The following is a 92,457-nucleotide window of genomic DNA, read 5'->3' as shown; positions in this document are numbered from 1 at the left end:
ACGCGTCGTCGTCATCGACTGCACCGACACCGGCGCGTCCCCGCCCACCGCCACGGAGCCGACCTGGATCTGCCGGCTCTTGCGGCGCTCGGCGAGCTTGGTCGGAACGGACGGCATGCCGAGAGAAATCGCAGTCATCTGCTGTGCAACCCCAAGTCGTGGATCAAGGTCCGGCCTCGTTCAGCGGCGGGCTCCAGGCATCGAGATTACGGCACGTCCATGTGCCCCAGCACATCCCACCCGTCAAAACCCACTCAATGGAATGCGGCCGGACGGGAGATCCGTCCGGCCGCCTTCGTCAGGGGTCCGCTAAGAGATTTTGACCGGGTTAACCACGTCCGCGATCAAGACGAGGATCGTGAAGCAGACGAAGACGCCCGCCACCACGTAGGCCACCGGCATCAGCTTCGCCACGTCGAACGGACCCGGGTCCGGCCGGCGCAGGACCCTCGCCAGATTCCGCCGCAGCGACTCCCACAGCGCCCCCGCGATGTGCCCGCCGTCCAGCGGGAGCAGCGGAAGCATGTTGAACAGGAACAGGGAGAGGTTGAAGCCGGCGACCAGCATCAGGGCCATGGCCAGCTGCTGGGTGGGCGGGATGTCCAGGGTGAAGATCTCGCCGCCGACGCGGGCCGCGCCGACCACGCCCATCGGGGAGTCGGGCTGGCGGGGAGCGCCGTCGAAGGCCGCGTTCCACAGGGCCGGCACCTTGCCGGGCAGGCTCGCGATGGAGTGGACGGCCTCGCCGAGCCGGTCGCCCATCCAGGTCACGGACTGGCCGAAGTCCTGGCGGACGATGCCGGTGGCGGCGCTGAAGCCGAGGAATCCGGCGCTGACGTACTGCCCCTGCACGATCTGGCCGTGGGAGTCCTTCTTGGCGACCTGATTGGTGGCGATCTTCGCGTGCAGGGTGACGTCCTGGCCCTTGCGGTCGACGACGATCGACGCCTCCTTGCCGGGGTTGGCGCGGATCAGGTCGGACAGCTGGTTCCAGTTGTCGGTCTTCACCCCGTTGAAGGAGACGATCTTGTCGCCCGCCTTCAGGCCCGCGGCCGCGGCCGGCGCCGGGGCGTCGGTCTTCTTGCAGTTGTCGCGGTTCTCGCTCTGCGCGATGACGCACTGGGAGACCGAGCTGACGGTGGTCGTCTGCTGCGAGATGCCGAAGCCCATGAGGACGGTCAGGAACAGCGCGACCGCGAGGATCAGGTTCATGAAGGGGCCCGCGAACATCACGATGACCCGCTTCCACGGGGCACGTGTGTAGAACAGGCGCTTCTCGTCACCGGGGCCGAGCTCCTCGAAGGCCGCCGAGCGGGCGTCCTCGATCATGCCGCGCCAGGGCGAGGTGGAGCGCGCGGTGATCCGGCCGTCGTCGCCCGGCGGGAACATGCCGATCATGCGGATGTAGCCGCCGAACGGGATGGCCTTGATGCCGTACTCCGTCTCGCCCTTCCTGCGGGACCAGAGCGTCGGGCCGAATCCCACCATGTACTGCGGCACTCGGATGCCGAAGAGCTTGGCGGTGGACAGATGCCCCAGCTCGTGCCACGCGATCGAGACCAGCAGGCCCACCACGAAGACGACTATGCCGAGGATCATCATCAAGGACGTCATGCACGCGCCTCCGCTGTCGCCGTCCGCGCTGTCAGTTCCCGGGCCCTGGCGCGGGCCCAGGTCTCCGCTTCGAGGACGTCCGGCACAGTCAGCGTAGTTCCCGTGCGGGGTGTGCCGTGTTCCTCGACCACTTGTGTCACGGTCTCCATGATCCCGTTGAAGGGCAGTGTGCCGCGCAGAAACGCGTCGACACACTCCTCGTTGGCCGCGTTGAACACGGCCGGGGCGGTGCCGGCGAGCCGGCCCACGTGCCGGGCGAGCCCCACGGAGGGGAAGGCCTCGTTGTCGAGCGGGAAGAACTCCCAGGTCGACGCCTTGCTCCAGTCGAAGGCGGGCGCGGCGTCCGGAATGCGTTCGGGCCAGCCCAGGCCGATGGCGATGGGCCCGCGCATGTCGGGGGGCGTCGCCTGGGCGAGGGTGGATCCGTCAGTGAACTCGACCATCGAGTGGACATACGACTGCGGATGCACGACGACCTCAATGCGATCGAAGGAAATGTCGTACAGCAGGTGTGCCTCGATGACCTCAAGACCCTTGTTGACCAGGGTGGCGGAGTTGACCGTGATCACCGGACCCATCGCCCAGGTCGGGTGGGCGAGGGCGTCCTCGACGGTGACGTCGGCGAGCTCGGCCTTGGTCCGGCCGCGGAAGGGCCCGCCGGACGCGGTGACGACCAGCTTGCGCACGTCGGTCCGTGTCCCCGCCGCGAGCGCCTGGAAGAGGGCGGCGTGCTCGGAGTCCACCGGGATGATCTGACCGGGCTTGGCGAGCGCCTTGACCAGCGGGCCGCCGACGATGAGCGACTCCTTGTTGGCGAGCGCGAGGGTGCGGCCCGCCTCCAGGGCGGCGAGGGTCGGGGCGAGGCCGATGGAGCCGGTGATGCCGTTGAGGACGGTGTGGCAGTCGGAGGAGGCGAGCTGGGTCGCCGCGTCCGGTCCGGCGAGGATCTCGGGGAGCGGCTCGGACGTCCCGTACTGCGCGGCGAGCGCCTCGCGCAGGGCCGGTACGACGTCCTCGCGGGCCACGGCGACGGTCCGCACCCGCAGCCGGTACGCCTGCTCGGCGAGGAGACCGACCCGTCCGCCGTTGGCGGAGAGCCCGGTGACCCGGAAGCGGTCCGGGTTGCGCAGTACGAGGTCGATGGCCTGGGTGCCGATGGACCCGGTGGACCCGAGGACCACCACGTCCTTGGGCCCGTCCCCGGCGACGGGGTCGAAGACGAGGTGCGGGTCGGCGAGAGGGGCTGGACTGTCGCTCATCCCCCCATTGTGGCGGCAGCGGCTCCCCGAACGGACAGCGCGTCCCTCCCGGAGGGGGAGTGAGTCGCCGGTCGCCGCGCCGGGGACGCGGCGCGGCGCGCCCTCGGCGGCGGACGCGGTCGGCCGCCCGGTGGCCGATGCCTCCGGGCGGCCGGTGGAGTCCGCCGACAGGTGGCCGTACCGCGTGTCGGGGCCGTCGGCCGGCCGTCACCTGATCGGCCGGTGCACGTTCTCCCGCCCGCTCGGGCCGGGGTCCGCCGCCGCGATCCAGGGGCCGTCGTCCGACGGGTCGATGACCCCTTCCTCCAGCCAGGTGTAGGCGCCGCCGAGGACACCCTTGACGACCTTGCGGTCGAGGTCGTCGGTGTTGGTCCACAGACGGTCGAAGAGCTCGGCGACGCGGATGCGGGACTGCCGGCAGAAGGCGTCGGCGAGCTGGTAGGCCTCGCGGCCGTGGTCGCCGTGGGTGCGCAGGAGCTCGGCGCGGACGCAGGCCGCGCTCATCGCGAACAGTTCGGCGCCGATGTCGACGACCCTGCCGAGGAAGCCCTGCTTGGTCTCCATCCGGCCCTGCCAGCGGGACATTCCGTAGAACGTGGAGCGGGCGAGCTTGCGGGCGTGGCGTTCGACGTAGCGCAGGTGGCCGGAGAGGTCGACGTGCCCGGGCGGGTGGAACTCGGCGTACGAGCGCGGGAGCTGGCCCGGGCCCGCGACCAGCTTGGGCAGCCACTTGGCGTAGAAGACGCCCGCGTTCGCGCCCGCCCTCGCCTTGTCCGAGAGGCTCTTGTCGGGGTCGATGAGGTCGCCGGCGACCGAGAGGTGGGCGTCGACCGCCTCGCGCGCGATCAGCAGGTGCATGATCTCGGTGGAGCCCTCGAAGATGCGGTTGATGCGCAGGTCGCGCAGCATCTGCTCGGCGGGCACCGCGCGTTCTCCGCGGGCGGCGAGGGACGCGGCCGTCTCGAAGCCGCGGCCGCCGCGGATCTGGACCAGTTCGTCGGCCATCCGCCAGGCCATCTCGGAGCCGTAGAGCTTGGCGAGGGCGGCCTCGATGCGGATGTCGTTGCGGTTCTCGTCGGCCATCTGGGACGACAGGTCGAGCACCGCCTCCAGCGCGAAGGTGGTGGCCGCGATGAAGGAGATCTTCGAGCCGACCGCCTCGTGCTGCGCGACCGGCTTGCCCCACTGCTCGCGGGCCGCGGACCACTCGCGGGCGATCTTCAGGCACCACTTGCCCGCGCCCGCGCACATCGCCGGCAGGGACAGCCGGCCGGTGTTCAGGGTGGTCAGGGCGATCTTCAGACCCTGGCCCTCGGCGCCGATGCGGTGAGCGGCCGGGACTCGGACCTGGTGGAAGCGGGTGACGCCGTTCTCGATGCCGCGCAGGCCCATGAAGGCGTTGCGGTTCTCCACCGTGATGCCCTCGGAGGCGGCCTCGACGACGAAGGCGGTGATGCCGCCCCGGTGGCCCTCCGACTTCGGCACGCGCGCCATGACGACGAGGAGGTCGGCCACGACCCCGTTGGTCGTCCACAGCTTGACGCCGTCGAGGATGTAGTCGTCGCCGTCCGGGACCGCCGTGGTCGCCAGGCGTGCCGGGTCGGAGCCGACGTCCGGCTCGGTGAGCAGGAAGGCGGAGATGTCGGTGCGGGCGCAGCGCGGCAGGAAGGTGTCCTTCTGCTCCTGGGTGCCGAAGAGTTTCAGCGGCTGCGGCACACCGATCGACTGGTGCGCGGAGAGCAGCGCGCCGATCGCGGGGCTGGCGGAGCCGGCCAGGGCGAGGGCCTTGTTGTAGTAGACCTGGGTCAGGCCGAGGCCGCCGTACTTGGTGTCGATCTTCATACCGAGCGCGCCGAGCTCCTTGAGCCCGGTGACGACCTCGTCCGGGATCCGCGCGTCGCGCTCGATGCGGGCCGAGTCGATCTTCGTCTCGCAGAAGTCGCGGAGCTTGGCGAGGAACTCCTCGCCGCGCTGGGCGTCGTCGGGGGCGGGCAGCGGATGCGGATGGATGAGGTCGAGCCGGAAGCGGCCGAGGAACAGCTCCTTGGCGAAGCTGGGCCGGCGCCAGTCCTGCTCCCGGGCGGCCTCCGCCACCTGGCGGGCCTCGCGCTCGGTGACAGTGGGCTTGTTGGACGTTGGTGCGGACATGAGGCTCACCTCGCCGCGAATAGGGATGTGGGGGCGGTACGTTACCGACCGGTGCTACTGGATCGTATGTACCCGATACCGGGCGGACCCACCACCCCACGCGCACGGACGTTCGCAGTCCACCGTCTGTTTCGGTGTGATGCCACCCCAGCATCATGTGTGCGGGGCGTGACGACCACTCGTGTACTCCGTTCGGATGGCCCAGCTCCGAACCTGGGGAAGAAAACAATCGAAGCGCTTCGACAGGCTATGGACACCCACCTCCGCCGGGGTTACTGTCGAACCACTCTCACACCCCGATGTCAGCACCGCGCACTGTCGAAGCGCTTCACAAAGCTTGGAGAGCTGGATGGTCACCCTCGCCGAGGTCGCCCAGCACGCCGGAGTCTCGGCGAGCACGGTGAGCTACGTCCTCAGCGGCAAGCGGTCCATCTCCGCGAGCACCCGGCAGCGGGTCGAGGAGAGCATCCGGGAACTCGGCTACCACCCGAACGCGGGCGCCCGCGCCCTGGCGAGCAGCAGGTCCAACATCATCGCCCTGATGATCCCGCTGCGTACCGACATGTACGTGCCGGTGATGATGGAGATCGCCATCGCCGTGGCGACCACCGCCCGCACGTACGGCTACGACGTGCTGCTGCTCACCGGTGAGGAGGGCCCCGACGCGGTGCGCCGGGTCACCGGCAGCGGGCTCGCCGACGCCATGCTCCTGATGGACGTCGAACTGGACGACGAACGGCTGCCGCTGCTGCGCGGGACCGACCAGCCGTCGGTCCTGATCGGGCTGCCCGCCGACACCACCGGCCTGACCTGCGTGGACCTGGACTGGGGTGCGACGGGCGCGCTGTGCGTGGAGCATCTGGCGCTGCTCGGGCACCGTGACATCGCCGTCATCGGCGAGGCTCCCGCGGTCTACGAACGGCACACCGGCTTCGCCGAACGCACCCTCGACGGTCTGCGCTCCCGGGCTCGCGAGCTGGGCCTGGGCCTGCTGCACCGCCCGTGCGAGGGCGGGTACGACGCGATGGCGGTGACCCTGGCCCGGATCCTCGACGAGCGCCCGGGCACCACCGGCTTCGTCGTGCAGAACGAGTCCGCCGTCGAACCCCTGCTCGCCCTGCTGCGCCAGCAGGGCCGCGCGGTCCCCGAGGACGTGTCGGTGGTCGCGATCTGCCCGGACCAGGTCGCCGTCCAGGCCTCGGTGCGCCTGACCTCGGTGGGCATCCCCGCCCAGGAGATGGGCCGGCACGCGGTCGCGCGCCTGGTGGCCAAGCTCGACGGGCACGGCACGGACGAAGTGGTGCTCATCGCGCCCGAGTTGACGGTCCGGGCGAGTTCCGGGCCGGTTCCCTCCGGCTCCTGACACCGGTCCGCTCCGACCCCGGCCCGCCCAGGACGCCTCCGCCCCCACGCACTCCTTCAAGGAGCACTCGTGAACCAGCATGCCGAGACCCAGCCCCCGCACGGCCCGGTCAGCCTCGCCCAGTCCTCCCCCACGGTCGGCACGTTCCGCGACCGGGACGGCGTGCTGGAGTGGAGAGGCCGCCAGGAGACCGTACGCATAGAGCCGTGGGGGCCGGACGCGGTCCGGGTGCGCGCCCGGCTCGGGGGCCCGGTCCTGGACGACCTGCCCGGCGCGCTCCTCGCCCACGCGCCGGCCACCGAGAGCACCGTCAAGATCGAGGACGGCCGGGGACGCCTGACCGTCGGCGCGCTCACGGTCGACGTCGACGCCACGGGCCTGATCCGCTTCCTGCGCACGGACGACCTCACGGAACTGCTGGCGGAGGAGCGCGCCCACTTCTGGTGGCCCGGCCCCCGGCTCTACACCGCCGTCGGCAACGGCCACCACCGCCTGGAGCAGCGCTTCTCCGCCTACGACGACGAGAGGCTGTACGGCCTCGGCCAGCACCAGCACGGCCGGCTGGACCAGAAGGGCCTGGTCGTCGACCTGGTCCAGCGCAACGCCGAGGTGACCATCCCCGTGCTCACCTCCAGCCGCGGTTACACCCTGCTGTGGAACAACCCTGCCATCGGCCGCGTGGAGCTGGCCGGGAACGGCACCCGCTGGGTGGCGGACTCCGCCCGCCAGATCGACTACTGGATCACCGCGGGCTCCCCGGCCGACGCCCAGCGCCGCTACAGCGCGGTGACCGGCCGTACGCCCATGCTGCCCGCGTGGGCGGCCGGCTTCTGGCAGTGCAAGCTGCGCTACCGCACCCAGGACGAACTCCTCGAAGTGGCCCGGGAGTACAAGCGGCGGAACCTGCCCATCGACGCGATCGTCTGCGACTTCTTCCACTGGACCCACCTGGGTGAGTGGAAGTTCGACCCCGAGGAGTGGCCGGACCCGGCGGCGATGGTGCGCGAGCTGGCGGACCTCGGCATCAAGCTGGTGGTGTCCGTCTGGCCGTCGGTGTCCCCGCTGAGCGAGAACCACCCGGTGATGGAGCAGCGCGGCTACTTCATCGGCACGCAGTACGGTCCGATGGCGCACGCCGACTGGCCGGACAAGCAGGTCGCCTCGACCGTACAGGTGGCCTTCTACGACGCCACCAACCCCGAGGCTCGTGCGTTCGTGTGGTCCAGGATCAAGGAGAACTATCTGGACCCGTACGGCATCACGGCGTTCTGGCTGGACGCCTGCGAGCCGGAGCTGAAGCCGGGCTTCGCCGAGAACCTGCGCTACTGGGCGGGCCCCGGTCTGGAGGTCGGCAACCTCTACCCGGCGGAGAACTCCCGCGCCTTCGAGGAGGGCCTGCGCGCCGCCGGCGTGGACGAGGTGATCACCCTCAACCGCTCGGCGTGGGCGGGCAGTCAGCGGCACGGCGCCGCCCTGTGGTCCGGTGACATCGGCACCGACTTCGCGACCCTGCGCCGCCAGATCGCGGCCGGCCTGAACACCGCGCTGTCCGGGATCCCCTGGTGGAACACCGACATCGGCGGCTTCCACGGCGGGGACCCGGACGACCCCGCCTACCAGGAGCTGCTGGTGCGCTGGTTCCAGTTCGGCGCGCTGTCCCCGCTGATGCGGCTGCACGGCTTCCGGGACCCGGGGATGCCGCTGGGCCCGGAGATGACCGGCGGCCCCAACGAGGTCTGGTCGTACGGCGAGCGGGCGTACCCCGTCCTGGAGAAGTACCTGCGGCTGCGCGAGCGCCTGAAGCCGTACGTGCTGGAGGTCATGCGGGAGGCCCACGAGGAGGGGCTGCCGGTGATGCGGCCGCTGTTCCTGGAGTTCCCCGCGGACCAGACGGCGTGGACGGCGGACGACGCCTACCTCCTCGGCCGGGATCTGCTGGTGGCCCCGGTGCTGACGGCCGGGGCCACGGCCCGCACCGCGTACCTCCCGGCGGGCGCGCGGTGGACCGACGCGTGGACCGGGCGGGAGTACGCGGGCGGTACGGCCGTGACGGTCGACGCTCCCCTGGACCGGATCCCGCTGTTCCTGCGGGACGGCGCCGAGCTGCCGGTCGCCGGGTAGCGCGGCCCGGACGCGGACGTGCGGCCGGTCCCTCCCCTATGCGGGACCGGCCGCACACTCATGGGCCCCGGGTCAGTTGCTGCTGACCGTGAGGCTGTTGGTGGTGAAGTCCAGCCCGCCGGACGACGACGTGATCTCGTAGCCGAACTGCACGTCCCCGATGGTCACGTTGCCGAACCAGCCCTTGGTGTCCTTGATCCATTTCAGGATGGGCAGGATGTCCACCGTGCCGGAGCTGGAGTTGGAGCTGCGGATGAACGAGAAGACGTCGTTCGAGCCGTTGTTGCCCTTGTAGACGCTCCAGGTCGAGCCGCCGAGGGTGACGCTGCCCTGGGAGCTGCCGAGCGGGCCGACGGCACCGGTCTTGTTGACCCAGAGCATGACCTCGTACTTGTAGCCGGTGTCCCAGATGTCGTACGAGGTGTTGTACGCGCCGGAGGACGGGACGGTGACGTTGTAGGCGCTGGTGAGCGAGGCGAGCGAGGTGATCGGCTTGTTGACCACCTTCTTGGCGTTCGGGTAGGACTTGATGCCGCCCGTGTTGGGGTGGTTCGCCCACACGCCCCAGCTGGTGCCGGAGTTGGCCCAGATGCACTGGCTGCCGGTTCCGGAACCCCAGATGTTGTTGTACAGCGTGTAGCCGTTCAGCGTGGTGTTGCCCCACTGGTCGCAGGAGTTCCAGACGGCGGCCTGGGCGGGGGCGGAGGCGAGGCCGACGGTGGCGCCGAGGGCGAGGGCGGGCGCGAGCAGCGCCGTGGAGAGCCTGCTCCGGGTGCGTGTTGCCATGGTGGTATCCCTTCCATGGGTGGGGGGAGTTGCGGGGGGGGTCACCACGTCCTCAGGTCGAGGGCGCGGGCCTCTCCGGCGACCAGGTCGAGTGGTCGTGCGCCGGAGGGAGTCCTCAGGTCGATGCGGAGGGTGCGGGTGGGGCGCAGCAGCGCCGTGGCCGCGTCAGGGCTCCAGGCCAGGTCGACTTCGGCCTCGAACCGGGTGCGGATCCCGCGTAGTTCGCCCTCCGGGTACGCCGACGGGAGCGCCGGCAGCAGGACCAGCCTGTCCGGGGTGGACCGCACCAGCGTCTCGATCAGTACGGCGGGCAGGGCGTGGGCGGCGTCGGCGTTGTAGACGTTCCGGTCCGGGTAGTGGGCGCTCATCAGGGAGGCGTGGAAGTAGTCGCCCTCCAGCACGTACCGGAGGGCGCGGGCGACGCGGTCGCCGTCGCCGAGGCGGGCCGCGATCAGGGCGTGGTGGAGGTGGCCGTGGGCCGAGTCGTTCTCCGCGCCGCGCAGCGCGAGGGCGCGGTGGGCGGCGGCGGCCAGGTCCGGGGTGTCGTGGGGGTCGATCTCGTCCAGCGGCCAGACGGCGTAGAGGTGGCTGAGGTGGCGGTGGTCGTAGGCGTCCGCCAGGCCGGGCCATGCCCATTCGGCGAGGGCGCCGTCGGCGTTGATCCGGTGCGGTGGGAGGCGGTCGGCGAGGGTCTGCCAGCGATCGGCCTCGGGGGTGCCGGGGTGGTAGGCGGCGGCCGTCCGCAGGGCGTGCCGGGCGGCGGAGAGGTCCATGGCCGCGTTGAGCGTGCCCCAGCTCGCGTTGGCGGGGCGGTTCTCGGGCGAGTAGGAGGGGACGACCACGAGGTGGCCGTGTTCGTCGGTGCGGATGAGGAAGTCCTCGTAGAACCGGGCGGCTTCGGCGAGCGCGGCGGCGGTGCGCGGGTCCTGGGCGCCGCGTGTCTCGTCGAGGTCGACGAGCGGCTTGAGCAGCCAGTCGGCGCCGGCGGTCCACAGGTGCAGCGGGTACTCACGGCTGAAGTGGTACGCGTGACCGGACTCGCCGTCGGTGTGCGCGGGCGCGACGGCCCCTCTGGTGCCGAAGATCGCGCGGGCGTTGTCCCGCCAGTCGGGGAGTTGTGCCTCGACGAGCCGGGCCAGGGCCTCGCCGACCTCGGGGAGGCCGGCCGCGGCGGCGGAGGCGGTCTGGAGGTTGAGGTTGGCGTCCGTGGTGAACGCGCCGGACCAGGCCGTGTCCCAGTCCCCGGTCCACAGTCCGGTGAGCCGGGGCGGGAGCAGGCCGCTGGCGGAGAGCAGATGGTAGCGGCCCGCCGCGAACAGCCGCTCCGCCAGGGCCGCGCTGCCTGGCCGTTTGAGCAACTCTGATCCCGGCAGCGCGCGTTCGGAGGGTTCGCCGCGCAGGTCGAGGGTCACGCGATGGTAGGCGGTGCGGTGCGCGGGCAGATGACGGTCGAGGAGGTCGTCGTACGTCCTCCCGGTCAACAGGTCGAGCAGGGCCGCCGCTTCCTCGGTCACGGCCGGTTCACCGGTGTGCCGGCGCACCCGGGTGAGCAGCAGCACCGAGTCCGCGCCGGTGACGCGCACTCCGGGCGGGGCGAGCGCCGTGGTGCCACCGGTGACGGCGATCAGCAGCACGCCGGTGTAGGCGCGGTCGCTGCCGGGGTAGCGGGCGTGCAGGGTCAGTACGGCGCCCTCGGCGGTGAGCAGCGCCCCGTGGCCGACGCCGAGGCCGGGCGGCACGCCGGGCAGCCGGTGGTCCAGGCGGACGTCGAGCGTGGGACCGGGCGCGGTGACGTGCTGGACGATCACGTCGTCGGCGCGGGAGACGAAGACGCGGCTGATCCGGTCCCCGCACACCGCCGTCGCCTCGCCGCTGGTGAAGTCGACCGAGCGGCGGATGGGGGTCCTCCCTGTTCGAGCGGAGCCGGGAACCTGGGGGACGTGCCGGGCGTGGGGCGGGCGGGTCAGCCGGATCCCGAAGGCCGGGTGGAAGGGCTGCACCCACTGCAACGGCCGGCCGTCGGTGAAGGACTCGGCGGCGGTGCGGTCACCGGCGAGCAACCGGTCCTGGAGGGCGAGCAGTTCATCGGCGAGGAACGGGGGCCTGGCGTGCTCGCCGCCGTTGGGGCGGACGAGGGTGTGATGGGTGACGATCACGCGGTCGTCGTCCGGATCGCCGAACACGAGGGCGCCGTGGTGGCCGTTGCCGCTGAGGAAGGCGTCCTCCCAGCGGGCGGCCGGGAGAGGTTCCCAGGTTCCGTGCCGAAGTCCGCCGGTCACGGTTTCAGCACCGCCGCTCCGTACCGTCCGAGCGTCGTGCGACCGGTCACGGCCGCCCCTGTGAGCAGGTCGTGGTGGGTGCCCGGCACGTCGACGGTCACCGGCTCACGCCCGTGGTTGAGCAGGAACAGCAGCTCGCCGCGCCGGACGGCCTCGACCCCGTCGGGCAGCCCGTCCAGCACCGGGCGGGCGCCCGCACCGGCGGCGACGCGGGTGAGCAGGGCGCGCAGCGCCTCGGGCTCCGGGAGGGTGGAGACGTACCAGGCGCGGCCCCGGCGCAGCACGGCGGGCAGCCCGTCGAGCTCGCCGCCCTGGTACGGGACCGTCTCGTCGGCGGTGCCGTCGGCCTCGATCTCCTCCGACCACAGCGTCCCGCGCAGTCCGCCCGCGCACGCGACGCTCTCCCCCGCGTCCAGCGGCCACCACTCGTGCAGCGTGCGGATGCCGAACAGTTCACGCAGCCGCGGATCCATGCCGCCGGGGCGGATGCGGTCGTCCTCGTCGGCGACCCCGGTGAGGAAACCGCACACGAGGGTGCCGCCGCCGGCGACGTACGCCAGGAGGTTGTCGATCGCGGCGTCGGTGAGCAGGTAGAGCTGGGGGACGACGACGAGCCGGTAGGCGGTGAGGTCGTGCTCGGGGTGGGCGAAGTCGGTGGCGAGACGGGCTTCCCACAGGGCGCGGTGCCAGGCGCGCAGGACCTCGGGGTACTCGACGTGCGTGGACGGGCGGCCGTCCTGGTCGCAGGCCCACCAGGAGTGCCAGTCGTGGAGGATCGCGATGTCGCGGGTGCCGTGGGTGCCGGAGACCTCGGCGCCGATCCGCCGCAGTTCGGCGCCGATCCGCTTGACCTCCTGGAACGTACGGCCCCGCTCGCCGGCGTGGCCGACCATCGCGGAGTGGAACTTCTCCGCGCCCTGCCGGGACTGACGCCACTGGAAGTAGCAGACGGCGTCGGCTCCGTGGGCCACCGCCTGAAGGGACCACAAACGGTTGAGCCCGGGCGGCTTGGGATGGTTGACGGCACGCCAGTTGACCGGGCCTGCCGCTTGTTCCATGAGCATCCAGGGGCCGCGGGCCTGGGAGCGGGTGAGGTCCTGGACGAGCGCGCCGTACTGGGCGCCGAGGGGGTCGCGCGGGTCGGGGTAGAGGTCGACGGACACGACGTCCTCCTCGGCGGCCCAGCGCCAGCCGTCCTGGCCGGACCACAGCGGCATGAAGTTGGTGGTGACCGGAAGGTGCGGAGTGTGCCGGCGGACGATGTCGCGTTCGGCGCGGTAGCACTCCAGGAGCATGTCGGAGGTGAAGCGGCGGAAGTCCAGGACCTGGGCGGGGTTCTTCAGGTAGTGGGCGCGGCGCGGGGGCAGGATGCCGTCCCAGCTGTCGTAGCCCTGGCTCCAGAACGCCGTTCCCCAGGCGGTGTTGAGGGCGTCGAGGGTGCCGTACGCGGTGCGCAGCCAGCGTTGGAAGGCTGCGGCTGCCTCGTCGCCGTGGTCGTGGGTGCAGTACTCGTTGTTGATGTGCCACATCGTGAGGGCGGGGTGGCCGGCGTAGCGGGCGGCCAGGTCCTCGGTGATGGCGGCGGCGTAGCGGCGGTAGGTGGCGCTGGAGTGCGAGAAGTGCTGCCGGCCGCCCCACCACTCGGTGCGGCCGTCCTCGTCGCGGGGCAGGGTGTCGGGGTGCAGCCGGCCCATCCAGGGCGGGGGCGAGGAGGTGGGGGTGGCGAGGACGACTCCGACGCCGTTCGCCTCCATGAGGTCCATCACCGTGTCGAGCCAGCCGAACTCCCGGGCGCCGGGGTGTGGTTCGAGCTTCGACCAGGAGAACACGCCGAGGGTGACGGAGTTGACCCCGGCGTCCTTCATCAGCCGGACGTCCTCGTGCCAGGTCTCCTCGGGCCACTGCTCGGGGTTGTAGTCGCCGCCGAAGAGGATGCGGCCGTTGGTCGTCTGCATGACAGTGTCCTCACCTTGGACGAAGGGCCCCGCACAGAAGCCGCCTATCCCTTGACGGCCCCCGTGAGCATCCCCTTCCTGAAGTGCTTCTGGACGAACGGCGACAACACCGCCACCGGCAGCAGTGCCATCACCATGACCGCCATCTGCACGGCCAGCCCGGACAGTTGACCGGTCTTGATGGACTGGGCGAGGCCCACCGGGGCCTGCTGCTTCTGGACGAGCTGGATCATGACGTTCTGGAGCGGCAGCATGCTCTGGTCGTTGAGGTACAGGGACGCGTTGAACCACGCGCTCCAGTAGCCGACCGCGTAGAACAGCGTGATCACGGCGAGCACCGCGCGGGACAGCGGCATCACGATCTGCCACAGGATGCGCAGGTCGCCCGCGCCGTCGATGCGGGCGCTGTCGACGAGTTCCGGCGAGATGTTCATGAAGAAGCCGCGCAGCACGAGGATGTTGAACACGCTCACCGCGCTGGGCAGGATCAGCGCGAGATAGGTGTCGGTCAGGCCGAGGGTCTGCACCAGCAGGTAGGTCGGGATGAGGCCGGCGCTGAAGAACATCGTCGCCAGCAGCGTCATCAGGATCCAGCGGTGGCCGAGCGAGCCGGTGCGGGACAGGCCGTAGGCGCACAGCACGGACACGGTCATCGAGAACAGCGTGCCGACCAGGGTGACCAGGATGCTGACGACCGCGGCGCGGGTGACCTGGCCGCCGCCGAGCAGTTCCCGGTAGGCGACGAAGGTGACGCCCTTGGGCACCATGACCAGACCGCCGGCCTCGTCGATGGTCTTGCGCGAGGAGAGGCTGGTGACGACGACGATCCACAGCGGGAACAGGATCGCCAGACAGGCCAGGGTCAGGACCAGTCCCTTGCCCGCGAGACCGGCCCCGGTGGGCTTCTCCTCCCACACCGGCCGGGCCGGAGCGGTCCACCGGCGGTGTTCGCGTACGGGCTTGCCGATCACGGCGGTCACTTCCGGTACACCCCCTGCTCGCCCATGAGATGGGCCACCTTGTTCGCGGCGAGGACCAGTCCGAGGCTGACCACGCCCTTGATCAGTCCGGCGGCGGCCGCGTAGCCGAAGTCCTGGTTGCGCACGCCGTTCCACCACACGAAGGTGTCCAGGACCTCCGCGGCGCCGGGGCCGACGGCGTCGCGTTGCAGCAGGATCTGTTCGAAGCCGACGGTGAGGGCGTCGCCGACGCGCAGCACGAGCAGCAGCGCGATCACCGGGCGCAGCGCGGGCAGCGTGACGTGCCAGATGCGGCGCCACCGTCCGGCGCCGTCCATCGCCGCGGCCTCGTACAGGTCCGGGCTCACCGAGGCGAGCGCGGCGAGGAAGACGATGATCCCCCAGCCGGCGTCCTTCCACACGCTCTGCGCGGTGATGAGGAACTTGAAGGTGCTGGGGTCGGTCATGATGTCGAGGCCGTCGTAGCCGTGCTGCCGCAGCAGTTGGGAGAGCAGTCCGGCGCCGCCGAGCAGTTGCTGGAAGACGGCGACGACCAGCACCCAGGAGAAGAAGTGCGGCAGGTAGAGCACGGCCTGCGCGACCGCCCGCACCCGGGGTCTGACCACGCTGTTGATGAGGAGCGCGAGCAGGATCGGGATGGGGAAGTACAGCACGAGCTGGAGGAAGAACAGCACCAGGGTGTTCTGCACCGCGTTCCAGAAGGCCGAGTCCGCGAAGATCGCCTGGAAGTTCTCCAGGCCCACCCAGGGGCTGTGCAGGATGGAGACGACGCCGTTGTCGCTGATGTAGGGGTCGTAGTCCTGGAAGGCGGCGACGTTGCCGAGGATCGGTATGTAGTTGAACAGCAGGACGAGGACGACGGCCGGGAGCGTCATCAGGAGCACCACGCGGTCGCGTCCGAACCTGACGCGCAGGCTCAGCCTCCCCCGGTGCGGATCGTCCCGGGTTCCGGTGGCGCCGCCGGACGCCCCCGCCGTCCTCGCCGTCGTGTCGGCCTCGGTCCTGTTCCGAGGCACCGTGCTGTGGGACACGGCCGGTCTCCTTGCCTCAGCGCCCGGGTCAGCCTGCCGCCGAACCGTTCTCGTCGAGGATCTTCCTGTACCAGTCGCGCAGCCTGTCGCCGCCCTTGCTCTTCCAGTCGGAGACGGCCTGCTGCATGTCGGCGATCTTCTTGTGGCCGCGGACGATGTCGTCCTCCAGCTGTTCGAAGTCGTTGGACAGGTTGGTCCAGCGGGAGGGTTCGGTGATCTGCATGCCGTAGAAGGCGGACTTCCTGGTGAAGGCGCCCATCCGCTGCTGCCACTCGACCTGGGCCCTGGTGATGTCGGGGAGGTCGGGGTGGGCGAGGGTCGGGGCGGGGCTCGCGACCATGACGTAGGCGTTCATGACCTCGTTGTTGCCCTTGTCGTTCTTGACGGGCACCCCGTCCTTCAGGGTGTAGTGCGTGCCCTCGACGCCGTAGTTGGTGAGCATGTACTCCTTGGTGCCGTACGGGGCGGCGGTGACGTTGGCGACGGCCAGCACGTCACGGACGACCGACTCGGAGGCCTTCTTGCTGACGAAAGCGAAGATGTTGGCGGGCTGGGTGGCCCACAGGGTGGGGTGGCCGCCGTCGTGGCCGAAGACGTCCATGCCCGACACCTTGAAGTCCGGGTTCTGGCCGGCCTGTTCGGCGGCCCTGCCGTACCACTGCGAGATGTCGTTGTTGTAGATGAGGAACTCGCCGGCGGCGAACTTGGGGCCCGAGTCGGTGGAGGCGCTCTTGCCCAGCTCGAAGTCGGGGTGGACGTATCCGGCGGCGAACAGCTTGCGGGTCCACTCCAGCGCCTCCAGGTACTCCTGGGTCTCGACGCGGTTGACCAGCTTGCCGTCGACGAGGTCCCAGCCCAGGGGCTTCTCGCCGCCGGAGAGCACGCCGAAGGCGTTGAACGCCGTCCACTTCATGTCGCCGCAGGCCCACCGCTTGGCCCGGGCGTTGGTGATCTCCTTGGCCAGCGCCAGGAACTCGTCCGCCGAGCGCGGGACTTCGTACCCCTCCTTGTCGAAGAGGTCCTGGCGGTAGAGAGGCACGATGTTGGTGACGTAGGAGGCGGGCATCGGCAGGCCTCGCAGTTTCCCGCCGAAGATGGAGCGCTGCCAGGCGTCCGACGGGATCGCCGCGAGGTTCGGGTACTCCTTGACCTTGTCCCCGGACAGGTAGGGGCCGAGGTCGGCGAACTTGCTGGTGATGGCGCTGGGTATCTTGCCGCCCATGTTCCAGCCGGGGACCACCACGACGTCCGGGATGCTGCTGGAGGCGAGGACCGCTCCGAGCTTCTGGTCGTAGGTGTTGCCGTCCTGGTTCTGCCAGACGACGTCGACGCCGATGAGGTCGTTCATCGCCCGGTAGTACGCGTTGTCCTGCTTGGGCGGGGAGCCCCAGAAGGGCGACATGACGCTGACCTTGCCGCCCTTGCCGAGCTTCTTCGGCACGGAGGTCTTGAGGCCGGCGAGGTCGAGCGGGCGGGTGAAGCCGACGGCGGAGCCGTTCTTGGCGGGGATGTCGGGCGAGACGACGTTGTTCGCGACGTAGGCCGGCAGCAGCTTCCTGGCGCCCTTGCCCGACGTGGTGCCGCCGCGCGAGCCGCTGTCGCCACCACCGCAGGCGGTGAGCAGCGGCATCCCTCCCGCCACCGCTGCGGCGGCGACCGCCGTGGAGGCGAGGAAGTTTCTCCGGCTGGGGCCGGTCGAGGCGGAGGCGGCGTTCGGCGTCATTGCGTCAACCCTTCGTGGCGCACCAGGACACCCGGCGGTGGGGCCGTCGGCTGCGGTGTCTCGATGTATCGATCTGTCGATGCTCGATGTCTCGAGTGGAACTGGCTGAGCTGAAGCGGTCCTCGGAGGAATGTCCGTACCGGGGGTGTCCGCCGTGTCCGCACGAGGAGTTGTCCGTACGGGGAGGTCGAACTGAGTCGAAGCGCTTCGATGTTGCTGCGAGGTTAAGTGAACACCTGAGGGCGCACAAGGGTCGGATCCAAGATTGCTCCGAGGCGGGTCCTACCGGACTGGTCTCATACGCCCCTTGAGGTACGGGCCGGGAACCGGACTTGTTGCCCTGGACCGTCTTGACACCCGCCCCCGAGTCACCTGAGCATCGAAGCGCTTCGAAAGAGGCTTGCCGTTCAAGCGCTAGGGGACCCCCACGTGACCGTACGAACGCCTCACACGCCTCCGTTCCGCGATCCGAGGGTGCCGTTCGCGAAGCGCGTCGACGATCTGCTGGCGCGGCTGACGCTCGACGAGAAGGTCTCCTTCCTGCACCAGTTCGCGCCCGCCGTTCCGCGGCTGGGCGTCGCCGCGTTCCGCACCGGTCAGGAGGCGCTGCACGGGGTGGCGTGGATGGGCCCGGCGACGGTCTTCCCGCAGGCCGTCGGGCTCGGCGCCACCTGGAACGACGACCTGGTGCGCCGGATCGGCGAGGCGGTGTCCCGCGAGGTCCGGGCGATGCGCGCCCACGACGACCGCGTCGGCCTCAACGTCTGGGCCCCGGTGGTGAATCCGCTGCGCCACCCGCTGTGGGGCCGCAACGAGGAGGGCTACTCGGAGGATCCGAAGCTGACGTCGGCGATCGCCGTCGCCTACACACGCGGCCTGCGCGGCGGCCATCCGACGTACTGGCGCACGGCACCGGTCCTCAAGCACTGGCTGGCGCACAACAACGAGACCCGCCGGGACACCACGTCCTCCTCGGTGCGCCCGCGCGTCCTGCACGAGTACGACCTGCGGGCCTTCCGGGAGGCGGTGGCGGCCGGCGCGGTGGCCGGTGTGATGCCCGCCTACAACCTGGTCAACGGCCGCCCCAACCACGTCTCGCCGTACCTGCGCGAGCATCTGCGCACCTGGACCGACGAGGACCTGCTGGTCTGCTCGGACGCGGGCGCGCCCTCCAACCTGGTCGACTCCGAGCACTACTTCGCCACGCACGAGGAGGCCACCGCGGCCGCGCTGCTGGCCGGCGTGGACAGCTTCACCGACCACGGCACGGATCCGGCGAAGACCGTGGCGCGGGTTCGGGGCGCCCTGGAGCAGGGCCTGCTGACCGAGGCCGACGTCGACACGGCCGTGCGCCGGCAGCTCTCGGTGCGCTTCCGGCTCGGCGAGTTCGACCCGCGGGACGATCCGCACGCCGGCACCGGGGAGTTCGACACGCCCGAGCACCGGGCCCTCGCGCTGGAGGCCGCCGAGCAGGCGGTCGTGCTGCTGAGCAACGACGGGCTGCTGCCCCTGGCCGCCGGCACCCGCGTCGCCGTGGTCGGCCCGCTCGCCGACGAGTGCAAGCTCGACTGGTACAGCGGGACGCTGCTGCGCCGGTCCACACCGCTGGAGGGCCTGTACGAGCGGTTCGGCGCCGAGCGCGTCGAGTTCGCGGAGGGTGTGGACCAGGTGCGGCTGCGCACGGCCGACGGCCGCTTCCTGCACGTGCCGCCCGGGAAGGCCGAAGGTCCGGCGCGCGGCGCGGAGGGGGCGCTGGACCCGGCCCTGCTGGCCGGCCGCACCGATCTGCCGCCGCTCACCACCGACGCCACCGGCACCGTACTGTCCCTGATGGACTGGGGCGCGGGCGTCCTGACCCTGCGCGCACCGGACGGCCACTACCTCTCGGTGGCCGACGACGGCTGGGTGCGCGCCTCGGCCGACCAGCCCGGCGGCTGGGTGGTGCAGGAGACGTTCCGCCTCGAACCGCACGGCGGCGGGCACCGCCTGCGGCACCTCGGGACCGGTCGCCACGTCCGTGTCACCGCCGACGGCGTGAGGATCGCCGAGGAGAACGGGCCGGACGACGCGGAGGTCGCGGAGGTCTTCGAACTGGTCGTCTCCGAGCGCGGGGAGGAGGCGGTGGCGCGCGCGGCCGACCGGGCCGACGTGGTGCTGGTGGTGGCGGGCAACGACCCGCACATCAACGGCCGGGAGACGCAGGACCGTACGACCCTGCGGCTGCCCGAGCACCAGGAGCGGCTCCTGCGCGCGGCCCGCACCGCGAACCGGAACACGGCGCTGGTGCTGGTCTCGGCGTACCCGTACGCGGTCGACCCCGCGCCCCTGCGAGCGGTGCTGTGGACCGCCCACGGCGGCCAGGCGGCGGGCACCGCCCTGGCCCGGGTGCTGGCCGGTGACTCCTCCCCCGCCGGCCGGCTCCCGCAGACCTGGTACGCGGACGACTCCGACCTGCCGGACCTGCTCGACTACGACGTGATCGGCAGCCGCCAGACGTACCTGTACTTCGAGGGCACCCCGCTGTTCCCCTTCGGACACGGGCTGTCGTACGCGTCGTTCGGATACGGCGACCTGGCGGTCCGGGTCGAGCGGGACACGGTGCGCGTGTCCTTCACGGTCACCAACCACGGGGGCGTCACCGCGGACGAGGTCGCCCAGCTCTACACCCGCGCCGCGAACCCGTCGGTCCCGCGACCGCGCCGGGAGCTGGCCGCCCACCGCCGCATCACGCTAGCGCCCGGCGAAAAGACCGACCTGACCTTCGAAGTCCTGCTCTCCGCACTGGAGTTCTGGGACGTGTCACAGGGGCGCCGGCGTCTGGAGCCAGGCCCGTACGACCTCCTCGTCGGCGCCTCCAGCGAGGACGTCCGCCTCCGCACCACCCTCACCCTCGACGGCGAGGCCGGCACGCCGCGCCCGGTCCTGGAACACGGCCTGAACGCCGCCGGCTTCGACGAGCAGTCGGGCATCGAGATCGTCGACCGGACGAGGACGACGGGCGACGCGGTGACGCCCGCTCCCGGCAGGCCGGGCGAACTTTTCTACCGTGACTGCGACTTCGGCACAGGCGTGACACGGGTGAGCGTGGAGGTGGCGGGCGGGGGCACCATCGAACTGTCCCTGGACGGCGGCCCGGTACTCGCGTCTGTCGTCCTGGACACTCCCACGTCGGACCCGTACGACTACACCACCCTCACCGCCCCGGCCACCGCCGCCGGCGTACACGACCTGCGGCTCGGGCTGCGCGGCCCCCTGCGCCTCGCGCGGATCGGCTTCACGAGTTGAGAACGACCCGTCCCGGCCCGTCTCGGGCCGTGTGAGTCCCCTGGACGCGGCTCACCGCGATCGGGGCCGGTGTTCACTGGATGTCTTCGGCGTCCGGTGACGAGGCTGCGGCGGTCTGCGTCTCAACGGCGGAGAGGGGGCCGTTGGCCGTGAGGATCGAGGTGAGCGGGTAAGGAGGGCCGCTGGTGCCGCAGAGGGTCAGCAGCGGCATGCCGTCCTCCCGGCGTTGGCCGAGGTAGCTCCACATCTGGCCGTGCCGGTCGACCTGGCCGCGGGCGAGGTCGTAGACGCGGCCTCCCATGAAGAACGGTTCGCCGGCGGCCTCCGCGGCTTTGTCGAGGAGATGAGGCACTTGGTACGCGGTGAGGTGAACGTCGACGGCGTCGATCTGTCCGGCCGCGGTCTGGGCCCATCCGGCGCGGTGGGTGGGAGCGTCGAGTGCTGCGCCGATGGCGGTCAGCCAGTACTCCCAGTGGTCGAGTGAGAGGGCGTGGATGTGGATGATGACGCGCTCGTGGTCCCAGGTGATGTGCGTGGTCTCGAGCCGGCCCGCGTTCTCGGCCCGCAGCTTGGCCGCTACAGCGGCGGTACGAGCCTGCGCCGGAGTCCAGTCGGCCGCGGCCTGCTCCTCGGTGCTCGTGGACCGAGCGGCGGCGGGCCTGATCGCGGGGGTCTGCTCGGCGACGGGCACGACGGCCGGCTGCGGCACACTTGCCGCGGTGTCCGACGCCGGCGGCGCGTCAAGGCCGGTGCCGGGCGGGGCGATCGCGCCACGGAGTGCCGGGGTGGGCTGCTTCGGGCCGACGACGGCCTCGGTGACGACGGCGGCCGGCTGGTCCGCCTCGGGCAGGCCGCGCTGCGCTTCGTCCTGGTCCTGCAGCCGCTTGAGGGCTTCGGCGCCGCCCGTTTCCACCAGGCGACCCTGCGCCTGGAGGCCGGCGATGAACCTCCGGGCCAACTGCGCCAGTTGATCAGTCAGTTCGCGCTCGATCTCGACATCGCCACGGCTGTCGGGAGTGGTCGTCATGCTCCCGCCTCCACATAGGCCCTGCGGAGGGAGTCGAGCGCGCGCCACTGCAGGGTCTTGACGGCGGCGTCGGTGGTGCCCATGGTGCGGGCCGTCTCGCTGACGGTCAGCTCGCGGAGGAACCGGAGCCGGATGACGGCCTGTTGGCGTGGTGTGATCCCGGACAGGGCATGGTGCAGGTCGGCGGCGGCAAGGGTGGACAGGACCGTGTCCTCGGCGGTGCTCACCGGGGTCACCCAGGCGTCCCACACGTGGGTGATCTGGTCCACGAAGGTCAGGCGCCGTGTCGCGGCGACCTTGAAGTGGTCGGCGACCACGTTGCGGGCGATCGTGCACAGCCAGGCACGGATCGACGTGCCGGTCCACCGGAAGGTGCCGATCTTGGCCCACGCCTTCATGAAGACATCGGCGGTGAGGTCCTCGGCGAGCGTCGGGTTCGATCTGACGCGGAGGCCGATGAACGCGGCGACGACGTCGTGGTACATCCGGTACAGCTCGCCGAACGCCTCGGGATCGCCTTGCTGGGCGCGGGTGATGAGGGCCGGTTCCCTCGTTGTGAGGCCGCCGGACACGGCCTGGGCATGAGAAATCAAAGCCTGCTTCCGATCGTGAGTGGAGGAACGGTGTTGGGCTGGGTGACGAGGAGAGACCGCCCCCGCGGGCTCCGTGGGCCGTCAGCCGGACCCGCGCCGGCGTCCGACTGGAGCGGGCGCCGGCCACCGGCGTGAAACGGCGGTGCGCCGCGTGGTCAGCGGGTCGTCGTACACGAGAGTGTCGAGCCCGACCCCATAGGCGTCGCGCAGCGTCCAGAGCGTGGCCAGGCTCGGCTCTTTCGTCCCGGCCGCGAGTCGGTGGAGCGTCGACCTGCTGATACCGGTGCGCTGCGCCACGTCGGCAACACTTTCGTCACCAAGCTCCTTGGCCTTCACCAGGAGCTTGGCCATATGGAGGCGGAGCATGGTCAGAAGACCCCCTAAGGGACTTGCATCCGTGCGGCTAACCCACACGCACGGACGTATGGAAGTTGCCAGGCTGATGTGACGCAAGGCTATTTTTATTCGCACATAAGTACTAGACCGATGAGTTGGCCTGGAGGAATGCCGATCTAGGCCTTTGACCTGCGAAGGTGCACGCATGCAACTAGCGTGAAACTACATGCATGCGCGCTACCCTCCGGACATGCGGACTACGGAAGATCTCCATCAGGGGACCCGGACCGGGCGACAGGCTCAAGCACGCCGTGTCGGCGCCTACCTCTCCGCGGCCGCGACCGCGGCCGGGTACGACATCCGCCGGCGCAGGGGCGGCCGAGCGCAACTGGCGGCCCTGACCGGACTGAGTCTGACCACCATCAGCCGGACGCTGGACGGCAGAACCCTGCCGCTCCCCTCACAGCTGGCGAAGTGGGCAACGGTCCTCAACCTCGATCACCGGGCGATGCTGGTGGAGAGCGGCCTCATTCCTGAACAACGAGGTCCCCGGACCGCAAGCCGGGAAGCGGCGTCAGCGGCACTGTCCCCGAACGAGGCCATGAACGCGTGGGGGATCTCCGATCCCATCATTCGCAAGACACTCAACGCGAGTATCGTCCACGCGATCAGACTCCAAGAGGAGCTCGACGCGGCCGACGGCTGGGAGGCCGTCGCACTGGGGTGAACCGGATACCCTCCCTCCTGCCGCGCCAGGATCAGCGGGTCGGAAATGGTGCGCTGGCGAGAGGGGTAGCAGGTGCTCGTCGTACGAGGAACTTCAATGACCGCTGTCGTCCGCGGCAGCACTGGTGAGACGGTGATTTTGCTCCCCGGTGACGCAGGCCAGGAAGTGTCCGAGGCAACATTGACCGATCTGATCAAGGTGGCCACCGCCGTTCTCAGCGCGGCCGAACTTCAGACCATCAGCAGAGATATCCCCAGGTTGACAATAAGTCAGATGGATTCCTGCCTTTCAGTCGACGGAATGGCCCTGACGGTCTACAGGCTGACCGTCGACTGAGCACCGGGCGCAAATAAGAGAATCCCTCCACCACCGAGTTCCGAGATCACTCCCGTTTCAGCAAAAGGCGAGCCGCCCGCCGTCGGAAGGTTGGACGGCGGGCGGCTCGGCCTTTCACAGGAGCGGGACTAGCGGCGCCAGTAGGGGAGGCAGTCCCATCGGTTCGACTGGTAACGCCAGTCCCGGTCGCAGTCCCGGTCCCACCTGGAGTGGCGGTCGCAGTACCGGTACCGGTAGTCGTCATGACGCCAGTAGCCACGGTCTCGCCGCAGGTCGAAGCCGTGGCGGTACCCGTAGCCGCCGTAGTGGTCGCCCCGGTCGAACGAGGGGGCGGCCAACGTCGCGGAGGCTGGGGCATGCAACGGAGCCGCGATCGCCTCTGCGGAGGCAGGCACCACGACGGCGCCGGCAGTCAGAAGCGCGACCGCCACCGATCTCGCAATGGTCTTCACTTACTCTCCTTTCGAACAGCAGGAATTCGATGTTTCCCTGCCGCTGCATGCGACGTTACATCGAATTGCTGGGCCCATCACTGAAGCCGGTGTGCGGTCAGGCACGAGGGGACAGCCGACCGGGATTCGAGAAGCAGCAGCTCAGCCGCCTTATCGAGCGTGCGTGAAGCAGCGATGTCCCGCCTTTTCGAAACACCCGTCCAGACGAATTATTGGGCGTGGCGAGATTAGCCGTCCAACCAGTTCGCCGGACTGAATCAATGACTTCCGCAGGGGAATTCCCGCTCTTGAATGACCCGCATTTCCAGGAGTGGAAAAGCGGAGCGGGATCCCCGCCACCTGTTACTTCACCGCCCGCAGAGCGCGACAACCGTCATTGATCTGCCCCGACTTTTGCGGAGTTGGCTCACCCCTCGGAGCCCGTACAGGTCGGCACACAGCCCCCGGGGCGCCGGCGCACCCCGTCCCAGTGGGTACCTGGAAGTGAACGACCGTGCGCTTTTGAACGCATGTCGCATATAGGAGGTTTGCACTTCCGCTTCCGCTTCCGCTACTGTCCGGGACCTCCGGACAAACCGTTCGGAGTCTCTGGACGGCGCGGTCGGTGCGTGCCTGCTGGTTCCTCCAGCGGTTCCGCCGCCTCCGGCTCCACAGCAGGGTTTCCGCATGACCCCACTGCCGGACTTCTGCCGCCAGAACCCCTCAACAACCCTTCAATGAAAGGTGTCCCCATGAACATGGACCAGCTCGAGGCCGAGACCGCGGAACTGCTGCCCGGCCGGGAGGCGCTGGGGAAGTTCTCCTTCAACTTCACCAAGATGACGAGCATCACTAAGAAGGCCGCGCACGTGGACGCTCACAACGAGTCGGCCGCGCTGAACCAGTGCTCGCCCTGGGCCGTCGCCCAGTCCGAGGCGCAGCAGGCCATCAGCATTCAGCAGTAACACCCCGCGGGCGGTGTGCAGGGCCAGGTCGACGGACTTGGCCCTGCACCCGCTCCAGGCCCGGTATCGCATACGGCACGCCTGCTGTCCAGTGCTGTGACCGTTCGTCAGAACATCAGACGCGCCTTGGAGAAGAGAATGACGGCGTCCGAAGAACACAGCGGCTTCAGAACGCTGGTTCAGGTTCCGCACCCCTGGGACGGATTCCCACAGGAAGCGGCCGTCAACGGCACGCCGGACTCATTCACCCACTCGATGCACACCGATGCGGCCGGCACCTTCATGCCGTGGAGCGCCGCGCCGGTTCCCCGGCTGAGCCACGGCTTGCAGACCCTCGGGGAATACCAGGGATCTGGCTTCACCGAGCGCAAGTACATTGTCCGCCGAGGTGACGGTCAGGTCATCCAGCTGTCGCGCCTGCTGTACCTCGTCGTGAGCTCCATCGACGGCGTACGCGACGCCGAAGCGATCTCCCATCGGGTGAGTGGGCGCTACGGGGCTGAAGTCACCACGGAGAACGTCGTCCACCTGGTGGAGCGAAAGCTCACTCCCCTCGGCATCACGGTCCCCTTCGGAGACCTGCCGGAAGAGCCCCCGGCCCCGCGCTCGGACCTGCTCCTCGCCCTCCGTGGCCACAAAGTGATCTTCCGTGAGGCGCAAGTGGCCCGCATCGCCGCCGCGCTCTCCTGGCTGCACCGGCCACTTGTCGTGGCACTGACGCTCGCAGGCACCGCGGCCATGGACTTCTGGCTCTTCGGTGTTCATGGAGCCATCACGCCCGTGCTGCAAGTGCTCGAACAGCCGCTGTGGATGCTCATCCTCTTCGCGCTGACAGTCGCCTCCCTCGTCTTTCACGAGTTCGGGCACGCGTCGGCCTGCCGGTACAGCGGGGGCGTACCCGGAAAGATCGGATGCGGCATCTTCCTGATCTGGCCATCCATGTACACGGACGTCACCGACGTGTACCGGATCGGGAAGACCGGCCGCCTGCGTACCGGGCTGGGGGGCGTGTATTTCAACATCATCTTCATGCTGGCCCTCACCGCGGGCTACCTTCTCACAGGCCAGTCCTTCTTCCTTGCCGCGGTCTACCTCACGCACTTCGAGATCCTCGAACAGTTGGTGCCGGCGGTGCGGCTCGACGGCTACTACATCCTCGGCGACCTGGCCGGTGTTCCCGACCTGTACGGCAAGGTCAAGCCCATCCTGTTGAGCATGCTGCCCGGACGGAAGCGCGCCGTCGCAGGTGCGGTCGGCCTCAAGCGCTCCGCCCGGATCATCGTGACGGTGTGGGTCTTGACCATGGTTCCCCTGCTCCTGGCAGAGGCCGGGTACGCCCTGTGGAACCTTCCACGCCTCCTGGCCACCGCACTGCGCAGTCTTTCGGCCCAATGTCTCGGCACGTACTCGGCGTTCACGGCGGGGCAGATGGCTGCCGGACTGGTCGGAGTCATCGGCACACTCATGCTGCTCTGCCCGATGGCAGGAGGCGCCTATCTCGCGGGCCGGCTGGCGGCCCGCCTGTACCGCGCCGCCATGAGAGCGACAGAGGGAAAGCCGGCCATGCGTCTGGCTCTGGCAGCCGCGGTCGTCGCCGGCTGCGCCGTTCTCGGAACCGCCTGGGTGCAGGGACTCGCGCCCAAGCCACTTCCCGAATCAGCCCCGGTCACTCCAGTCCTGCAACCCGGCGTGCCCACCGTTCGAGCCCCGCACCCCACCCCCACGGACTCCCGGGCGGGCCATCCTGCCGGCGCCACGCCGGGGAAGCGGGTCGCTCGACGCGACAGCACCTCGTCGCCCCGAACCGTTTCATCCCACTCCGCGGCGACCCCGCCCGTCCCCTCGGCAACCGCCCCGGCGCCTCACTCCGGTACACCGGCCGCCTCCACGGCGGAGGCCGGCCCCACCCCGAGCACACCAGCCGGCAGCACTCCCACCACGCCGTCCCCACACCCTTCCGAAAGCCGGACGACCTCCGCATCCCCCTCTTCCCCTCCCTCCGAGTCCGTCACCGCATCCCCCTCACCCTCCGCGACAGACCCATCCGGCCCCAGCCCTTCCTGACCCCTTACACCACCTCATCCGCAGGAGAGAACGATGAACCATCGCAAGCCTCGTCCCAAGACCTCCTCCAAAACAGCGATCGGCCTCGGCATCGCCGCGACCGCCGGACTGGCCGTGACGGCCAGTACGACCTCGGCGGGTGCCAGCCCCGGCAGTTCCCGCATCTCCCAGAGCGTCGCCATCGCGGTCGACATGGCGCAGAGCCACGCCGACAGGGCCCACAGGAACCAGTTCGACGAATCCTTCAAAATCCACGAATACGGCCCGTCCGTCGCCGTGACGGCGAACAACCGGGCGACGGCGGTATCGGCAGGCTGCTCCATCGACGCCCCCTGCCGTTCGATCGCCCTCTCCTACCAGATCGTCACCACGGCCGGCCGAAACGCGCGTCTCGTCAACGCCTCCAACATCAGCAGGGGCGTCAACGAACACTGCCCGTCGTGCCAGACGTTCTCCGGGGCATATCAATTCATCGTGGCCACGCCACGGGGATTCAGCCTCAGCCGTGAAGGCCGCAGCGAGCTCAACTCGATCAACCGCCAGGTCGAGGCCCTCAAGACGTCTCGTCTGCCGATCTCCGAGATCACGCAACAGGCGGACGAACTGGCCCGCAAGGTGAAGTCGATCCTCGACCGTGAGGCGGCCCGCGCGCCAAGGGGCAGCGGCGGCGACTCGTTGGCCGACTTCGCACCGACCGTGACCATGCACCGCTACGTCCGGTAGGTCCCGCAATACGCTCAGGGCTGTGGACTCCCACCGCAGCCCTGAGTGCTGAAATTACGGTCAGGAAGCGAGGTCCAGTGAGCAGCGCTCATCTCATGTCTCCGTCCAAGCTGAAGCAGGCGCAGGCTCGCATCGAAAAGCTGGAGGGCGAGATCGCGGCGTGCCGGAAAGCCATCGACCTCATGACGGAAGTGGTGCCCCCAAAAGACGATACGAAGTGATTTCCGCGATGGCGCAAGAGGGCTTCCCGGCGAGCGGAATCATTGAGCTGCTCGGCGTGTCGGAGTCCGGCTATTACGCGTGGCGTGACCGCGTTCCGTCGGCTCGATCATTGCGGCACGCCTGGCTCACCCGGATCATTCTCGACATTTACGACTCCTCCGGTTCGACCTTTGGCTACCGCCGCATCCGGCAGGAGCTCGGCCGCCGCTACGGCATCAGTGTCAGCCATGGAACGGTGGAGCTTCTCATGGTTCAGGCCGGCATCCGCGGCCGGGCCGGCAGGCTGAACGAGGGCGCGCCACCCGCTGTCTCCGAGGTCTCCAACCGGCGCTGGGTCGTCGACGTATTCACCTACAGAACACCGAAGGGCGCTGTGTCCGCCGCCGTCGTCCTCGACTCGACATCGCATCACCTGGTGAGCTGGAGCGCGGGCCCCGAGGCAAGCGCCTCGCTCATCGATCGCGCCCTCGACAAAGCGATTTCTCATGAGGCCGCCATGGAGCAGGCCCCTGACACCGCCAAAGGAAACCTTGTCGGATGCTCTTTCACCAGGCGTGCGCAGACCCTGAGGCACGGGCCTGCTCCTGGGACCATCGGCGATTGGTACGAACACGCAGTGGTCGAGGCATTCTGGGAAAGAGTGCGCCGCGAACTCACGGACCACAACGAAGAGGATGATCCACGAAGACTCGAGAAAAGTCTGGAGACATGGACGTCACACCACCCCTGCCAATCGCCGAGGAATTAAGGGCCGGAATGGATGCAGGAAGGCCTCTTTCGGCGACGCAGGCCCATCAAGTGCTGCTGTACTGCGCCCTGGATGCGGCGTGCGTGCCGATGGACTCCAACGGCTTACAAGCGATTGTCAGGGTGGCAGAACTCGACTACGCAACAGTGCGGACACTGATCAACTGGATCAAAATGGCAGGAATGGAGAGGTTCTGATCCACCCCGCTCCAGGTGATCCACCCTGCTCTAGGACTCCCCTGCCTGCAGCAAGGACTCGACGAGCACAGCCACATGCCGGCGGGCCGCGGGACTGAGTTTCTGCACGCTCGCGATGAGGATCTCCACCTCCGGATCTGAGATCTCGGGCGCGTTCTCGAAGTAGACATTGACACCTGCGGCCTCGGCCGCTGCGCGCAGCACGGGTGCCACCGGTATGCCCAGGCCTTTGGCCAGACCCTCCAGCGTGGTCTGCTGAGGCATCTGCGCCAGCCTCGCCGACGTCGCCAGATGGTGAACAGTCGAGCGAGAAATACCGCCCCGGCGCGCTACATCGCTGTAGGACCATCCCTTTTGGTCCAGCTTGTTCTTGATCATTTCCTGCAGTGTGTTGGGCACCCCTGGTGCTTCCTGTCCGAGGGAGGTTGATCGGCCGCTTTCCAATGAGTCTAACGGCGTGGCCCTCAGGTCGTTCTGCACGTTTTCTCTGGTCGCCGCCGCGTTCGGTTCCGGTGGCGGCGGCAACGGCCGGGAAGACGGTCCGCCGGTCCGGTCGCCGGTCCTCGAGCCGCCCTCTTCCGTCAGCACGCGGGCACACGACGACGGCAGGAGCCCCCGCACAGCGGGCTCCTGCCGTCGTCGGTCGGCGGACCGCCAGGCCTACAGGGCGAGGCCCGTCAGGACCAGGACGCGCTCGTAGGTGTAGTCGTCCATCGCGAACTTGACGCCCTCGCGGCCCACACCGGACTGCTTGACGCCGCCGTACGGCATCTGGTCGGCGCGGTAGGAGGGGACGTCGCCGACGACCACGCCACCGACCTCCAGGGCGCGGTGGGCGCGGAAGGCGGTCTGCAGGTCGTGGGTGAACACGCCTGCCTGGAGGCCGTACTTGGAGTCGTTGACGGCGGCGAAGGCCTCGGCCTCGCCGTTCACCTTCTGCACGGTCAGGACGGGGCCGAAGACCTCCTCGCAGGAGATCGTCACCTCGGAGGGAACGTCGGTGAGGACGGTCGGGGCGTACGAGGCGCCGTCACGCTTGCCGCCGGCGTGCAGGGTGGCGCCGGCCTCGACGGCCTCCTGCACCCAGGACTCCACGCGCTTGGCGGCGTCCTCGCTGACCAGCGGGCCGACGTCGGTCTTCGGGTCGGAGGGGTCACCGGTGACCTGGGCCTCGACGGCGGCGACGATGCGCGGCAGCAGACGCTCGTAGACCGAGGCGTCGGCGATCACGCGCTGCACGGAGATGCAGGACTGGCCGCCCTGGTAGTTGGAGAAGGTCGCGATACGGCCCGCGGCCCAGTCCAGGTCCTCGTCGCTCGCGTAGTCGGCGAGGACGACGGCCGCGCCGTTGCCGCCGAGCTCCAGGGTGCAGTGCTTGCGCGGCACCGAGTCCATGATCGCGTAGCCGACCTTCTCGGAACCGGTGAAGGAGATGACCGGCAGGCGCTCGTCCTGGACGAGGGCCGGCATCTTGTCGTTGGCGACCGGGAGGATCGACCAGGAGCCGGCCGGCAGGTCGGTCTCGGCCAGCAGCTCGCCGAGGATCAGCCCGGACAGCGGGGTGGCCGGGGCGGGCTTGAGGATGATCGGCACGCCGGCGGCGATGGCCGGGGCGACCTTGTGGGCGCACAGGTTCAGCGGGAAGTTGAACGGCGCGATACCGAGGACGACGCCCTTGGGGAAGCGGCGGGTGAAGGCGAGGCGGCCCTGGCCGCCGGCGTCGGTGTCCAGGCGCTGGGCGTCGCCGCCGTTGAACCGGCGGGCCTCCTCCGCGGCGAACCGGAACACGGACACGGCACGGCCGACCTCACCGCGCGCCCACTTGATCGGCTTGCCGTTCTCGGCGGAGATGAGCTGCGCGATCTCCTCGGTGCGCTCGACCAGCCGCTTGCTGACGTGGTCGAGGGCGGCGGCCCGCACGTGGGCGGGGGTGGCGGCGAATTCGTCCCGCACGGCGTACGCGGCGGCCACGGCCTCCTCGACCTGGGCGTCGGTCGGCACGCCGACCTTGCCGACCAGCCGCCCGTCCCACGGGTTGGTGACGTCGAAGGTGTCCTCGCCGGTGACCTGGCGGCCGGCGAGCCAGAAGGCGTGGGTGGAAGTCATCAAGGAGTCCCGGCCCTTCCGCGTAGGAGATGTACTTGGCTTTCGTCGTCCACGGTAGGGCGGAGGCGGCCCGGGGTCGTTTGTCCGAGTCGTAGCAGTGCGAGGCGGGGGTGCGCCGGATTGGCGTACGAGCGGTGTCCGGCGCGGTGTCCGGCGGGATCCCTACTCCGTGGAGGTGGCCTTCAGTGCCAGCCACAGCTCCATCCGCACGTCCGGGTCGTCCAGGGAGCGGCCGAGGATCTCCTCGACCCGGCGCATCCGGTACCGCAGGGTGTGCCGGTGGACGCCGAGGTCGGCGGCGGCCGCGTCCCACTGGCCGTGCCGGGACAGCCAGGCCCGCAGCGAGGCCACCAGATCGCCGCGGCCCGTCGCGTCGTGCTCGTACAGCGCGCGCAGCAGCCCGTCCGCGAACGCCCTGACGGCGTCGTCCGCCAGCAGCGGCAGCACCGATCCGGAGGCGAGCTGGTCGTGCTCGACGAGCATCCGTCCCCGCCTCCGCGCCACCGACAGCGCCTGTTCGGCCTGCTTGTACGCGGCGGCGGCCGCGATGGGCCCGGCGGGCCCGGACAGCCCGACGACCAGTTCGCCCTCCTCCCCGCCCGACTGCTCGCGCACGTTATCGGCCCGCGCCGCCTCCAGCGCCGCGGCGTACTGGCCGCACGCCGCCACCGCCGCGCCCCCGTCGGCGGCCAGCACCACCAGGCGCTCCCCGTCGGGCACCACCAGCACCGCCTCCCCCGACCGGGCGGCGGCCGCCTCCACGACCTCGGCCAGCACGGTGAGCGGATCGGCGCCGGTGCCGGCGGCGGCCAGTACGGCGGCCGGGGAGGGTGCGGCGGACTGCACGCGCGCGTGGGCACCGGCGTGCGCCCGCGCGGCGGACGCCGAGGCGGACTCGGCGACGATCATGCGGAAGGGGGCGTCCAGCAGGCCGCCGTACAGGTCGCCGGCCACCGCGCGGGCATGGTCGGGCTGCCCGGCGAGGAGCATGCGCAGCACGGCGGCGCCGATCCGCTGCTCGGCGGCGTGCAGCGAGCGTGAGCGTTCCGTGGTCAGCGTCAGCAGGGCCACGGCGGAGTGGACGGCGTACCGCTCGGCGGTGCCGAGGGTGGCGGCCGTGCCGACGGCGAGCGCGGCGCGCGGGCGGCGCCCGGTGCCGATGGAGTGCAGTTCGACGCGGTCCTCGGTCTCGGGTCCGCCGACCACGGCGGACGCGGGGGCCGACCGGTCGCGCAGCCGGTCGATGTCGGCCGTGAGCCGTTCGGCACGGCGTGCGGCCCACTCGGGTGCCGCGGCGACGACGGCGCCCGAGGCGTCGTAGAGCGCCGTCCAGCCGTCCACCTGGGCCGCGAGCGCCGCGAGCAGCCCCTCCGGTCCGGCGTTCAGGGCCTGCTTGGTCAGTTCCCGCTGGGCGGCGAACCCGGCCGTGACCGCCCGGTACTGGTCGGCCGCGATGGCCGCCGAGACCGCCTTGCTGATGGCGAGGAACGGGGTCCGGCGGGGCACCTCGAGCAGCGGCAGCCCCTCCTCCTCGGCGGCGTCGACGAGCGCCGCGGGGATGTCCTCGTAGTTGACCCCGACGGCGAAGCCGAGCCCGACGACCCCCGCCTTGGCCAGCCGCTTCACATAGCGGCGCATGGCGTCGGGATTCTCCGCGTCCAGCTTGAGCGCGGTGATCAGCAGCAGTTCCCCGCCCTCCATGTACGGCACGGGGTCGGCGAGCTCGCTGACGTGGGCCCAGCGGACGGGTACGTCCAGGCGGTCCCCGCCCGCGCGCACGGTCAGCTTGAGCGCGGAGTGGTGGACGAGCGAGGCGAGCGTCGGGGGCATGAGGCCTTCTGGTCTGCGGGGTTCTTCTGCGGGGTTCTTCTACGGCTTCTTGTGCGGAGGTGGAGATCGGATGATCATTGTGATCTTTTGGACGTCACGTATGAACGGCCTATGCCGATTCTGCCTCACCGTACGGTCAACGCGTTACGGCCGTGCCCGTACCCGCCGCGTTCGCAAAAAACCCCCGCTCCGTTCGCCCCCGCTCCGTTCAGCCCCGCAGATCCACCAGCAGCGGCGGCGCGTGCTCGCCCCGGACACCGGTCAGCGACAGCACCGCGTGCCCGGGCGGGACCTCGTGGGCCAGCTGGGAGGCGGACCAGCGCTCCCGCTCCACCTGCCGGGTCGTCACGGCGTCCGTGGTCACGGCCCGTCCGGTCACCAGCTTGCGCAGGGCGTGGATGGCGCGGGTCATCGGCTGGTGGGCGAAGACGGTGTGCTTGGCCACCTCCTTGGTCTCCACCCATTCGGTCCCCCAGGCCTGCGCGAACCGGCTGCCGTCCCAGGTCGTCACGCCGGCGAGCGCCATACGGCAGCCGACCGCCCCCAGCAGCGGACCGTGCAGCGCCTCGGGCACGTCGGCGACCGACCGGAGCGCGAGGACGACGCCGGCGTTCTGGGAGCGCAGCCCCTGGACGCGGCGCACCGACTCGGCGGTGACGGCCCCGGTGGCGTCGTCGAGGACCAGACAGGCGAAGTGGGGGCGCCGGGTGTCCCGTACGACGGTGTGGAACTGGGCCAGGACCAGCCGGGTGATCAGCCGGGACGCCTCCTCGTGTCCGCGTTCGGGCAGGTCGACGCGGACCCGCAGCGGATGGTGGGCCACCGCGCGCAGCGAGAAGGGCCGGCCGCCGGGCCCCGCCGCGCCGAAGAACTCGGCGAAGGCCGGCCGGTCCAGGAGCGCGAGCCGGTCCGCGAGGGCAGGTCCGGCGTCGGCCGCGGAGCGGGCCTGCCGCATCCGGGCGTCGAGTTCACGCCGCATCACGGCGTGCTCGTCCGCCGACAGTGCCGCCCGCAGGGACGCCAGCGCGCCCGGATCGCCCTCCAGCAGTTCGCGCAGCGCCGGCAGTGGCGGAAAGTGCCCGTGCGCCGCCCGGTAGGGGCCGAGCAGCTGGGCGAGCGCGGTGGCGGCGCTCTGCCCGCCGACGGTGTCCAGGTCGCCGGCCAGGGCCTCGGCCAGGAAGGCGGCGGCCTCGTCGGGGTCGTCGGACCCGGCGTACGGGTCGAGGTCGTGGACGGAGGCGGGGTCGCCGATCCGGACCACCACGTCGTACGCGGAGTCCGGGCCGAGCGGGGTCCCGGCGGCACAGACGGCGACCACCGCGCACGCTCCGGTGAGGGCCTGGAGGGTGAGCGCCTCGGTGACCGGCCCGGTGACGTGGCGAGTCTTCCCGGACCCGGACGGCCCCACCAGCAGCAGCGAGGTGGCGAGTGTCTCGGCGCCGAGGGCGGCACCCGCCCCCTCGTAGTCGCGCGGGGTCCGCTCCCCCGCCCACCGTCCGATGCGCACCTGCCCCTCCAGCAGGTCGTGGCGGGCGGTGCGGCCCGGCAGGTCGCGCGCCCCGGAGGGGTGCGTCCAGGCGGCGGCGCCCTGCCGCAGCACGGTCTCCGTGAAGGCGGCCGGGCGTGCCTCCCGCCGGGCCGCCTCCCACGCCCGCTCGACCCGGGCGCAGTCCACGTCGTTCATCCGGCCGGCGGCCACTTCGGCGGCCAGCAGGTCGGCCGCCTGGTACTGCCCGGCCTGGCGCGGTCCGGGCCACTGCGAACGCGGCAGGTCCGCCGCGGGCGGGGCGACGGGGTCCGCGGCCGCCCGGCGGCGTGCGGCGAGTTCCCCGGCGTACGCCCACCAGGCGCCGACCCGGGCGAACGGCCAGACGACCAGCAGGGTGATGAGCGCGTACAGGGCGTCGGTGAACAGCTGGGAGGCGAACAGGCCGTAGCCGCCCGAGACGAGGACGATCAGGGAGAAGACGGGGTCGACGACCGGCAGGGGGTCCCAGCCGACGCCCGGGAAGGCGCCGGGGAAAACGAGGCTGAGCCCGATCAGGGCGCCGGCGGCGGCGAACAGGGCCCGCGCGGGCTGCGGGCGGCGGCCGACGAAGTGCCGTACGACGTCGGGCCAGCTGCCCAGCCGTCCGGCGGCGTAGACGAGCACGGCGAAGAACACGCCGTCGTAGACCACCATGGCCTCGCGGCCCTGCATCCCCTTGGGGGAGACGGTCCCGCCCCACCACCAGTCGTCCGGGGTGAACAGTTTCAGCGGCGCCCACTGGTACGGCAGCGCGCCCTGTCGCCACAGCGACCACACCAGCAGGGCCACGACCAGCGGGATCAGCAGCCCGACGACGGTGATCGACGGCAGCCGGTCCGGCGTCCTCGCGGCCTTGGGCGGGCGGTGCCCGAAGCGCCAGATGCCGGGCGCGGCGGCCGGGCGGGGAGTGTCGAGCCACTCGGCGACGGCGGGCCGCCGTTCGGGGAGCCGCCCGTGCCCAGGTCCCTCTTGGGGATACTGCTCGTAGGCGCCGGACGCGGCCGGGGGGCTGCTCGGCCGGGGTGGCGTCGCGGGGGCGTCCCGCGGCATCGCCGGGCGTGGCACGGGGTTCGCGTGCGTACCCCGGGCGTCCTGCGTCCCGTCGTCCATCGCCCTTGCCCCCTGACCAGCCGTTCCGTCCACCATCAGCGAGTCAATCTAACGCCCGCGCAAGGGGAGTTCACCGATTGCGCGGCACGCCGCAGGTCACGGCGCCGGTGCCCGCGTTTTCCGGCCCGCGTCCCTCCTATGTCCACCGCGGACAACCGCGGGCGCCGACAACGCCCACATGGAGCATGCCCACGTCCTCCCCGCCGCCCTAACCTGCGAGAAAAGAAGGAAAAGCGTCCAAAAAACGCCGCCGTACGCAAGATCTCATCAGGGAGCCCCCATGACCGCACTTGAGCAGGAGCGCCGCGTCGTCACCGCCATCCCCGGCCCGAAGTCGCAGGAGCTGCAGGCCCGCCGGACCGCTGTGGTCGCGCAGGGCGTGGGCTCCACGCTGCCGGTCTTCGTCACGCGTGCCGGCGGCGGCATCATCGAGGACGTCGACGGCAACCGCCTCATCGACTTCGGCTCCGGCATCGCGGTGACCTCGGTCGGCGCGTCCGCCGAGGCCGTCGTACGCCGTGCCTCCGCGCAGCTCGCCGACTTCACCCACACCTGTTTCATGGTCACGCCGTACGAGGGTTACGTGGCCGTCGCCGAAGCGCTGGCCGAGCTCACGCCGGGTGACCACGCCAAGAAGTCCGCGCTGTTCAACTCGGGCGCCGAGGCCGTCGAGAACGCCGTCAAGATCGCCCGCGCCCACACCAAGCGCCAGGCCGTCGTGGTCTTCGACCACGGCTACCACGGCCGCACCAACCTCACCATGGCGCTGACGGCGAAGAACATGCCGTACAAGCACGGCTTCGGTCCGTTCGCGCCCGAGGTCTACCGGGTGCCGGTGGCCTACGGCTACCGCTGGCCGACCGGCCCGGAGAACGCCGGCCCCGAGGCCGCCAAGCAGGCCATCGACCAGATCACCAAGCAGGTCGGCGCGGACAACGTGGCCGCGATCATCATCGAGCCGGTGCTCGGCGAGGGCGGCTTCATCGAGCCGGCCAAGGGCTTCCTGCCCGCGATCCGCCAGTTCGCCACCGACAACGGCATCGTGTTCGTCGCCGACGAGATCCAGGCCGGTTTCTGCCGCACCGGCCAGTGGTTCGCCTGCGAGGACGAGGGCATCGTCCCGGACCTGATCACCACCGCCAAGGGCATCGCCGGCGGCCTGCCGCTGGCCGCCGTCACCGGCCGCGCCGAGATCATGGACGCCGCGCACGCGGGCGGCCTCGGCGGCACCTACGGCGGCAACCCGGTGGCCTGCGCGGGCGCGCTCGGCGCGATCGAGACCATGAAGGAACTCGACCTCAACGCCAAGGCGAAGCGGATCGAGGAGATCATGAAGGCCCGCCTCATCGCGATGCAGGACAAGTTCGACATCATCGGCGACGTCCGCGGCCGCGGCGCGATGATCGCCATCGAGCTGGTCAAGGACCGTGACACCAAGGAGCCGAACCCGGAGGCGACGGCGGCGCTCGTCAAGGCCTGCCACGCCGAGGGCCTGCTCGTCCTGAGCTGCGGCACCTACGGCAACGTGCTGCGCTTCCTGCCCCCGCTCGTCATCGGCGAGGACCTGCTGAGCGAGGGCCTCGACATCATCGAGCAGGCGTTCACGCGCATCTGAGCGGCGGATATGCACGCCTGACGCAGCCGGCGGCAGAGCGTGTGAAGAAGGTGTGCGAGGTGGATGGCAGGACGCCGTTCCCGCTGTCCTCCGCCCACCGGCTGCCGTAGGTTCTTCCCGGATGAGAGATACACCCGCCCACAGGGGACTGTGGGCGGCCTCAGGCCGTAGCCTCCCCAGCTTCGACCTGGTCGTGCCTCGCGCACACACCCGGAACCCACGGGTTCCGGTTCTCCTCAATGATCGGACAGTCGCCCGCCCCAAACCCCCCGGGGCGCGCGGCCTTCCGATCCGGGCGGCCGACAACAGACGGACCGTTCCCGTAGGGCCGGCGCATCCCCCCTTGCGCCGGCCCTACGGCATACGCGCCCCGCCGCCCCGCCACCTCGCTCAGAGCAGGCGACCACACTTCCCCGCCTGCCGAGGCGGAGACAGGCCGATCCCTCCGCGCAGAACGGTTCTTCCCGAGTGCTGACCGCGGGACCCACCGGCCTGGCAGCCGTCGGCCACGGCCTCTGGCCTGCGGGCCGGCATCATTCCTGGCGTTGAACCGGTTCGCCTGACACCGCGTCGAGGTAAATTGCCGCACCCTTGGGCTCGGTCTCGCCCTCACGTATCAGGTTCACGATCCAGACTGGACGCCAGTCACCAAGAACTTCCTGGGCGATCATGAACGCGGGATCTCCCGCTTTGAGCTTGGTCAATTGCTCGGCGCGCTTCTTCGCGGCTGCTTCATCCAGCCTCGGTTCCGGCATTTCTGGGTCATCAACGAGTTGAGCATTGACACCCATGATTCTCCCCGACGAGGTCACCGTGATATCGAGGCGCAGCGGCAGCATCACGCCGTTCCGGTACCTGCGATAACTGAGGACGTAGGGCGCCTTTCCCTTCGCCAGCGGATCAAAAGTGGCTTCACTCCCCTTGACTTCATCCGCGTACCACTTCTTCGCAAATTCTTCTGCGGACTTCTTGGACTCTTCGGGAGTAAGCGTTCCGGCGTCGTCCTTGTTGTTCACTGAGAAGGCGCTTTGAATCTTCCGGTCAGGCCACAGAAGAGTCATGCTTCCTTTATCGGTCGTTATGTCCACTTTTCCCGGAAAACCCGGGATGGCCTCCCGCTGCTGCACCTGAACTATATTGGCGCCTTTTCCGTACACCTGATCAACGACGGATCGGGCCCACTCTTCCTGTGCGCCAGTCGCACCCACGGACTCCTGGCCACCGTATACCGGCGTTACGCCGAAATAGAATATGGCGGCGAGAGCGACCCCACCGACCCCCAGAGCCAGACCGCCCTGCCGTACGTCGTGCAGCCCGAACAAAGGCTTCTGCCTTTTGAGTGCTTGCCAGGAAACCGCGCACAGTACGCCGATTCCGGAGCCGAGTGCGTTTGCTGCCAGATCGGAGTAGACGCATGATCGTCCGAGCGGGAGCAGACTCTGCAGCAGTTCGACCCCCGCGGTCAGGAGCAACCCGCCTGCGAGAACACCGAAAGGCCGACGGAAGGCACAGACCCCGAAGAAGCAGACGGGGACGAAGAGCAGAACGTTCAATTTGCCGGGAGTCGTGGACAGCGTGCCGGCCAGAGACGGTCCTACGTAGCAGACGATGCCGCTTTCTGCGACTCCGGCTCCCCCTGGCGTCAAAGTGACAGCCAGTACACCCACCAAGGAGATGGACCACAAGGTGGTAGCGACAGCCGGCTTCCGCTTCGCTCGCGCCAGCAGATAAACAGGGACAGCAACCAGGATCGACGCAACGACGAATACCGGAATCAGGTTGGCCAATGCGCCGATCGACGCTTCGATCATTTTCTCTTTCTCTCACCCGGCCACAGAAACGACGCGGAAGCCGGGATGCCTCTGGAGGCATCCCGGCTGCTCAGGCAAACATCAGCAGGGGTTCAGCGCGGGGGTCCAGAAGTAGCCCTGGCCCGCTACGTCCATTCCGCCGACAGAGCGGCAGGAGCTGGGTACAGGGTTTCCGCCGAAGCTGTACGACTTGGTCTGCCCCGAGGAAACGCTGTAAACAGGTGACACGTACTCCTTGCTCCCGACGTCTACGAGGAATTTCACCGAGACCGCGCTGCCCCCGGTCTTCTGGTACGACACCGCCGAGTAGAACAGGCTGGAGTTGCCGGAAACACTCCTTCCGTTGGTCGACTCGAACGTCAACTTTCCGTTGGAGAGGCTGGTGGACGTGGTGGCGGCCCAAGCGGTTGCCCCCATACCCAGAGAAGCAAGGGCCGCGGTCACCACCACAGCAGAGCGAAGTGCACGACGCATGGTTTCCTCCTGGTGAGCCCAATAAAGGCTGTGAAGTTTTCCCTGTGCTGCGCAGCGAAGATCAACTTAAAGCGGTTTCTATGAAACGGCAAGGATTTCCCTGTGCCCCGTATGCGCCGCAAGTACCTTTCTGGTTGAGTCCTTACGTATTGGCGAAGCATGGAATTTCCCTACAAAAGGGGCGTACTTGATTTGAAGATGGCTGGTATCACCCAGGCTTTGACTGAAACCCGTCACCGCTTGCCTCGAGTTCATTGATGCCCCTGTGCGGTGAATGATTGCCGAGCACGACGCCGCCCCGACCGGGAAGAAGGGTGCGATCCTGCGGCGCTTCGGTGAGGCCCCGGCTGGAGAAGGACCTGGCCCGCCGGGACACGGCCCTGGAGGGCATGGGAGAAGCCAACGCGCTCTTTGAACGGGCTGATCTGCATGGCGACATCTGCCGGGCTGAGGACAGACCGGGGGGGGTGCGAAGCTGTGCGTGTGGTGTCCTCGCGGGTTTCTTTCCTTCTCCTCTGGCTTGTAGGCGTCTCCGTCGTGGGCTTCTCGCTGATCACCTGGCAGGTCGTCAGCCATGGGCCGCTTCTGGGGGTGGACCGGGAGGTCAGCCGTGCTCTGCTGCATCCGGACCGGGCATCCGAGTTGCTCGCGGACCTCGGGAACGTGCAGGTCGCGGTTCCCGTGCTCGTGGTCGTACTCGGGTACGTGATCCGGCGGGGGCGGGCCACGGGTACCCACCGGTGGTGGCTGGGGCCGCTCGGGGCGGCGGGGTTGATCGTGCTGGTGCCGGTGTTCGTCGTGCCGCTCAAGGAGTGGACGGCCCGGCACGGCACAGCGGCCGTGCCGCCCGGCGCCGGGTACTACCCCTCCGGGCACGCGGCCACCGCCGCCGTCGCCTACGGTGCCGCGGCGCTCGTGCTCCTGCCCTGGCTGCGCACCGCCATCGCCCGCCGCCTCCTCGTCACCGTCTGCGTCGCTCTCGTGCTCGGTGTGTCGTACGGGCTCGTGCGGCGCGGCTACCACTGGCCCCTGGATGTCGTGGCCAGTTGGTGCCTGGCTTCCGTGCTGCTCTCCGCACTGTGGCTGCTGATCGGCGTCGCCGCGACCACTGACGCCGCCCCCTAGTACTGGTGTCCCATCCGCGTGTTCGGGTCGGCTCCCCGTGTCAGCCCTTCTCCTCGAGGGCCAGGGCCGCGGCCGCCTCGTGCATCGACAGTTCCAGCAGTGCCGGGTCGGTGAGGGTGCCCGAGCCGTCCGGGGTGACCAGCCAGCGCACCCTGCCGGTGCTCCGCCCCGGATACGGCACGACGATCCAGGTGCCGAGCCCCGCGGTGCGGACACCGGTGCCGAGCCAGCGGGCCGCGGTGCCCGGCGGCACGAAGAAGCCCGTGCGCTCGTCCCCGAAATCGGCCAGCACCGGCCCTGGCCGGCCGAGGAAACGGGTCAGGACGTCGAGCGTCGGACCGCCGAGCACCCCGGGCAGGATCAGGACGTCCCAGGCCTTGCCCGCGGGCAGCAGGGCGATCCCCCGGGGATTACGTTCCCACTCCCAGCGGCAGGCCTCGGGGTCCGGCGCGACCGATGCCAGCCAGGCGACCTCCGTCTTCGCCCCAGTCATGAGAAGACCTCCCTCATCGTTCGTGGACGCGGGCCGCGCCACAAGGGAGAGGGAGGTGTCCCATCAGCCATTACGCGGATTGTGACCGCTCGTTGGAGTGAACCGGCTCACAGCTCAGCGGCCGCGTCCGAAGTAGCCGTCGAAGGTGTTCTGGAACTGCCAGTTCCCGAACCGGTCCCAGTTGACCGACCACGTCATCAGGCCGCGCAGGGCCGGCCAGGTGCCGTGGGTGGTGGAGGAACCGCAGTTCGCCTTCTTGGTCAGGCAGTCCAGGGCCTTGGTGACCTCGGACGGGGAGACGTATCCGTTGCCCGCGTTCGTGGAGGCCGGCATGCCGATCGCGACCTGGTCGGGGCGCAGGGATGGGAAGACGTTCGTCGCGTCCCCGGCCACCGGGAATCCCGTGAGGAGCATGTCGGTCATGGCGATGTGGAAGTCCGCGCCGCCCATGGAGTGGTACTGGTTGTCCAGGCCCATGATCGGGCCCGAGTTGTAGTCCTGGACGTGGAGCAGGGTCAGGTCGTCGCGGAGGGCGTGGATCACCGGGAGGTAGGCGCCGCAGCGCGGGTCCTGGCCGCCCCACTTGCCCGTGCCGTAGTACTGGTAGCCCATCTGCACGAAGAAGGTCTCCGGGGCCATGGTCAGGACGAACTTGGCGCCGTACTTCGCCTTCAGGGTCTTCAGGGCCGAGATCAGGTTGACCACTACGGGCGTGGTCGGGTTCCGGAAGTCCGTGTCGTTCGCGTTGAGGGACAGGGAGTGGCCCTCGAAGTCGATGTCGAGGCCGTCGAGGCCGTATTCGTCGATGATCCGCGAAACGGACGAGACGAACATGTCCCTGGCCGCCGTCGTGGTCAGCTGCACCTGGCCGTTCTGGCCGCCGATGGAGATCAGGACTTTCTTGCCGGCCGCCTGCTTGGCCTTGATGGCCGCCTTGAACTCGGCGTCGCTCTCGACGTTCGGGCACTCGGTGACCGGGCAGCGGTTGAAGCGGATGTCGCCCGAAGTGACCGACGTCGGCTCGCCGAAGGCCAGGTCGATGACGTCCCAGCTGCCGGGGACGTCGGCCATGCGGGTGTAACCGGAGCCGTTGGCGAAGCTCGCGTGCAGGTAGCCGACCAGGGCGTGCGGCGGGAGGTCCGTGGTGCCGCCGCCCGGGCCGCCCGAGTCCGCGGCCGTCTTCGCCGTCACCGTCGCCGACTTCGCCGACTCGCCCGCGGCGTTCACCGCCGCGACCTGGAAGCCGTACGCGGTGGAGGGCGACAGACCGGTGATCGTGGCGGAGGCGCCGGTCACCGTCTGGGCCTTCGTGCCGTCGCGGTAGACCGTGTAGCTCGTGGCCTCGGCCACCGCGGACCAGGACAGGGCCACGCTGGTCGAGGTGACGGTGCCGGTCCTCAGACCCGTGGGAGCGGCGGGCGGCTGCTGGCCGATGTTGCCGCCCGGGCCGACGAGCGAGAGGTCGTCGGCGTTGTAGGCGCCCGTGCCGTACCAGCCGTGGGTGTAGACCGTGACCTTGGTGGTCTGCGCGCCGGTGCGGAAGGTGGTGGTGAGCTGCTGCCAGTCGGGGGCGGACTGGGTCCAGGTGGAGACGTCGGTGGTGCCGGTGCCGCTCGCGCCCAGGTAGACGTAGGAGCCGCGGACGTAACCGCTCAGCGTGTACTGGGAGTTCGGCTGGACCGACACCGACTGGGTGCACTGGGCGTTGTCACTGCCGGCCGGGGTCGCCTGCAACGCCGAACTGCCGCTGCGGACCGGGGACTTCACTGTCGTACCGGACCCCGAGCAGGTCCAGCCGTCGAGGCCCGCCTCGAAGCCGCCGTTGCGCAGGATGTCCGCGTCGGCCGCTCGCGCGGTCGTCGTGAGCGCGGTGACGCCGGGCAGGGCGAGGAACGTGGCCGTCAGCACGGCGAGCAGCCGGCGCCTGGCCCGGCCGGCCGGTCTGGCTGATGGCTGTATGTCGCGATCCACAACTGCCTCCGGTCATGGGGGGATTGGGGAGGGTGGAGCGCGCCCAATTTGGTCCAGACCAATTCGGTTGTCAAGACCTGTGGCATCAGCGACATGTCCAGGGCCCTGGCCGCTGCCGTCTTCGCGTGGGCATGCGAAGACCTCCCTGCCCCGTGGACGCGCGGGGGCGCGTCGTGAGGGAGGGAGGTCTCCTCTCAGGTGTCAGCTGTCGAAGCCCAGGCCCAGGCGGTCCATCGTCCGCAGCCACAGGTTGCGCCGGCCGCCGTGTTCGTCGGCGCGGGCCAGTGACCACTTGGTGAGCGCGATGCCCGTCCAGGCGAACGGCTCCGGCGGGAAGGGCAGCGGCTTCTTGCGGACCATCTCCAGCTCGGTGCGCTCGGTGCGCCGACCGGCCAGCAGGTCGAGCATCACCTCGGCGCCGAAGCGGGTCGCGCCCACGCCGAGGCCGGTGTAGCCGGCCGCGTAGGCGACCTTCCCCTGGTGGGCGGTGCCGAAGAAGGCCGAGAAGCGCGAGCAGGTGTCGATCGCCCCGCCCCAGGCGTGGGTGAAGCGGACGCCCTCCAACTGCGGGAAGCAGGTGAAGAAGTGCCCGGCCAGCTTGGCGTAGGTCTCGGGGCGGTCGTCGTACTCCGCGCGCACCCGGCCGCCGTACGGGTAGATCGCGTCGTAACCGCCCCACAGGACGCGGTTGTCGGCCGACAGCCGGAAGTAGTGGAACTGGTTCGCCGAGTCCCCGAGGCCCTGCCGGTTCTTCCAGCCGATCGACGCCATCTGCTCGGCGCTGAGCGGCTCGGTCATCAGGGCGTAGTCGTAGACCGGGACGGTGTACGAGCGCACCCGCTTGACCAGGTTGGGGAAGACGTTGGTGCCGAGCGCGACCCGGCGGGCCCTGATCCGGCCGTAGGGCGTGCGTACGGACATTCCGGCGCCGTACGGCCTCAGGCTCAGGGCGGGCGTGCGCTCGTAGACGCGCACGCCGAGGCGCACGCACGCCTGCTTCAGGCCCCAGGCGAGTTTGGCCGGGTGGACCATGGCGACGCCCCGGCGGTCCCACAGGCCGGCCTCGAAGGTCGGTGAGGCGACCTGCTCGCGCACCGCGTCCCGGTCGAGGAACTCGAAGCCCTCGGCCAGGCCCTGCTCCTGCATCTCCGCGTACCAGTCCTTCAGTTCCCGGGCCTGGTACGGCTCGGTGGCGACGTCGAGTTCGCCGGTGCGCTCGAACTCGCAGTCGATGGAGTGGCGGGCGACCGTCTCCTCGATGGCGTCGAGGTTGCGGGCGCCCAGCTCCTCCAGCTTGTGGATCTCCTCCGGCCAGCGGGTGAGACCGTTGGGCAGGCCGTGCGTGAGGGAGGCGGCGCAGAAGCCGCCGTTGCGGCCGGAGGCGGCCCAGCCCACCTCGCGGCCCTCCACCAGCACCACGTCCGTGGCGGGGTCGCGCTCCTTGGCGATCAGCGCGGTCCACAGTCCGCTGTAACCACCTCCGACCACCAGCAGGTCGCAGGTCTCGGCTCCGGTCAGCGCCGGCTCCGGGCGGGGCCTGCCGGGGTCGTCCAGCCAGTACGGGACCGGCTGGGCCTCGGAGAGGGATGTGGTCCAGTCGTGCTCACGGCTCATGGCGCCAGGGGCCATGATTTCAACTCCCTACAGAGTCAATTTCGTTGTTTCGGTGAGGCGGGTGTTACGCCTTCTGCCTGGTACGGCGACGGCCGATGGCCATGGAGCCCAGGACGAGCAGTACGGCGATGACGAACATGGCCGTGCCGATGACGTTGATCTGGACGGGTGTGCCGCGCTGTGCCGAGCCCCAGACGAACATCGGGAAGGTCACGGTCGAGCCCGCGTTGAAGTTCGTGATGATGAAGTCGTCGAACGACAGCGCGAAGGCGAGCATCGCGCCCGCGGCGATTCCGGGGGCCGCGATCGGCAGGGTGACCCGGACGAAGGTCTGCACCGGTCCGGCGTACAGGTCCTGCGCCGCCTGCTCCAGCCTCGGGTCCATCGACATCACGCGCGCCTTGACGGCGACGACGACGAAGCTGAGGCAGAACATGATGTGCGCGATCAGGACGGTCCAGAAGCCGAGCTGCGCACCCATGTTGAGGAACAGGGTGAGCAGCGAGGCCGCCATGACCACCTCGGGCATCGCCATCGGCAGGAAGATCAGCGAGCTCACGGTGCCCCGCGCGCGGAAGCGGTAGCGGACCAGCGCGAAGGCGATCATCGTGCCGAGGGCGGTGGCGCCGATCGTGGCCCAGACTGCGATCTGGAGGCTGATCGACAGCGATCCGCACATGTCGGCGACACCGCACGGGTCCTTCCAGGCGTCCATGGAGAACGCCTGCCACTGGTAGTTGAAGCGGCCCTTCGGCTTGTTGAAGGAGAAGACCGTGACGACGATGTTCGGCAGGAGCAGGTATCCGAGCGTCAGCAGTCCGGCGATGACGACGAAGTGGCGCTTGAGCCAGTTGACGAAGGCCATTTAAACCAGATCCTCCGTGCCGGACTTGCGGATGTAGATGGTGATCATGGCGAGGATCGCGGCCATGAGGATGAAGGACAGGGCCGCCGCCGTCGGATAGTCCAGGATCCGCAGGAACTGCGTCTGGATGACGTTGCCGACCATGCGGGTGTCGGTCGAGCCGAGCAGGTCCGCGTTGACGTAGTCGCCGGCCGCCGGGATGAAGGTCAGCAGCGTGCCGGAGACCACGCCCGGCATCGACAGCGGGAAGGTGACCTTGCGGAAGGTGGTGAACGGCTTGGCGTACAGGTCGCCCGCCGCCTCGTGCAGCCGCGAGTCGATGCGCTCCAGCGAGGTGTACAGCGGCAGGATCATGAACGGCAGGAAGTTGTACGTCAGACCGCACACCACCGCCATCGGGGTGGCGAGCACCCGGTCGCCGGCGGTCCAGCCGAGCCAGTTGGTGACGTCCAGGACGTGCAGCGCGTTGAGGGCGCCCACGACCGGGCCGCCGTCGGCGAGGATCGTCTTCCAGGCCAGGGTCCGGATCAGGAAGCTGGTGAAGAACGGCGCGATCACCAGGATCATGATCAGGTTGCGCCAGCGGCCCGCGCGGAAGGCGATGAGGTACGCCAGCGGGTAGCCGAGCAACAGGCACAGGATCGTCGCGGAGGCCGCGTACAGGACCGAGCGCACGAACTGCGGCCAGTACTCGGACAGCGCGTCCCAGTAGGTCGCGAAGTGCCAGGTGACCTTGTATCCCTGCTCCAGGGAGCCCGTCTGCACGGACGTGGACGCCTGGTAGATCATCGGCAGCGCGAAGAAGACGACCAGCCAGAGGATGCCGGGCAGCAGCAGCCAGTACGGCGTGAAGCGGCCCCACCTGCGCGGCGGTCTCGTCTGCTGGGTGGTGGGCGGCGCGGGCGCCTCGGTGACGGCGGCCATCAGGCTGCGTCCTCCTCGACGCTCTCGACGCCCGCGGAGCCCGTTGTCCCGGCAAGCAGGGACTGCGCCGCGTCCAAGCCGAAGGTGTGGGCCGGGTTCCAGTGCAGAACCACCTCGGCGCCGGGCACCAGGCGGGCGTCGCGGTCGATGTTCTGCGCGTAGACCTCGAAGCCGGGGCAGACGGGGCTGTCGATCACGTACTGCGTGGAGACGCCGATGAAGCTCGACTCGGAGATCCGGCCGGTGATGCGGTTGCGGCCGTCGGGGATCTCGCCCGCGTCGTCGGCGTGGGTGAGGGAGATCTTCTCCGGGCGGACGCCGACGAGCACCTTGCCGCCGGTCGTCGCCGGGGCGGAACAGCGGGCCTGGGGCAGGGAGAGCTTGCCGCCGCCCGCCTTCAGGACGAGCTCCTCGCCGCTGCGGGAGTCGACCTCGGCCTCGATCAGGTTGGAGGTGCCGAGGAAGTTCGCGACGAACGTGGTCTGCGGGTTCTCGTAGAGGTCGGTGGGCGAGCCGAGCTGCTCCACCCGGCCGCCGTTCATCACGGCGACCGTGTCGGCCATGGTCATGGCCTCCTCCTGGTCGTGCGTGACGTGGATGAAGGTGATGCCGACCTCGGTCTGGATGCGCTTGAGCTCCAGCTGCATCTGCCGGCGCAGCTTCAGGTCCAGGGCGCCGAGCGGCTCGTCCAGCAGGAGCACCTTGGGGTGGTTGATCAGCGCGCGGGCGACCGCGACGCGCTGCTGCTGGCCGCCGGAGAGCTGGTGCGGCTTCTTGCGGGCCTGCTCGCCCAGCTGCACCAGGTCCAGCATCTCCTCGACCTGCTTCTTCACCGACTTGATGCCGCGCCGGCGCAGACCGAAGGCGACGTTCTCGAAGATGTCGAGGTGCGGGAAGAGGGCGTAGGACTGGAAGACTGTGTTCACCGGGCGTTTGTACGGCGGCAGGTGCGTCACGTCCTGGTCGCCGAGATGGACGGAGCCCTGCGTGGGCTCCTCCAGGCCGGCGATCATGCGCAGGGTGGTGGTCTTGCCGCAGCCGGAGGCGCCGAGCAGGGCGAAGAAGGACCCCTGCGGGACCGTCAGGTCCAGCGGGTGCACGGCGGTGAAGGCGCCGTAGCGCTTGCCGATCTGGGAGAGGCGGACGTCGCCGCTGTTGTCTTTCGTCATCATTGTCGTCACGCCCCTGTGAGCTTCGCGAACTTCGCTTCGTAGGCCGCCTCTTCCTTGTCGCTCAGGGCGCGGAAGGAGTGGGACCTGGCCACCATGTCCTTGGTAGGGATGATCAGCGGGTTCTCCGCCGCAGACTTGTCGATCTTGGCCAGCTCCGCTTGCGCGCCGTCGACGGGACTGATGAAGGCGGTGTAGGCACAGAGCTGCGCCGCGGTCAGGGGCCGGAAGTAGAAGTCGATCAACCGCTCGGCGTTCGCCTTGTGGCGGGCCCCGCGCGGAACGAGCAGGTTGTCGGTGGCCGTCGTGAATCCGGCTTCCGGCATGATGTAGTCGACGTTGGCGCTGTCCGCCTGGAGCTGGACGATGTCACCGCCCCAGGCGAGGCACACGGCGACGTCGCCCTTGGTCAGGTCGGACGTGTAGTCGTTGCCGGTGAAGCGGCGTATCTGCCCCTTGTCGACGGCTTTCTGCAGGCGGGCGATCGCCGCGTCGTAGTCGTCGTCGGTGAACTTCGCCGGGTCCTTGCCCATGTCGATGAGCATCATGCCCATGGTGTCGCGCATCTCCGACAGGAAGGCGACCCGGCCTTTGAGCTTGGGGTTGTCCAGCATGTCGGAGATCGACTTCACCTCGATGCCGTCGAGCGCCTTCTTGTTGTAGGCGATGACGTTCGAGACACCCTGCCACGGATAGGAGTAGGCGCGCCCCGGGTCCCAGTCCGGGCTGCGGAACTGCTCGGACAGGTTGGCGAAGGCGTGCGGCAGGTTCGCCGGGTCCAGCTTCTCCACCCAGCCCAGCCGGATCATCCGCGCGGCCAGCCAGTCGGTGAGGACGATGAGGTCCCGGCCGGTGTCCTGGCCGGCGGCGAGCTCCGGCTTGACCTTGCCGAAGAACTCGTTGTTGTCGTTGATGTCCTCGTTGTACTTGACCTTGATGCCGGTCTGCTGGGTGAACGTGTCGAGCGTGGGGTGCTTCTTTCCGCTGTCGTCGACATCGATGTACACGGGCCAGTTGGAGAAGTTCAGGATCTTCTCCTTGGCCGAGTGGTCCTCCGCGGAGGTACCACCCTGTGCCTGTCCGGCCGGGGGGATCCCGCAGGCGCTCAGCGCCCCGAGTCCCCCGACCGCGAGCGCGCCGCCCGCCGAGGCGCGCAGCATCGAGCGTCGGCTGAAGGAGGCCCTGCCGTTGCGGAAGCTGCGCCGCACGGCGGCCAGCTGGGCCGGGGTGAGGCGGTCGGGCTCGTACTGCTCCATGCGCGTGGTGCCCTTTCGGGAAGGCCTGGTTCAAGGCCTGGTCGTTGCTATCGGTCCCCGAAGATCGTGCGGTGCCAGTCCTTGCGGGCCACCGCAGTGTTGTCGAACATGACGTGCTTGATCTGCGTGTATTCCTCGAACGAGTACGAGGACATGTCCTTGCCGAAGCCGGACTGCTTATAACCGCCGTGCGGCATCTCGCTGATGATCGGAATGTGGTCGTTGACCCACACGCACCCCGCCTTGATCTCCCGCGTCGCGCGGTTGGCCCGGTAGACGTCCCGGCTCCACGCCGAGGCCGCCAGACCGTACGGAGTGTCGTTGGCCAGCCGAATCCCCTCATCATCACTGTCGAACGGCAGAACGACCAGCACCGGACCGAAGATCTCCGACTGGACGATCTCGCTGTCCTGCGCGGCGTCCGCGACGAGGGTGGGGCGATAGTACGCGCCGTTCTTCAGTTCGCCCTGGGGAGCCTCGCCACCGGTGACCACGCGCGCGTAGGCACGCGCCCGGTCGACGAAACCGGCGACGCGGTCGCGATGGACGTGCGAGATCAGCGGGCCGAGGTCGGTGCCGGGGGCGAACGGGTCGCCCAGCCGGACGGTCGCCATCAGGGCGGCCGTCCGCGCGACGAACTCCTCGTACAGGGGGCGCTGCACGTACGCGCGCGTGGCGGCCGTGCAGTCCTGCCCGGTGTTGATGAGCGCGCCCGCGACCGCGCCGTTGACGGCGGCCTCCAGATCGGCGTCGTCGAAGACCACGAAGGGCGCCTTGCCGCCGAGCTCCAGGTGCAGCCGCTTGACGCTCGCGGTGGCGATCTCGGCGACACGCTTGCCGACGGCGGTGGAGCCGGTGAAGGACGTCATGGCCACGTCGGGGTGGCCGATCAGGTGCTCGCCGGCCACCCTGCCGGTACCGGTGACGATGTTGATCACGCCGTCGGGGATGCCCGCGTCGGTGGCGGCCTGGGCGAACATCAGCGAGGTCAGCGGCGTCAGTTCGGCCGGCTTGAGCACGATGGTGTTGCCCGCGGCGACGGCCGGGAGGATCTTCCAGGCAGCCATCTGGAGGGGGTAGTTCCAGGGCGCGATGGAGCCGACGACCCCGATGGGCTCACGACGGACGTAGGACGTGTGGTCGCCGGAGAACTCGCCGGCCGACTGTCCCTGGAGATGCCGGGCGGCGCCCGCGAAGAAGGCCGCGTTGTCGATCGTGCCCGGCACGTCGAACTCGCGGGTCAGCTTCAGCGGCTTGCCGCACTGGAGGGACTCGGCGCGGGCGAAGTCCTCCGCCCGGTCGGCGAGCACGGCCGCGAAGCGGTGCAGCGCGTCCGAGCGGTCGCCCGGCGTGGCGCCCGCCCAGCCCAGGAACGCCTCGCGCGCGGCGGCCACCGCGGCGTCGACGTCCTCGGGGCCGGCCAGTTCGTACGTGTAGACCTCCTCGCCGGTGGCAGGGTCGACGACCGCGTGACTGCGGCCCGAAGTGCCCTTGGTCAGCCTTCCGGCGATGTACTGCGCTCCGTCAGCGAAACGGTCCTGCGCCGGGAATCGGTCCGGGGTGGCGGTGCCCGGGTTGTGCATGTCGCTCTCCTCCGCCGTTGCCCCTCGGTCACCGAGGGCGGGTGGCGTAGCTCCAGCTCGATTTGAGTGCCGATCCTGACAGAGCCCAGGGACTCCAACAAGTGATTCCGTTGTTGCCTTTTGGTTACGCAACGGAATCTGTCGACCAGGTGTCGAGTAGGAACGGAAAAGGCAGGACGGTGTGTCCGTGGTGCGTGCCACACTCGCGTGCATGGGGAACATCGACTCCTGGCAGGCTCTGACCAGGGAAGTCCGCGCGGGGACCCGAGTGCGCTACCTGCACTTCTGGGGGCATCGGCCGCACCCGGACGGCCGGATCGGCCCGAGCTGCCTGAGTCAGTGGTGGCCGTCGCCGTTCACGGTGGACGCGGTGCCGTACGCGACCGCGGAGCACTGGATGATGGCCGGCAAGGCGCGGCTGTTCGGGGACGCGGAGGCGGAGCGGCGGATACTGGCCGCGCGGCATCCGGCGGAGGCCAAGAAGGCGGGGCGGCTCGTGCGCGGCTTCGACGAGGACGTGTGGGAGCGGGAGCGGTTCCGGATCGTGGTGGAGGGCGGCGTCCACAAGTTCGCCGCCCACCCGGCGCTGCGGGAGTTCCTGCTGGCCACGGGCGACCGTGTGCTGGTGGAGGCCAGCCCGGTGGACCGCGTATGGGGCATCGGACTGGCCGCCGGCGACGAGGCGGCGGCCGATCCGGAGCGCTGGCGGGGGCCGAACCTGCTGGGCTTCGCGCTGATGGAGGCGCGCGAGCGGCTGCGGGCCGGTACGCGCGTGCGCTAGTGCTGTGACCGGCCCGCGCGGAGGGCAGGCCGATCAGGGTCAGAGGTCGGACAGGCCGGTCACGGCCGACCCGGGGTCGGGGTCAGCGTTCGGCCAGGACCGCCACGGCCGGCACGGGGGTGCGGCCAAGGCCCTCGTCGTAGGACGTCGAGGAACCCTCGACGGTGCCGGCGTAGGACAAGCCGACGATCAGCAGGGCGATCACGGCGAGGCCGAGGACGATGCCGATGATTCCCGTGATCAGGCCGGCCTGGGCCTGGCCGTGGTTGTTGGCCTCGCCGCGTTCGGCCTTCCGGCGGCCCTTGATGCCGAAGATGACGGCGAGGACGCCGAGCACCACCCCGAAGATGCCGTAGAAGCAGAACATGCTGCAGGACAGGATGCCGAGCACCATCGCGGCGGTGCCCATCCCGTTGTCCGGGGGCATCGGCATGCCGGGCCAGCCCTGGCTCGCTCCCGGATAGGCGGGGTAGCCGGGGTAGCCGTACCCGCCGGGTACGGGACCGGTGGGTATGCCCGGACCGGTGGGAGCGACGGGTGGCGGCGGCACGGCGGAGTCCGCGGTGGGAGCGCCGTAGCCGGGCGGCGGGAAACCGGCCCCCGGCATCGAGACCATCGTCTCCTGGTCGTGCACGGACGGCGGGGCGAAGCCGGGCGGCTGCTCGGGCCCGGGGGACTGCGCCGGGTCGGACGTGTTCTTCTCCAGAGAAGGCCTGCTGCCGGGCGGCGCCCACGGATCCTCGGCGCCCGCGCCCCCGCCGGCCTGCGTTCCGTCCGTCATCTCGTCGTCTCCCCCTCGATCGATCGCCCCGCCATGCTAAGGCCTCGTCGTCGCAGGCGGGCCGCCGGGCACCGGGCAGCACCGCCCCCGGTCGGGAACGCGGCCCGCGGCCGCCACGGCGAGGCGTGCGCCTACGATGACGGTGCTCACCGATCAGCCGATCACCCGCGCCGCGCCCGCAGGGCCCCCGGCGCCCTTCCCGGGGAGGGACCCGTTGACCGACCAGCACGCACCCCGTGACCCGCACGCACTGCTCGACCCGCACGCGCCGCGCGACCGGCACGCCTTCATCGCCGGACTGCCCAAGGCCGAACTGCACGTGCACCACGTCGGCTCCGCCTCCCCCCGGATCGTCTCCGAGCTGGCCGCCCGCCACCCCGACTCCAAGGTGCCCACCGACCCCGAGGCCCTGGCCGACTACTTCACCTTCACGGACTTCGCCCACTTCATCGAGGTGTACCTGTCCGTCGTGGACCTGATCCGCACCCCGGAGGACGTCCGGCTGCTGACCTACGAGGTGGCCCGCGACCTGGCCCGGCAGCAGGTGCGCTACGCGGAGCTCACCATCACGCCGTTCTCCTCCACCCGGCGGGGCATCGACGAGCGCGCCTTCATGGACGCGATCGAGGACGCCCGCAAGGCGGCCCAGGCCGAGTTCGGGACCGTACTGCGCTGGTGCTTCGACATCCCCGGTGAGGCCGGTCTCGAATCGGCCGAGGAGACCATCCGGCTCGCCACCGACGACCGGCTGCGCCCCGAGGGCCTGGTGTCGTTCGGGCTCGGCGGGCCGGAGATCGGCGTACCGCGGCCCCAGTTCAAGCCCTACTTCGACCGGGCCATCGCCGCCGGGCTGCGCTCCGTCCCGCACGCGGGCGAGACCACCGGGCCCGAGACGGTGTGGGACGCGCTGACCGAGCTGCGCGCCGAGCGCATCGGCCACGGCACCAGCTCCGCCCTGGACCCGAAGCTGCTCGCCCACCTCGCCGAGCACCGCATCCCGCTGGAGGTCTGCCCCACCTCCAACATCGCCACCCGGGCCGTGCGCACCATGGAGGAACACCCCATCAAGGAGTTCGTCCGCGCCGGGGTCCTCGTCACGGTCAACTCCGACGACCCGCCCATGTTCGGCACCGACCTCAACAACGAGTACGCCGTGGCCGGCCGGCTGCTCGACCTCGACGAGCGGGGCCTGGCCGAGCTGGCCAAGAACGCGGTGCACGCCTCCTTCCTGGACACGGCCGGCAAGGCGAGCATCGTGGAGGAGATCGACGCCTACACCGCGCGGTGGCTCGCGCCCTGAGCGGGACACGGCGGGACACAATGGGGCTCATGCAGACCGTGACCGCCGTGGCGCACCGCGGCGACCCCTACCGCTTCCGCGAGAACACCGTCGACTCGCTGCGCTCCGCGTTCGGTCAAGGCGCGGACGCGGTCGAGATCGACGTACGGCTGACCCGGGACGGTGTTCCGGTGCTGCTGCACGACGAGTCGCTGAAGCGGCTGTGGGCCCATGACCGGCCGCTGCACGCGCTGTCCGCGGCAGAGCTGCGCGACGTGACGGACGGCCGCGTGCCCACGCTGGAGGACGCGCTCGCCGCGACGGGCACCGGCCGGGTGATGATCGACCTGCCGGGCCCGGCCCGCCCGCGGGCGGTGCGGCGGATCGTCGACGTGGTCGACGCGTGCGGGGCGCGGGACCGCGTGTACTACTGCGCGGGCGCCGAGGCCATGCTCGCGGTGCGTGCCGCCGACCAGTCCGCCGAGATCGCGCTGACCTGGACGAGCCTGGCGCCCCCGCGGGCCGGGCTGCTGGACGCGGTGCGGCCCCGGTGGCTGAACTACCGGTTCACCCTGGTGGACCGGGACCTCGCCACCCGCGTCCACCGCGACGGCTACCTGCTGTCCGTCTGGACCCCCGACACCCGCCGCTCCCTGCGCCGCCTCCTCGACCTCGGCGCCGACTCCATCACGACCAACCGCGTCGACCTGCTGCACACCCTGCGCACCGCGCAGACAGGGGCACCGTAGGGCCTCTCCACTGGATCAAGTCCGGTGCCCGCTACGGCCACAGCACCGCGCTCGGCGCGACCCGCGACCTGAGCCGCACCCTCGTCCACTCGGTCAACTCCACGGACGCCAAGGGCGAGTCGATGAACCCGGTGGCCGAGCGCATCGCGCCGGCGGCACTCAGGTAGCGGGCCGCTCGCCCAGCAGGTGGCGGGCCGCCGCCTGCGATGCCAGGGCGGCCGCGCCCGCGAGGGCCAGGCCGAGGGCAAGGTCCCGGGGGCGTGTGGGGCGCAGGACACCGGCGCGGCGCAGGCGGGCGCGGGCCCAGAGGGTGAAGGGGACGACCACGACGGGCGAGGTCGCGGAGCCGGGGGTGTGACCGCGCACCACCGCGGCCTGGGCCAGGTGGACCAGGCCGTGCAGTCCGAAGGCGTTCAGCGTGGTCTGGTACACGGCGGAACGCCCGCCGGTCGCCCGGCCCGCGGCGGACGCGGCGGCGACCAGCGTGCCCACCAGCCCCACGGCCACGGCGAATTCACGCGTGTCCACCGATCCGAACCGCCGCCACACCGCCTCCGGCACCTGAGGGAACCGCTCCCGCAGCACGGGTACATGGCGTCGCAACGACCGCTGCACGGTGGCCAACTCCTCCGCGTCGTGCAGGGCCCAGGCCACCAGCAGCCCGAACGTGACGGCGGGACCCACCTGTTGGTCGCTCGGCGAGTGCTTCACAGAGATGAGTCTGCTACAGGCCCACGATCGCGTTCCAGCGCTTGGCGAACTCCACGCGTTCCTCGGACGACATGTCGCGGGCGATGGCGAGGCGCTTGCGCATGGTGGCGTCGGGGAAGATCAGCGGGTTCTCGGCGAGTTCGGCGGTGTCCTGGTCCTTGGAGTCGGCGAGCACGGCCTGGGCCGCCGGGACGGGGCAGACGTAGTTGACCCAGGTGGCGAGCTCCGCGGCCACCTCGGGGTCGTAGTAGTAGTCGATCAGGCGCTCCGCGTTGGCCTTGTGGCCGGCCCGGTTGGGGATCATCCAGGAGTCCGACCAGAGCTCCGCGCCCTCCTCGGGCACGACGAAGCGGATGTCGGGGTTGTCCGCCTGGAGCTGGATCACGTCGCCCGAGTAGGCCTGGCAGGCCAGGACGTCCCCGCTGACCAGGTCCTTGGTGTAGTCGTTGCCGGTGAAGCGGCGGATGTGGCCCTTGCGGACCTGCCGCTCCACCTGGTCGCAGACCTTGTCGAAGTCGTGGGTCTTCCACTTGGTGATGTCCACGCCGTTGGCCTGCATCAACAGGGCGAACGCCTCGTCCAGGCCGGACAGCAGGGTGACCCGGCCCTTGAGGTCGCTCGCCCACAGGTCGGAGACCTGGCGTATCTCGCGGCCGAGCTTGCGGCGGTTGTAGGCGATGCCGGTGATGCCCGACTGGTACGGCATCGTGAACTTGCGTCCCGGGTCGAAGGCGGGGTCACGCAGCAGCGGGTCGAGGTACTCGGCCACCTGCGGCTGACGGGCGCGGTCCATCTCCTGCACCCAGCCCAGCCGGACGAACCGCGCGCACAACCAGTCACTGATCACGATGAGATCGCGGCCCGGATCCTGATGGTTCATCAGGGACGGGCTGATCTTGCCGAAGAACTCGTCGTTGTCGTTGATCTCCTCGACGTAGTCGACGGCGATGCCCGTCTGCTTCTCGAAGGCCTCCAGGGTGGGCCGCTTGTTCGGGTTCTTGTCGTCGGTGTCGATGTAGAGCGGCCAGTTCGCCCAGGTCAGCCGGTGATCGGTGGCGGAGAGGTCCGGGATGGCGCGGTCACCGGGCTGGACGTAGGCGGCGGGCACCCCGCAGCCGGCGAGCGCACCGAGCGCGGCCGTGCCGCCCAGGGCGCGCAGCAGGGAGCGGCGGGAGAGCGGGGGCGTCTTCGGAGTCTTGGGCACCGGCCCAGGATGCCGCTCGTGACCGCGGCCGGACAATCGACGCAGCGTCGAGCACGCCGGGAGGGAGCCGACACCTTGTCGATCACGGCCCGGCCCCGGACACACCGCGTCGACCACCGCCCGGCCCGCACACACCACGTCGACCCCGCCCGGCCGTTCGGACACACCGCGTCGCCCCCTGCCCGGCCCCGGACACAGCGCGGCCCCGGACGGTCCGTCCTCCGTCCGGGGCCGCGAGCGGGCGAGCCACGCGATCAGCGCGTCACGTGGTCAGTGACGCGTGGTCGGCGTCACGCGTCGAGCGACGTCATGACGTGCTTGATCCGCGTGTAGTCCTCGAAGCCGTACGCCGACAGGTCCTTGCCGTAGCCGGACTTCTTGAAGCCGCCGTGCGGCATCTCGGCGACCAGCGGGATGTGGGTGTTGATCCACACGCAGCCGAAGTCGAGCTTCTTGGACATCCGCATGGCGCGGGAGTGGTCCTTGGTCCACACCGAGGAGGCCAGCGCGTACTCGACGCCGTTGGCCCACTCCACGGCCTGGTCCTCGTCCGAGAAGGACTGCACGGTGATGACCGGGCCGAAGACCTCCCTCTGGATGATCTCGTCGTCCTGCTTCAGGCCCGAGACGACGGTCGGGGCGTAGAAGTAGCCCTTGTCGCCGACCTGGTGACCGCCGGCCTCGACCTTGGCGTGGGCGGGCAGCCGCTCGATGAAGCCGGCCACCTGCTTGAGCTGGTTGGGGTTGTTCAGCGGACCGAACAGGACGTCCTCGTCGTCCGGCTGCCCGGTCTTGGTCTCGGCCGCGGCCTTGGCGAGCGCGGAGACGAACGCGTCGTGGATGGACTCGTGGACCAGGACGCGGGTGGCGGCCGTGCAGTCCTGGCCGGCGTTGAAGAAGCCGGCGACCGAGATGTCCTCGACGGCCTTGTCGATGTCGGTGTCCTCGAAGACCACGACCGGGGCCTTGCCGCCCAGCTCCAGGTGGACCCGCTTGAGGTCCTTGGAGGCCGACTCGGCGACCGACATGCCGGCGCGCACGGAACCGGTGATGGAGGCCATCGCCGGGGTCGGGTGCTCCACCATCAGACGGCCGGTGTCGCGGTCGCCGCAGATGACGTTGAAGACGCCCTTGGGCAGGATCGAGCCGATGATGTCGGCGATCAGGACCGTGGAGGCGGGGGTGGTGTCCGACGGCTTCAGGACGACCGTGTTGCCCGCGGCGAGCGCCGGGGCGAACTTCCACACGGCCATCATCATCGGGTAGTTCCACGGCGCGACCTGCGCGCAGACGCCGATCGGCTCGCGGCGGATGATCGAGGTCAGCCCGTCCATGTACTCGCCGGCCGAGCGGCCCTCGAGCATCCGGGCCGCACCCGCGAAGAAGCGGATCTGGTCGACCATCGGCGGGATCTCCTCGGAGCGGGTCAGCCCGATCGGCTTGCCCGTGTTCTCCACCTCGGCCGCGATCAGGTCCTCGGCGCGCTCCTCGAAGGCGTCCGCGATCTTCAGCAGGGCCTTCTGGCGCTCCGCCGGGGTGGTGTCGCGCCAGCCCGGGAAGGCCGCGGCCGCGGCCGCCATGGCGGCGTCCACGTCCGCCTGCCCGGAAAGCGGCGCGGTCGCGTACGCCTCGCCCGTCACGGGGTTGACCACCTCGGTGGTCCGTCCGTCGGCGGCGTCCCGGAACTCACCGTCGATGTAGTTGCGCAGACGACGCAGCTCGGTGCTCACTGCCGGCCCTCCTGATCCTGTTCAAGATGTCCCATCGCTGAGTCACCCACCCTAGTCCGGGGAGCCACGTTTTCAACACCCCTGCCGCCGCGAGTTCTGCGAAATCCGCACGTCTCGGTCTCGCAAACAACGAATTTCATTGCATCGGCCTTGCGGAACTGTCGATACGTCGTGCACAGTGAGGTCGTGCCCAGTCGAAGCGCAGAGCAGAGGGACTCCCGCGAGTCCAGGAACGGGAGCAGCCCGCACCTGGACGCCGTCTCCCTCGCCATCATCGAGCAGTTGCAGGAGGACGGCCGCCGTCCGTACGCCGCCATCGGCAAGGCCGTCGGCCTGTCCGAGGCGGCCGTGCGCCAGCGCGTCCAGAAGCTGCTCGACCAGGGCGTGATGCAGATCGTCGCCGTCACCGACCCGCTCACCGTGGGCTTCCGCCGGCAGGCGATGGTCGGGATCAACGTCGAGGGCGACACGGAGTCCGTGGCAGACGCGCTGACCGGCATGTCGGAAGTCGAGTACGTGGTGATGACCGCGGGCTCGTTCGACATCCTCGCCGAGATCGTCTGCGAGGACGACGACCAGCTGCTGGACGTCATCAACAAACGCATCCGGGCACTGCCCGGCGTGCGCTCCACCGAGAGCTTCGTCTACCTCAAGCTCAAGAAGCAGACCTACATGTGGGGAACCCGATAACCGTGAGCAAGGACCTCAGCCGTACCGCGTACGATCACCTGTGGATGCACTTCACCCGCATGTCCTCGTACGAGAACGCCCCCGTGCCGACGATCGTGCGCGGCGAGGGCACCTACATCTACGACGACAAGGGCAGGCGCTACCTCGACGGTCTCGCGGGTCTGTTCGTGGTCCAGGCCGGTCACGGCCGCACGGAGCTGGCCGAGACCGCGTTCAAGCAGGCGCAGGAGCTGGCGTTCTTCCCCGTCTGGTCCTACGCCCACCCCAAGGCCGTCGAGCTGGCCGAGCGCCTGGCGGACTACGCGCCGGGCGACCTGAACAAGGTCTTCTTCACCACCGGCGGCGGTGAGGCCGTCGAGACCGCCTGGAAGCTCGCCAAGCAGTACTTCAAGCTGACCGGCAAGCCCACCAAGCACAAGGTCATATCCCGTGCGGTCGCCTACCACGGCACCCCGCAGGGCGCCCTGTCCATCACCGGCCTGCCGGGCCTGAAGGCGCCGTTCGAGCCGCTGGTGCCGGGCGCGCACAAGGTCCCGAACACCAACATCTACCGCGCCCCGATCTTCGGCGACGACCCGGAGGCCTTCGGCCGCTGGGCCGCCGACCAGATCGAGCAGCAGATCCTCTTCGAGGGCCCGGACACGGTCGCCGCGGTCTTCCTGGAGCCGGTGCAGAACGCCGGCGGCTGCTTCCCGCCGCCGCCCGGATACTTCCAGCGGGTGCGCGAGATCTGCGACCAGTACGACGTGCTGCTCGTCTCCGACGAGGTCATCTGCGCCTTCGGCCGCCTGGGCACCATGTTCGCCTGTGACAAGTTCGGCTACGTGCCGGACATGATCACCTGCGCCAAGGGCATGACCTCGGGCTACTCCCCGATCGGCGCGTGCATCATCTCCGACCGCCTGGCCGAGCCGTTCTACAAGGGCGACAACACCTTCCTGCACGGCTACACCTTCGGCGGCCACCCGGTCTCGGCCGCGGTGGGCCTGGCCAACCTCGACCTGTTCGAGCGCGAGAACCTCACCCAGCACGTGCTGGACAACGAGGGCGCCTTCCTCTCCACCCTGGAGAAGCTGCACGACCTGCCGATCGTCGGCGACGTCCGCGGCAACGGCTTCTTCTACGGCATCGAGCTGGTGAAGGACAAGAACACCAAGGAGTCCTTCAACGACGAGGAGACCGAGCGCGTCCTGTACGGCTTCCTGTCCAAGGCGCTGTACGACAACGGCCTGTACTGCCGTGCCGACGACCGCGGCGACCCGGTCGTCCAGCTCGCCCCGCCGCTGATCTCCAACCAGGAGACCTTCGACGAGATCGAGCAGATCCTGCGCGCGACCCTGTCGGAGGCGTGGACCAAGCTGTGACCGCGGCGGCCCGACCGCCGCGCGAAAGGCGCACACCTGCGATCAGCTGATCAACACCGGCCCCGGTGCCGTCCGTTCGAGTGGGAAACGGCGGCCCGGGGCCGTGTGCTGTCCGGGCTCTCCCCAGGGGCTGCCTAGCGTGCCCTTGACGCGTCACTCTGCGTCGGACCGGCTCCGTGACCCGAGGTCTTCACACTCGTTCGCCCGTACGGGGGACGCACGGCACGGCATTCCCGATGAGAACCGAGGTGTACGCCCATGGACGTCCCACCCGACAACGAGGTGCTCTGGGCGCGGGCCCTGCACTACACCCACGACGACGGTTCGCCCGCCCTCGGCGGCGTCTCCCTCGGTGTCGCGCAGGGTGAGATCCTCGCCGTGAGCGGGCCGAGCGGCAGCGGCAAGTCGACCCTGCTGCGGTGCCTGTCCGGCTTGACGCGGGTGCGGCGCGGCGAGGTCTGGTTCAACAGCGTCCCGGTGCACACCCTGGGCCCGCTGGCCCGTGAGCGGCTGCGCCGCGACCGCTTCGGCTGGGTCGACCCCGCGCCCGTGCTCGTACCGGAGCTGAACGTCTGGGAGAACACGGCCCTGCCCCTGATGCTGCGCGGCACGAGCCGGCGGCGGGCCAAGGTGGCCGCCCAGGAGTGGCTGGAGCGCCTCGACGTCGGCGACCTGGCCCGTATGCGCCCGCACCGGCTGCGCCAGGCCGAACGGCAGCGCGTCTGCATCGCCCGCGCGCTCGCCCCCTCCCCCACGGTGCTGTTCGCCGACGAGCCGACGGCCCCGCTGCACCGCGCCGACCGCGCCCACGTGCTGCGCACGCTCACCACCGCGGCCCGCTCGCACGGCATCACGGTCGTGCTCGCCACCCACGACCCGGAGACCGCGGCCTTCGCGGACCGGACGGTGGCGGTGCTCGACGGGCGGTGCGTGAAGACCGTGCACCTGCCCCCGGTCGGCGACACCGCGGAAGGCCGGGCCGCGTGCTCGCTCTCCGTCTGATCCGCGTCGCCCGCCCGGGCGTCCAGCTGCGCCGCCTGACGGTCGCGGCGGCGTCGGCGGGCACGGGCTTCCTGCTGCTGTCCAGCCTCGGCTACGCGCTCGGCCACCCGGAGCACTCGGCCGCCGCGGCGCTGCGGCTGTCCTGGTGCGTGCTGCCCCTGGCAGCGACGGTGTACCTCGCGATCGCGGTGGCCCGCACCGACCCGGGGACCCGTCCCCGGCCGGGCCTGTCGGCGCTCGGCCTCGGCCCGGGCCGTCTGATGGCCGTCGCGGCGGCCACGACCGCCCTGGCCTGCGGGCTCGGCTCACTGCTCGCGCTGCTGGTCTTCATGTACCTGCGCGGCGACGTGACGGGACTGCCGTTCGACGGCGCGGCACCCGCCTTCCTGGCGGCGGGGGAGCCACTGCCGGTGCCGGCGGCGCTGACGCTGCTGGCCGTCGTCCCCGTCCTCGCCTCGGTGGCGGTCGCGCTGGTGCTGTGCCCCCGGGAGACGAGGCTCACGACGGCCCGGAACACCGGCCGGAGATACGGCCGCTTCGGGGCGTACCGGCGCACCGGCACGCGGGAGACGTTCGGGGCGTACGGCCGGTTCGGGGCACGCCTGGGCGACAGGTCCGCCGGGCGGCAGGACCGGTCGGCGACGCAGGGCCGCTCGGCGACGGCGTGCGCGGTCCGGCCCCAGGACACGGCCGACGGCACGGTACGGACCGGGGACGACCTGACCGGCGCCGATCTGAGCAAGGCCGCCCTGACCGGGGACAACCTGTCAGGCGCCCCCGAGGACGCCGGTCACGAACCCGCGCCCGACGACCCCGACCCCCAACGGCCCCCGGCCCCTCGGCAGCCGCCCACCGGACTCCCCTGGGGCATCGCCGTACTCGCCGCAGGCCTGACCGTGGAGGCGTACGCCGGACGGTCCACCACCCCCGGCGCCGCCTCCGGCCCGGCCCTCCCCGGCGGCCTGGCGTCCGGCTCCGCCCCGGTCCTCATCGGCTGGCTGATGACCGCCGTCGGCCTCGCCCTGGCCGGCCCCGGGCTCACCCACCTGTGCGGCCGTGTGCTCCAGTCCGCGCGCCCAGGCGCCCTGCGGCTCCTGGCCGGGCGCGTCCTGATGGAGGAGGCGGGCCGCGTCGGCCGCCCGCTGGGCGTGGTCTGCGCGGTGGCGTCGGGGACGTACGCCATGATCGCGGCCTACGACAGCACCGCCCGAACGCTCGGCCCGCTGACGACGCTGGGCACGCTGCTGGTCGCCGGCTGCGCCGTGACCACCCTGCTGATCGCCGCCGTCGAGGCGAGGCAGTCCCGTGCCGATGCCGTCGCCGCGCTGCTGCGGCTCGGCGCACCGGCCGCGGTCCTCCGCTCCGCCGCCCTCCTGCGCTGCGGAGCCCTGCTGGCCCTGTTCATCCCGCTGACCCTGATGGTCGCCGATCTCGCCGCCCTGCCGCTGGTCCCCTGAGCCACCGATCCGCCGACCCTGAGAAGACGCGCGGTAGAAATCCCGGGGCCGCCGATGAGTTTCGTGCGGCCCCCGGGTCTACCCCTGCGAACGGCAACGAACCTCGATGGGAGAGACCCCGCCATGTACCAGCAGATGATCTTCGTGAACCTGGCGACGAACGACGTGGCCGCGTCCAGGAAGTTCTTCACCGAGCTCGGCTACACCATCAACCCCCAGTTCTCCACCGACGAATGCGCCTGTGTCGTCATCAGCGACACGATCATCGCGATGCTGCTCAGCAAGCAGCACTACGCCAACTTCACCAAGAAGGAGATCGCGGACTCGACGAAGTCCAGCGAGGTGCTGATCTGCCTGAGCGCGGAGAGCCGCGAGAAGGTCGACGAACTGGTGCAGAAGGCGGTCGCGGCCGGCGGCACCGCGACCGGCGAGGCCCAGGACCAGGGCTTCATGTACGGCCGCTCCTTCGACGACCTCGACGGCCACACCTGGGAGGTCATGTGGATGGACCCGGCCGCGGTGCAGGGCTGAGCCCACGGGGGGTTGAGGCGGAGCGGTCTGGGCGGGTGCGTCGGCACCCGCCCAGACTCATGCCCGGACTCACGCCAACACGTTGAAACATTTGCGTAGTTAATAATGAGGTAAAGTCAACGCCGGTGAGGGGCTCACGGATTGACACTCCCGACGGAGCGCTTATAAATCTGAGCCTCCTGGGGTTGCTGGGAGCTCAACTTCGTCGTTGCCTCAACCCCCCTCAAACCCCCCGCAATTGGGCATCCCGTGAAGGGCAAAGTGGCCATCTTGTCCATATCCCGTCGTACCGCACGTACCGTGCGCATCCTCGGTGTCGCCTCCGCGTCCGCCGCTCTCGCTCTCGGCGCCGCGGGCAACGCGCTCGCCTGCAACATCAAGGAGTTCTCCGCCGAAGCCAAGTGCGACGGCGAGAAGGGCGTCATCGTCGTCACCGACAAGGACCCCTCCCGCACCGAGGCCGTCGTCTCCGTGTTCCTCCAGAACAACGGCGCCGACGCCCGCGAGGTCGGTGAGCTCACGGTGAAGGGTTCCCGTGAGGGCACCACGATCACCTTCGCCGAGGACTGGCAGCCGAACGCCACCTACCGCGTCCACGTCAAGGCCGGCAAGGACGGAAAGCTGGTCAACGAGGACATCAAGCCGAACCTGACCACTCCGTCCACGGCCTGCAAGACGGAGACCCCGAGCACTCCCGCCACGCCGTCGGCGCCGGAGACGCCGGCCCCCTCGGCGACGGAGTCGGAGACGCCGTCCGAGTCGCCGTCGGAGTCGGAGACCGTGGCCCCGACCGCGTCCGCCTCGGAGAGCACCACCGCTCCCGCCGGCACCGAGAACAACGCTCCGTCGCCCGCGGTCGGTGACTCCAACCTCGCCGAGACCGGTGCCGACTCCAACACCGGCATGATCGCCGGCATCGCGGCCGCCCTGGTCGTCGTCGGCGGTGGCGCGGTCTTCTTCGGCATGCGCCGCCGTGGAGCGAACAGCAACCGCTGACGCCCCACCAGCGCACCACTGTGGCCCGCTCCCGAACTCGGGGGCGGGCCACGGTCGTTCACCCGGAGGTCGCCCGCGCCAGCCAGAACTCCAGCAGCTCCCGCTCGCCGAGCACCTCCAGCTCGGGGCTGTCCAGGGGCAGCCGGCTGTAGAACGCGAGCAGCACGGAGGTGAGCGGCCCGCGCAGGGCGACGGTCGCCTTCTCGTGGCCGCGGCGCCAGGTGACGCCCTCCTCGGCCAGCTCGATGACCCACTCGGCGTTCAGCCCGGGGTCGCCGTCGGTGGCGTGCAGATGGATGCTGCGGCCCGGACCGCGCAGCTCCTGGGCATCCGGGGTCGCCTTCTTCCGCTGGATGAACTCCACGATCTGGAGCCACTCGTCGACGGCGTCGGCGGCCACGTCAGCGGCGACCTCGTAGGGTCGGCCCGCGGCGAGCGCGGCGTCGGCCCGGTGGATCGTGATCTCGTGGGTCATACGACGGGCCCAGAAGCCGGTGTCGAGGATCCCGGCCCAGGTCCACACCTTCGTGTCCGGTCCGGCCTCGCGGAGGGTGTCGACGACCATCCGGCCGGTCTCCGCCAGCCAGGCGTCCAGCGCGGCCGGGTCGCCCTGCTCCTTCGGCCCCTTGGCGAGCGGGACCGCGTCGTCCGGGACGTTCTCCAGCGCGCGGGTCCGGACCAGCGCCTCCACCCAGCGCAGGGCCCCGCCCATGTGCCGGACGAGTTCCTCCAGCGTCCAGTCCGGACAGGTGGGCACGGTGCCGGACAGATCGGCGCCGGAGGCGAGCAGGGAGCGCAACTCGTCGACTTGGTAAGCGATTTCGTCACAGTAACGGTCGTAGGAAAGCAGCGTCATGCCCGCACACTAGGTGCCCTGTGGTCGATCAAGCACCACGATTTCGGTCGTGTCGAACTCCACGGCCACCTCGTCCCCGACCTCCGGTGCCGCGCGCAGGGCGCAGGCCGCTTCCAGGCGGGGGGCGTTGTCGGGCTGGAGATGGACGGTGACGTGGGTGCCCTTGAAGGTGCGGGCGGTCACCGTGCAGGGCAGTCCCTCGGCGGTGGGGACGAGACGGACTCCGGCGGGCCGCACGAGGAGGGTGCGAGTGCCCTGGGCCGAGCCGACGGGGACCGGCACCTTGCCCCACGGGGTGACCGCGACCTCGCCGTCCACGTTCGCCTCCACCACGTTCTCGAAGCCGAGGAAACGGGCCACGAAGGCGTCCGACGGCCGCTGCCACACCTCAAGTGGCGTGCCCCACTGGGCGATCCGCCCGTCCCGCATCACCACGACCCGGTCGGCGAGGGCGAAGGCCTCGCCCTGATCGTGTGTGACGGCGAGCACGGTGGTGCCCAACCGCCCGAAAAGCGCCCGCAGTTCGACGACGAGACGCTCCCGCAGCGAGCGGTCTAGCTGGCCCAGGGGCTCGTCCAGCATCAGCAGTCGCGGCCGGGGGGCGAGCGCACGGGCGAGGGCCACCCGCTGCTGCTCCCCGCCGGAGAGCGCGGCCACGGCCCGGCGCCCGGCGCCCGGCAGCCCGACCAGCTCCAGCAACTCCCCCACACGGGCGTCCCGTTCACTCTTCGCCGCGCCGTGCATACGCAGCCCGAAGCCGACGTTTCCAGCCACGTCCCGCTGCGGGAACAGCTGGTGGTCCTGGAACATCAGCCCGACCTCGCGCCGGTGCACCGGTACCCGCCCCTGGTCCCGCCCGTCCAGCAGCACCCGCCCGGAGTCCAGTGGCTGAAGCCCGGCCACGGCGCGCAGCAGCGTCGACTTGCCGCTGCCGCTGGGGCCGAGCACGCACACGATCTCGTGCTCGGCGACCGACAGGTCGACCGCGTCCAGCGCGGCCCGCCCGCCGAAGCGCACGGTCGCGGCCTCAAGGCTCAGCAGCATCTAGAACTCCCCGCTCCGGTCGGTGCGCAGCCGCTCCAGCACCAGCAGCGCCACCGCGCACACCACCATCAGAATCGTCGACAGGGCCATCGCCTGGCCGTAGTTGAGGTCGCCGGGCCGGCCGATCAGCCGCGCCACGGCGACCGGCAGCGTCGGGTTGTCGGGCCGCGCGATGAACACGGTCGCCCCGAACTCCCCCAGTGACACCGCGAAGGCGAACCCGGCGGCGATCAGCAGCGCCCGCCGTACCAGGGGCAGGTCGACCTCCCGCCACACCCGCCACGGCGAGGCCCCGAGCACGGCCGCCGCCTCCCGCAGCCGTACGTCCACCGCGCGCAGCACGGGCAGCATGGTCCGTACGACGAAGGGCACGCCGACCAGCGCCTGCGCGAGGGGGACCAGGATCCAGGACTGCCTGAGGTCCAGCGGCGGGCGGTCCAGGGCGATCAGGAAGCCGAAGCCGACGGTCACCGCGGAGACCCCGAGCGGCAGCATCAGCAGCGCGTCGAAGCCGCGTACGAGCCGGCCTGCGTCACGGCGGGTGAGGGCCGCGGCGGCGAGCGCGCCGATCACCACGGCGATGGCGGTCGCCGCGGCGGCATAGCTCAGGGAGGTGCCGACGGCCTCGATCGGCGCGACCAGGAAGGTGCCGCCGTCCGCGTTCGTCAGCGCCCGGTAGTAGCCGAACCGGGGCGCGGTGAGCGACCGCTGCACCAGCACGGCGAGCGGCAGCACGAGGAGGACGGCGACGGTGGCGAGGACCCCGGCCAGCAGCGTCCACTGCCCGGCGCCGCGCGGCCGGCGGGCGGTCAGCGAGGCGTCGACCAGCTTCAGCGCGGACTCCCGGCGCCGCACGGTCCAGGCGTGCACCGCGAGGATCGCGCCCACCGCGGCGAACTGGACGATCGTCAGGACCGCGGCGGTGGCCAGGTCGAAGATCTCGGACGTCTGCCGGTAGATCTCCACCTCGAGGGTCGAGAAGGTCGGGCCGCCGAGGATCTGCACCACACCGAAGGAGGTGAACGTGAACAGGAAGACCATGAGCGCGGCGGCGGCGACCGCGGGCGCCAGCGCGGGCAGGGTGACCTTGCGCCAGGCGGCGAGCGGCGAGGCGCCGAGCATCCGGGCCGCCTCCTCCTGGCGCGGGTCGAGCCCCGCCCACAGACCGCCCACGGTCCGTACGACGACGGCGTAGTTGAAGAAGACGTGGGCGAGCAGGATCGCCCAGACCGTGGTGTCCAGCCGTACGCCCCACAGTTCGTCGAGCAGGCCGCCGCGCCCGACCAGCGCGAGGAACGCGGTGCCGACCACGACCGTGGGCAGCACGAACGGCACGGTGACGACGGCCCGCAGGACCTGCCGGCCGGGGAAGTCGAGGCGCGCGAGGACATAGGCGCCGGGCAGGGCTACGAGCAGGGTGAGCACGGTGGAGGCGAGCGCCTGCCAGGTGGTGAACCACAGCACGTGCCGGATGTCGGACTGCCCGAGCACATCGGCGATCCGCCCCAACCGCCAGGCCCCGTCGGCCTCCAGACCGCGCCGGACGATCGCGGCCACGGGGTAGGCGAAGAACGCCGCGAAGAACGCGACGGGCACGGCCATGAGACCGAGCCGCGCCGCGTTCCCCGTCCGGCGGCCGCGTCCGCGGCCTACCTGAGGACGAGCGAGGTCCACGACTTGACCCACTGGTCACGGTTGGCGGCGATCTTGGCGGGGGCCATGGTCTCGGGGTTCTTGGCCTGGGGGCCGTACTCCGCGAACTCCGGGGGGACCTGGGCGCCTTCGCGCACCGGGTAGACGAACATGTTCAGCGGCATGTCGTCCTGGAACTTCTTGGTGATCAGGAAGTCCAGGAGGGCCTTGCCCCCTTCGGTGTTCCCGGCGTTGGCGAGCAGTCCCGCGTACTCGACCTGGCGGAAGCAGGTGCCCTGCGCGACGCCGGTCGGCGCGGTCTTCGGCCGCGGGTCGGCGTAGATGACCTCGGCGGGCGGCGAGGAGGCGTAGGAGACGACGAGGGGACGGTCGCCCTTGGCCTTCCTGCCGCCGGCGGATCCGGAGAACTCCTGGTTGTAGGCCTGCTCCCAGCCGTCGACGACCTTGACGCCGTTGGCCTTGAGCTTCTTCCAGTAGTCCTGCCAGCCCTTGTCGCCGTACTGGGCGGCGGTGCCGAGCAGGAAGCCGAGGCCGGGCGAGGAGGTGGCGGCGTTCTCGGTGACGAGGAGGTTCTTGTACTCCGGCTTGACCAGGTCGTCGAACGAGGCGGGCGGGGTCAGCTTGTGGTCGGCGAAGTACTTCTTGTCGTAGTTGACGCAGATGTCGCCGGTGTCGATGGGCGTGACCCGGTGCTTCGCCTCGTCGACGCGGTACTGCGGCAGGATCAGGTCCGAACCCTTCGGCTCGTACGACTGGAACAGCCCGTTGTCCAGGGCGCGGGACAGCAGCGTGTTGTCGACGCCGAAGAAGACGTCGCCCTGCGGGTTGTCCTTGGTGAGGATGGCCTTGTTGACGGCCTGGCCGGCGTCGCCGTCCTCGAGGACCTTGACCTTGTAGCCGGAGCTCTTCTCGAAGTCCGCGATGACGCTCTTGGAGACGGCCCATGAGTTGTGGCTGACCAGGGTCACCGTCCTGGAGCCGGCCGAACTCTTCTCGCCCGGCGACGAACCGCACGCCGACAGCGTGACCAGGCCGAGCCCGACCGCCACGGCGGCGAACGTCTTGGTGTGCACTGAAGTCCTCCTGGGGGTTGGCCAGGAAGAGACGCGGCCCTGCCCGGGATCCGCGAGGGACACCCGGGCAGGGCACAACAGCTTGAGTGATGACCGAACTTCCTACCCAGAATGACCTGGGCGAGGTTCAGAGGGTCTGCGGCCGGTGCCGCACTCTCAGCGCTGTGGCGCTCCCCTGTCGGAATATGAAGATGTGTGCGGTATCAGCCTACCGTCCGGCTACCTTTCGGTGGCAGCCAGCTGACCGCAGGCGCCGTCGATCTCCTGCCCGCGGGTGTCCCGGATGGTCACCGGCACACCGTGGGCGGCGATCGCCTCGACGAACGCCTTCTCGTCCTCGGGGCGGGACGCCGTCCACTTGGAGCCGGGCGTCGGGTTCAGCGGGATGAGGTTGACGTGCACCGGCCTGCCCTTGAGCAGCCGGCCGAGCCGGTCGCCGCGCCACGCCTGGTCGTTGATGTCCCGGATCAGCGCGTACTCGATGGACAGCCTGCGCCCGGACCTGGCGGTGTACTCGAATCCGGCGTCGAGCACCTCCCGCACCTTCCACCGCGTGTTGACCGGGACGAGCGTGTCGCGCAGCTCGTCGTCCGGTGCGTGCAGGGAGATGGCGAGGCGGCACTTGAAGCCCTCGTCGGAGAACCGGTGGATGGCCGGAACCAGACCCACCGTCGAGACGGTGATCCCGCGCTGGGACAGGCCGAGCCCGTCCGGCTCGGGGTCGGTCAGGGCTCGGATGGCGCCGACGACGCGGTTGTAGTTGGCGAGCGGCTCGCCCATGCCCATGAAGACGATGTTCGACAGGCGCGCGGGACCACCGGGGACCTCTCCGTCCCGCAGGGCGCGCATCCCGTCCACGATCTGGTGCACGATCTCGGCGGTGGACAGGTTCCGGTCGAGCCCGGCCTGTCCCGTGGCGCAGAACGGGCAGTTCATTCCGCAGCCCGCCTGCGAGCTGATGCACATGGTCACCCGGTCCGGGTAGCGCATGAGCACCGACTCCACGAGCGTGCCGTCGAACAGGCGCCACAGCGTCTTGCGCGTGGTCCCCTCGTCGGTCGACAGATGCCGTACGACCGTCATCAGCTCGGGAAGCAGCGCCTCCTGGAGCTTGGCGCGGGATCCGGCGGGGATGTCGGTCCACTGCTCCGGGTCGTGCGCGTACCGCGCGAAGTAGTGCTGCGAGAGCTGCTTGGCACGGAACGGCTTCTCGCCGATCGCGGCGACGGCCTCCTTGCGCTCGGCGGGCGACAGGTCGGCAAGGTGCCGCGGCGGCTTCTTGGCACCGCGCGGGGCGACGAAAGTGAGTTCTCCGGGCTTGGGCATGGTGGTACCAGTGTCGCAGATCCACTTGGGTGACCTGCGGCTGTCGCTCCCTACGGCTGTCGTTAGCAGTCGTCACCGGTCGCTACTGAGCGGCCTCGGACGGCCCACAGACGGCCCAGGGGCGATCACGCGTCGACTGCCGGCCACTCGTCGAGCCACACCCTGACCTGGTGGGTATGGGCGTGCCAGAAGACCTCAAGCTCGCCCTTGATGATCTCCACGGCGAAGAAGTGTGCACTGCCACCGGCCTCGCCGCACGTAGACGGCGTGCCGAACGCCATAGCGCCGGCGGAGACCACGGCCATGCCGCACGGGATGGACCGGCCCACGCCGCTCGAAGGCGGGCCAGTCATTCGTCCGCTCGACCACAGACGTCAGCACAGCACGGGCATCCGCGATGAGCACCTGCGCCGGTACCCGAAGCACCGTCTCTGAGCAGGGGAAGAGCCGTCGTCGACTGTCGTCATCTGTCATCGTTGAGCACCCCCGCACGGCCCAGAGACGGCCCGCGCGGGGGTGTCGCGGTGCGCCCCTTGATGCGAACTACGGGTGCGACGGTTGCCGGGGCCTACCCGGCTGGTTAGGCAGTCACCTCAGGTGGGCAACGATCGCCCTGGATCGACTGCCCACTGCGCACCACTGCGTTACGTGTGCCGTCCGTATGATCTCGCGCATGACAGCTGAACACCCGGAGCCCGCGGCACAGAGCGAACTGCGTGCATCTCATGCCGACCGCGAAAGGGTGGTGGAGCGACTGCGGGACGCAGCTGCCGAGGGCCGCCTTGATCTGGACGAGCTGGATTCCCGCTTGGGCCGAGCACTGACCGCCAAGACCCTTGCCGATTTGAAACCGCTCATCGCAGACCTGCCCCACGTCGATTCTCCAGAACTTGGACAGCCACTCGTGATCAAGGGCGGCATCCATGGTGCCGTGCGTGCAGGACGCTGGCGGGTCCCCGCACGGATCACCGCGTACGGCGATATGGGCGGCGTCAAGCTCGACTTCACCCGGGCTGACTGCGACTTGCCCAAGGTTGAGATAGAGGTGCGGGGTCAGATGGCCGGCGTCACCATCGTCATCCCTCGTAGCTGGGCCGCAGACATGGACGGAGTGGCACCCGGTGTCGGCGGCGTGAAGGACAAAACGACGCCCGATAGGGTCCCCGGTACACCGCTGATCCGCCTACACGGCTCCGGCGGTATGGGTGGGGTGGTCGTTCGTCATCCCAACATCCGTGAACGCCGCAAACTCAAGCGTGACGAGCCCCTTTAGGCAGAGCCACGGCGCCTGTGTGAAACACAGAGCCATAGCCCGAAGAGGATGACCGGCGCTAAACACCTGCGCGGTCGGTGGAGCGGCTTTGGCCGGGAGTTTCAATGACCGAGTCAAGGCCATGGGCCGCCCTCCACCAGTGAGGGCGGCACCTCGTCTCGAAGATCGTTTGTGCCTCAGCCGACGAAAGTGAGCCACGACGGCGGGCGCGTCGGCCGATCAGGCGCGCGCCCACCTCGAACCCGGCCGCGAGCTGCGCGTAGGTATGCCCCAGACGCAGGTGCGCCAGCACCAGCAGCGCCTGGCGGCCCGCGGACAGCCGACGCCACCGCGTCCCGCACGCCGCCCGATGCGCGATCAGCCGGTCGGCCAGGAACCGCAGGTGCCTGGGTGGACAGGTCGAGGGCAGACGGGTAGACAAGCACACGAAGCTCCTGGCGGTACGGGCGATCTTGGTCGTGAACCCGTCCACCAGGAGCTTCGGCACGCGCACAGGCCAACCGGAAGACTTATCAACCAAGTTGGCCGTCGACATCATCGTCGCCGGGCTCTGTATAGGCTGGTGCGCGTGGATGTGACGGGGTGTCTTGGGTGTGACCTTCTGACCGGGCGCCGGGAGTTGCCCGGGGGCGTCCTGCACGAAACCGCTGCTTGGGTGGTGAACCACGTCGTCGGTCCGATGAATCTCGGCACCTTGATCGTCGGTCCACGGGAGCACGTCGTGGCCATCGCCGAGCTCGACGACACGGCAGCGGCGGAACTCGGCCCCTTGCTGCGCGATACCGCTCGTGTCGTGGAGACGTTGTGCCGTCCCGAGCAGACCTACGTCTGCATGTGGTCGCACGGCCGCGACGCACGCAAGCACCTGCACATCGCGGTCCAGCCGGTGACCGCTGAGGTGCGAGCCCGCTACGGTGGGCTGCGCTCCGAGCAGCTCCAGGCCCGGATGCTGGCGGACGGTGAGGAGCCGGACATCACGGATGTCGAGCAGTTCTGCGAGCGGGCTCGCGAGCTGTTCCGAGCGATCACCGACAGCAGCATCGAAGACCGCAGCTGATAACCGGTGCCGGGCCGACACCACGGCGCAGTCGGGCGAGCATACGCGAGGAAGCGCTGCAGTCTTCTACACCGCGCACCCTCAACGTGAGGTTGGAAAAGGCTCATTGTGGCCTCGGGCTGAGTCAAGCCGTCTGCGTGATGGGCGGGGTGGGAGTGAAGGCCCGGTCGTCGCGTAGGAGGGCCCACAGCACACTGGTGCGGCGTCGTACGAAGGCGATGACGGCCTGGACGTGTTTGCAGCCCTCGCCGCGTTTCTTGAGGTAGTACTCCCGGTCGGGGCCTTCACGGATGATGCTGGTCTGCGCGGAGACGCTCCGCCGAAGTGCAACAAGGAGCGGGACGTACCACTGCCTCCAACGGTGGCCGAGGCACTTCGTGCCCATATGGACGCGCACAAGCCGGTCGAGATCACGTTGCCCTGGCGCAAGCCGGACGGCCCAGAGACGGCCCAGTGACCCACACCAGACCCCCTGTCCGCGTCGAACACGCTGGTAGGGGGCTTATTGCTGCCCGGTCACGGCCAGTTCTCCGGGCTGGGCATGGTGGTACCAGTGTCGCAGATCCACTCGGGTGGCCCAGTCGGCTGTGGACAGCCGGGGGCCGGGGTCAGAAGAGGCCGGCGATCAGTGCGCCGACCCAGGCACCGTACGTCTTCGTGCGATGCGAGACACCGCAGTACAGCCGTGGCTTGCGCCGTCCGTCCTGTTTGAGGAGGGCTTCGCACCATCGGCACCGCAGATCACCGTGATACGTGCCGTCATCCCCCAGCCGAGCCTGCCCCATGGGGGACTTTAACGTCAGGCCCGGCAGGCGGTCCACACGGAGAACGGCGTCGAGCCCCCACCCGACGGGGTGGGGGCTCGGTGGTCGTGGGATCAGGCGGAGCCGACGAAGAGGACCATCAGGAGCCACACCACCGGCGCGGTGGGCAGCAGGGAGTCGAGGCGGTCCATGATGCCCCCGTGGCCCGGGAGCAGGGTGCCCATGTCCTTGATGCCCAGGTCCCGCTTGATCATGGATTCGCCGAGGTCACCGAGGGTGGCGGTGGCGGCGACCGCGAGGCCGAGCAGCAGACCCTGCCACCAGGCGCCGTCATCGATCAGGAACTGCATGCACAGCGCGCCGGCCACCATCGCGAAGGCCACCGCGCCGAACAGGCCCTCGCGGGTCTTGCCCGGGCTGATGCGCGGGGCGAGCTTGTGCCGGCCGAAGCGCCAGCCGACGGCGTACGCGCCGGTGTCGCTGACCACCGTGAGCAGGAGGAAGGTCAGCACACGGCGCGGACCGTCGTCCGCGGTCAGCATCATCGCGACGAACGTGGCCAGGAACGGCACGTAGAACGCCGCGAAGACGCCGGCCGTGACGTCCCTGAGGTAGCCCTCCGGCGGTTCCGTCATGCGCCAGACCAGGACCGCGAGCGCGGTCAGCGCCATCGCCACCCAGGCGCCCTCGGCACCCCGTACGTATCCGGCGACCACCATGGCCGCCCCGCCGACCGCCAGCGGCACGAGCGGCGCCTTGATGTCCTTGCGCTCCTCGAGCCGCCTCGTCAGCTCCCACAGACCGACCACGACCGCGATCGCGATGACGCCCACGAACACGGCCTTGACGACGAACAGCGACACGACGATCACCGCGCCGAGCCCGAGGCCGACGCCTATGGCGGCGCCCAGGTCGCGACCCGCGCTCTTCTTCTGCGGCGCGGGCGCCGGCTGCGGGGCGTCGGGCATGGGCTCCGGATTCTGCGACGCCGTCCCGTGGAAGGACGGTGTCTGCGGCGTGTCGAGGGGCCACTGCCGCGGCGCGTGGTGCGGCGGCTGCGGCGTGTCGTCGCGGTACGAGGAGCCGCCCGGTTGGGCGGCACCCCGATCGTCATCCTGGTTTCCGCCGTGAGCGGGCACGACGGGCATGGGGCGGGTCCGCTGGGCGTCATGCGCATCGTACGCGGGACCCGCCGGGGCGGCCCCCGGGACGGGTTCCTGATGGGCAGGTGACCCGTCCGCGGGCCCCCAGTACCCGGCTTGCCGCGGCGCTCCCCAGGAAGTGTCGTTCATCAGACTTCGAGCAGCTCCGCTTCCTTGTGCTTCAGCAGCTCGTCCACCTGCGCCACGTACTTCGCGGTGGTGTCGTCGAGCTCCTTCTCCGCACGACGGCCCTCGTCCTCGCCGACCTCGCCGTCCTTGATCAGCTTGTCGATGGCGTCCTTGGCCTTGCGGCGCACGGAGCGGATGGACACCTTGGCGTCCTCGCCCTTGCCCTTGGCGACCTTGATGAACTCGCGGCGGCGCTCCTCGGTGAGCTCGGGGAACACCACGCGGATGATGTTGCCGTCGTTGCTCGGGTTGACGCCCAGGTCGGAGTCGCGGATCGCCTGCTCGATGTTGCGCAGCGCGGTCTTGTCGAACGGGGTCACGACGGCCATGCGCGGCTCCGGCACGGAGAACGAAGCCAGCTGGTTGATCGGCGTCGGCGCGCCGTAGTAATCGGCCACGATCTTGTTGAACATCGCCGGGTGCGCACGGCCGGTGCGGATCGCGGCGAAGTCCTCCTTGGCGACCACGACGGCCTTCTCCATCTTCTCCTCGGCCTCGAGGAGGGTCTCTTCGATCACCACTTGCTCCTGCGTGTCTTGAGTAGGCCCGGCCACGGTTTCCCTGTCGGGACCGGCGGCCGGCTTCGTCGCGTCTTCTTCCTGCACGGTTCCCGACCGGCAGGACATTGTCCATCCCCCGGCCAGGGTCCGTCCCGTCCGTCGCCCGGACAGGTCTCTTTCCGGCTTCCCGCGGTGCGGGGTCCGCCGGTCAGTCCCGGCCGCCCTGGTCACCCACAAGCGTGCCGATCTTCTCACCCTTGACGGCGCGGGCGATATTGCCCTCCTTCAGGAGCTCGAAGACGACGATCGGGAGCTTGTTGTCACGGCACAGCGTGATCGCCGTCGCGTCGGCGACCTTCAGGTCCCGCGTGATGACCTCCCCGTAGCCGAGGGAGTCGAACTTCACGGCGTCCGGGTTGGCCTTCGGGTCGGAGTCGTAAACCCCGTCCACGCCGTTCTTCCCCATGAGCAGCGCCTCTGCGTCGATCTCCAGGGCGCGCTGGGCAGCGGTGGTGTCGGTGGAGAAGTACGGCATGCCCATACCGGCGCCGAAGATGACCACGCGACCCTTCTCCAGGTGGCGCACGGCGCGCAGCGGGATGTACGGCTCGGCGACCTGGCCCATGGTGATGGCGGTCTGGACCCGGCTGTCGATGCCTTCCTTCTCCAGGAAGTCCTGCAGGGCGAGGCAGTTCATCACGGTGCCGAGCATGCCCATGTAGTCCGAGCGGGCGCGGTCCATGCCGCGCTGCTGGAGCTCGGCACCGCGGAAGAAGTTGCCGCCGCCGATCACGACCGCGATCTGCGCGCCGTCGCGTACGACGGCCGCGATCTCACGGGCGATGGCGTGCACCACGTCCGGGTCGACGCCCAGGCCCCCGCCGCCGGAGAAGGCCTCTCCGGACAGCTTCAGCAGAAACCGGCCGGGTACTTTGCCGTCGTCGCTCTTCTGGGCCTTGGTGGTCATGAGATCCCGCCTTTGTTATACGTGGTGCACATGCGAAGAAGGCCATTGCCGGTGGGGCGTGTTTCGCATCCCATGCAGCGGCAATGGCCTCCTCGTCAGATCTGCTGCCGCCCGTCACACGCGTGTACATGGCTGCACACGCGAGCGACGTGGACGACTGCTGTCGACCCTATCGGGGTCGGGGGTCCGTCGCGGTACGGACCTTGGACTCAGATGCCGACCTTGATGCGCGTGAAGCGCTTCAGGGTGACACCGGCCTCGTCCAGGACCTTCTGGACCGACTTCTTGTTGTCCAGGGCGTAGGGCTGGCCGAGCAGCGTCGCGTCCTTGAAGAAGCCGTTCAGGCGGCCCTCGACGATCTTGGCGATCGCGGCCTCGGGCTTGCCCTCGGCGCGGGTGGTCTCCTCGGCGACACGACGCTCGGACTCGACGATGTCGGCCGGCACGTCGTCCTTGGCGAGGTACTTCGGCGCGAAGGCGGCGATGTGCTGGGCGACGCCCTTGGCGACCTCGGCGTTCGGCTTGTCGAGCTCGACGAGGACACCGATCTGCGGCGGCAGGTCGGGCATCGTGCGGTGCATGTACGCGGTCACGAAGCCGTCGGAGAACTGCGCGAAGCGGTCCAGGACGATCTTCTCGCCGAGGTTGGCGTTGGCCTCGTCCACGAACGCCTGGACGGTCTTGCCGGCCTCGATCTCGGAGGCGAGCAGGGCCTCGAGGTCGGCCGGGGAGGTCTTGGCGACGTGCTCGGCGAGCGCGCGGGCGACGGCCTGGAACTTCTCGCCCTTGGCGACGAAGTCCGTCTCGCACTTCAGCTCGACGAGGACACCGGAGGAGTTGTCGTCGGCGATGATCGAGACCACGGCGCCGTTCTCGGCGGAGCGGCCCTCGCGCTTGGCGACGCCCTTCTGGCCCTTGATACGGAGCGCCTCGACGGCCTTCTCGACGTTGCCCTCGGCCTCGTCCAGCGCCTTCTTGCAGTCCATCATGCCGGCGCCGGTGAGCTCGCGGAGCTTCTTGACGTCGGCGGCGGTGTAGTTCGCCATGAGTCTGTGAATCTTTCTCGAAGTCTGGAGGATCGAAGATCTGCACGGTCTGCGATCTACATGTAGATGCAGATGCCCGACTCTGTGCTGACCTACGGGTGAACGGCGGGAGCGGACTTCATGTCGCCGCTCCCGCCGTCAACGCTGGCGCTGACGGGTCAGGCCTGCTCGCCCTCGGCAGCCGGAGCCTCAGCGGCCGGCGCCTCAGCAGCCGGAGCCTCGGCAGCCGGCGCCTCGGCGGCGGCGGGAGCCTCCGCGGCCGGGGCCTCCTCGGCCTTCTTCTCGCCCTCGAGCAGGTCGCGCTCCCACTCGGCGAGCGGCTCGCCCGCGGCCTTCTCGCCCTTGCCCTCGGCGGCGACGCCGGAGCGGGCGATGAGGCCCTCGGCGACCGCGTCGGCGATCACGCGGGTGAGCAGGGTGACGGAGCGGATCGCGTCGTCGTTGCCCGGGATCTTGTAGTCGACCTCGTCGGGGTCGCAGTTGGTGTCGAGGATGGCGACGACCGGGATGTTGAGCTTGCGGGCCTCGCCGACCGCGATGTGCTCCTTCTTGGTGTCCACGATCCAGACGGCGCTGGGCACCTTCTGCATCTCGCGGATACCGCCGAGGGTCTTCTCCAGCTTGGCCTTCTCGCGGGAGAGGACCAGGAGCTCCTTCTTGGTCAGACCGGAGGACGCGACGTCCTCGAAGTCGATCTGCTCGAGCTCCTTCAGGCGCTGCAGGCGCTTGTAGACGGTCGAGAAGTTGGTGAGCATGCCGCCCAGCCAGCGCTGGTTGACGTAGGGCATGCCGACGCGGGTGGCCTGCTCGGCGATGGCCTCCTGCGCCTGCTTCTTCGTACCGACGAACATGACCGTGCCGCCGTGGGCGACGGTCTCCTTGACGAACTCGTAGGCGCGGTCGATGTACGACAGCGACTGGAGCAGGTCGATGATGTAGATGCCGTTGCGCTCGGTGAAGATGAAGCGCTTCATCTTCGGGTTCCAACGGCGGGTCTGGTGACCGAAGTGGACGCCGCTCTCCAGCAGCTCCCGCATCGTGACGACGGCCATGGCCGTACTCCTTGAGTTTCTCGGTTGTGCCGCGGATGCCGGACGGCTTCCGCGCCTGACGCCCTGGTGCGCCGTGCCACGAGGGACCGAGGGGCGCTGACACCGGCCGTCTCCGGTCCGGGTGTCGGGGCGTGCGAAGTCGACCCGGTGACCCGGGTCGCCACCAGAAGTGTACGGGACCCGCGGGGCGCCCGGTGACGCCGCTGTCCACAATCGGTGAGTTGTCCACAGGTTCGGCCGCCGTCGGCGGGGGTGCGGGACGGTGGGCGCATGGTTGAGATGCATGCGATGCGATGGGCCGTCGGTGCCCGGCGAGGGCTGCTGCCCGGGTGGGCGGCAGCCTCTTTGGCGCTGGTGGCGCTCGTGGCCTCGGCGGTGCTGATGGGCTCGGCGGCGTGGGCGACCTGGGCGGACGCCGGCCCCACCGCGCCGGCCGGCCCTGACCCTGACACTGGTCCCGGCTCCGGCTCCGGCTCCGGCTCCGGCTCCGGGGAAGGGGATCCGCCGGTGCCGGCCGTGGGCCGGGTGTGGCCGGTGGGGGTACGCCCCGGGGTGCTGCGCGGCTGGGATCCTCCGGCGACGGTCTACGGGCCCGGGCACCGGGGCGTGGACCTGGGCGCGTCTCCGGGCACGCCGGTTCGTTCGGTGGCGGCCGGGCGGGTGTTCTTCGCGGGCCCGGTGGCCGGCAGAGGCGTGGTGTCGGTCGAGCTGACGAGCACCGGTGACCCACCGCTGCGTACGACGTACGAGCCGGTGAGGGCATCGGTGAAGCAGGGCGACGAGGTGGCGGCGGGCGAGGTCATCGGCACCGTGGAGGCGACAGGCAGCCACTGCGAAGGCCCGTGCGTCCACTGGGGCCTGCTGCGCGGCAAGACCTATCTGAACCCGCTCCTCCTGCTCCCGCCGTGGCTCCTGAACGGACCGACGAGACTGCTACCGGTGCTGGGGGTGCCGCTGCCCTAGCCGGGGGCTGGCGCGTCTCCTGCCCTTCCCAGCCGGGGGGCGGGCGTGCCACCTGACCCCAACCGTGCGACGGGCGTGCCGCCTGCTCCCGGCCGGGGCGCCGACGCCCCCACTGCGTCCCGGTCCGGCCCGTGCCGTCCCAGGCTCCGCCGGGTCAGCCGCAGACGCCGCGCAGCGCCATTCCCACCGTGGCCTCGGCGATGGCCGCCGGATCCTCCGCGGCGCCCAGTTCGATCCGCCGCACCGCCGCGTCCACCACGCCCTGAAGCAGCATCGCCGCCAGCCGCGGCTGCTCGTGCCCCAGCTCCCCCAGCGCCTCCACGATCATGGCGACGAGCCCGCCGTGGGCCGCCCGGATCTTCTCCCGGGCGCCGGCGTCCAGCTCACTCGCCGAGATCGCCACGACGGCCCTGTGCCGCCGGTCCCCGACCAGCTCCAGTTGCTTGCGCACATAGGCCTCGACCTTGGCCGCGGGCCTCTCGGCGGAGGCCATCGCGGCCGCGACCTCCGCGGCCCACACGGGGAAGTCGACCTCGCACAGCTCCTCGACCACGGCGGCCCGTGACCGGAAATACTCGTACACCGACGACCGCGCGAGCCCCGTCCGCTCGGCCAGGGCCGGGAAGGTCAGCGCCTCCGTCCCGCCCTCGGACAGCAGGGTCCGCGCCGCGTCCAGCAAGGCGGCTCGCTGCATCGACCGGTGCTCGGCCACGGAGGCCGCTCGAATCCTTGGCACGTCGACCACTTTACGGACGCGCCACCCGGACCGGGAGGGACTCCACCCGGGTCAGCGCCCGAAGCTCGCCAGCTTCGCGCGCAGCTGGAGCACCGATTTGGTGTGGATCTGACTGACTCGGCTCTCGGTCACACCGAGCACGTTGCCGATCTCGGCGAGTGTGAGGCCCTCGTAGTAGTAGAGCATCACGACGGTCTTCTCCCGCTCGGGCAGCGTGTTGATCGCCCGGGCCAGGAACGTGCGCAGCTCCCGATCCTCGGCCACCTCCACCGGATTGTCGGCGGCGGTGTCCTCCAGCGTGTCCATCAGGCTCAGCCGGTCCCCGCCCTCACCGCCGACGTGCAGCAGCTCCTCCAGCGCCACCACGTTGGCCAGCGACAACTGGCTGAAAACAGCATGCAGTTCGTCGACCGCGATGCCCATCTCGGCGGCCACCTCGACCTCTGACGGCGTGCGCCGCAGCCGGGCCTCCAGGGTCGCGTACGCCCGCTCCACGTTCCGCGCCTTCTGCCGCACCGAGCGGGGGATCCAGTCCAGCGCCCGCAGCTCGTCGATCATCGCGCCCCGGATCCGCGTGATCGCGTAGGTCTCGAACTTGATCTCCCGCTCGATGTCGAACTTCTCGATCGCGTCGATGAGCCCGAAGACCCCGGAGGAGACGAAATCGGCCTGATCCACGTTGGGCGGCAGGCCGACGCTCACTCGCCCCGCCACGTACTTCACCAGCGGTGAGTAGTGCAGGATCAGCTGCTCCCGCAGCCGCTCGTCCCCCGTCGCCTTGTACGACCGCCACAGCTCCTCGAGCGTCGAAGGAGCGGGCGGCCGCACGCTGCCACCGTCACGGGCGGCTTGGGGGATCGCCGCCCGGTCGGGCCCGGAGGTGTGCTGGGGCATTCGTCGCCTTGTGTCGTTCTGCCCTGGAATGCGGGCGCATGAGTGAGTTGTCGGCCTGAGTCGTTTCTGTGGTCGGAACCACGTGAGCGTAGCGTGACTGATGTGTCGCGGTGCGCGAACGGCGGGGCGTGAGGCATGCGCAGATTCGTTCCGCGGTGCGCCCCGCCGGGTCACACACGTCACCCTCGGTGACCGCGACAGCGTCCAACTGCGGTAATCCCCACCGGCGTCGGGCCTCCCCCGGACGGCCGAACACTCTCGGTCAGCACCGCTCGCGGCCCTCCCGGGCCGAGATCAGCGCCTGGCGTGTCAACTTCCATCCCTCGCCATGTCGTTCGACGTACCCCAGTGATTGGAGTTCGTACAGTTTCGCGATCGCGTCGTCCGTGGTCGTCCGGGCGCCGCGGGCGATCTCGTCCGGCGTCGCCGCGCCGCACGCCGGCAACGCGGCCAGAACCTGCCGGGCGTCCCGTTCCAGCAGGTCGCGCGGGAGTACGGGACCACGCCGGTCCGGGGCGAGGTCACCCATGTCGCCGACCAGTTCGACGACTTCCGCGGTGTCGCCGACCAGCACCGCCCCGCCGCGCAGGAGCTCGTGGACACCGGCGGAGAGCGCGCTGGTGGCCGGACCGGGCACCCCCATGGTGTGCCGTCCCAGCCGCTGCGCCGCCCGCGCGGTGACCAGCGATCCGCTGCGGTGGGCGGCCTCGACCACCACGGTGCCCCGGGTGAGCGCCGCGATCACCCGGTTGCGGACGATGAACCGGCTCGGCGTGGGGTGGTCACCGGGCGGCAGTTCGCCGACCACCAGACCCTGCTGGGCGATCCTGGTGATCAACTCGGTGTGCCCGCGTGGATAGGGCCGGTCGACGCCGCAGGCCAGGACGGCGACGGTGGCGCCGCCCGCGGCGAGGGCGCCGCGGTGGGCGGCGCCGTCGACTCCGTAGGCGCCGCCTGAGACCACCACCCAGCCGCGCTCGGCGAGGCCGGAGGCGAGGGCCGCGGCCATGTGGGCGCCGTACTGGGTGCAGGCCCGGGCGCCGACGACCGCGACCGAGCGCAGCGCCCATATCCGCAGGCTGGGCCGTCCACGCACCCACAGTCCGGTGGGCCGCGCGTCGCCGAGGTCGTCGAGCTGGGCGGGCCACTCGGTGTCCCCGGGGCGTACGAACCGCACACCTGCCTCCCCGGCCGCGGCGAGGTCCCGTTCGGGCTCGGCCTGTGCCGCCCGGGCGCACAGCCCCGCCCACCGCTTGCCGGAGACCCCGGCGAGCCGAGGGGAGCCGTCCAGCAGCCGCCGGGCCACCTCCACCGCCCCGAACTCCCGCAGCCACCGCCCGCCGGCCTCGTCGCCGGGCTCGATGACGCGGCTGAGGAGGACCCGGGCGAGCAGTTCGCGGTCGGGGGGCCGGGTGGCGTTCACGCCGGCGCCCCGATGGCCATGGGCACGCCTCGCGGCACTCCGGTGCGCAGTTGCAGCGCCAAGGCGACGTCCGACGCGTCGGGCCGGTCGTGGCCGGTGAGGTCCGCGACCGTCCAGGCGACCCGCAGGACACGGTCCAGCCCGCGCGCGGTGAGGACGCCCCGCTCCAGGCCGCGCTCGGCCTCGTCCATCGCGCCGGCCACCGCGTGCCAGCGGTTGCGCAGCTCGCGGCCGGGCACCTCGCTGTTGGTCCGCCACGGGGTGCCCGCGAGCCTGGCCGCCGCGCGTTCCCTGGCGGCCCGCACCCGGTCGGCCACCGCCGCCGTGGCCTCGCCCCGGGCGTCGCGCCGGGTGAGTTCGGATCGGGTGACCGGGTCCACCTCCACCCGCAGGTCGACCCGGTCGAGCAGCGGCCCGGACAGCCTGGCCTGGTAGCGGCGGACCATCGAGGGCGGGCACTCGCACAGGGTGTCCCGCAGCGAGAACCGGCCGCAGGGGCACGGGTTGGCCGCGAGCACCATCAGGAACTTCGCCGGGAACCGCACCACCCCGGCGCTGCGGGCGATCACCACATGGCCCGCCTCCAGCGGCTGGCGCAGGGCGTCGAGCGCGTGGCTGCTGAACTCCGGGGTCTCGTCCAGGAAGAGCACGCCTCGATGGGCGAGTGACACCGCTCCCGGCCTGGCGACGCCCGGGCCGCCGCCGACGAGGGCCTGCATGGTGGCCGAGTGGTGCGGGGCGCAGTAGGGGGCGAGGTCGATCAAGGGTCTGCCCGGCGGCAGGAGTCCGGCGACCGAGTGGATCGCCGTGACCTCCAGGGACTCCTCCCGGGCGAGGCGGGGCAGCAGTGCGGGCAGCCGCTCGGCGAGCATGGTCTTGCCCGCGCCCGGCGGCCCTTCGAGGAACAGGTGGTGTGCCCCGGCCGCGGCGACCTCCACCGCGGTGCGGGCCGAGACCTGGCCGACGACGTCGGCGAGATCGTGTCCCTGGTCCTGCTGGGCGGCACCCACGCTGTGCATTCCGGCGGCCGCACCCGCGCCGGGCAGGCGCAGGCCGGCCAGCAGCGGGTCCGGTCGTCCCTGCTCGTCCGGGTCCTCCTCGGGCACCGGCTCGTCGGTCAGCACCGCGATGAGCTGCCGCAGGCTGCGGACGCCGAGGACGGAGACGCCGGGCACCAGCGAGGCCTCGGCGGCGGCGCACTCGGGCACGACCACCTGCTCGTACCCGGCGTCGGCGGCGGCCAGCACCGCCGGCAGGATGCCCCTGACCGGACGCACCCGCCCGTCCAGGCCGAGCTCCCCGATCATCACGATGTCGGCGAGCACGTGGGGATCGATCCGTTCGGCGGCGCCGAGCACCGCGCAGGCCACGGCCAGGTCGAAGCCGCTGCCGGCCTTGGGCACCGAGGCCGGGCTGAGCCCGACCGTGAGCTTCTTCTGCGGCCACTCGCCACCGGAGTTGACCACCGCGGCCCGCACCCGGTCCCGGCTCTCGGTCAGGCTCTTGTCCGGCAGGCCCACCAGCGTGAAGGCGGCGACACCCGGTTCGAGGTCGGCCTGCACCTCGACGACCACGCCCTCGACACCGACGAGGGTCACGGAGCACGTACGCGCGAAGCCCATCAGGCGGCCCCCCGCACGTGCTCGACCACGGGAGCGCCGCGCCGGGGCAGCAGGACGCCGACCAGGTCGATACGGACGCCTCCGGGCGGCGCCCCTCCATGGGACTGGATCCAGCGTTCCGCGAGGCCGCGCAGCCGCTCGGCCTTCTCCGGTGTGACGGCGGCCATCGGATGCTCGAAGAGCCCCTCCCGGCGGGTCTTCACCTCACAGACGACCAGGACGTCGCCGTCCCGGGCCACGATGTCGATCTCGCCGGTCCTGCCGCAGCGCCAGTTGCGCTTCAGGACCGTCATGCCGGTCTGGGTCAGCCGCCGGGCCGCCAGACCCTCTCCGTACCTGCCGAGCGCGCTTCGTGCGTTCATGTCGGCACCACCTCCGGCGCCCACGGTCACGCATCCGGCCCCACGGAGTGGATCTTGGTGGGCTACTCACCGGTTGTGGACAACGCTGTCACTCACGCGAGTGGCATCGAGAGAGGAGCACTGACGCCCCTTACCCGCCCGGCAGCTCCAGATCGGTCTTGTTCAGCTCCTCAATGTTCACATCCTTGAACGTGAGGACGCGTACCTGCTTCACGAACCGGGCCGGCCGGTACATGTCCCACACCCAGGCGTCGGCCATCGACACCTCGAAGAACACCTCACCCTGTACCGAGTGGACCTGCATCTCGTAGTCGTTGGTGAGGTAGAAGCGCCGCTCGGTCTCGATCACGTATTTGAACAGACCGACGACATCGCGGTACTCCCGGTAGAGCTTGAGCTCCATCTCGGTCTCGTACTTCTCGAGGTCCTCGGCGCTCATGGCATGTTCCCCTTCAGCCGTGCGATCCCACCATTGTGCGCCAGTCCCATGAGGCCCTAGACGATTTCGGTGTCGAGGGTCACGGGCCCGGCCGGGGGACCTTCGTCGAGCAGTGTGCGCAGCAGCTCGGCGAGTCTGGTCGGATACACCGTCTCATGTGCCCGGATCAGTTCCTGACACGTCCACCAGCGCGCTCCGGCGACGCTGCGCCGCTCCAGCTCGGTCAGGGCCGTGGCCTCGATCGCGGTCCGGTCCGTACGGGCCAGGTAGTACCACTCGTCCTGGTTCCAGCGTCGGCCCGCGAACGGGAACGAGCACGTGCGGCGCCACAGCACCGGGCCGAGTTCGACCTCGGTGATGCCGGTCTCCTCGGCGAGTTCCCGCAGAGCGGCCTCCTCGCGCGTCTCGGCGCCCTCCAGGCCGCCGCCCGGGGTGAACCACCAGTCGTCGGCCGGGTCGTCCGGCTCGTGGCCGTGCAGCAGCAGGATGCGGTCCTCGGGGTCGAGCAGGACCACCCGGGCGACCTTGCGCAGTCCGCCGCGGTGACCGTCCGTGCCCTCGGCGCCCTCGCCGTCCCCAGCACCCCCAGCGTTCTCAGCGAGCACCGGCCGGCTCCGTCCGGGTGCGGGCGCGCGAGCCGCCCAGCAGCGTCGCGATCGGGCCGTAGGCGCCCCCGGCGAGGACCAGGACGGCACCCGCCACGATCATCGTGGCGATCGTGCGCAGCGGGCCCGGCTGGGAGAGGGCGCCGAGCGCCTCGAAGCCGGTGGGGCGCTCCAGCAGGCCCTTCATGGGCCAGACGACGGCGTCGACCCGGGCGTCCACGGCGTCGCGCGAGACGGTACCCCCGGCCGCGTCCGTGAGGTGGGCGGTGGAGTCCAGGGAGCCCTGGCGCTCGTCGCCGAGCAGGAACAGCCGGCCCTGGGGCACCTTCACGGTCGGGAAACCGCCGGCCTCGGCCACGGCGCCCTTCAGGTACGGCTCGTCGACCTGCTTGCCGTTGACGGTCAGCTTGCCCTGCTCGCAGCAGGAGACGGTGTCGCCGCCGACGGCGACCACCCGTTTGATCACGGCGGAGTTCTGCACCCAGTTCGTGTCGTGGAAGACGACCACGTCACCGCGGTGCACCTGACCGCCCTCGACCCGCTGGGCCAGCACCCGGTCGCCGATGCCGATCGTCGGCGCCATGGAACTGGTGGGCACGGTGTACGGGCGGTAGATCACCGCCGCCCACGCGAATCCCGCGAGGAACAGCACCAGCCCCACGGCCACGGCGAGCCCGGAGAGCCGCTGCCCGGCCTTGCCGCCGACCGGGCCCCTGCCTGTGCCGCCGCTGCGCGGGGCCGTACGCGTCGTGCTCTCGCCACCCATGGACCCGAACCCTACCGGGCGGTACCGGAACGGGGCAGCCCCTCCTTCCGGGCCACCGCCGCACGCTCCACGAGGACTTCACAGCGGCGGTGGACGGTACTGGTGGAAGCCGCCGCACTGCCCCGGCTCGGCGGCTCAGCGGCTTCCGGTGGCCGTCGTCGGGGTGCCCGTACCGGCCGCGGCCTTCGCGGCCCGCCTGCGCCGCCACAGCGCCACCGGCACGACCGCGGTCAGGGCCACGCCCTGGGGGGCCACCGTCAGGGCACCCGCCGCCGAGGAGTGATCGTTGATGCCCTGCTGGTCGAAGGTCTCCGGGACCGGCAGCGTGCCCCAGCGGTTGATCGGCCAGGCCTTGACGATGGCACGGCCGACGACGTCCTTGACCGGGACCATGCCGTGGTTCTTGTCGGTCTGGTTGTAGCGCGAGTCCCGGGAGTTCTGCCGGTGGTCGCCCATCACCCAGATGTAGCCCTGGGGCACGTGCACCGTGAACTGGCCGCCCTGGTCGTCGAGGCTGCACGGCGTGTTGCCCGGGTAGACGTACGGCTCGTACAGCGGCTTGCCGTTGACCATCAGCGGGCCGGTGTTCTTGCACTCGACGGTGTCGCCGCCCACGCCGACGACGCGCTTGATCAGGTCCTTCTCCTCCGCGGACGGCATCAGGCCGATCCAGCTGAGCACCGTCTGCAGCGCGTTCGGGCTGGCCGCCGGCTCGCCCGCCAGCCAGTCGTCCGGGTCGTGGAAGACGACGACCTCGCCGCGCTCGGGCTCGGAGCCGAACCACGGGGTCAGCTTGTCGACCAGGACGCGGTCGCCCCGCTGAAGGGTGTTCTGCATCGAGTCCGAGGGAATCGAGAACGCCTGTACGAGGAAGGTCTTGATCAGCAGCGCCAGCACCAGCGCGATAACGATCAGGATGGGCAGCTCCTTCCAGAAGGAGCGGGGCTTCCTCGCCTCGGGGGTGCTGCCCCCGCTCCCCTGGTCACCGCTGTGGTTGTGCTCCGTCACCGTGCCGTCCTCGGCTGCTTCACTCTCACTCCCGGAGGTCTTGGCGCTGCGCGCAGCGGGGTCCGCCGCTCCCTCGGGGTGTCCGCGGTGCTCCTCGCCGTCGTGTCCGGACCGTGCGCCAACCGCCACATCCCCCACGCCAACTCCTCACTCCGTGCCGCCGCCTGCCCCGTGCGCGACGCAGGCCCACCACTCCCATAACGAGCGGGAGTTCCGCAGGGCTCGGGAGTCGAACCGATCCGTTCGGATCGTCTGGGGCAACCCTATGCGACAGCCGGGGAGCGGCGGTCGACCCAGCCGCCGCGTCGGGCACCGAAGAAAAGGTTTTCGGCTCCTTCAGCATGGTCCAGTGGCCGATGGGCCAGCCGATGACCATGGCCCGCCCCACCACGGAGTTCTCCGAGACGGTTCCGCCGTACGGGGTCTCCTGGTGGGCGCGCGAGTCGGCGGAGTTGGCCCGGTGGTCGCCCATCACCCACAGCCGGCCCCGGGGGACGGTGATGTCGAACTGGGTGTTGGAGGGGGCGTTGTCCGGATACAGGTAGTCGCCCTCGTCGAGGGGAACACCGTTGACGGTCACCCTGCCCTGCGTGTCGCAGCACTTGACGTGGTCACCACCGACGCCGACGACCCGCTTGATGAGGTCCTTCTCGTCGTCGGAAGGCAGCAGACCGATGAAGGTGAGGCCCTGCTTGACCTGCTTGACCCCGACGGGGTCGTCCTTCTGGGCGGTCTGCTCGCCGGCCAGCCAGCCGCCCGGGTCGTGGAAGACGACGACGTCGCCGCGCTGCGGCTTGGCGCCGAACCACGGGGTGAACTTGTCGACCAGGACCCGGTCGCCGATCTGGATCGTCTGTTCCATGGAGCCCGACGGGATCACGAAGGCCTGCACGAGGAAGGTCTTCAGCACCAGGGCTATGAGCACGGCGACGCCGACGAGGAGCGGTATCTCCCGGACCGCGGAGCGCCTGCGCCGCCGCTTGACCTTGCGTTGCAGCTTGCGCCGCTCCGCGCGGGTGCGGCCGCCGGCCGGACCCGCGGCGCGTCGCGCCCCGGTGGGCAGGAGGTTGTCGGCGGCGTTGGCGGAGACACCGCGCGGTCGGCCGCGGCTACCCATGGCTGCCGCCCGCATGGCCGGCGGCGGGCACGCGCGCGTAGGCGTCCGGCCGGTGCAGGTGGGTCCGGTGGCCGAAGGGCCAGACGATCCAGTCGGCCCGGCCGATCACGTCGTCGACCGGGATCATGCCGCCGCCCGGCGAGCCCAGATGGTCGCGGGAGTCGCTGGAGTCGCCCCGGTGGTCGCCCAGGACGAACAGGGTGCCCTCGGGCACGACGACGTCGAAGGGCACGGCGGACGGGCTGTCACCGGCGTAGAGGAACGTCGACTCGTCGACCGACCGGCCGTTCACCTGGATCCTGCCCTCCTTGTCACAGCAGATCACATGGTCTCCGCCTACACCCACAACGCGTTTGATGTAGTCGCCGTCCCCGAAGTACCCGGTGCCGTCGAACACAACGACATCTCCGCGCCGCGGCACGGCTCCGAAACGGTACGCCAACTTGTTTACGGCAACGCGATCCCCGATCCTCAATCCCGGCTCCATGGATCCGCTCGGAATCTCGAACGGCTGCATCACGAACGTGTTGAGGAGCAGCAGGAAAACCAGGCCGCTCAGCGCGGTCAGGGTGATCCTCCCGCCGGGAAGCCACTCGGTGATCCGCGACATCAACGCGAAGCGCGACCGTTCCTCCGGCCCTCGCGCCCCCGGGGTCTCACCGGGTTCGCCGTCACAAGGGCGGGAGGAGCGGTCGCGCTCCGTCTGCTGTGCTTCGGTGTCCATCGGGGCCGAATGTTATCCGGCCCCGCCATGAACTCCCGGAGGCGCTCAGTTCTCGCGCTTCTCCTTGATCTTCGCGGCCTTGCCGCGCAGCTCGCGCAGGTAGTACAGCTTGGCGCGGCGCACGTCACCCTTGGTGACGAGCTCGATCTTCTCGACGATCGGGGTGTGCACCGGGAAGGTGCGCTCGACGCCGACGGAGAAGGAGACCTTGCGGACCGTGAAGGTCTCGCGCACGCCGGAGCCCTGGCGACGGATCACCACGCCCTTGAACTGCTGCACACGGGAGCGGTTGCCCTCGATGACGCGGACGTGGACGTTGACGGTGTCGCCGGGGCGGAAGGCCGGGACGTCCTCGCGCAGCGACGCGGCGTCGACGGAGTCGAGCAGGTGAGACATTTCGTCTGCTTTCTTCGTTGATGCCACAGGTCATCAACGGAAACTAGATGTACGGGGTTGATGTTGCGCGGGTCGGGACGGGCGTCGTGTCCCCCTGCGGCAGGGGCGCACGCCGGACCGGCGCACAACAACGGTCTATTCTTCCACGCCGTCGGTCCTGCGCCAAAATCGGCCGTGCGCCTCAGCCTCGGGGTCCGGCGACCAGCCCAGGATGGACAGCATCTCGCGGTCCTTCTTGTCGAAGGCCTTCGGATCGCAGCGCTCGATGAGGTCGGGCCGGTGGGCCGTCGTGCGCCGCAGGGCCTCGTCGCGCCGCCAGCGGGCGATCTTCCCGTGGTGGCCGCTGAGCAGCACCTCGGGGATGCCGTGGCCGCGCCACTCGGGCGGCTTGGTGTAGACGGGGCCTTCCAGGAGGTTGGCCATCGTGCCGGGCGCGAAGGAGTCGTCGCGGTGCGACTCGGCGTTGCCCAGGACGCCGGGCAGCAGCCGCGCCACGGCCTCGGTGACGACCAGCACGGCCGCCTCGCCGCCGGCGAGGACGTAGTCGCCGATGGAGACCTCGTAGACGGGCATCCGGGTGGCGTACTCGTCCATCACCCGGCGGTCGATGCCCTCGTAGCGGGCCGGCGTGAAGATCAGCCAGGGGCGCTCGGAGAGCTCCACGGCGAGTTCCTGGGTGAAGGGGCGGCCACTGGGCGTCGGGACGATGAGCGCGGGCGCGTGCGAGCCGGTCTCGTAGCCGTCGGCGAGGACGGTGTCCAGGGCGTCGCCCCAGGGCTCGGTCTTCATGACCATGCCGGGGCCACCGCCATAGGGCGTGTCGTCGACCGTGTGGTGGCGGTCGTACGTCCAGCCGCGCAGATCGTGGACGTGCACGTTCAGCTGTCCACGCGCGCGTGCCTTGCCGACGAGGGAGACGTTCAGGGGTTCCAGGTACTCGGGGAAGATCGTGACGACGTCGAGCCGCATCAGGACTCTTCCTCCGCGGACGTGTGGGAGGAGGCGCCGGGTCCGTCGGCGGCCTCGTCACGGACGCCCTGGTCGTCGATGAGGCCGGGCGGCGGGTCGACGACCGCCCGCTGCTCCTCCAGGTCGATCTCGGTGACGATCTCCCCGACGAACGGGATCATCACCTCGGTGCCGTCCGGACGCTCGACGATCAGGAGGTCCTGGGAGGGCAGGTGGGAGATCTCGGTGATCCGGCCGACCTCCTTGCCGTCCGCGGTGACGACGTCGAGGTCCATCAGCTGGTGGTCGTAGTACTCGTCCTCGCCCTCGGGAAGCTCCTCCGGGTCGATCTCGGCGATCAGGAGGATGTTGCGCAGGGCCTCGGCGGCGTTGCGGTCGCGCACGCCCTCGAAGCGCAGCAGGAGGCGGCCGCTGTGGACGCGGCCCGTCTCGATGGTCAGCGGGCCGGCGGACGCCGGGTCGGTGGCCAGGACGGCGCCGGGGGCGAGCCGCAGTTCGGGCTCGTCGGTACGTACCTCCACGGTGACCTCGCCCTTGATGCCATGGGCGCGGCCGATCCGTGCGACTACCAGCTGCACGTGGAAGCTCTCCTGTCGGAAGTCTGAACGCGAGCCGCCGGGCGGCTCATACGACTACGGGCCGGGGACGGCCCAGCGGCCCTCCCCGGCCCGAGCCGGTTGCGAAAAGCGTCAGCGGACGTGGTCCACGTCGACGAGGTCGACACGGACACCGCGGCCGCCGATGGCGCCCACGACGGTACGCAGGGCGCGTGCGGTGCGGCCGTTGCGGCCGATCACCTTGCCGAGGTCGTCCGGGTGCACCCGGACCTCGAGCACACGTCCGCGGCGCAGGTCGCGCGAGGCGACCTGCACATCGTCAGGGTTGTCGACGATGCCCTTCACGAGGTGCTCAAGCGCCTCCTCGAGCATGCTGCTCAGGCCTCGGTCGACTCAGCCGAAGAAGACTCGGCGGCGGCCTCGTCCTTCTTCTCAGCCTTCTTCTTCTGGGTGATGGCCTCACCCTTGTTCTCGTCGTCACCACCGATGGCCTCGAACGACGGGCGCGCGGCCTTCTCGGTCGGCTGGAGCAGCGGCGCAGGGGCGGGCTCGCCCTTGAACTTCTGCCAGTCGCCGGTCTTCTTCAGGATGGCGAGCACGGGCTCGGTCGGCTGGGCGCCGACGGAGAGCCAGTACGCCACACGCTCGGCGTTGACCTCGATGCGCGAGGGGTTCTGCACCGGGTGGTACAGACCGATCTCCTCGATGGCCCGGCCGTCACGGCGGGTACGGGAGTCGGCGACGACGATGCGGTAGTGAGGCGAACGGATCTTGCCCAGACGCTTCAGCTTGATCTTGACTGCCACGGGAGTGGGTTCTCCTGGATTTGACGTGGTTGGGCACGGCGGAGATGCCGCGTGGGGTTGCGGTACCCGAGTGCCCGACGGACGCGTCAGCCGGAGGAGAGAGGGGTCCTGTACGGCTGTCGAGTACAGCTAGCCATTGTGCCACACCTGGCAGGCCTCCCCCCGCGGAGGGTGCGGGGGCCGCCCCCGGGCGCGACTGAGCCGCACCCGGCGCTCCGGGTGCCGTGGATGCGAGCGCCTGCCCGCGCCGGCGGGGGTGCCGCCGCGTACGGCGGCACCCCGCGCACCAGTCCTGCTGCTCATCCGGCACCCACGAGATGCCGGTACGCAGTGAGCCGGTCAGCCGGCCGCCGCGCCCACCGGCTCCGGGATCCTGAACGGCTTGCCGCAGCCGCCGCACATGATCGGGGCCTGGGCCAGGACCGAGGGGACGACCCGCACATTGCGACCGCAGTCGCAGACCGCCTTGACCCTGACCCCGCCGCCGGACGAGCCGTGGCGGGCGGCCGGTCCGCGGAAGGAACGGCCGGTGTCGGCGGAGGTGGCGGCCGAGTGGGCCTTCAGCGCACGCTGGAGGCGCTCGATCGTCGGGCGGTAGCGCCGCTTCGCCTCGGGGCTGAGCGTGACCAGCGAGAAGCCACTGCTCGGGTGCGGCTCCTCAGGGTGATCCAGGCCCAGCTCCTCGGAGATCGCGAGGAACCTGCGGTTGTGGTAGCGGCCGGCACGGGACGTGTCGCGTACGCCGCGCGCGGCGGCGACGCCATGGACTGCCTCGTGAAGCAGTCGCTCGAAGGAGAGTTCGTGTCCGCACGCGGACGACGACTCGCCGATCAGGGACTCAGGCGCGGCAAGGTCCGGCAGCTCGGGGTGGTACCGCTGAATGTCGGCCCACGCCTGCGCCAGCTCTGCGGCGAGAACAGGTGGTGTCGTGCTCACGTAATGACAACGAGCCGGAGGGCCGCTGTGTTCCTATTCCGGGGCATCCCAAATAATTTGCACGTACCCGTCAGTCGTCGCTGATGCGTCCTGACGAGGGCGGGTGCGCTGATCTGCGGAGAAGCCGCACAGCTCCGCCCAAGGTGGTGCGCAAAGGGAGTACGCACCGGCGCGTACGCCCCTCGCGCACGCGGGGGGCGTCGGGATCGCGCCACGCGCAAGAGGCGTTTCGGCCGCATCCCGGCCGGGGACCCTCGTCCCGGTAAGCGCCCGCGACGCCCGCGAGGTTACCCGGTGCGCCTCCGGCGTCCGGCACCGGCCCACAGGACAAGCCGACTTCCGGCCACGTCGATCTCGGATCCAGGTTGCCGGGATGTGAAATCCCGGCCCGCACCGCCACAGGACACAAGCAGGGCCCCGCGACCCCTGGACGCGAGGGAGGGCTCGGAGTTACCTGGCATACGGGGGAAGTGGGAGCGCACGGCACGGGGGCCACGGAACCGGGCACAGCGACAGCACTCGGCGGATTG

The 92,457-nt window shown here is 70.2% G+C and carries 84 protein-coding genes, 4 pseudogenes and 1 riboswitch; of the genes and pseudogenes, 26 read left to right on the top strand and 62 right to left on the bottom strand.

What is annotated here, in order from left to right:
• From ACFY3J_RS10355 to ACFY3J_RS10340, 4 genes and pseudogenes are all read right to left on the bottom strand, one after another.
• Nucleotides 1-138 (bottom strand): annotated as a pseudogene (locus ACFY3J_RS10355) (4-hydroxy-3-methylbut-2-en-1-yl diphosphate synthase); the annotation flags it as partial.
• 171 nt (nucleotides 139-309) lie between these two features.
• Nucleotides 310-1,602, bottom strand: a complete 1,293-nt coding sequence (locus ACFY3J_RS10350) for a M50 family metallopeptidase (protein WP_384186650.1) — start codon at nucleotides 1,600-1,602, stop codon at nucleotides 310-312.
• Between the two features lie 8 nt (nucleotides 1,603-1,610).
• Entirely contained in the window at nucleotides 1,611-2,873 is a 1,263-nt protein-coding gene (gene dxr, locus ACFY3J_RS10345; RefSeq protein ID WP_390840704.1) for a 1-deoxy-D-xylulose-5-phosphate reductoisomerase, read from the bottom strand.
• A 207-nt stretch (nucleotides 2,874-3,080) separates the two neighbouring features.
• On the bottom strand, nucleotides 3,081-5,021 hold the full coding sequence (locus ACFY3J_RS10340; RefSeq protein ID WP_384186481.1) for an acyl-CoA dehydrogenase family protein: 1,941 nt from the start codon (nucleotides 5,019-5,021) through the stop codon (nucleotides 3,081-3,083).
• Between the two features lie 349 nt (nucleotides 5,022-5,370).
• On the opposite strand from ACFY3J_RS10340, the gene ACFY3J_RS10335 reads away from it, so the two are divergent.
• Nucleotides 5,371-6,384 (top strand): LacI family DNA-binding transcriptional regulator, encoded by a 1,014-nt coding sequence (locus ACFY3J_RS10335; RefSeq protein WP_384186484.1) that lies wholly within the window; start codon nucleotides 5,371-5,373, stop codon nucleotides 6,382-6,384.
• A gap of 69 nt (nucleotides 6,385-6,453) precedes the next feature.
• On the top strand, nucleotides 6,454-8,505 hold the full coding sequence (locus ACFY3J_RS10330; protein WP_384186486.1) for a TIM-barrel domain-containing protein: 2,052 nt from the start codon (nucleotides 6,454-6,456) through the stop codon (nucleotides 8,503-8,505).
• 72 nt (nucleotides 8,506-8,577) lie between these two features.
• Here the strand turns inward: ACFY3J_RS10330 and ACFY3J_RS10325 are convergent, their stop codons facing one another.
• From ACFY3J_RS10325 to ACFY3J_RS10300, 6 genes are read right to left on the bottom strand one after another with little or no spacing between them, the layout of a single operon-like run.
• Nucleotides 8,578-9,291: a hypothetical protein gene (locus ACFY3J_RS10325; RefSeq protein WP_390840703.1), complete on the bottom strand. Its 714-nt coding sequence runs from the start codon at nucleotides 9,289-9,291 to the stop codon at nucleotides 8,578-8,580.
• Nucleotides 9,292-9,332: 41 nt separating this feature from the next.
• Nucleotides 9,333-11,570: a glycoside hydrolase N-terminal domain-containing protein gene (locus ACFY3J_RS10320; protein ID WP_390840702.1), complete on the bottom strand. Its 2,238-nt coding sequence runs from the start codon at nucleotides 11,568-11,570 to the stop codon at nucleotides 9,333-9,335.
• Complete coding sequence (locus ACFY3J_RS10315; protein WP_384186494.1) at nucleotides 11,567-13,525, bottom strand: beta-galactosidase; 1,959 nt, start codon at nucleotides 13,523-13,525, stop codon at nucleotides 11,567-11,569. Before ACFY3J_RS10315 ends, ACFY3J_RS10320 begins: the two co-directional genes overlap by 4 nt.
• Before the next feature lie 44 nt (nucleotides 13,526-13,569).
• The gene (locus ACFY3J_RS10310) at nucleotides 13,570-14,505 is read right to left on the bottom strand and encodes a carbohydrate ABC transporter permease (protein ID WP_390840701.1); all 936 of its coding nucleotides are present in this window, start codon (nucleotides 14,503-14,505) and stop codon (nucleotides 13,570-13,572) included.
• Nucleotides 14,502-15,536, bottom strand: coding sequence for an ABC transporter permease (locus ACFY3J_RS10305; RefSeq protein WP_390840700.1), 1,035 nt, complete (start codon nucleotides 15,534-15,536; stop codon nucleotides 14,502-14,504). Before ACFY3J_RS10305 ends, ACFY3J_RS10310 begins: the two co-directional genes overlap by 4 nt.
• Before the next feature lie 28 nt (nucleotides 15,537-15,564).
• Entirely contained in the window at nucleotides 15,565-17,259 is a 1,695-nt protein-coding gene (locus ACFY3J_RS10300; RefSeq protein WP_384186501.1) for an extracellular solute-binding protein, read from the bottom strand.
• 429 nt (nucleotides 17,260-17,688) lie between these two features.
• Between ACFY3J_RS10300 and ACFY3J_RS10295 the strand changes: the two genes are divergently transcribed.
• Nucleotides 17,689-20,544, top strand: coding sequence for a glycoside hydrolase family 3 C-terminal domain-containing protein (locus ACFY3J_RS10295; protein WP_384186503.1), 2,856 nt, complete (start codon nucleotides 17,689-17,691; stop codon nucleotides 20,542-20,544).
• Nucleotides 20,545-20,617: 73 nt separating this feature from the next.
• Here the strand turns inward: ACFY3J_RS10295 and ACFY3J_RS10290 are convergent, their stop codons facing one another.
• The 3 genes from ACFY3J_RS10290 to ACFY3J_RS10280 form a co-directional block, all read right to left on the bottom strand.
• Complete coding sequence (locus ACFY3J_RS10290; protein ID WP_384186506.1) at nucleotides 20,618-21,571, bottom strand: BN159_2729 family protein; 954 nt, start codon at nucleotides 21,569-21,571, stop codon at nucleotides 20,618-20,620.
• A complete protein-coding gene (locus ACFY3J_RS10285; RefSeq protein ID WP_384186509.1) occupies nucleotides 21,568-22,143 on the bottom strand; it encodes a sigma-70 family RNA polymerase sigma factor in 576 nt (191 codons plus the stop codon). Before ACFY3J_RS10285 ends, ACFY3J_RS10290 begins: the two co-directional genes overlap by 4 nt.
• 102 nt (nucleotides 22,144-22,245) lie before the next feature.
• Complete coding sequence (locus ACFY3J_RS10280; protein ID WP_384186511.1) at nucleotides 22,246-22,515, bottom strand: helix-turn-helix domain-containing protein; 270 nt, start codon at nucleotides 22,513-22,515, stop codon at nucleotides 22,246-22,248.
• 235 nt (nucleotides 22,516-22,750) lie between these two features.
• Between ACFY3J_RS10280 and ACFY3J_RS10275 the strand changes: the two genes are divergently transcribed.
• Both ACFY3J_RS10275 and ACFY3J_RS10270 read left to right on the top strand, forming a co-directional pair.
• A complete protein-coding gene (locus tag ACFY3J_RS10275) occupies nucleotides 22,751-23,227 on the top strand; it encodes a helix-turn-helix domain-containing protein (RefSeq protein ID WP_390840699.1) in 477 nt (158 codons plus the stop codon).
• A 96-nt stretch (nucleotides 23,228-23,323) separates the two neighbouring features.
• Nucleotides 23,324-23,563, top strand: coding sequence for a hypothetical protein (locus tag ACFY3J_RS10270; RefSeq protein ID WP_384186517.1), 240 nt, complete (start codon nucleotides 23,324-23,326; stop codon nucleotides 23,561-23,563).
• A gap of 128 nt (nucleotides 23,564-23,691) precedes the next feature.
• Here the strand turns inward: ACFY3J_RS10270 and ACFY3J_RS10265 are convergent, their stop codons facing one another.
• Nucleotides 23,692-24,015 carry a hypothetical protein gene (locus ACFY3J_RS10265; protein ID WP_384186519.1) on the bottom strand — a complete coding sequence of 108 codons (324 nt, stop codon included), beginning with the start codon at nucleotides 24,013-24,015 and terminating at the stop codon, nucleotides 23,692-23,694.
• A gap of 731 nt (nucleotides 24,016-24,746) precedes the next feature.
• On the opposite strand from ACFY3J_RS10265, the gene ACFY3J_RS10260 reads away from it, so the two are divergent.
• The 6 genes from ACFY3J_RS10260 (at nucleotide 24,747) to ACFY3J_RS10235 (ending at nucleotide 28,913) form a co-directional block, all read left to right on the top strand.
• Entirely contained in the window at nucleotides 24,747-24,959 is a 213-nt protein-coding gene (locus ACFY3J_RS10260; protein ID WP_172632824.1) for a hypothetical protein, read from the top strand.
• Nucleotides 24,960-24,974: 15 nt separating this feature from the next.
• Nucleotides 24,975-27,023 carry a hypothetical protein gene (locus ACFY3J_RS10255; RefSeq protein WP_390840698.1) on the top strand — a complete coding sequence of 683 codons (2,049 nt, stop codon included), beginning with the start codon at nucleotides 24,975-24,977 and terminating at the stop codon, nucleotides 27,021-27,023.
• Nucleotides 27,024-27,056: 33 nt separating this feature from the next.
• Entirely contained in the window at nucleotides 27,057-27,746 is a 690-nt protein-coding gene (locus ACFY3J_RS10250; RefSeq protein ID WP_384186525.1) for a hypothetical protein, read from the top strand.
• A gap of 77 nt (nucleotides 27,747-27,823) precedes the next feature.
• Nucleotides 27,824-27,967, top strand: a complete 144-nt coding sequence (locus tag ACFY3J_RS10245) for a hypothetical protein (protein WP_384186528.1) — start codon at nucleotides 27,824-27,826, stop codon at nucleotides 27,965-27,967.
• A complete protein-coding gene (locus tag ACFY3J_RS10240; RefSeq protein ID WP_384186530.1) occupies nucleotides 27,964-28,716 on the top strand; it encodes an IS3 family transposase in 753 nt (250 codons plus the stop codon). Before ACFY3J_RS10245 ends, ACFY3J_RS10240 begins: the two co-directional genes overlap by 4 nt.
• Nucleotides 28,677-28,913 carry a hypothetical protein gene (locus tag ACFY3J_RS10235; RefSeq protein WP_390840697.1) on the top strand — a complete coding sequence of 79 codons (237 nt, stop codon included), beginning with the start codon at nucleotides 28,677-28,679 and terminating at the stop codon, nucleotides 28,911-28,913. Before ACFY3J_RS10240 ends, ACFY3J_RS10235 begins: the two co-directional genes overlap by 40 nt.
• Before the next feature lie 30 nt (nucleotides 28,914-28,943).
• Here ACFY3J_RS10235 and ACFY3J_RS10230 read toward each other — a convergent pair whose 3' ends face one another.
• The 4 genes from ACFY3J_RS10230 to ACFY3J_RS10215 all read right to left on the bottom strand — a co-directional run bounded on the left by ACFY3J_RS10230 (nucleotide 28,944) and on the right by ACFY3J_RS10215 (nucleotide 35,487).
• Nucleotides 28,944-29,291: a helix-turn-helix domain-containing protein gene (locus ACFY3J_RS10230; protein WP_384186535.1), complete on the bottom strand. Its 348-nt coding sequence runs from the start codon at nucleotides 29,289-29,291 to the stop codon at nucleotides 28,944-28,946.
• A gap of 282 nt (nucleotides 29,292-29,573) precedes the next feature.
• Nucleotides 29,574-31,019: an aldehyde dehydrogenase family protein gene (locus ACFY3J_RS10225; RefSeq protein ID WP_361421566.1), complete on the bottom strand. Its 1,446-nt coding sequence runs from the start codon at nucleotides 31,017-31,019 to the stop codon at nucleotides 29,574-29,576.
• Nucleotides 31,020-31,181: 162 nt separating this feature from the next.
• On the bottom strand, nucleotides 31,182-32,849 hold the full coding sequence (locus tag ACFY3J_RS10220; protein ID WP_384186538.1) for a PucR family transcriptional regulator: 1,668 nt from the start codon (nucleotides 32,847-32,849) through the stop codon (nucleotides 31,182-31,184).
• A gap of 208 nt (nucleotides 32,850-33,057) precedes the next feature.
• Nucleotides 33,058-35,487: an ATP/GTP-binding protein gene (locus tag ACFY3J_RS10215; protein ID WP_390840696.1), complete on the bottom strand. Its 2,430-nt coding sequence runs from the start codon at nucleotides 35,485-35,487 to the stop codon at nucleotides 33,058-33,060.
• Between the two features lie 280 nt (nucleotides 35,488-35,767).
• Between ACFY3J_RS10215 and gabT the strand changes: the two genes are divergently transcribed.
• Nucleotides 35,768-37,102 (top strand): 4-aminobutyrate--2-oxoglutarate transaminase, encoded by a 1,335-nt coding sequence (gene gabT, locus ACFY3J_RS10210; RefSeq protein WP_384186543.1) that lies wholly within the window; start codon nucleotides 35,768-35,770, stop codon nucleotides 37,100-37,102.
• Between the two features lie 533 nt (nucleotides 37,103-37,635).
• Here the strand turns inward: gabT and ACFY3J_RS10205 are convergent.
• On the bottom strand, nucleotides 37,636-38,913 hold the full coding sequence (locus tag ACFY3J_RS10205; protein ID WP_384186546.1) for a VanZ family protein: 1,278 nt from the start codon (nucleotides 38,911-38,913) through the stop codon (nucleotides 37,636-37,638).
• Between the two features lie 81 nt (nucleotides 38,914-38,994).
• Complete coding sequence (locus tag ACFY3J_RS10200) at nucleotides 38,995-39,387, bottom strand: hypothetical protein (protein WP_384186549.1); 393 nt, start codon at nucleotides 39,385-39,387, stop codon at nucleotides 38,995-38,997.
• 429 nt (nucleotides 39,388-39,816) lie between these two features.
• On the opposite strand from ACFY3J_RS10200, the gene ACFY3J_RS10195 reads away from it, so the two are divergent.
• Nucleotides 39,817-40,512, top strand: coding sequence for a phosphatase PAP2 family protein (locus ACFY3J_RS10195; protein ID WP_390840695.1), 696 nt, complete (start codon nucleotides 39,817-39,819; stop codon nucleotides 40,510-40,512).
• A gap of 40 nt (nucleotides 40,513-40,552) precedes the next feature.
• Here the strand turns inward: ACFY3J_RS10195 and ACFY3J_RS10190 are convergent, their stop codons facing one another.
• The 8 genes from ACFY3J_RS10190 to ACFY3J_RS10155 all read right to left on the bottom strand — a co-directional run bounded on the left by ACFY3J_RS10190 (nucleotide 40,553) and on the right by ACFY3J_RS10155 (nucleotide 50,387).
• Entirely contained in the window at nucleotides 40,553-41,005 is a 453-nt protein-coding gene (locus ACFY3J_RS10190) for a hypothetical protein (protein ID WP_384186554.1), read from the bottom strand.
• Nucleotides 41,006-41,119: 114 nt separating this feature from the next.
• A complete protein-coding gene (locus ACFY3J_RS10185; protein ID WP_390840694.1) occupies nucleotides 41,120-42,976 on the bottom strand; it encodes a chitinase in 1,857 nt (618 codons plus the stop codon).
• A gap of 201 nt (nucleotides 42,977-43,177) precedes the next feature.
• On the bottom strand, nucleotides 43,178-44,605 hold the full coding sequence (locus tag ACFY3J_RS10180) for an NAD(P)/FAD-dependent oxidoreductase (protein WP_384186560.1): 1,428 nt from the start codon (nucleotides 44,603-44,605) through the stop codon (nucleotides 43,178-43,180).
• A 49-nt stretch (nucleotides 44,606-44,654) separates the two neighbouring features.
• Complete coding sequence (locus tag ACFY3J_RS10175) at nucleotides 44,655-45,455, bottom strand: ABC transporter permease (protein WP_384186564.1); 801 nt, start codon at nucleotides 45,453-45,455, stop codon at nucleotides 44,655-44,657.
• Nucleotides 45,456-46,379 carry an ABC transporter permease gene (locus ACFY3J_RS10170; protein ID WP_384186567.1) on the bottom strand — a complete coding sequence of 308 codons (924 nt, stop codon included), beginning with the start codon at nucleotides 46,377-46,379 and terminating at the stop codon, nucleotides 45,456-45,458.
• Nucleotides 46,379-47,548, bottom strand: a complete 1,170-nt coding sequence (locus tag ACFY3J_RS10165; protein WP_384186653.1) for an ABC transporter ATP-binding protein — start codon at nucleotides 47,546-47,548, stop codon at nucleotides 46,379-46,381. The genes ACFY3J_RS10170 and ACFY3J_RS10165 overlap by 1 nt, the downstream gene beginning before the upstream one ends.
• A gap of 8 nt (nucleotides 47,549-47,556) precedes the next feature.
• A complete protein-coding gene (locus ACFY3J_RS10160; RefSeq protein WP_365775789.1) occupies nucleotides 47,557-48,804 on the bottom strand; it encodes a spermidine/putrescine ABC transporter substrate-binding protein in 1,248 nt (415 codons plus the stop codon).
• A gap of 47 nt (nucleotides 48,805-48,851) precedes the next feature.
• Nucleotides 48,852-50,387, bottom strand: coding sequence for a gamma-aminobutyraldehyde dehydrogenase (locus ACFY3J_RS10155; protein ID WP_390840693.1), 1,536 nt, complete (start codon nucleotides 50,385-50,387; stop codon nucleotides 48,852-48,854).
• Between the two features lie 211 nt (nucleotides 50,388-50,598).
• On the opposite strand from ACFY3J_RS10155, the gene ACFY3J_RS10150 reads away from it, so the two are divergent.
• Nucleotides 50,599-51,168 (top strand): NADAR family protein, encoded by a 570-nt coding sequence (locus ACFY3J_RS10150; protein WP_384186572.1) that lies wholly within the window; start codon nucleotides 50,599-50,601, stop codon nucleotides 51,166-51,168.
• An 82-nt stretch (nucleotides 51,169-51,250) separates the two neighbouring features.
• Here the strand turns inward: ACFY3J_RS10150 and ACFY3J_RS10145 are convergent, their stop codons facing one another.
• Nucleotides 51,251-51,949 carry a DUF4190 domain-containing protein gene (locus tag ACFY3J_RS10145; RefSeq protein ID WP_384186575.1) on the bottom strand — a complete coding sequence of 233 codons (699 nt, stop codon included), beginning with the start codon at nucleotides 51,947-51,949 and terminating at the stop codon, nucleotides 51,251-51,253.
• 136 nt (nucleotides 51,950-52,085) lie between these two features.
• Here ACFY3J_RS10145 and ACFY3J_RS10140 point away from each other — a divergent pair, with 136 nt between their 5' ends.
• Both ACFY3J_RS10140 and ACFY3J_RS10135 read left to right on the top strand, forming a co-directional pair.
• On the top strand, nucleotides 52,086-53,249 hold the full coding sequence (locus tag ACFY3J_RS10140; protein ID WP_384186577.1) for an adenosine deaminase: 1,164 nt from the start codon (nucleotides 52,086-52,088) through the stop codon (nucleotides 53,247-53,249).
• 29 nt (nucleotides 53,250-53,278) lie between these two features.
• On the top strand, nucleotides 53,279-53,977 hold the full coding sequence (locus ACFY3J_RS10135; protein ID WP_384186580.1) for a glycerophosphodiester phosphodiesterase: 699 nt from the start codon (nucleotides 53,279-53,281) through the stop codon (nucleotides 53,975-53,977).
• 159 nt (nucleotides 53,978-54,136) lie between these two features.
• On the opposite strand, the gene ACFY3J_RS10130 is transcribed toward ACFY3J_RS10135, so the two are convergent.
• The 3 genes from ACFY3J_RS10130 to ACFY3J_RS10120 form a co-directional block, all read right to left on the bottom strand.
• Entirely contained in the window at nucleotides 54,137-54,688 is a 552-nt protein-coding gene (locus ACFY3J_RS10130; protein ID WP_390840692.1) for an HXXEE domain-containing protein, read from the bottom strand.
• A gap of 13 nt (nucleotides 54,689-54,701) precedes the next feature.
• Complete coding sequence (locus tag ACFY3J_RS10125; RefSeq protein WP_390840691.1) at nucleotides 54,702-55,892, bottom strand: PotD/PotF family extracellular solute-binding protein; 1,191 nt, start codon at nucleotides 55,890-55,892, stop codon at nucleotides 54,702-54,704.
• Between the two features lie 290 nt (nucleotides 55,893-56,182).
• Nucleotides 56,183-57,622 carry a gamma-aminobutyraldehyde dehydrogenase gene (locus tag ACFY3J_RS10120; RefSeq protein WP_384186588.1) on the bottom strand — a complete coding sequence of 480 codons (1,440 nt, stop codon included), beginning with the start codon at nucleotides 57,620-57,622 and terminating at the stop codon, nucleotides 56,183-56,185.
• A 171-nt stretch (nucleotides 57,623-57,793) separates the two neighbouring features.
• Between ACFY3J_RS10120 and ACFY3J_RS10115 the strand changes: the two genes are divergently transcribed.
• The 6 genes from ACFY3J_RS10115 to ACFY3J_RS10090 all read left to right on the top strand — a co-directional run bounded on the left by ACFY3J_RS10115 (nucleotide 57,794) and on the right by ACFY3J_RS10090 (nucleotide 63,662).
• The gene (locus tag ACFY3J_RS10115; RefSeq protein ID WP_141357882.1) at nucleotides 57,794-58,312 is read left to right on the top strand and encodes an Lrp/AsnC family transcriptional regulator; all 519 of its coding nucleotides are present in this window, start codon (nucleotides 57,794-57,796) and stop codon (nucleotides 58,310-58,312) included.
• Complete coding sequence (locus tag ACFY3J_RS10110) at nucleotides 58,297-59,676, top strand: aspartate aminotransferase family protein (protein WP_384186592.1); 1,380 nt, start codon at nucleotides 58,297-58,299, stop codon at nucleotides 59,674-59,676. The genes ACFY3J_RS10115 and ACFY3J_RS10110 overlap by 16 nt, the downstream gene beginning before the upstream one ends.
• A gap of 258 nt (nucleotides 59,677-59,934) precedes the next feature.
• Nucleotides 59,935-60,678 carry an ABC transporter ATP-binding protein gene (locus tag ACFY3J_RS10105; protein WP_384186595.1) on the top strand — a complete coding sequence of 248 codons (744 nt, stop codon included), beginning with the start codon at nucleotides 59,935-59,937 and terminating at the stop codon, nucleotides 60,676-60,678.
• On the top strand, nucleotides 60,660-62,135 hold the full coding sequence (locus ACFY3J_RS10100; RefSeq protein WP_384186598.1) for a hypothetical protein: 1,476 nt from the start codon (nucleotides 60,660-60,662) through the stop codon (nucleotides 62,133-62,135). The genes ACFY3J_RS10105 and ACFY3J_RS10100 overlap by 19 nt, the downstream gene beginning before the upstream one ends.
• Nucleotides 62,136-62,258: 123 nt before the next feature.
• Nucleotides 62,259-62,666 (top strand): VOC family protein, encoded by a 408-nt coding sequence (locus ACFY3J_RS10095; RefSeq protein ID WP_384186600.1) that lies wholly within the window; start codon nucleotides 62,259-62,261, stop codon nucleotides 62,664-62,666.
• 270 nt (nucleotides 62,667-62,936) lie between these two features.
• Nucleotides 62,937-63,662, top strand: a complete 726-nt coding sequence (locus tag ACFY3J_RS10090) for an LAETG motif-containing sortase-dependent surface protein (protein WP_384186603.1) — start codon at nucleotides 62,937-62,939, stop codon at nucleotides 63,660-63,662.
• Between the two features lie 58 nt (nucleotides 63,663-63,720).
• Here ACFY3J_RS10090 and ACFY3J_RS10085 read toward each other — a convergent pair whose 3' ends face one another.
• The 6 genes from ACFY3J_RS10085 to ACFY3J_RS10060 form a co-directional block, all read right to left on the bottom strand.
• Complete coding sequence (locus tag ACFY3J_RS10085) at nucleotides 63,721-64,518, bottom strand: maleylpyruvate isomerase N-terminal domain-containing protein (RefSeq protein WP_390840690.1); 798 nt, start codon at nucleotides 64,516-64,518, stop codon at nucleotides 63,721-63,723.
• 9 nt (nucleotides 64,519-64,527) lie between these two features.
• Nucleotides 64,528-65,562 (bottom strand): ABC transporter ATP-binding protein, encoded by a 1,035-nt coding sequence (locus ACFY3J_RS10080; RefSeq protein ID WP_384186609.1) that lies wholly within the window; start codon nucleotides 65,560-65,562, stop codon nucleotides 64,528-64,530.
• Nucleotides 65,563-67,164: an ABC transporter permease gene (locus ACFY3J_RS10075; RefSeq protein ID WP_390840689.1), complete on the bottom strand. Its 1,602-nt coding sequence runs from the start codon at nucleotides 67,162-67,164 to the stop codon at nucleotides 65,563-65,565.
• Nucleotides 67,165-67,211: 47 nt separating this feature from the next.
• Complete coding sequence (locus ACFY3J_RS10070) at nucleotides 67,212-68,288, bottom strand: thiamine ABC transporter substrate binding subunit (RefSeq protein WP_384186614.1); 1,077 nt, start codon at nucleotides 68,286-68,288, stop codon at nucleotides 67,212-67,214.
• A gap of 81 nt (nucleotides 68,289-68,369) precedes the next feature.
• Nucleotides 68,370-68,475: riboswitch (TPP riboswitch) on the bottom strand.
• Between the two features lie 32 nt (nucleotides 68,476-68,507).
• Entirely contained in the window at nucleotides 68,508-69,614 is a 1,107-nt protein-coding gene (gene rlmN / locus ACFY3J_RS10065) for a 23S rRNA (adenine(2503)-C(2))-methyltransferase RlmN (protein ID WP_225079357.1), read from the bottom strand.
• A 125-nt stretch (nucleotides 69,615-69,739) separates the two neighbouring features.
• Nucleotides 69,740-69,919 carry a hypothetical protein gene (locus tag ACFY3J_RS10060; RefSeq protein ID WP_384186618.1) on the bottom strand — a complete coding sequence of 60 codons (180 nt, stop codon included), beginning with the start codon at nucleotides 69,917-69,919 and terminating at the stop codon, nucleotides 69,740-69,742.
• A gap of 368 nt (nucleotides 69,920-70,287) precedes the next feature.
• Between ACFY3J_RS10060 and ACFY3J_RS10055 the strand changes: the two genes are divergently transcribed.
• On the top strand, nucleotides 70,288-70,887 hold the full coding sequence (locus tag ACFY3J_RS10055; RefSeq protein WP_384186621.1) for a DUF1707 domain-containing protein: 600 nt from the start codon (nucleotides 70,288-70,290) through the stop codon (nucleotides 70,885-70,887).
• A 228-nt stretch (nucleotides 70,888-71,115) separates the two neighbouring features.
• Here ACFY3J_RS10055 and ACFY3J_RS10050 read toward each other — a convergent pair.
• Nucleotides 71,116-71,224: pseudogene (locus ACFY3J_RS10050) on the bottom strand (transposase family protein); the annotation flags it as partial.
• Nucleotides 71,225-71,608: 384 nt separating this feature from the next.
• Here ACFY3J_RS10050 and ACFY3J_RS10045 point away from each other — a divergent pair.
• Nucleotides 71,609-71,944, top strand: coding sequence for a hypothetical protein (locus ACFY3J_RS10045; protein ID WP_384186623.1), 336 nt, complete (start codon nucleotides 71,609-71,611; stop codon nucleotides 71,942-71,944).
• A 124-nt stretch (nucleotides 71,945-72,068) separates the two neighbouring features.
• Here the strand turns inward: ACFY3J_RS10045 and ACFY3J_RS10040 are convergent.
• Nucleotides 72,069-72,257: pseudogene (locus ACFY3J_RS10040) on the bottom strand (IS110 family transposase); the annotation flags it as partial.
• Here ACFY3J_RS10040 and ACFY3J_RS10035 point away from each other — a divergent pair.
• Nucleotides 72,258-72,389: pseudogene (locus tag ACFY3J_RS10035) on the top strand (site-specific integrase); the annotation flags it as partial.
• Nucleotides 72,390-72,821: 432 nt separating this feature from the next.
• Here ACFY3J_RS10035 and ACFY3J_RS10030 read toward each other — a convergent pair.
• The 5 genes from ACFY3J_RS10030 to rpsB all read right to left on the bottom strand — a co-directional run bounded on the left by ACFY3J_RS10030 (nucleotide 72,822) and on the right by rpsB (nucleotide 77,604).
• On the bottom strand, nucleotides 72,822-74,000 hold the full coding sequence (locus tag ACFY3J_RS10030; protein WP_384186626.1) for a phosphatidate cytidylyltransferase: 1,179 nt from the start codon (nucleotides 73,998-74,000) through the stop codon (nucleotides 72,822-72,824).
• Nucleotides 74,000-74,557, bottom strand: a complete 558-nt coding sequence (frr, locus tag ACFY3J_RS10025; RefSeq protein ID WP_384186629.1) for a ribosome recycling factor — start codon at nucleotides 74,555-74,557, stop codon at nucleotides 74,000-74,002. Before frr ends, ACFY3J_RS10030 begins: the two co-directional genes overlap by 1 nt.
• A gap of 190 nt (nucleotides 74,558-74,747) precedes the next feature.
• Nucleotides 74,748-75,506: a UMP kinase gene (pyrH, locus tag ACFY3J_RS10020; RefSeq protein ID WP_384186632.1), complete on the bottom strand. Its 759-nt coding sequence runs from the start codon at nucleotides 75,504-75,506 to the stop codon at nucleotides 74,748-74,750.
• 209 nt (nucleotides 75,507-75,715) lie between these two features.
• A complete protein-coding gene (gene tsf / locus ACFY3J_RS10015; RefSeq protein ID WP_384186635.1) occupies nucleotides 75,716-76,552 on the bottom strand; it encodes a translation elongation factor Ts in 837 nt (278 codons plus the stop codon).
• A gap of 158 nt (nucleotides 76,553-76,710) precedes the next feature.
• Complete coding sequence (gene rpsB, locus ACFY3J_RS10010; RefSeq protein WP_384186637.1) at nucleotides 76,711-77,604, bottom strand: 30S ribosomal protein S2; 894 nt, start codon at nucleotides 77,602-77,604, stop codon at nucleotides 76,711-76,713.
• A gap of 381 nt (nucleotides 77,605-77,985) precedes the next feature.
• Here rpsB and ACFY3J_RS10005 point away from each other — a divergent pair, with 381 nt between their 5' ends.
• Nucleotides 77,986-78,567 (top strand): murein hydrolase activator EnvC family protein, encoded by a 582-nt coding sequence (locus ACFY3J_RS10005; RefSeq protein ID WP_390840707.1) that lies wholly within the window; start codon nucleotides 77,986-77,988, stop codon nucleotides 78,565-78,567.
• A 154-nt stretch (nucleotides 78,568-78,721) separates the two neighbouring features.
• Here ACFY3J_RS10005 and ACFY3J_RS10000 read toward each other — a convergent pair whose 3' ends face one another.
• The 17 genes from ACFY3J_RS10000 to ACFY3J_RS09920 form a co-directional block, all read right to left on the bottom strand.
• Nucleotides 78,722-79,279 (bottom strand): TetR/AcrR family transcriptional regulator, encoded by a 558-nt coding sequence (locus ACFY3J_RS10000; protein WP_384186655.1) that lies wholly within the window; start codon nucleotides 79,277-79,279, stop codon nucleotides 78,722-78,724.
• A gap of 75 nt (nucleotides 79,280-79,354) precedes the next feature.
• A complete protein-coding gene (gene whiG / locus ACFY3J_RS09995; RefSeq protein ID WP_384186644.1) occupies nucleotides 79,355-80,197 on the bottom strand; it encodes an RNA polymerase sigma factor WhiG in 843 nt (280 codons plus the stop codon).
• Nucleotides 80,198-80,459: 262 nt separating this feature from the next.
• A complete protein-coding gene (gene dprA / locus ACFY3J_RS09990; protein ID WP_384186647.1) occupies nucleotides 80,460-81,620 on the bottom strand; it encodes a DNA-processing protein DprA in 1,161 nt (386 codons plus the stop codon).
• A complete protein-coding gene (locus ACFY3J_RS09985) occupies nucleotides 81,617-83,242 on the bottom strand; it encodes a YifB family Mg chelatase-like AAA ATPase (protein WP_390840688.1) in 1,626 nt (541 codons plus the stop codon). Before ACFY3J_RS09985 ends, dprA begins: the two co-directional genes overlap by 4 nt.
• On the bottom strand, nucleotides 83,242-83,604 hold the full coding sequence (locus tag ACFY3J_RS09980; protein ID WP_384182611.1) for a YraN family protein: 363 nt from the start codon (nucleotides 83,602-83,604) through the stop codon (nucleotides 83,242-83,244). The genes ACFY3J_RS09985 and ACFY3J_RS09980 overlap by 1 nt, the downstream gene beginning before the upstream one ends.
• 130 nt (nucleotides 83,605-83,734) lie before the next feature.
• Nucleotides 83,735-84,043: a DUF2469 domain-containing protein gene (locus ACFY3J_RS09975; protein WP_008745401.1), complete on the bottom strand. Its 309-nt coding sequence runs from the start codon at nucleotides 84,041-84,043 to the stop codon at nucleotides 83,735-83,737.
• A 56-nt stretch (nucleotides 84,044-84,099) separates the two neighbouring features.
• Nucleotides 84,100-84,648, bottom strand: coding sequence for an NUDIX hydrolase (locus tag ACFY3J_RS09970; RefSeq protein ID WP_384182608.1), 549 nt, complete (start codon nucleotides 84,646-84,648; stop codon nucleotides 84,100-84,102).
• Entirely contained in the window at nucleotides 84,638-85,414 is a 777-nt protein-coding gene (lepB, locus tag ACFY3J_RS09965; protein ID WP_384182605.1) for a signal peptidase I, read from the bottom strand. Before lepB (ACFY3J_RS09965) ends, ACFY3J_RS09970 begins: the two co-directional genes overlap by 11 nt.
• Nucleotides 85,415-85,549: 135 nt before the next feature.
• Nucleotides 85,550-86,560 (bottom strand): signal peptidase I, encoded by a 1,011-nt coding sequence (lepB, locus tag ACFY3J_RS09960; RefSeq protein WP_384182603.1) that lies wholly within the window; start codon nucleotides 86,558-86,560, stop codon nucleotides 85,550-85,552.
• Entirely contained in the window at nucleotides 86,448-87,539 is a 1,092-nt protein-coding gene (gene lepB, locus ACFY3J_RS09955; protein WP_390840687.1) for a signal peptidase I, read from the bottom strand. Before lepB (ACFY3J_RS09955) ends, lepB (ACFY3J_RS09960) begins: the two co-directional genes overlap by 113 nt.
• Nucleotides 87,532-88,263, bottom strand: coding sequence for a signal peptidase I (gene lepB, locus ACFY3J_RS09950; RefSeq protein ID WP_390840686.1), 732 nt, complete (start codon nucleotides 88,261-88,263; stop codon nucleotides 87,532-87,534). Before lepB (ACFY3J_RS09950) ends, lepB (ACFY3J_RS09955) begins: the two co-directional genes overlap by 8 nt.
• Before the next feature lie 45 nt (nucleotides 88,264-88,308).
• Nucleotides 88,309-88,659 (bottom strand): 50S ribosomal protein L19, encoded by a 351-nt coding sequence (gene rplS / locus ACFY3J_RS09945; protein WP_225079370.1) that lies wholly within the window; start codon nucleotides 88,657-88,659, stop codon nucleotides 88,309-88,311.
• 135 nt (nucleotides 88,660-88,794) lie between these two features.
• Nucleotides 88,795-89,628, bottom strand: a complete 834-nt coding sequence (gene trmD / locus ACFY3J_RS09940; protein ID WP_384182594.1) for a tRNA (guanosine(37)-N1)-methyltransferase TrmD — start codon at nucleotides 89,626-89,628, stop codon at nucleotides 88,795-88,797.
• On the bottom strand, nucleotides 89,628-90,206 hold the full coding sequence (gene rimM / locus ACFY3J_RS09935) for a ribosome maturation factor RimM (protein ID WP_384182590.1): 579 nt from the start codon (nucleotides 90,204-90,206) through the stop codon (nucleotides 89,628-89,630). Before rimM ends, trmD begins: the two co-directional genes overlap by 1 nt.
• A 111-nt stretch (nucleotides 90,207-90,317) precedes the next feature.
• A complete protein-coding gene (locus tag ACFY3J_RS09930; protein WP_005479813.1) occupies nucleotides 90,318-90,557 on the bottom strand; it encodes an RNA-binding protein in 240 nt (79 codons plus the stop codon).
• Between the two features lie 5 nt (nucleotides 90,558-90,562).
• Nucleotides 90,563-90,991 (bottom strand): 30S ribosomal protein S16, encoded by a 429-nt coding sequence (gene rpsP / locus ACFY3J_RS09925; RefSeq protein ID WP_384182588.1) that lies wholly within the window; start codon nucleotides 90,989-90,991, stop codon nucleotides 90,563-90,565.
• 339 nt (nucleotides 90,992-91,330) lie between these two features.
• A complete protein-coding gene (locus tag ACFY3J_RS09920; RefSeq protein ID WP_358734707.1) occupies nucleotides 91,331-91,927 on the bottom strand; it encodes a hypothetical protein in 597 nt (198 codons plus the stop codon).
• Nucleotides 91,928-92,457 lie beyond the last annotated feature (530 nt).

The sequence above is a fragment of the Streptomyces sp. NPDC001231 genome (genome assembly GCF_042896885.1).
Taxonomy (GTDB): domain Bacteria; phylum Actinomycetota; class Actinomycetes; order Streptomycetales; family Streptomycetaceae; genus Streptomyces.
The sequence above is the reverse complement of the archived record's forward strand: the minus strand, read 5'-3'. Positions and strand labels throughout refer to the sequence as shown.

Coding starts and splice junctions, on each gene's coding strand:
- ACFY3J_RS10085 (WP_390840690.1), bottom strand. CDS start 64,518: ATGACGCTGCTTTCCTACGACCGTTACTGTGACGAAATCGCTTACCAA.
- ACFY3J_RS10175 (WP_384186564.1), bottom strand. CDS start 45,455: ATGGCCTTCGTCAACTGGCTCAAGCGCCACTTCGTCGTCATCGCCGGA.
- rpsB (WP_384186637.1), bottom strand. CDS start 77,604: ATGGCCGTCGTCACGATGCGGGAGCTGCTGGAGAGCGGCGTCCACTTC.
- ACFY3J_RS10055 (WP_384186621.1), top strand. CDS start 70,288: ATGACAGCTGAACACCCGGAGCCCGCGGCACAGAGCGAACTGCGTGCA.
- ACFY3J_RS10235 (WP_390840697.1), top strand. CDS start 28,677: ATGGACGTCACACCACCCCTGCCAATCGCCGAGGAATTAAGGGCCGGA.
- rplS (WP_225079370.1), bottom strand. CDS start 88,659: ATGTCTCACCTGCTCGACTCCGTCGACGCCGCGTCGCTGCGCGAGGAC.
- ACFY3J_RS10180 (WP_384186560.1), bottom strand. CDS start 44,605: ATGGCCCCTGGCGCCATGAGCCGTGAGCACGACTGGACCACATCCCTC.
- trmD (WP_384182594.1), bottom strand. CDS start 89,628: ATGCGGCTCGACGTCGTCACGATCTTCCCCGAGTACCTGGAACCCCTG.
- ACFY3J_RS10270 (WP_384186517.1), top strand. CDS start 23,324: ATGACCGCTGTCGTCCGCGGCAGCACTGGTGAGACGGTGATTTTGCTC.
- ACFY3J_RS10225 (WP_361421566.1), bottom strand. CDS start 31,019: ATGACTTCCACCCACGCCTTCTGGCTCGCCGGCCGCCAGGTCACCGGC.
- ACFY3J_RS10260 (WP_172632824.1), top strand. CDS start 24,747: ATGAACATGGACCAGCTCGAGGCCGAGACCGCGGAACTGCTGCCCGGC.
- ACFY3J_RS10280 (WP_384186511.1), bottom strand. CDS start 22,515: ATGGCCAAGCTCCTGGTGAAGGCCAAGGAGCTTGGTGACGAAAGTGTT.
- rlmN (WP_225079357.1), bottom strand. CDS start 69,614: ATGCCCAAGCCCGGAGAACTCACTTTCGTCGCCCCGCGCGGTGCCAAG.
- ACFY3J_RS10230 (WP_384186535.1), bottom strand. CDS start 29,291: ATGATCAAGAACAAGCTGGACCAAAAGGGATGGTCCTACAGCGATGTA.
- ACFY3J_RS10030 (WP_384186626.1), bottom strand. CDS start 74,000: ATGAACGACACTTCCTGGGGAGCGCCGCGGCAAGCCGGGTACTGGGGG.
- lepB (WP_390840687.1), bottom strand. CDS start 87,539: ATGGGTAGCCGCGGCCGACCGCGCGGTGTCTCCGCCAACGCCGCCGAC.
- ACFY3J_RS10145 (WP_384186575.1), bottom strand. CDS start 51,949: ATGACGGACGGAACGCAGGCCGGCGGGGGCGCGGGCGCCGAGGATCCG.
- ACFY3J_RS10340 (WP_384186481.1), bottom strand. CDS start 5,021: ATGTCCGCACCAACGTCCAACAAGCCCACTGTCACCGAGCGCGAGGCC.
- ACFY3J_RS10165 (WP_384186653.1), bottom strand. CDS start 47,548: ATGACGAAAGACAACAGCGGCGACGTCCGCCTCTCCCAGATCGGCAAG.
- ACFY3J_RS10105 (WP_384186595.1), top strand. CDS start 59,935: ATGGACGTCCCACCCGACAACGAGGTGCTCTGGGCGCGGGCCCTGCAC.
- ACFY3J_RS10170 (WP_384186567.1), bottom strand. CDS start 46,379: ATGGCCGCCGTCACCGAGGCGCCCGCGCCGCCCACCACCCAGCAGACG.
- ACFY3J_RS10215 (WP_390840696.1), bottom strand. CDS start 35,487: ATGGACGACGGGACGCAGGACGCCCGGGGTACGCACGCGAACCCCGTG.
- ACFY3J_RS10220 (WP_384186538.1), bottom strand. CDS start 32,849: ATGCCCCCGACGCTCGCCTCGCTCGTCCACCACTCCGCGCTCAAGCTG.
- whiG (WP_384186644.1), bottom strand. CDS start 80,197: ATGCCCCAGCACACCTCCGGGCCCGACCGGGCGGCGATCCCCCAAGCC.
- ACFY3J_RS10315 (WP_384186494.1), bottom strand. CDS start 13,525: ATGCAGACGACCAACGGCCGCATCCTCTTCGGCGGCGACTACAACCCC.
- ACFY3J_RS10350 (WP_384186650.1), bottom strand. CDS start 1,602: ATGATGATCCTCGGCATAGTCGTCTTCGTGGTGGGCCTGCTGGTCTCG.
- gabT (WP_384186543.1), top strand. CDS start 35,768: ATGACCGCACTTGAGCAGGAGCGCCGCGTCGTCACCGCCATCCCCGGC.
- ACFY3J_RS10200 (WP_384186549.1), bottom strand. CDS start 39,387: ATGCGTCGTGCACTTCGCTCTGCTGTGGTGGTGACCGCGGCCCTTGCT.
- ACFY3J_RS09930 (WP_005479813.1), bottom strand. CDS start 90,557: ATGCTCGAGGAGGCGCTTGAGCACCTCGTGAAGGGCATCGTCGACAAC.
- lepB (WP_384182605.1), bottom strand. CDS start 85,414: ATGGGTGGCGAGAGCACGACGCGTACGGCCCCGCGCAGCGGCGGCACA.
- ACFY3J_RS10150 (WP_384186572.1), top strand. CDS start 50,599: ATGGGGAACATCGACTCCTGGCAGGCTCTGACCAGGGAAGTCCGCGCG.
- ACFY3J_RS10080 (WP_384186609.1), bottom strand. CDS start 65,562: ATGCTGCTGAGCCTTGAGGCCGCGACCGTGCGCTTCGGCGGGCGGGCC.
- ACFY3J_RS10095 (WP_384186600.1), top strand. CDS start 62,259: ATGTACCAGCAGATGATCTTCGTGAACCTGGCGACGAACGACGTGGCC.
- ACFY3J_RS10190 (WP_384186554.1), bottom strand. CDS start 41,005: ATGACTGGGGCGAAGACGGAGGTCGCCTGGCTGGCATCGGTCGCGCCG.
- ACFY3J_RS09985 (WP_390840688.1), bottom strand. CDS start 83,242: ATGGGCTTCGCGCGTACGTGCTCCGTGACCCTCGTCGGTGTCGAGGGC.
- ACFY3J_RS10075 (WP_390840689.1), bottom strand. CDS start 67,164: ATGGCCGTGCCCGTCGCGTTCTTCGCGGCGTTCTTCGCCTACCCCGTG.
- ACFY3J_RS10290 (WP_384186506.1), bottom strand. CDS start 21,571: ATGACGACCACTCCCGACAGCCGTGGCGATGTCGAGATCGAGCGCGAA.
- ACFY3J_RS10160 (WP_365775789.1), bottom strand. CDS start 48,804: ATGGAGCAGTACGAGCCCGACCGCCTCACCCCGGCCCAGCTGGCCGCC.
- tsf (WP_384186635.1), bottom strand. CDS start 76,552: ATGGCGAACTACACCGCCGCCGACGTCAAGAAGCTCCGCGAGCTCACC.
- ACFY3J_RS10250 (WP_384186525.1), top strand. CDS start 27,057: ATGAACCATCGCAAGCCTCGTCCCAAGACCTCCTCCAAAACAGCGATC.
- ACFY3J_RS10335 (WP_384186484.1), top strand. CDS start 5,371: ATGGTCACCCTCGCCGAGGTCGCCCAGCACGCCGGAGTCTCGGCGAGC.
- ACFY3J_RS10140 (WP_384186577.1), top strand. CDS start 52,086: ATGACGGTGCTCACCGATCAGCCGATCACCCGCGCCGCGCCCGCAGGG.
- dxr (WP_390840704.1), bottom strand. CDS start 2,873: ATGAGCGACAGTCCAGCCCCTCTCGCCGACCCGCACCTCGTCTTCGAC.
- ACFY3J_RS10300 (WP_384186501.1), bottom strand. CDS start 17,259: ATGACGCCGAACGCCGCCTCCGCCTCGACCGGCCCCAGCCGGAGAAAC.
- ACFY3J_RS10135 (WP_384186580.1), top strand. CDS start 53,279: ATGCAGACCGTGACCGCCGTGGCGCACCGCGGCGACCCCTACCGCTTC.
- ACFY3J_RS10060 (WP_384186618.1), bottom strand. CDS start 69,919: ATGGCCGTGGTCTCCGCCGGCGCTATGGCGTTCGGCACGCCGTCTACG.
- ACFY3J_RS09980 (WP_384182611.1), bottom strand. CDS start 83,604: ATGAACGCACGAAGCGCGCTCGGCAGGTACGGAGAGGGTCTGGCGGCC.
- lepB (WP_390840686.1), bottom strand. CDS start 88,263: ATGGACACCGAAGCACAGCAGACGGAGCGCGACCGCTCCTCCCGCCCT.
- ACFY3J_RS10275 (WP_390840699.1), top strand. CDS start 22,751: ATGCGGACTACGGAAGATCTCCATCAGGGGACCCGGACCGGGCGACAG.
- ACFY3J_RS10205 (WP_384186546.1), bottom strand. CDS start 38,913: ATGATCGAAGCGTCGATCGGCGCATTGGCCAACCTGATTCCGGTATTC.
- ACFY3J_RS09975 (WP_008745401.1), bottom strand. CDS start 84,043: ATGAGCGCCGAGGACCTCGAGAAGTACGAGACCGAGATGGAGCTCAAG.
- pyrH (WP_384186632.1), bottom strand. CDS start 75,506: ATGACCACCAAGGCCCAGAAGAGCGACGACGGCAAAGTACCCGGCCGG.
- ACFY3J_RS10005 (WP_390840707.1), top strand. CDS start 77,986: ATGGGCTCGGCGGCGTGGGCGACCTGGGCGGACGCCGGCCCCACCGCG.
- ACFY3J_RS10195 (WP_390840695.1), top strand. CDS start 39,817: ATGGCGACATCTGCCGGGCTGAGGACAGACCGGGGGGGGTGCGAAGCT.
- ACFY3J_RS10155 (WP_390840693.1), bottom strand. CDS start 50,387: ATGCACAACCCGGGCACCGCCACCCCGGACCGATTCCCGGCGCAGGAC.
- ACFY3J_RS10325 (WP_390840703.1), bottom strand. CDS start 9,291: ATGGCAACACGCACCCGGAGCAGGCTCTCCACGGCGCTGCTCGCGCCC.